This is a genomic window from Streptomyces sp. NPDC050534, from assembly GCF_044457745.1.
Lineage (GTDB): Bacteria > Actinomycetota > Actinomycetes > Streptomycetales > Streptomycetaceae > Streptomyces.
Window position 1 is genome coordinate 1 of sequence record NZ_JBITHF010000005.1, and the last position, 110,104, is coordinate 110,104.

The 110,104-nt window shown below is 71.7% G+C and carries 103 protein-coding genes and 2 pseudogenes (1 of these 105 cut by a window edge); 54 read left to right on the forward strand and 51 right to left on the reverse strand.

The features are described 5' to 3' along the window. The 4 genes and pseudogenes from ACIBN2_RS17235 to ACIBN2_RS17250 form a co-directional block, all read left to right on the forward strand. Positions 1-99 (forward strand): annotated as a pseudogene (locus ACIBN2_RS17235) (glycoside hydrolase family 16 protein); the annotation flags it as partial. 142 nt (positions 100-241) lie between these two features. Continuing rightward, positions 242-1,279 (forward strand): PHP domain-containing protein, encoded by a 1,038-nt coding sequence (locus tag ACIBN2_RS17240; RefSeq protein WP_399135280.1) that lies wholly within the window; start codon positions 242-244, stop codon positions 1,277-1,279. 36 nt (positions 1,280-1,315) lie between these two features. Next, positions 1,316-1,978 (forward strand): HAD family hydrolase, encoded by a 663-nt coding sequence (locus ACIBN2_RS17245; RefSeq protein ID WP_399135281.1) that lies wholly within the window; start codon positions 1,316-1,318, stop codon positions 1,976-1,978. 52 nt (positions 1,979-2,030) lie between these two features. After that, complete coding sequence (locus ACIBN2_RS17250; protein WP_399135283.1) at positions 2,031-2,993, forward strand: SDR family NAD(P)-dependent oxidoreductase; 963 nt, start codon at positions 2,031-2,033, stop codon at positions 2,991-2,993. Here ACIBN2_RS17250 and ACIBN2_RS17255 read toward each other — a convergent pair. After that, on the reverse strand, positions 2,990-3,643 hold the full coding sequence (locus tag ACIBN2_RS17255; protein WP_399135284.1) for a M15 family metallopeptidase: 654 nt from the start codon (positions 3,641-3,643) through the stop codon (positions 2,990-2,992). The two genes, ACIBN2_RS17250 and ACIBN2_RS17255, sit on opposite strands and share 4 nt — an antisense overlap. 125 nt (positions 3,644-3,768) lie before the next feature. Between ACIBN2_RS17255 and ACIBN2_RS17260 the strand changes: the two genes are divergently transcribed. Then, positions 3,769-4,797 carry an SDR family oxidoreductase gene (locus ACIBN2_RS17260; protein WP_399135286.1) on the forward strand — a complete coding sequence of 343 codons (1,029 nt, stop codon included), beginning with the start codon at positions 3,769-3,771 and terminating at the stop codon, positions 4,795-4,797. A 14-nt stretch (positions 4,798-4,811) separates the two neighbouring features. On the opposite strand, the gene ACIBN2_RS17265 is transcribed toward ACIBN2_RS17260, so the two are convergent. The 5 genes from ACIBN2_RS17265 to ACIBN2_RS17285 form a co-directional block, all read right to left on the reverse strand. Continuing rightward, positions 4,812-5,042 (reverse strand): hypothetical protein, encoded by a 231-nt coding sequence (locus ACIBN2_RS17265; RefSeq protein WP_399135287.1) that lies wholly within the window; start codon positions 5,040-5,042, stop codon positions 4,812-4,814. Positions 5,043-5,129: 87 nt separating this feature from the next. Next, positions 5,130-6,422, reverse strand: coding sequence for an ROK family protein (locus ACIBN2_RS17270; RefSeq protein ID WP_399135289.1), 1,293 nt, complete (start codon positions 6,420-6,422; stop codon positions 5,130-5,132). Positions 6,423-6,523: 101 nt separating this feature from the next. Then, positions 6,524-7,513 carry a phosphotransferase family protein gene (locus ACIBN2_RS17275; protein ID WP_399135290.1) on the reverse strand — a complete coding sequence of 330 codons (990 nt, stop codon included), beginning with the start codon at positions 7,511-7,513 and terminating at the stop codon, positions 6,524-6,526. A 24-nt stretch (positions 7,514-7,537) separates the two neighbouring features. Continuing rightward, positions 7,538-10,714, reverse strand: a complete 3,177-nt coding sequence (locus ACIBN2_RS17280; RefSeq protein ID WP_399135291.1) for a cytochrome P450 — start codon at positions 10,712-10,714, stop codon at positions 7,538-7,540. Positions 10,715-10,854: 140 nt separating this feature from the next. Beyond that, entirely contained in the window at positions 10,855-11,907 is a 1,053-nt protein-coding gene (locus tag ACIBN2_RS17285) for a LacI family DNA-binding transcriptional regulator (RefSeq protein WP_399135293.1), read from the reverse strand. Positions 11,908-12,162: 255 nt separating this feature from the next. Between ACIBN2_RS17285 and ACIBN2_RS17290 the strand changes: the two genes are divergently transcribed. The 5 genes from ACIBN2_RS17290 to ACIBN2_RS17310 all read left to right on the forward strand — a co-directional run bounded on the left by ACIBN2_RS17290 (position 12,163) and on the right by ACIBN2_RS17310 (position 17,768). Further along, on the forward strand, positions 12,163-13,476 hold the full coding sequence (locus tag ACIBN2_RS17290; RefSeq protein ID WP_399135294.1) for an ABC transporter substrate-binding protein: 1,314 nt from the start codon (positions 12,163-12,165) through the stop codon (positions 13,474-13,476). 10 nt (positions 13,477-13,486) lie between these two features. Further along, entirely contained in the window at positions 13,487-14,482 is a 996-nt protein-coding gene (locus tag ACIBN2_RS17295; protein ID WP_399135296.1) for a carbohydrate ABC transporter permease, read from the forward strand. Further along, positions 14,479-15,318: a carbohydrate ABC transporter permease gene (locus ACIBN2_RS17300; RefSeq protein ID WP_399135297.1), complete on the forward strand. Its 840-nt coding sequence runs from the start codon at positions 14,479-14,481 to the stop codon at positions 15,316-15,318. The genes ACIBN2_RS17295 and ACIBN2_RS17300 overlap by 4 nt, the downstream gene beginning before the upstream one ends. Before the next feature lie 39 nt (positions 15,319-15,357). Beyond that, on the forward strand, positions 15,358-17,001 hold the full coding sequence (locus ACIBN2_RS17305; RefSeq protein WP_399135298.1) for a glycoside hydrolase family 13 protein: 1,644 nt from the start codon (positions 15,358-15,360) through the stop codon (positions 16,999-17,001). Between the two features lie 143 nt (positions 17,002-17,144). Then, positions 17,145-17,768, forward strand: coding sequence for a PAS domain S-box protein (locus ACIBN2_RS17310; RefSeq protein WP_399135817.1), 624 nt, complete (start codon positions 17,145-17,147; stop codon positions 17,766-17,768). Here ACIBN2_RS17310 and ACIBN2_RS17315 read toward each other — a convergent pair. Next, entirely contained in the window at positions 17,720-18,622 is a 903-nt protein-coding gene (locus ACIBN2_RS17315; RefSeq protein ID WP_399135299.1) for a DUF3626 domain-containing protein, read from the reverse strand. The genes ACIBN2_RS17310 and ACIBN2_RS17315 overlap by 49 nt on opposite strands. 229 nt (positions 18,623-18,851) lie before the next feature. Here ACIBN2_RS17315 and ACIBN2_RS17320 point away from each other — a divergent pair, with 229 nt between their 5' ends. Beyond that, complete coding sequence (locus ACIBN2_RS17320; RefSeq protein WP_399135300.1) at positions 18,852-19,934, forward strand: hypothetical protein; 1,083 nt, start codon at positions 18,852-18,854, stop codon at positions 19,932-19,934. Here the strand turns inward: ACIBN2_RS17320 and ACIBN2_RS17325 are convergent. Next, the gene (locus ACIBN2_RS17325; RefSeq protein ID WP_399135302.1) at positions 19,865-20,467 is read right to left on the reverse strand and encodes a TIGR03086 family metal-binding protein; all 603 of its coding nucleotides are present in this window, start codon (positions 20,465-20,467) and stop codon (positions 19,865-19,867) included. The two genes, ACIBN2_RS17320 and ACIBN2_RS17325, sit on opposite strands and share 70 nt — an antisense overlap. 136 nt (positions 20,468-20,603) lie before the next feature. Between ACIBN2_RS17325 and ACIBN2_RS17330 the strand changes: the two genes are divergently transcribed. Beyond that, a complete protein-coding gene (locus ACIBN2_RS17330) occupies positions 20,604-21,857 on the forward strand; it encodes an aromatic acid exporter family protein (protein WP_399135303.1) in 1,254 nt (417 codons plus the stop codon). Positions 21,858-21,973: 116 nt separating this feature from the next. Further along, positions 21,974-23,200 (forward strand): lactonase family protein, encoded by a 1,227-nt coding sequence (locus ACIBN2_RS17335; RefSeq protein ID WP_399135304.1) that lies wholly within the window; start codon positions 21,974-21,976, stop codon positions 23,198-23,200. On the opposite strand, the gene ACIBN2_RS17340 is transcribed toward ACIBN2_RS17335, so the two are convergent. Together ACIBN2_RS17340 and ACIBN2_RS17345 are read right to left on the reverse strand one after the other, a co-directional pair. Beyond that, the gene (locus ACIBN2_RS17340; RefSeq protein ID WP_399135305.1) at positions 23,168-23,893 is read right to left on the reverse strand and encodes a DUF2470 domain-containing protein; all 726 of its coding nucleotides are present in this window, start codon (positions 23,891-23,893) and stop codon (positions 23,168-23,170) included. The genes ACIBN2_RS17335 and ACIBN2_RS17340 overlap by 33 nt on opposite strands. Before the next feature lie 202 nt (positions 23,894-24,095). Continuing rightward, the gene (locus ACIBN2_RS17345) at positions 24,096-24,704 is read right to left on the reverse strand and encodes a TetR/AcrR family transcriptional regulator (RefSeq protein ID WP_399135306.1); all 609 of its coding nucleotides are present in this window, start codon (positions 24,702-24,704) and stop codon (positions 24,096-24,098) included. A 117-nt stretch (positions 24,705-24,821) separates the two neighbouring features. On the opposite strand from ACIBN2_RS17345, the gene ACIBN2_RS17350 reads away from it, so the two are divergent. Beyond that, entirely contained in the window at positions 24,822-26,366 is a 1,545-nt protein-coding gene (locus tag ACIBN2_RS17350) for a cytochrome P450 (RefSeq protein ID WP_399135307.1), read from the forward strand. A gap of 241 nt (positions 26,367-26,607) precedes the next feature. On the opposite strand, the gene ACIBN2_RS17355 is transcribed toward ACIBN2_RS17350, so the two are convergent. Together ACIBN2_RS17355 and ACIBN2_RS17360 are read right to left on the reverse strand one after the other, a co-directional pair. Beyond that, positions 26,608-27,432 carry a pentapeptide repeat-containing protein gene (locus tag ACIBN2_RS17355; RefSeq protein ID WP_399135308.1) on the reverse strand — a complete coding sequence of 275 codons (825 nt, stop codon included), beginning with the start codon at positions 27,430-27,432 and terminating at the stop codon, positions 26,608-26,610. A gap of 42 nt (positions 27,433-27,474) precedes the next feature. Next, on the reverse strand, positions 27,475-27,960 hold the full coding sequence (locus tag ACIBN2_RS17360) for a GIY-YIG nuclease family protein (RefSeq protein WP_399135309.1): 486 nt from the start codon (positions 27,958-27,960) through the stop codon (positions 27,475-27,477). A gap of 191 nt (positions 27,961-28,151) precedes the next feature. Here ACIBN2_RS17360 and ACIBN2_RS17365 point away from each other — a divergent pair, with 191 nt between their 5' ends. Next, positions 28,152-28,352, forward strand: coding sequence for a DUF5999 family protein (locus ACIBN2_RS17365; RefSeq protein WP_399135310.1), 201 nt, complete (start codon positions 28,152-28,154; stop codon positions 28,350-28,352). Positions 28,353-28,597: 245 nt separating this feature from the next. Here the strand turns inward: ACIBN2_RS17365 and ACIBN2_RS17370 are convergent, their stop codons facing one another. The 9 genes from ACIBN2_RS17370 to ACIBN2_RS17410 all read right to left on the reverse strand — a co-directional run bounded on the left by ACIBN2_RS17370 (position 28,598) and on the right by ACIBN2_RS17410 (position 38,576). Further along, positions 28,598-29,224, reverse strand: a complete 627-nt coding sequence (locus ACIBN2_RS17370) for a hypothetical protein (RefSeq protein WP_399135311.1) — start codon at positions 29,222-29,224, stop codon at positions 28,598-28,600. Positions 29,225-29,651: 427 nt separating this feature from the next. After that, entirely contained in the window at positions 29,652-30,953 is a 1,302-nt protein-coding gene (locus tag ACIBN2_RS17375) for an alpha/beta fold hydrolase (RefSeq protein ID WP_399135312.1), read from the reverse strand. A 101-nt stretch (positions 30,954-31,054) separates the two neighbouring features. After that, positions 31,055-32,080 carry a LacI family DNA-binding transcriptional regulator gene (locus ACIBN2_RS17380; protein ID WP_399135313.1) on the reverse strand — a complete coding sequence of 342 codons (1,026 nt, stop codon included), beginning with the start codon at positions 32,078-32,080 and terminating at the stop codon, positions 31,055-31,057. Positions 32,081-32,159: 79 nt separating this feature from the next. Continuing rightward, positions 32,160-33,521: a BNR repeat-containing protein gene (locus tag ACIBN2_RS17385; RefSeq protein ID WP_399135314.1), complete on the reverse strand. Its 1,362-nt coding sequence runs from the start codon at positions 33,519-33,521 to the stop codon at positions 32,160-32,162. After that, on the reverse strand, positions 33,518-33,838 hold the full coding sequence (locus tag ACIBN2_RS17390; protein ID WP_399135315.1) for an L-rhamnose mutarotase: 321 nt from the start codon (positions 33,836-33,838) through the stop codon (positions 33,518-33,520). Before ACIBN2_RS17390 ends, ACIBN2_RS17385 begins: the two co-directional genes overlap by 4 nt. Positions 33,839-33,878: 40 nt before the next feature. Beyond that, positions 33,879-34,958: a rhamnose ABC transporter substrate-binding protein gene (gene rhaS / locus ACIBN2_RS17395; RefSeq protein ID WP_399135316.1), complete on the reverse strand. Its 1,080-nt coding sequence runs from the start codon at positions 34,956-34,958 to the stop codon at positions 33,879-33,881. 96 nt (positions 34,959-35,054) lie between these two features. After that, entirely contained in the window at positions 35,055-36,029 is a 975-nt protein-coding gene (locus ACIBN2_RS17400) for an ABC transporter permease (RefSeq protein ID WP_399135317.1), read from the reverse strand. Beyond that, positions 36,022-37,062 (reverse strand): ABC transporter permease, encoded by a 1,041-nt coding sequence (locus ACIBN2_RS17405; RefSeq protein WP_393870871.1) that lies wholly within the window; start codon positions 37,060-37,062, stop codon positions 36,022-36,024. Before ACIBN2_RS17405 ends, ACIBN2_RS17400 begins: the two co-directional genes overlap by 8 nt. Continuing rightward, on the reverse strand, positions 37,059-38,576 hold the full coding sequence (locus tag ACIBN2_RS17410) for a sugar ABC transporter ATP-binding protein (RefSeq protein WP_399135318.1): 1,518 nt from the start codon (positions 38,574-38,576) through the stop codon (positions 37,059-37,061). Before ACIBN2_RS17410 ends, ACIBN2_RS17405 begins: the two co-directional genes overlap by 4 nt. 272 nt (positions 38,577-38,848) lie before the next feature. Between ACIBN2_RS17410 and rhaI (ACIBN2_RS17415) the strand changes: the two genes are divergently transcribed. Next, the gene (rhaI, locus tag ACIBN2_RS17415; RefSeq protein WP_399135319.1) at positions 38,849-40,009 is read left to right on the forward strand and encodes an L-rhamnose isomerase; all 1,161 of its coding nucleotides are present in this window, start codon (positions 38,849-38,851) and stop codon (positions 40,007-40,009) included. 225 nt (positions 40,010-40,234) lie between these two features. Here the strand turns inward: rhaI (ACIBN2_RS17415) and ACIBN2_RS17420 are convergent, their stop codons facing one another. Then, the gene (locus ACIBN2_RS17420) at positions 40,235-40,603 is read right to left on the reverse strand and encodes a YciI family protein (RefSeq protein ID WP_399135320.1); all 369 of its coding nucleotides are present in this window, start codon (positions 40,601-40,603) and stop codon (positions 40,235-40,237) included. Next, positions 40,600-41,484 carry a LysR family transcriptional regulator gene (locus ACIBN2_RS17425; protein ID WP_399135321.1) on the reverse strand — a complete coding sequence of 295 codons (885 nt, stop codon included), beginning with the start codon at positions 41,482-41,484 and terminating at the stop codon, positions 40,600-40,602. Before ACIBN2_RS17425 ends, ACIBN2_RS17420 begins: the two co-directional genes overlap by 4 nt. 169 nt (positions 41,485-41,653) lie before the next feature. Here ACIBN2_RS17425 and ACIBN2_RS17430 point away from each other — a divergent pair, with 169 nt between their 5' ends. After that, positions 41,654-42,529 carry an NAD(P)H-binding protein gene (locus ACIBN2_RS17430; RefSeq protein ID WP_399135322.1) on the forward strand — a complete coding sequence of 292 codons (876 nt, stop codon included), beginning with the start codon at positions 41,654-41,656 and terminating at the stop codon, positions 42,527-42,529. Positions 42,530-42,945: 416 nt separating this feature from the next. Here ACIBN2_RS17430 and ACIBN2_RS17435 read toward each other — a convergent pair whose 3' ends face one another. Beyond that, positions 42,946-44,241 carry an MFS transporter gene (locus ACIBN2_RS17435; RefSeq protein WP_399135323.1) on the reverse strand — a complete coding sequence of 432 codons (1,296 nt, stop codon included), beginning with the start codon at positions 44,239-44,241 and terminating at the stop codon, positions 42,946-42,948. Positions 44,242-44,516: 275 nt separating this feature from the next. Between ACIBN2_RS17435 and rhaI (ACIBN2_RS17440) the strand changes: the two genes are divergently transcribed. The 6 genes from rhaI (ACIBN2_RS17440) to ACIBN2_RS17465 all read left to right on the forward strand — a co-directional run bounded on the left by rhaI (ACIBN2_RS17440) (position 44,517) and on the right by ACIBN2_RS17465 (position 52,194). Next, positions 44,517-45,677 (forward strand): L-rhamnose isomerase, encoded by a 1,161-nt coding sequence (gene rhaI / locus ACIBN2_RS17440; RefSeq protein ID WP_399135324.1) that lies wholly within the window; start codon positions 44,517-44,519, stop codon positions 45,675-45,677. A gap of 55 nt (positions 45,678-45,732) precedes the next feature. Next, on the forward strand, positions 45,733-47,772 hold the full coding sequence (locus ACIBN2_RS17445) for a bifunctional aldolase/short-chain dehydrogenase (RefSeq protein ID WP_399135325.1): 2,040 nt from the start codon (positions 45,733-45,735) through the stop codon (positions 47,770-47,772). Then, the gene (locus ACIBN2_RS17450; RefSeq protein WP_399135326.1) at positions 47,769-49,217 is read left to right on the forward strand and encodes a rhamnulokinase family protein; all 1,449 of its coding nucleotides are present in this window, start codon (positions 47,769-47,771) and stop codon (positions 49,215-49,217) included. Before ACIBN2_RS17445 ends, ACIBN2_RS17450 begins: the two co-directional genes overlap by 4 nt. Before the next feature lie 72 nt (positions 49,218-49,289). Next, a complete protein-coding gene (locus ACIBN2_RS17455) occupies positions 49,290-50,045 on the forward strand; it encodes a (Fe-S)-binding protein (RefSeq protein WP_399135327.1) in 756 nt (251 codons plus the stop codon). Next, positions 50,042-51,529, forward strand: coding sequence for a LutB/LldF family L-lactate oxidation iron-sulfur protein (locus tag ACIBN2_RS17460; protein WP_399135328.1), 1,488 nt, complete (start codon positions 50,042-50,044; stop codon positions 51,527-51,529). Before ACIBN2_RS17455 ends, ACIBN2_RS17460 begins: the two co-directional genes overlap by 4 nt. Beyond that, positions 51,526-52,194 (forward strand): lactate utilization protein C, encoded by a 669-nt coding sequence (locus ACIBN2_RS17465; RefSeq protein ID WP_399135329.1) that lies wholly within the window; start codon positions 51,526-51,528, stop codon positions 52,192-52,194. Before ACIBN2_RS17460 ends, ACIBN2_RS17465 begins: the two co-directional genes overlap by 4 nt. Here ACIBN2_RS17465 and ACIBN2_RS17470 read toward each other — a convergent pair. Next, the gene (locus ACIBN2_RS17470; RefSeq protein ID WP_399135330.1) at positions 52,167-55,280 is read right to left on the reverse strand and encodes a family 78 glycoside hydrolase catalytic domain; all 3,114 of its coding nucleotides are present in this window, start codon (positions 55,278-55,280) and stop codon (positions 52,167-52,169) included. The two genes, ACIBN2_RS17465 and ACIBN2_RS17470, sit on opposite strands and share 28 nt — an antisense overlap. A gap of 237 nt (positions 55,281-55,517) precedes the next feature. Between ACIBN2_RS17470 and ACIBN2_RS17475 the strand changes: the two genes are divergently transcribed. Further along, positions 55,518-56,672 carry a betaine/proline/choline family ABC transporter ATP-binding protein gene (locus tag ACIBN2_RS17475; RefSeq protein WP_399135331.1) on the forward strand — a complete coding sequence of 385 codons (1,155 nt, stop codon included), beginning with the start codon at positions 55,518-55,520 and terminating at the stop codon, positions 56,670-56,672. 768 nt (positions 56,673-57,440) lie between these two features. Here the strand turns inward: ACIBN2_RS17475 and ACIBN2_RS17480 are convergent. From ACIBN2_RS17480 to ACIBN2_RS17500, 5 genes are all read right to left on the reverse strand, one after another. Further along, complete coding sequence (locus ACIBN2_RS17480) at positions 57,441-58,349, reverse strand: hypothetical protein (protein ID WP_399135332.1); 909 nt, start codon at positions 58,347-58,349, stop codon at positions 57,441-57,443. A 130-nt stretch (positions 58,350-58,479) separates the two neighbouring features. Next, entirely contained in the window at positions 58,480-59,055 is a 576-nt protein-coding gene (locus ACIBN2_RS17485; protein WP_399135333.1) for a hypothetical protein, read from the reverse strand. A 63-nt stretch (positions 59,056-59,118) separates the two neighbouring features. Next, on the reverse strand, positions 59,119-60,054 hold the full coding sequence (locus ACIBN2_RS17490; protein ID WP_399135334.1) for an ABC transporter substrate-binding protein: 936 nt from the start codon (positions 60,052-60,054) through the stop codon (positions 59,119-59,121). Further along, positions 60,051-60,722: an ABC transporter permease gene (locus ACIBN2_RS17495; RefSeq protein WP_399135335.1), complete on the reverse strand. Its 672-nt coding sequence runs from the start codon at positions 60,720-60,722 to the stop codon at positions 60,051-60,053. The genes ACIBN2_RS17490 and ACIBN2_RS17495 overlap by 4 nt, the downstream gene beginning before the upstream one ends. Then, complete coding sequence (locus ACIBN2_RS17500; RefSeq protein WP_399135336.1) at positions 60,719-61,399, reverse strand: ABC transporter permease; 681 nt, start codon at positions 61,397-61,399, stop codon at positions 60,719-60,721. Before ACIBN2_RS17500 ends, ACIBN2_RS17495 begins: the two co-directional genes overlap by 4 nt. A 179-nt stretch (positions 61,400-61,578) precedes the next feature. On the opposite strand from ACIBN2_RS17500, the gene ACIBN2_RS17505 reads away from it, so the two are divergent. Next, positions 61,579-62,370 carry an ABC transporter ATP-binding protein gene (locus ACIBN2_RS17505; protein WP_399135337.1) on the forward strand — a complete coding sequence of 264 codons (792 nt, stop codon included), beginning with the start codon at positions 61,579-61,581 and terminating at the stop codon, positions 62,368-62,370. Between the two features lie 3 nt (positions 62,371-62,373). Next, positions 62,374-63,684: an FtsX-like permease family protein gene (locus tag ACIBN2_RS17510; protein WP_399135338.1), complete on the forward strand. Its 1,311-nt coding sequence runs from the start codon at positions 62,374-62,376 to the stop codon at positions 63,682-63,684. 43 nt (positions 63,685-63,727) lie between these two features. Here ACIBN2_RS17510 and ACIBN2_RS17515 read toward each other — a convergent pair whose 3' ends face one another. Beyond that, positions 63,728-64,297: a TetR/AcrR family transcriptional regulator gene (locus ACIBN2_RS17515; RefSeq protein WP_399135339.1), complete on the reverse strand. Its 570-nt coding sequence runs from the start codon at positions 64,295-64,297 to the stop codon at positions 63,728-63,730. A gap of 141 nt (positions 64,298-64,438) precedes the next feature. Here ACIBN2_RS17515 and ACIBN2_RS17520 point away from each other — a divergent pair, with 141 nt between their 5' ends. Together ACIBN2_RS17520 and ACIBN2_RS17525 are read left to right on the forward strand one after the other, a co-directional pair. Next, positions 64,439-65,296 (forward strand): AAA family ATPase, encoded by an 858-nt coding sequence (locus tag ACIBN2_RS17520; protein ID WP_399135818.1) that lies wholly within the window; start codon positions 64,439-64,441, stop codon positions 65,294-65,296. Positions 65,297-65,355: 59 nt separating this feature from the next. Next, entirely contained in the window at positions 65,356-66,648 is a 1,293-nt protein-coding gene (locus tag ACIBN2_RS17525; protein ID WP_399135819.1) for a VWA domain-containing protein, read from the forward strand. A 9-nt stretch (positions 66,649-66,657) separates the two neighbouring features. Here ACIBN2_RS17525 and ACIBN2_RS17530 read toward each other — a convergent pair whose 3' ends face one another. Continuing rightward, complete coding sequence (locus tag ACIBN2_RS17530) at positions 66,658-67,017, reverse strand: cupin domain-containing protein (RefSeq protein ID WP_399135340.1); 360 nt, start codon at positions 67,015-67,017, stop codon at positions 66,658-66,660. Between the two features lie 178 nt (positions 67,018-67,195). On the opposite strand from ACIBN2_RS17530, the gene ACIBN2_RS17535 reads away from it, so the two are divergent. Then, positions 67,196-67,591: a nuclear transport factor 2 family protein gene (locus ACIBN2_RS17535; protein ID WP_399135341.1), complete on the forward strand. Its 396-nt coding sequence runs from the start codon at positions 67,196-67,198 to the stop codon at positions 67,589-67,591. On the opposite strand, the gene ACIBN2_RS17540 is transcribed toward ACIBN2_RS17535, so the two are convergent. From ACIBN2_RS17540 to ACIBN2_RS17555, 4 genes are all read right to left on the reverse strand, one after another. Continuing rightward, positions 67,586-68,569, reverse strand: a complete 984-nt coding sequence (locus tag ACIBN2_RS17540; RefSeq protein ID WP_399135342.1) for a pyridoxal-phosphate dependent enzyme — start codon at positions 68,567-68,569, stop codon at positions 67,586-67,588. The two genes, ACIBN2_RS17535 and ACIBN2_RS17540, sit on opposite strands and share 6 nt — an antisense overlap. Further along, a complete protein-coding gene (locus tag ACIBN2_RS17545) occupies positions 68,566-69,255 on the reverse strand; it encodes a transcriptional regulator (RefSeq protein WP_399135343.1) in 690 nt (229 codons plus the stop codon). Before ACIBN2_RS17545 ends, ACIBN2_RS17540 begins: the two co-directional genes overlap by 4 nt. 69 nt (positions 69,256-69,324) lie before the next feature. After that, positions 69,325-70,650 (reverse strand): hypothetical protein, encoded by a 1,326-nt coding sequence (locus tag ACIBN2_RS17550; RefSeq protein ID WP_399135344.1) that lies wholly within the window; start codon positions 70,648-70,650, stop codon positions 69,325-69,327. Between the two features lie 137 nt (positions 70,651-70,787). Then, entirely contained in the window at positions 70,788-71,753 is a 966-nt protein-coding gene (locus tag ACIBN2_RS17555) for a pirin family protein (RefSeq protein WP_399135345.1), read from the reverse strand. 112 nt (positions 71,754-71,865) lie between these two features. Here ACIBN2_RS17555 and ACIBN2_RS17560 point away from each other — a divergent pair, with 112 nt between their 5' ends. The 3 genes from ACIBN2_RS17560 (at position 71,866) to ACIBN2_RS17570 (ending at position 73,239) form a co-directional block, all read left to right on the forward strand. Beyond that, complete coding sequence (locus tag ACIBN2_RS17560) at positions 71,866-72,357, forward strand: MarR family winged helix-turn-helix transcriptional regulator (protein WP_399135346.1); 492 nt, start codon at positions 71,866-71,868, stop codon at positions 72,355-72,357. Next, complete coding sequence (locus tag ACIBN2_RS17565) at positions 72,354-72,821, forward strand: MarR family transcriptional regulator (protein ID WP_399135347.1); 468 nt, start codon at positions 72,354-72,356, stop codon at positions 72,819-72,821. Before ACIBN2_RS17560 ends, ACIBN2_RS17565 begins: the two co-directional genes overlap by 4 nt. A 70-nt stretch (positions 72,822-72,891) precedes the next feature. Continuing rightward, complete coding sequence (locus ACIBN2_RS17570; protein WP_399135348.1) at positions 72,892-73,239, forward strand: tetratricopeptide repeat protein; 348 nt, start codon at positions 72,892-72,894, stop codon at positions 73,237-73,239. Between the two features lie 104 nt (positions 73,240-73,343). Here the strand turns inward: ACIBN2_RS17570 and ACIBN2_RS17575 are convergent, their stop codons facing one another. After that, the gene (locus ACIBN2_RS17575) at positions 73,344-74,738 is read right to left on the reverse strand and encodes a PepSY-associated TM helix domain-containing protein (protein WP_399135349.1); all 1,395 of its coding nucleotides are present in this window, start codon (positions 74,736-74,738) and stop codon (positions 73,344-73,346) included. Positions 74,739-74,878: 140 nt separating this feature from the next. Between ACIBN2_RS17575 and ACIBN2_RS17580 the strand changes: the two genes are divergently transcribed. Then, the gene (locus ACIBN2_RS17580) at positions 74,879-75,523 is read left to right on the forward strand and encodes a peptide deformylase (RefSeq protein WP_399135350.1); all 645 of its coding nucleotides are present in this window, start codon (positions 74,879-74,881) and stop codon (positions 75,521-75,523) included. Between the two features lie 67 nt (positions 75,524-75,590). Here ACIBN2_RS17580 and ACIBN2_RS17585 read toward each other — a convergent pair whose 3' ends face one another. Beyond that, entirely contained in the window at positions 75,591-77,024 is a 1,434-nt protein-coding gene (locus tag ACIBN2_RS17585) for a dihydrolipoyl dehydrogenase family protein (RefSeq protein ID WP_399135351.1), read from the reverse strand. A 121-nt stretch (positions 77,025-77,145) separates the two neighbouring features. Between ACIBN2_RS17585 and trxA the strand changes: the two genes are divergently transcribed. Next, positions 77,146-77,532, forward strand: coding sequence for a thioredoxin (gene trxA / locus ACIBN2_RS17590; RefSeq protein ID WP_399135352.1), 387 nt, complete (start codon positions 77,146-77,148; stop codon positions 77,530-77,532). A 2-nt stretch (positions 77,533-77,534) separates the two neighbouring features. On the opposite strand, the gene ACIBN2_RS17595 is transcribed toward trxA, so the two are convergent. The 3 genes from ACIBN2_RS17595 to ACIBN2_RS17605 are packed head-to-tail and all read right to left on the reverse strand — an operon-like array spanning position 77,535 to position 81,242. Beyond that, positions 77,535-78,971 carry an aldehyde dehydrogenase family protein gene (locus tag ACIBN2_RS17595; protein WP_399135353.1) on the reverse strand — a complete coding sequence of 479 codons (1,437 nt, stop codon included), beginning with the start codon at positions 78,969-78,971 and terminating at the stop codon, positions 77,535-77,537. A 27-nt stretch (positions 78,972-78,998) separates the two neighbouring features. Continuing rightward, complete coding sequence (locus ACIBN2_RS17600; RefSeq protein WP_399135354.1) at positions 78,999-80,177, reverse strand: 4-hydroxybenzoate 3-monooxygenase; 1,179 nt, start codon at positions 80,175-80,177, stop codon at positions 78,999-79,001. A 15-nt stretch (positions 80,178-80,192) separates the two neighbouring features. Then, positions 80,193-81,242, reverse strand: a complete 1,050-nt coding sequence (locus ACIBN2_RS17605) for a LacI family DNA-binding transcriptional regulator (protein WP_399135355.1) — start codon at positions 81,240-81,242, stop codon at positions 80,193-80,195. A 95-nt stretch (positions 81,243-81,337) separates the two neighbouring features. On the opposite strand from ACIBN2_RS17605, the gene ACIBN2_RS17610 reads away from it, so the two are divergent. Beyond that, complete coding sequence (locus tag ACIBN2_RS17610) at positions 81,338-82,012, forward strand: TetR/AcrR family transcriptional regulator (RefSeq protein ID WP_399135356.1); 675 nt, start codon at positions 81,338-81,340, stop codon at positions 82,010-82,012. A 16-nt stretch (positions 82,013-82,028) separates the two neighbouring features. Further along, on the forward strand, positions 82,029-83,162 hold the full coding sequence (locus ACIBN2_RS17615) for an FAD-dependent oxidoreductase (RefSeq protein ID WP_399135357.1): 1,134 nt from the start codon (positions 82,029-82,031) through the stop codon (positions 83,160-83,162). Between the two features lie 82 nt (positions 83,163-83,244). Here ACIBN2_RS17615 and ACIBN2_RS17620 read toward each other — a convergent pair whose 3' ends face one another. Further along, positions 83,245-83,925 (reverse strand): TetR/AcrR family transcriptional regulator, encoded by a 681-nt coding sequence (locus ACIBN2_RS17620; RefSeq protein WP_399135358.1) that lies wholly within the window; start codon positions 83,923-83,925, stop codon positions 83,245-83,247. 103 nt (positions 83,926-84,028) lie between these two features. On the opposite strand from ACIBN2_RS17620, the gene ACIBN2_RS17625 reads away from it, so the two are divergent. Continuing rightward, the gene (locus tag ACIBN2_RS17625; protein WP_399135359.1) at positions 84,029-84,592 is read left to right on the forward strand and encodes an NAD(P)H-dependent oxidoreductase; all 564 of its coding nucleotides are present in this window, start codon (positions 84,029-84,031) and stop codon (positions 84,590-84,592) included. A gap of 80 nt (positions 84,593-84,672) precedes the next feature. On the opposite strand, the gene ACIBN2_RS17630 is transcribed toward ACIBN2_RS17625, so the two are convergent. After that, positions 84,673-85,575, reverse strand: a complete 903-nt coding sequence (locus ACIBN2_RS17630; protein WP_399135360.1) for a LysR family transcriptional regulator — start codon at positions 85,573-85,575, stop codon at positions 84,673-84,675. A gap of 114 nt (positions 85,576-85,689) precedes the next feature. On the opposite strand from ACIBN2_RS17630, the gene ACIBN2_RS17635 reads away from it, so the two are divergent. Beyond that, positions 85,690-85,908, forward strand: coding sequence for a hypothetical protein (locus tag ACIBN2_RS17635; protein WP_399135361.1), 219 nt, complete (start codon positions 85,690-85,692; stop codon positions 85,906-85,908). On the opposite strand, the gene ACIBN2_RS17640 is transcribed toward ACIBN2_RS17635, so the two are convergent. Together ACIBN2_RS17640 and ACIBN2_RS17645 are read right to left on the reverse strand one after the other, a co-directional pair. Continuing rightward, a complete protein-coding gene (locus ACIBN2_RS17640) occupies positions 85,884-86,765 on the reverse strand; it encodes an LLM class F420-dependent oxidoreductase (protein WP_399135362.1) in 882 nt (293 codons plus the stop codon). The two genes, ACIBN2_RS17635 and ACIBN2_RS17640, sit on opposite strands and share 25 nt — an antisense overlap. 122 nt (positions 86,766-86,887) lie before the next feature. After that, on the reverse strand, positions 86,888-87,421 hold the full coding sequence (locus ACIBN2_RS17645; protein ID WP_399135363.1) for a 2'-5' RNA ligase family protein: 534 nt from the start codon (positions 87,419-87,421) through the stop codon (positions 86,888-86,890). Between the two features lie 156 nt (positions 87,422-87,577). On the opposite strand from ACIBN2_RS17645, the gene ACIBN2_RS17650 reads away from it, so the two are divergent. The 5 genes and pseudogenes from ACIBN2_RS17650 (at position 87,578) to ACIBN2_RS17670 (ending at position 91,194) form a co-directional block, all read left to right on the forward strand. Continuing rightward, positions 87,578-88,036 carry a MarR family winged helix-turn-helix transcriptional regulator gene (locus ACIBN2_RS17650; protein ID WP_399135364.1) on the forward strand — a complete coding sequence of 153 codons (459 nt, stop codon included), beginning with the start codon at positions 87,578-87,580 and terminating at the stop codon, positions 88,034-88,036. Positions 88,037-88,236: 200 nt separating this feature from the next. Continuing rightward, entirely contained in the window at positions 88,237-89,463 is a 1,227-nt protein-coding gene (locus ACIBN2_RS17655) for an MFS transporter (protein WP_399135365.1), read from the forward strand. A gap of 13 nt (positions 89,464-89,476) precedes the next feature. Continuing rightward, positions 89,477-90,304: an aldo/keto reductase gene (locus ACIBN2_RS17660; RefSeq protein WP_399135366.1), complete on the forward strand. Its 828-nt coding sequence runs from the start codon at positions 89,477-89,479 to the stop codon at positions 90,302-90,304. A gap of 127 nt (positions 90,305-90,431) precedes the next feature. After that, positions 90,432-90,734 (forward strand): annotated as a pseudogene (locus ACIBN2_RS17665) (MFS transporter); the annotation flags it as partial. A 145-nt stretch (positions 90,735-90,879) separates the two neighbouring features. Further along, positions 90,880-91,194: a hypothetical protein gene (locus ACIBN2_RS17670; protein ID WP_399135367.1), complete on the forward strand. Its 315-nt coding sequence runs from the start codon at positions 90,880-90,882 to the stop codon at positions 91,192-91,194. A 10-nt stretch (positions 91,195-91,204) separates the two neighbouring features. Here ACIBN2_RS17670 and ACIBN2_RS17675 read toward each other — a convergent pair whose 3' ends face one another. Then, entirely contained in the window at positions 91,205-92,116 is a 912-nt protein-coding gene (locus ACIBN2_RS17675; protein WP_399135368.1) for a hypothetical protein, read from the reverse strand. 242 nt (positions 92,117-92,358) lie between these two features. Here ACIBN2_RS17675 and ACIBN2_RS17680 point away from each other — a divergent pair, with 242 nt between their 5' ends. The 5 genes from ACIBN2_RS17680 (at position 92,359) to ACIBN2_RS17700 (ending at position 97,715) form a co-directional block, all read left to right on the forward strand. Beyond that, a complete protein-coding gene (locus ACIBN2_RS17680) occupies positions 92,359-93,564 on the forward strand; it encodes an MmgE/PrpD family protein (protein ID WP_399135369.1) in 1,206 nt (401 codons plus the stop codon). Further along, positions 93,561-94,751, forward strand: a complete 1,191-nt coding sequence (locus ACIBN2_RS17685; RefSeq protein WP_399135370.1) for a CaiB/BaiF CoA transferase family protein — start codon at positions 93,561-93,563, stop codon at positions 94,749-94,751. Before ACIBN2_RS17680 ends, ACIBN2_RS17685 begins: the two co-directional genes overlap by 4 nt. 44 nt (positions 94,752-94,795) lie before the next feature. Then, positions 94,796-95,962, forward strand: coding sequence for an acyl-CoA dehydrogenase family protein (locus tag ACIBN2_RS17690; protein ID WP_399135371.1), 1,167 nt, complete (start codon positions 94,796-94,798; stop codon positions 95,960-95,962). Between the two features lie 36 nt (positions 95,963-95,998). Continuing rightward, on the forward strand, positions 95,999-96,745 hold the full coding sequence (locus ACIBN2_RS17695; RefSeq protein WP_399135372.1) for a GntR family transcriptional regulator: 747 nt from the start codon (positions 95,999-96,001) through the stop codon (positions 96,743-96,745). Between the two features lie 79 nt (positions 96,746-96,824). Beyond that, on the forward strand, positions 96,825-97,715 hold the full coding sequence (locus tag ACIBN2_RS17700) for an aldo/keto reductase (RefSeq protein ID WP_399135373.1): 891 nt from the start codon (positions 96,825-96,827) through the stop codon (positions 97,713-97,715). 32 nt (positions 97,716-97,747) lie between these two features. On the opposite strand, the gene ACIBN2_RS17705 is transcribed toward ACIBN2_RS17700, so the two are convergent. Continuing rightward, a complete protein-coding gene (locus tag ACIBN2_RS17705; protein WP_399135374.1) occupies positions 97,748-98,455 on the reverse strand; it encodes an SDR family NAD(P)-dependent oxidoreductase in 708 nt (235 codons plus the stop codon). A 102-nt stretch (positions 98,456-98,557) separates the two neighbouring features. On the opposite strand from ACIBN2_RS17705, the gene ACIBN2_RS17710 reads away from it, so the two are divergent. Next, a complete protein-coding gene (locus tag ACIBN2_RS17710; RefSeq protein ID WP_399135375.1) occupies positions 98,558-99,403 on the forward strand; it encodes a helix-turn-helix transcriptional regulator in 846 nt (281 codons plus the stop codon). Positions 99,404-99,425: 22 nt separating this feature from the next. Here ACIBN2_RS17710 and ACIBN2_RS17715 read toward each other — a convergent pair whose 3' ends face one another. From ACIBN2_RS17715 to ACIBN2_RS17725, 3 genes are all read right to left on the reverse strand, one after another. Then, positions 99,426-100,364, reverse strand: a complete 939-nt coding sequence (locus ACIBN2_RS17715) for a class I SAM-dependent methyltransferase (RefSeq protein WP_399135376.1) — start codon at positions 100,362-100,364, stop codon at positions 99,426-99,428. A gap of 88 nt (positions 100,365-100,452) precedes the next feature. Further along, complete coding sequence (locus tag ACIBN2_RS17720; protein ID WP_399135820.1) at positions 100,453-101,394, reverse strand: alpha/beta hydrolase; 942 nt, start codon at positions 101,392-101,394, stop codon at positions 100,453-100,455. Positions 101,395-101,564: 170 nt separating this feature from the next. Next, on the reverse strand, positions 101,565-102,587 hold the full coding sequence (locus tag ACIBN2_RS17725) for a LacI family DNA-binding transcriptional regulator (protein WP_399135377.1): 1,023 nt from the start codon (positions 102,585-102,587) through the stop codon (positions 101,565-101,567). 220 nt (positions 102,588-102,807) lie between these two features. On the opposite strand from ACIBN2_RS17725, the gene ACIBN2_RS17730 reads away from it, so the two are divergent. The 5 genes from ACIBN2_RS17730 to ACIBN2_RS17750 all read left to right on the forward strand — a co-directional run bounded on the left by ACIBN2_RS17730 (position 102,808) and on the right by ACIBN2_RS17750 (position 109,700). Next, a complete protein-coding gene (locus tag ACIBN2_RS17730; protein WP_399135378.1) occupies positions 102,808-104,757 on the forward strand; it encodes a glycoside hydrolase family 127 protein in 1,950 nt (649 codons plus the stop codon). Between the two features lie 39 nt (positions 104,758-104,796). Then, complete coding sequence (locus ACIBN2_RS17735) at positions 104,797-106,044, forward strand: extracellular solute-binding protein (RefSeq protein ID WP_399135379.1); 1,248 nt, start codon at positions 104,797-104,799, stop codon at positions 106,042-106,044. 7 nt (positions 106,045-106,051) lie between these two features. Beyond that, a complete protein-coding gene (locus ACIBN2_RS17740) occupies positions 106,052-107,020 on the forward strand; it encodes a carbohydrate ABC transporter permease (RefSeq protein ID WP_399135380.1) in 969 nt (322 codons plus the stop codon). Beyond that, positions 107,017-107,838 (forward strand): carbohydrate ABC transporter permease, encoded by an 822-nt coding sequence (locus tag ACIBN2_RS17745; protein ID WP_399135381.1) that lies wholly within the window; start codon positions 107,017-107,019, stop codon positions 107,836-107,838. The genes ACIBN2_RS17740 and ACIBN2_RS17745 overlap by 4 nt, the downstream gene beginning before the upstream one ends. Before the next feature lie 110 nt (positions 107,839-107,948). Then, the gene (locus ACIBN2_RS17750; RefSeq protein WP_399135382.1) at positions 107,949-109,700 is read left to right on the forward strand and encodes an RICIN domain-containing protein; all 1,752 of its coding nucleotides are present in this window, start codon (positions 107,949-107,951) and stop codon (positions 109,698-109,700) included. A 9-nt stretch (positions 109,701-109,709) separates the two neighbouring features. On the opposite strand, the gene ACIBN2_RS17755 is transcribed toward ACIBN2_RS17750, so the two are convergent. Continuing rightward, a protein-coding gene (locus ACIBN2_RS17755) for a protein kinase family protein (protein WP_399135821.1) crosses the window boundary here: on the reverse strand, positions 109,710-110,104 show its 3' portion. Its footprint extends 670 nt past the window's final position; the window shows 395 of its 1,065 coding nt (coding positions 671-1,065); its start codon lies off the right edge, out of view; it ends in the stop codon at positions 109,710-109,712.

Sequence of the window (110,104 nt, forward strand, 5' to 3'; positions counted from 1 at the left end):
CTCAACCTCGCCGTCGGCGGCTACTGGCCCGGCGACCCCGACACCACCACCACCTTCCCCCAGCAACTCGTCGTCGACTCCGTCTCCGTCACGACGAGCTGACCCGACCCCCGCATGCCGAGCGGCACTCAGCCGGTGCCGCTCGGCTTTCCATGCCGCGTCCGGACCCGCCTCCGCCCGATCGATCCACCACGCGGTGCGGTCCGCCCGCCCCTGGGGAACCCTGGTGGTGGAGGTCAGCATGGATCCCCTCGAGGCACTGGACCGGATCGCCTTCCTGCTGGAGCGGTCCCTGGCGCCGACGTACCGCGTCCGCGCCTTCCGCACGGCGTCCCGCGTGCTGGCGTCGCTGCCCGCGGACGAGGTCCGCAGGCGTGCGGCCGACGGTTCGCTGGAGTCGCTCAAGGGCGTCGGCCCGAAGACGGCACAGGTGGTGCGCGAGGCGCTGGCCGACGAGGTGCCCGGCTATCTGCAGAAGCTGGAGGACGAGGCCGGCGAGCCGCGCACCGGGGCCGGCGCCGAGCTGCGGGCGCTGCTGCGCGGGGACTGCCATCTGCACTCGGACTGGTCGGACGGGGGCAGCCCGATCGAGGAGATGGGCCGGGCCGCGGCGGCGCTCGGGCACGAGTGGGCGGTGCTGACGGACCACTCCCCGCGGCTGACGGTCGCGCGCGGCCTGTCGCCGGAGCGGCTGCGGGAGCAACTGGACGTGGTGGCTGAGCTGAACGCGACGTGGGCACCCTTCCGGCTGCTGACCGGCATCGAGTGCGACATCCTCGACGACGGCTCGCTCGACCAGGAACCGGAGCTGCTGGAGCGTCTCGACGTCGTGGTGGTGTCCGTGCACTCCAAACTGCGCATGGACGCCCGCTCCATGACCCGCCGCATGGTGGCCGCCGTACGCGATCCGCACTCGGACGTCCTCGGTCACTGCACCGGGCGCCTGGTGACCGGTCGGGGGCGGCCCGAGTCGGAGTTCGACGCGGACGAGGTGTTCGCCGCCTGCGCCGAGACCGGCACCGCCCTGGAGATCAACAGCCGCCCCGAGCGGCTCGACCCGCCGCGGCGGCTGCTGCGCCGTGCGGTGGACGCCGGGGTGCTGTTCTCGATCGACACGGACGCGCACGCGCCCGGCCAGCTGGACTGGCAGATCAACGGCTGCGCCCGCGCCGAGGAGTGCGGGGTGCCCGCCGGGCGCGTGGTGAACGCCTGGCCCCTGGACGACCTGCTGGCCTGGACCCGCGAGCGACGCACTCCCAAGGGAGTGGCAGGCCCCTGACGTGGTACTCGTGCAGGACCGAGCAAGGGAGCACGCATGGACCGGGCGGCCGTCTTCGATGTCGACGGGACTCTCGTCGACACCAACCATCTGCACGTGGTGACCTGGTGGGAAGCCTTCCGCCAGGCGGGCCGCACGGTACCGATGCACTCCATCCACCGGGCCATCGGCCTCGGCTCCGAGGACCTCGTCGCCCGGCTGCTCGGCGAGGGGCGCAAGAAGGAGCAGGACGCCGAACTCAGCGCCGCGCACAAGGCGTTGTACGGCCAGTACTTCGACCGGCTGCCCGCGCTGCAGGACGCCGGACGGCTGCTGCGCCGCCTGGACCACGAGGGCTGGAAGGTGGTGCTCGCGACGTCCGCGAGCGGCCCCGAGCTCTCCGCGCTGCGCCGCGCCATCGCCGCCGACGACGCGATCGTCGCCACCGCGAGCGCCGACGACGTCGAGCAGGGCAAGCCGGCACCGGAGCCCGTCGAGCAGGCCCTGGAGCTGGCGGGGGTGCCGGCGGACCGGGCGGTCCTCGTCGGGGACACGGTGTGGGACATGCGGGCGGGCAGCCGGGCCGGGGTGCGCTGCGTGGGCGTGCTGTGCGGCGGGATTCCGCGGGCGGACCTGGAGGAGGCGGGCGCGTCGGCCGTGTACGACGACCCGGCCCACCTCCTCGCCTGCCTCGCGGAGAGCCCCTTCGGGGAGCGGTGACCCGCGGGTTCCACTTGACTTCGAGAGCACTCGAATTCGTAGCGTTCTCGGCATGACCACTGCACAGCACAAGATCGGTTCCGGCTTCGGCGCCACCAGCACCGCCGACGACGTCCTGGCGGGCGTCGACCTGACCGGCAGGCTCGCGATCGTCACCGGGGGCTACTCGGGCATCGGCCTGGAGACCACCCGCGCGCTCACCGAGGCGGGCGCCCACGTCATGGTCCCGGCCCGGCGCCGTTCCACCGCCGAGGAGGCGCTGGCCGGGGTGAGCGACGTCGAGGTGGACGAGCTGGACCTCGGTGACCTGGAGAGCGTGCGGGGCTTCGCCGAGCGGTTCCTCGCCTCCGGGCGGACGGTCGACATCATGATCGACAGTGCCGGGATCATGGCCTGTCCGGAGACGCGGGTGGGGCCCGGCTGGGAGGCGCAGTTCGCCACCAACCACCTCGGCCACTTCGCCCTGGTCAACCGCCTGTGGCCGGCCGTCGCGCCGGGCGGCGCCCGGATCGTCTCCGTCTCGTCCCGCGCCCACCACTTCTCGGGCATGCGCTGGGACGACGTCCAGTGGACGCGGGACTACGACAAATGGCAGGCCTACGGCCAGGCCAAGACCGCGAACGTCCTGTTCGCCGTCCACCTCGACAAGCTCGGCCGCGACGCCGGCGTGCGCGCCTTCTCCCTCCACCCCGGCGGCATCATCACGCCGCTCCAGCGGCACATCCCCAAGGAGGAGATGATCGAGCGCGGCTGGATCGACGAGGCCGGCAACGTGCTCAACCCCCAGGGCTTCAAGACCCCGCAGCAGGGCGCGGCCACCCAGGTCTGGGCGGCCACCTCCCCGCAGCTGGACGGCCTCGGCGGCGTCTACCTGGAGGACTGCGACATCGCCGAGCCGGCAACGGACGACGCCCAGCCCTCGGGCGTCAAGCCATGGGCCGTCGACCCCGAGCAGGCGGCCCGTCTGTGGGACCTGTCGGCGGAGCTCACGGGCGTGAACGCCTTCGCCGGTTAGGAGGTGAGCTCGCTCGGTCCGTACAGGGCGGCCGGTGCGCCTGTCATGAGGGCCCAGTAGCGATCGCCGTACGACCAGTGCCACCACTCCGTCGGGTAGTTGACGAGGCCGGCCGCGCCGAGGGCCCGGCCCAGCAGCTCGCGGTTGGCCCGGGCCTCGGCGGAGATGTTCGCGGCGTCCGTGTAGCAGGCGCCGTCGCTCCGCTCGGGGTCGGCGTTCATCGGCGTGCCCAGGTCTAGCTCGCGGCCGGCGGCATCGGCGAGCGTGAGGTCGACGGCCGCTCCGGCGGTGTGCGGGGCGATCTCGGGTGGGGAGACGTAGCGGGCGGCGGCGGCCCGGATGCGGTCGGCGGGCCACCGGGGATGCTTCGCGCGCAGTTCGGCGGCGTACCTGTCGAAGTACGAACGCTGCAGGGCCGGCGGCCGGTACCCCTCGACGAACAGCAGGCGCAGGCCCCGCGGCAGCCGGGCCTGCGCGGCGACGAGACGGTCCAGGACGCCGCGGCGCAGGTGCACCTCCGCCCCGTGGGAGTCCGCGTGCTTGCGGTCGTCGACCAGCAGTACCTCTCGTACGTCGACCACGGGCTCACCGCTCTCCCGCACGGGTATCGCGGCCACGCGGGTGTCCGACATCAGAATGATCTCGCTCATGGCCTGATGATCTCCCGGCCGCCCGCAGGGCGGTCCGCGTGTCTCCCCGTCCCCCGGGGTACTCGGTCTGCTCGCCTCCGGCGGGGGGCCGGAGGGCGGGATCGGGTGGTCGGAAGGAGTCGAAGGTGAGCAGCGCAACAGGCAGCAGAATCGTGGTCACGGGCGCCACCGGCAATGTGGGCACCAGTGTGGTGCGGCAGCTTTCCGAGGATTCCCAGGTCGGGTCCGTCCTCGGGCTGGCTCGGCGGATTCCCGACTGGTCGCCGGCGCGGACGGAGTGGTCCCCGGTGGACATCTCGTCGGAGCGGTCGGATCTGGCCGGCACCTTCGCGGACGCCGACGCGGTGATCCATCTGGCGTGGGCGTTCCAGCCGACGCACGACCCGGCGGCGACCTGGCGCACGAACGTGCTCGGGAGCATCCGGGTCTTCGAGGCGGTGGCGGCGGCCCGGGTGCCGACGCTGGTGCACGCCTCATCGGTCGGCGCGTACTCGCCCGGCCCGAAGAACCGCACGGTGGACGAGTCGTGGCCCACGCACGGCTGGCCGGACGCCGCGTACTGCCGGGAGAAGGCGTATCTGGAGCGTGCCCTGGACACGTTCGAGCGTGAGCATCCCGAGGTGCGGGTGGTCCGGATGCGGCCCGCGTTCCTGTTCAAGCGGGAGTCGGCGAGCGAGCAGCGCCGGATCTTCGGCGGCCGCTTCCTGCCGGGCCCGCTGGCCCGTCCGGAGCTGCTGCCCTTCCTCCCCGACATCCCCGGCCTCCGGGTCCAGGCCCTGCACACCGACGACGCGGCCAAGGCGTACATCCTCGCACTGAGCTCCGAGGTGCGCGGCGCCTTCAACCTCGCGGCCGATCCTCCGGTCGACGCCGAGCTGCTCGGCGAGATGCTCGGCACGCGCCCGGTACGGCTCCCCCGCGCCGCCGCCCGCTCGGCGATCGCCGCCGCCTGGGGCCTGCACCTGCTGCCCGCCTCACCGCACCTGTTCGACGCGGTGCTCCGCCTGCCCCTGATGGACTGCACCCGCGCACGCGTGGAGCTGGGCTGGCGCCCGGACAACGCGGCGACCGAGGTGCTGGAGGAGTTCCTGCAGGGCCTGCAACGGGGCGAGGGAGCCCGCACCGAGCCGATGAAGGGCCGCAAGGTGGGCTGAACGCGCCGTCCCGGTCAGGCGGTCGACTCGTCCGGGGACGGGTGCTCAGGATGGACGGTCGCCGAACGCGGCCCGTCCTGACGCCCCGTGCCGGCCTCGTCGGTGTCCGGCACCTCCCCGTCCGCCTCCTCCTCACCGGGCGGCAGCGGGATGTCCAGCGGGTCCTCGCCCTCTCGAACCAGCTGATCCGGCAGATCCCGCGGCACGGGCTCGCCGTCCTGACCAGTCTCATGCCTGTCGGCCACGACGTCTCCCTTCACGTAGTAGAGCGCTCCGCGAGTACCTCCAGGTCAGCCACCAAAACCCGCAACTCGGCGCGCAACGCGAGGCCTCTAGTGGGGCGCCCTCTCCTGCAACGCCGTCCGCCAGGCCGGCGCCGGCCCCTCGGGAGCAGGCTCCGGCCGGCGCCCGCCACGAGCGAAGAAGTCGGCCAACGGCAGGATCGCCGCTCCGACGGTCACCGCGTCCGGCCCCAGCCGCCCGAGCTCGACGGTGACCTTCTCCGCCGGATGCCGCAGCGCGTACGACGCCGCATGCCGGCGTACGGCCGGCAGGAACCGCGCACCCAGCTGAAGCCCGGCCCATCCGCCGATGAGAATCCGCTCGGGCTGGAAGAGGTTGATCAGATCGGACAGCCCGGCACCGAGGTACTCGGCGGTCTCCTCCAGCACGGCCAGCGCCACCGGATCCGCCTCCGCCCCGGCCTGGGGATACGCCGCGGCCAGCATCGCCGTCAGGGCCGTCTCCTCGTCGACGCCCTCCGGCGGCTGCCCGCCCTCCTCCCGCCAGCGCTCCAGCAGGGACTCCGCGCCCGCGTACGCCTCCAGGCAGCCGAGGGCACCGCACCGGCACCGGCGCCCCCTGACCCGTACGGTCAGATGCCCCCACTCGACCGCCCGGCCGTGCTCCACCTCCGGGGTGACCAGGCAGGCGCCCACACCGGAGCCGAACAGCACGACGACCGCGTTGCGCGCCCCGCGCCCGCCGCCGAACCACATCTCGGCCTGGCCGAGCGTCTTGGCGCCGTTGTCGATGACGTACGGAACCGCGTCGGGCAGTTGCGAGGTGGAGCGCAGCAGGTGCTCCAGCGGGACGGCGTCCCAGCCGATGGTCTGGCCGTGGACGACGGCGCCGCGATCGGGGGTGCGCTCCACGATGCCCGGGACGCCGATGCCTACGCCGAGCAGCCGCTCGGGGGCGATGCCGGCCTCGGCGAGGACCTCGGCGATGCCGTCGCGGATGTGGCCGACGATGACCTCGACCTCGTAGCGCTGCTGCTCCAGGGGCCGCTCGGCGCGGGCGAGTTCGGTGAGGGTCAGGTCGAACAGCTCGATCCGCACCCGGGTCTCGCCGACGTCGACGCCGATCATGTGGCCGCTGGCGGGTGCCACGCGCAGCAGCGTGCGCGGGCGGCCGCCGTCGGAGTCGACGCTGCCGGCCTCCTCCACCAGGCCGTCGGCGACGAGGTCCGCGACGACGTTGCTGACCGAACCGGAGCTGAGGCCGGTCGCCGGGCCGAGTTCGAAGCGGCTGAGGGGCCCGTCGAAGTAGAGCCGCTGCAGCACGACCGTGCGGTTCGCCCGCCTGAGGTCGCGTACCGTGCGTCCGTTCCGCCCCGCAGCCATGTGGCTCCCTTCGCACCCTGTTCGACCTGCAACATACCTCTGAGTGCGGGCCTGGCGCGACTTTCTCCTACCCTTAGTTCACGCTGTGAGCTAAGACGCGCTCAGGACACACGCCATCCGGACATGGTCGTGTCCTCGATCTCGTCGAGGGCCGCGACGAGTTCGGGAGCGACCACGTCCTGGACCCAGCGGTCGTGCTCCTCGCCGGCCTCGCGCGGGATCGTCTCGGTGAGCATGATCAGGTAGAGGTAGGCGCGGTAGAGCGCGAGGCGCAGCAGCGCCGGGGTGTCGAACTCGGCCCGTCCGCCTGCCTCCCGGTAGCCCGCGAGGAAGGACTCGTCCTTCTTGATGTCCCCCAGCAGCGCCAGCGAGACGAAGTCGGCCAGCGGATCGCCCCAGAACATGCGCTCGCCGTCGATGAGCCCGCCGATCCGGACCTCCCCCGCCGAGCGGTCGACCAGGATGTTGCCCTGCCAGAGGTCGAAGTGGACGAGGCTCGGCGTCGTGACCTCGTCGAGCGCGGGGTACGCGGCCCGGACGGTACGGGCCACCTCGTCGGCGGAGCGGGGCAGCCGGGCCTGGTAGTGGCGGGCGTCGTCGAGGACGGCGTCGATCATCCCGGTGAAGGCGGTCCGCCAGTCGCGGGACAGCAGGCCGAGCGCCCCGGACGGATAGCCGAAGGCCGGTCCGGTCACCCGGTGCAGCCGTGCCACCTGTAGGCCCAACTCCGTGCGCAGGCCGGCCTGCTGGGCATCGGTGAGCCAGGAGCCCCACGCGTCGCCCGGACACGCCGTCATCAGCAGATGGCGTCCGTCGGTGTCGCCACCGAGGGAGACGAGACGCGGCGCGGGTACGTCGGCCTCGACTGCGCAGCGGTAGAACTCGGCCTCGGAGACCAGCAGTTGCTTCTCGTAGCTCAGCCCGGGGGTGTCCGGCGCGAGCTTCAACACGTAGCGGCTGCCGTCGGTGAGCCGGAGTTCCTCGACCATGTTGTACGTGCCGCCGTCCAGGGGGCGCAGGTGGGCGAGGCGGTCGGGAGGGATCTTCGAGCCCTCCAGGATGCGCCGGGCCCGTTCCCAGGAGTCCACCACCGTCCGCCCACCCTTCCCCAGCGCTCAGCCGGCCGCGTACACGTCCTCGACGTAACGCCCGTCCGCGATCAACACGTCCAGCCACTCCCCGGCTGCCGCCGCGTCCGTGCCCGGCATGCGATCCCGGTACAGGGTACGGAAGGTGTCCCGCACTCCGGGCGCCATTCGCGAACCGTCGCCGCAGACGTACACCCGGGCCCCGGCGCCGAGCAGCCCCCACACCTCGTCGGCCTCGGCGGCGAGGCGGTGCTGCACGAACGTGCCCGCGGTGCTGAACGCGGGGCGGAGCGAGACGGCTCCCGCGGCCTCGGCGGCGTACAGCTCCTCGGCGTGCAGGAAGTCCGCGTCGGGTGCGTCGCAGCCGAAGTAGCAGAGCGCCGGCGCGAGTTCGGCGCCGGTGACTAGGGCCGCGGTGCGGTCGGCGACGGCTCCCCGGAAGGGGGCGAGGCCGGTGCCGGCCGCGATCATGATGACGGGGGCCGAGGCGTCGAGCGTGTCGATGCGGAACGCCTCGCGGCACGGCTGGACGCGGGCGTACACCGTGTCACCGGGGGCGAGGCCCGCCAGGTGGCCGGAGCCCGTCCCCCGGTACGTCCCCTTGCCCGAGCGGGCGGGCGCCTCCAGCAGCGACACCATGAGGTCAGCGTGGCCGGGGTCGACGGCGGGTGAGGAGGAGATGGAGTAGTGGCGGGGGCGCAGCGGGGTGAGGATCTCCAGGAGCTGCGGCCAGTCGAGGGCCTCGCGCAGCGCCGGATGGTCCTCGATGACCTCGACGAGGGTGCGCGGGTCGTCGCCGGTGAGGGCCGCCAGGGCCGCACGCTCGGGCGGGCAGGGGTTGGCGGCGGCGAGGGCGGCCAGCTGGGCGGCGGTCGGTCGCTCCTGCAACTCGACCTGGTGGGTCAAGAGTTGACGTACCGTCAAGGGCCGGTCGACCGCGAGGCCGTCGCGGCGCGGGCGGGTGGGCCGGATGTCCAGGACGGTGCCGGGGTCGGCACCGAGGGCGGTGGCGGCGCGGCCGGCCAGTTCCGGGGAGTTGGCGGGCAGCACGGTGAGGTGGTCGGCCGTGCGGTAGTCGGTGCCGTCCGGGAGCGCGACGCGGACGAAGCGCTTGCGGCGCGGGTGGTCCGGCGCGGTGAGGTCGTACGCCTCGGTGACCGTCATGGGGACCAGTCCGTGCCGCTCGGCGAGAGCGTCCACGGGGCCGCCGGTCAGGGTGCGGACCTCGTACGCCGTGCTCGGCTCGTCTGCGGCCCGGGCGGTGGCCTCCGGGTCGCCGTAGCGTTCGAGGAGGGCCGTGCGCAGCCGGGCCGTGAACTCCCTTACCGCGCCGGTCAGATCGCCCGAGGCATCGGCGGCGGCGCGGTCGACGAGACGGGTGGCGCCGAGCGCGGCGAGGCGGTCGTCGATCCGGGTCGGGACCTGCTGGTAGGTGGCGGCCCAGTTGCGGTCGCCGACACCGAGGACGGCGTAACTCACGCCCCTCAGGTCGTGATCGGCCTCCAGCCACGCGGCGAACGCGGCGGAGTCGTCGGTGGGGCGTCCGTTGTAGGAGGCGGCGGTGACGACGACGGGGCGGTCGGCCGGCAGTCCTCCGGCGTAGGCGTCCAGGGGTGCGACCTCGGTCGCGCAGCCGATCGCGGCGGCAGTGTCGGCGAGTCCGGCGGCGAACTCACGGCAGGTGCCGTAGTTGCTGCCGTGCAGCACGAGGACTTCGGTGCCCGGACGGACCCGGGCGGGAAGAGCGTGCGGGTCGCGGTCAGCGGCCGTTTCGGCCGGCCGGCCCCCGGGGAGGGCGACGTGCTCGCGGTCGGCGGCGGTGCGTGGCGTGAGGGTCAGGGTGAAGCCGTCCGGCTTGAGGGTGAGCGTCTCCTTCACGGTGAGCCTGTAGTCGGCGTGGTCGTGCAGCCGGTAGCGGTGAATGAGCATGGCCAGCAGCATGGTTGCCTCGTGGAGCGCGAACTGCCGCCCGATGCAGGCGCGTTCACCGGTCCCGAACGGCTTGAAGGCGTGCACCGGCCGCGCCGCCTCCGCCTCGGCGGTGAACCGGGAGGGGTCGAACAGCTCGGGGTTGTCGCCCCAGACGGGCTGGCGGTGCAGCATCGGGGCGAGCACGGTGACGGCCTGTCCGGCGCGCAGCGGGACGCGTCCGCCGAGCAGCGTGTCCGTGCGGGCGTGACGGCTGAACGCGGCGGCCGTAGGCCACAGCCGCAGCGCCTCGTTGAGCACCTGGCGGGTGTACGTCAGCCTGCCGATGTCGTCGTAGGTGGGTTCGGGATCGCTCCGGTCGCCCCACAGCGCGTCGACCTCGCGCCGCACGAGCTGGAGCGCGGTCGGGTGCTTGGCGAGGAAGTAGAGGGCGAAGGACATCGCGCCGGAGGTCGTCTCGTGACCGGCGATCAGGAAGGTGATGACCTGGTTGCGGATGTTGGCGGCGTCCAGGGTGCTGCCGTCGGCGGGGTGCTCGGCGGTGAGCATCAGCCCCAGCAGGTCCGCGGACCCGGCCTGGTCGGCGCCCGCGCGGGCCGAGATGACGTCGTCGACGACCTGGGCGAGGTAGGCGGCGTCGTCCCGGAAGGCGGCGTCGGCGGCCGAGTGATCCCGGCCCGGGGTGCGGGCGAGGCGGTTCATGCTCCACTCCAGGCAGCGGACCATCGACTCGACGAAGGGATGGGGTTCCGAGCGCTCGAAGGAGCCGAAGTCGTAGCCGAATCCGGCGAGTCCGATCGTGTCGAGAGTCATCCGGGTCATGTCCTCGGGCACGTCGACCGGCTGCCCGGCGTGGGCGGCGCGGTCCCAGGAGTCGATGAGCCGGCGCGCCACCTTCAGCATCAGTGGGTGGTAGGTGCGCATCGAGCCGAGTGCGAAGGCGGGCATCAGGATGTCGTGCGCCCGGGCCCAGTTGGGCTCGTCGTTGTACGCGGTGAACAGGCCGTCGGCGGCGAACTCGCGGACGTTCTCCAGCGCCGGACCGACGTGCTTGGCGAACCGCCGCTCGTCGGCGAGGTCGGCCACCAGGTCGAAGTCGGCGACGAAGAACGCGTCCCGTCCGTACAGCCGCCGTACGAGCACCGGGCCGTGCTCGCGCATCAGCTGCATGACCTGCTGGATGGGGGTGCGGCCGGGTCCGGTGGCGCTGATGTCGACGACGGGGACGCCGGGGAGGGTGTCTGCGGTGTGGGGGTGCAGCACGGTGGGGGGCATGGCGCGACAACTGCCTTTCGCGGTACGGAAGTACTGCGTTCAAGGTTGGTCGAGCGGACCGAGCCGTCCGCGCCGTCGCACTACATGATCGTGTAGTCAAGAACGCCCCCGGGGACTTGCACAAGTCCCCGGTGTACGCCTCACTCCGGATTCGCGCCGTCCGTGAGGGGTCCGGGTGCCGGAGCGGTGGTGGCCCGCGGGATCAGGACGGTCGGCAGCACCACGTGCCGCTTGGGGTCGGCGTCCGGGTCGTTGAGCAGTTCCAGGACCAGTTCGCCGACCACCCGTCCCATCTCGGACGGCGACTGGGCCACGGTGGACAGATCGAACCACTCGGCCACCGGCTGGTCGTCGAAGCCCAGGACGGACATCCGCTCGGGCACCTCGATCCTGGACCGGCGCAGGGCCCGGATGAGCGAGGCGGCGAGCTCGTCCTGTTCGGCGAAGACGGCGGTGGGCGGCTCGCGCAGGCTCAGCAGCGTGCCGATCGCCTCGACGACGGCCCGCTTGTCCTCGGGCGGAGCGGCCACCACGAGGGAGTCGTCCGGGGGTACGTCCGCCTCGGCGAGCGCCTGCTGATAGCCGAGCAGCCGCCCGTGCGAGCTGAAGGAGAAGCCGCTGGCGCCCTGGGCCTGCACGAAGGCGATCCTGCGGTGCCCCAGGTTGAGCAGGTGCCGGGTGCCGTTGCGGGCCCCGGCCACGTCGTCGACGTAGACACTGGGCCGGCCGCTCGCGTGCTGGCTGACGTAGACGACCGGCATGCCCAGGTCGTCGAGCCGGGTGCACTCCTCGTCGGTGAGGTCGAAGCAGAAGACCAGCAGTGCGTCGGCGTTGCGGCGGGCCGGGAGCTGCTCGAAGAACGCGGCGCGCTCGGCCAGGTCGGGTATGACGTAGACGGCGAGCTCCATGTCCGCCGCGCGCAGCAGCGGGCCCAGGCTGGACAGGGCCGAGCCCATGAACCACGAGTTGAGCGTGGGCACGAGCACCGCCACGACGCCGGTCCTGCCGGTCACCAGGCTCGAAGCGTGCCGGGACACCGAGAAGTTCAGCTCCCGCGCGGCCTTCTCCACACGCACGCGGACGTCCGGCGACACGTTCGACAGTCCCCGCAGGGTGCGCGAGACGGTGGATGCGGAGACCCCGGCCCGTTCGGCGACGTCGGCCATCGTGGGGTGCCGTTGGGCTGCTGGCATGGGCGGACGTTAGCACAAGCGTGCACGAATCCACAGGCCTGCATGACAGCGCTGTCAACTGATTACCGGCGCGTAACGCATTGACGTGCGACATCCGGCCCTCCTAGCTTGCAAGCGTTGTCCCACAAGGACCACGGACGAGCACGAGGCTTCTTCCCACAAGCGATTATCCGATGCTCTGAACTGCATAAACGTCATTGCAATCGCCATGACAGCGCAACCACGAACCATGTTTCACCCGACCTGGGAGCGCCATTGAAGATCAGAACGACCAGAGCGTTGCGGCGCTCCGGTGCCTTGTGTGCGGGGCTGGCCGCCCTGGCCGCCTGCGGCTCCGGCGGCGGCTCGGTGTCGAGCGGGCCGGGCGGCCGCACCTCCTTCGAGGGGCGGGGGCCCATCACCTACGTCGCCGGCGCGGACAACACCGGCACGGTGCAGGCGGTGCTCGACCGCTGGAACAGGCTGCACCCCGAGGAGAGGGCCACCTTCGTGCAACTGCCCACCGACCCGGACGCCCAGCGGCAGCAGATGATCCAGAACGCGGCCACGAGGTCGGACGCCTTCACCGTGCTCTCCCTCGACGTCGTGTGGAACTCCGAGTTCGCGGCGCACCGTTGGGTCGACCGGCTGCCTGAGGACCGCTTCCCGCTGGGCCAGATGCTCAAGCCGATCGTGGCGACCGGCAGGTACCGCGGCGGCCTGTACTCCGTCCCCGCCAGCTCGGACGGCGGCATGCTCTACTACCGGACCGACCTGCTGAAGCAGGCGGGTATCGGTCAACCACCCGTCACCTGGGCCGAGTTGAAGGCGGACTGCGCCAAGGTGCGCGAACTGCCGGCGGCAAAGGGCATGTCCTGTTACGCGGGCCAGTTCCAGAAGTACGAGGGTCTGACCGTGAACTTCGCCGAGGCGGTGAACTCCGCGGGCGGCGTGATCACGGACGCGCAGGGTCGCCCGCGCCTCGACTCCCCTGCGGCCAGGAAGGGTTTGGACTTCCTGACCGGCGCCTTCAAGGACGGCACCATCCCGAAGGAGGCCGCCACCTATCAGGAGGAGGACGCGCGCCGCGCCTTCCAGTCCGGCAAGCTGGTGTTCGAGCGGCAGTGGCCGTACATGTATCCGCTGGCGGCCAAGAGGGACGGCTCCAGCAGGGTCGCCGGCCGGTTCGCCGTCGCTCCGCTGCCCGGTCTCGACGGGCCCGGCGCCTCCAGCCTGGGCGGCCACAATCTCGCACTGTCGGCCTCGGCGAAGAACAAGGCCACCGCCCTCGACTTCATCCGGTTCTTCACCAGCCGGGAAACGCAGCGCTTCACGCTCGCCTACGCGCCGGCCGCGCCCACGTACCGGTCGCTGTACCAGGACCCACGGCTGGTCAGGAGGTATCCGTACCTCCCGACCCTCCAGCGGTCCATCCTGCACGCGGTGCCGCGTCCCCGGGTCTTCGGCTACGGCGACGTCACCGCGGCCGTCCAGCGGGAGGCGTTCGCCGCGATCACCGGTGCGGAGAGCAGCGCGAGCGCGTTGCGGAACCTTCAGCGGGACCTGCGGCAGCAGTCGGCGGGGAAGTGAGGAGACGCGCATGGTGACCACACACAACCCGCCCGGGAGCGTCGACCGGCCGACGGTACGGGAGCCCAGGGTGCCCGGCCCGGCCCCGCTGGGCAGACGCCGCACGGCCACCTCCGGCTCGGCCGGACTCGCCGCCCTCCTGGTCTCGCCGACCCTGCTGGTCCTGGCGATCGTCGTGCTCTACCCGACGATCGTGGCGATCAAGGACTCGTTCTACGGCACGCCCGGCCTCGACCCGAGGACCGGATTCGTCCGCGACCACGACCCGTTCGTCGGCGCCGGCAACTACACCGGCATCTTCGGCGCGGCGGGCGAGCGCTTCTGGAACGCCTTCTGGAACACGACGTTCCTGACCGTCACCACGGTCGCCCTGGAGACGGTGCTGGGCATCGCGATGGCGCTGATCATGCATCGCGCGCTGCGCGGCCGCGCCGTCGTCCGCGCCTCGATCCTCGTGCCGTGGGCCATCCCCACCGCCGTCACGGGTCTGCTCTGGCGCTGGATCTTCAACAGCGAAGGCATCGCCAACACGCTGATCGGCCGTCAGATCCTGTGGACCACCGAAGGTTTCCACGCCAAGGCCGCGGTCATCATCGCCGATGTGTGGAAGACGGCACCCTTCATCGGACTGCTCGTGCTCGCCGGTCTCCAGGTGATCTCCAAGGAGGTCTACGAGGCGGCCCGGATGGACGGGGCGGGTGTGCTGCGCCAGTTCTGGAGCATCACACTGCCGCTGGTCAAACCGGCGCTGCTGGTGGCCGTGCTGTTCAGGACCCTCGACGCGCTGCGCATGTTCGACCTGCCGTACATCCTCGTCGGCGCGCAGAAGACCTCCGTGGAGACGCTGTCCATGCTCGCCCAGGACCAGGCCGCGAACGTGCGGTTCGGACCGGCCGCCGCCTATGCGGTGATCCTCTTCGTCTACGTCTTCCTCATCGCGCTGGCGTTCGTCCGGCTGCTCGGTGCCGATCTCGTGCCGCACCGGCGTAAGGGGGCGGCCGCATGACCACCACCCTGCACCCGGCCCTGCGCAGGGCACTGCTCTGGCTCGGGGTCGCCGCGGTCGTCGCCTACTGCCTGGCGCCCTTCTACTGGATGCTGGTCTCCAGTCTGCGACGTACCTCGGACATCTTCGACAACTCCCTTTTCCCCAGCAGGATTTCGCTGGAGAACTACCGGGCGGTCCTGGACCCGTCGGAGGCGTTCACCCGCGCGCTGCTCAACAGCCTTGTCGTGGCCGGTACCACCACCGTCTGCGCACTGCTGCTGGCGACCTTCACGGCGTACGCGATGGCGCGGCTGGAGTTCCGCTTCAAGCGGTTCGTGCTGACGCTGATCATCGCCACGTCGATGTTCCCCGTGGTGTCGATCGTGGTGCCACTGCTGAAGATGTTCGTCGGTTTCGGGTGGATCAACACCTACCAGGCGATGATCGTGCCCAGCATGTCGTTCACCCTGCCGCTTGCGGTGTGGAACCTGACGGCCTTCTTCCGGCAGATGCCCGAGGAGCTGGAGCACGCGGCCATGATCGACGGCTGCACCCGCGGCCAGGCGTTCCGGCGCGTCATCATCCCGCTGGCCGGTCCCGGCATCTTCACCACCGCCATCATCACCTTCATCGCGGCCTGGAACGAGTTCCTGATCGCCCTGTCGATGACGAACAAGCCCGACATCCAGACGGCGCCCGTCGCGATCTCCAAGTTCGCCGGGGCGACCCGGTTCGAGACGCCGTTCGGCAGCCAGATGGCGGCCGGTGTCCTGGTCACCGTGCCGCTCGTCGTCGTGGTGCTGTTGTTCCAGCGCCGGATCGTCGCCGGCCTCACGGCCGGTGCCGCCAAGTAGTCCCGTATGCCCGACGATCTTCGAGGAGTGGACAGCAACATGCCGACCAGCAGCGCACCTTGGTGGCGCGACGCCGTCATCTACCAGGTCTACGTCCGCAGTTTCGCCGACGGCGACGGCGACGGCGTCGGCGACATCGCCGGCATCCGCTCCCGGCTGCCGTATCTCGCCGGCCTCGGCGTCGACGCGATCTGGATCAATCCCTGGTACAGGTCCCCGATGGCCGACCACGGTTACGACGTCGCCGACTTCCGGGAGATCGACCCCCTGTTCGGCACGGTCGCCGAGGCGGAGCAGCTCATCGAGGAGGCGCACCGGCACGGCATCCGCGTCATCCCCGACATCGTGCCCAACCACACCTCCGACCAGCATGCCTGGTTCCGGGCCGCGTTGGCCGCCGGGCCGGGCAGCCCGGAACGGGAGCGCTACGTCTTCCGCGCCGGCCGCGGGCCGGACGGCGCAGAACCGCCCAACGACTGGGTGTCCTGCTTCGGCGGCCCGGCCTGGACCCGGCTGCCCGACGGGGAGTGGTACCTGCACCTGTTCGCCCCCGAGCAGCCCGACCTCGACTGGCAACACCCCGAGGTGCGGGCGGAGTTCGAGTCCATCCTGCGCTTCTGGTTCAGCAGGGGCGTGGACGGCTTCCGCATCGACGTCGCGCACGGCCTGATCAAGCATCCGGAGCTGCCCGACCTGCCGCCCCGCCCGCACGCTCCGGCCGAGGGCCGGCCGCGGCACTTCGACCATCCGCACTGGGACCGGGACGAGGTGCACGACATCTACCGCGCGTGGCGGCGGGTGGCCGACGAGTTCCCGGGCGACCGCTCCTTCGTCGCCGAGGCCTGGGCGGACACACCGGAGCGGCTCGCCGCGTACGTCCGCCGGGAGGGACTGCACACGGCGTTCAACTTCGACTTCCTGATGTCCAGTTGGGACGCGAAGGAGCTGCGGGAAGTCATCGACGACTCGCTCGCGATGCTCGGCGCGGTGGGCGCACCTGCCACCTGGGTGCTCTCCAACCACGACGTCGTGCGCCACCCCAGCCGCTACGGCCGCAAGGTGGTCAAGCGGTGGGTGGCCAACGAGACGTACCGGCCCGAGGGCCCGCTGGACCTGGAGCTGGGCACGCGCCGCGCCCGCGCGGCGGCCCTGCTGATGCTGGCGCTGCCCGGCGGCGCGTACGTCTACCAGGGCGAGGAGCTCGGTCTGCCGGAGGTCGAGGACCTGCCTGAGAGCGTGCTCCAGGACCCGGTCTGGGAGCGGTCCGGGCACACTGACCGGGGGCGTGACGGCTGCCGGGTGCCGATCCCCTGGTCGGGCCGGAGCGCACCCTACGGCTTCAGTCCGGAGGGTGCCTCGGCCGGGCCCTGGCTGCCGCAGCCGGAGCTGTGGGGAGAGCTCAGCGTGGCCGCGCAGACCGGCGCCGAGAACTCGATGCTGGAGCTGTACCGCAGCGCCCTGCGCCTGCGCCGCGAACACCCCGCCCTCGGCGACGGCGGCCTCACCTGGCTGGACGCCCCGGCCGGCGTCCTCGTCTTCGGCCGCGACCCGGGTTTCCGCTGCGTGGTGAACCTCTCGGCCGAGCCGTACCGGCTGCCCGACGGCACCTCTGTCCTGCTGGCGAGCGGGCCGGTGCGGGACGGCATGCTGTCGCCGGACCACTCGGCCTGGCTGTCCGTGTAGGTGTGCGCCACGGGGAGGCCCGTCACCGGGCCTCCCCGTGACCGCCACGGCCGGAACCTCGATCGACCTGCATGATTGTGCAGTGCACGCAGCGCGCGTCCCCTCGCGCCGAGTCGCGGGAGGCCGAGTCGCAGGAGGTACGGGTGGAGGACGGCAGCCGGGAGGCCGTGATCTGGCGCAACCGCGCCCTCACGCTGTTCGACCGGGTCGCCGTGCCCGTCGCCGTGTGCGACGTGTACGGGGACGTCCTGCTGGCCAATCCCGCGATGGCGGCCGAGTGCGGCACGACGCCGGGGCGGCTGCGCGGCCGTGACGTGCTGGAGCTGTTCCGGCCGCAGGAGGCGGAGCAGGTGGAGCGGATCGCCGAGGCGCTGCGGCTGCGGCACCGGTCGCGCTACGAGGTGTCGGTGCGCTGGGAGGCACCCGGCGGGGCCGAGCGGTTCGGGGAGCTGACGGCCGATCCGGTGAGCGACACTGTGGAGGACACGCCCGCCCTGCTGGTGATGCTGCGGGTGCAGGGCGAACGCGAGCCGCACACCGGCGCGCCCGTCCACGCCTCACCGGTGGAGGCCCGCATCCTCGCCCTGCTCGCCCACGGCGCCACCACCGCGAAGGCCGCCAAGGAGACCGGCCTCACCACGGACGGCGTCACCTATCACCTGCGGCGGCTGTCGGCGCGCTGGGGCGCCTCGAACCGCACCGAACTGGTCGCCCGCGCCTATGCGCTCGGCGTGCTGACCTCCGGGGTGTGGCCGCCCCGCGCGTAGGCGGTGCCGGCGCCCTCGGGTGGGCCGAAGCGGGCGAGGGTGTGCCACACCTTCTTCAGGTCCTGCAGCTCGTGGCGGCCGGCGCGGGCGGCGTCGCCGATGATCCGTGGATCGACCATGCCGTCCTGCGCGATGGCGGCGCCCAACTCCACGTACTCACGACCTCGGTAGTCCGCGTGGCGCAGCAGCTCCGGGACGCTCAGCCGGTAGCCGGGATGCCACTCGACGGGGCAGGGCAGCGCGCGGGCCGCGGCCTCGACGGGCGTGCCGCGGTAGCACGCGTCCAGGACGAGGGCCTCCATGTGCGCGGCGAGGAGGACGCCGCCGTGGACCTGGGCCTCGATGTAGTCGTCGAGGGCGTCCTGCTCGTCGGCCTCGGCGAGGGCGATGAGTTCCATGCCCGCGGCGACGCCGAAGTCGGTCGGCTCCGCCGCGCTGTCGGGGTAGCAGAAGGTGGTGCGGGCGAGGGCGTCCGGGCCGAGCCGGAAGTGCGAGGAGCCGAACCGCGGTGCCGCGCCGACGACTTGGTGCCGGAAGTTCAGCGCGCCGTAGACGGGCCGCTCGTGCGGGTCGGCGTCGTCGTAGACACCGCCGAAGATCCTGCTCTCCCAGCGGTGACGGTCGCCGCCGGGGTGTGCGGTGAGTCCGCCGTTGCTGGTTCCTGTGACGAACTGCGAGTGGTAGCCGCCGTCCTGGGCCAGCGCCTGGAGGACGGGCAGCCCGCCGATGAGCCGGTCGGGGTGGAAGTTCAGCGTGATCCGAAGGTCCGGGTCGACCGCCGGGCCGGTGGACCGGGTGGCGACATGCCGCAGCGCCGCCCGCGCCCGCGGTGTTCCGAAGGCACTCAAGTCCACTGCTGCGTACGTCCTTTCCTGGCGACCGGTTCTCGTACGGGCCGTCCCGGTGGTCGGTGCCGATGCTACGGGGCGGCCGTGCCCGCGCCGGCCATGTGCCGAGGCTTGCGTGCCGGGCGGCCGCCGGACCATCCGGTGGTCCTCCGTGGCGGGGTGCGGACAGCCACGGGGCCAGGACGGGGGTTTTCCTCATGGATCACCGGGGTGCCCGGCGGGGACCATGCGGTACATGACGACTCGGCGGCACGGCAGCCCCCTGCGCACGGCGACGGCCGGCACCGACCTGCGGCTGTTCCTGCTCGCGGGCATCGCCACCGTGCTCCTCACGCGCCGGCTGCTGGCGAGCACCGGCTATCCGAAGCTCGGCGGCCACGGCACCGGCCTGCACATCGCGCACATGCTGTGGGGCGGGCTGCTGATGGCGGCCGGGCTGGTGGTGCTGCTGACCTTCCTCTGCCGCCGGGTGCGGCTGTGGGGTGCGGTGACGGGCGGTGTGGGGTTCGGGCTGTTCATCGACGAGATCGGCAAGGTGGTCAGCGACGGCGGCGGCTACTTCTACCGGCCGGCCGCCGGTCTGATCTACCTCGCCTTCGCCGCGCTGGTGGTGCTGAGCCGGTGGCTGGTGCCCCGCGGCGGGCCGCCGGGTGCGCGGGCGCGGACGGCTCGCGCCGCCGACACCGCGCTGACCGGCGTCGTATCAGGACTGACCGGCACTCAACGCCGTTCTGCGCTGCGGGCGTTGGCGGGCTCGACGCGGCCTGTGGACGTGGCGCTGGTGCAGGTGCTGGAGTGCGTGGAGACGGTGCCGGAGCGGCATTACGTGCGGGTGCCGGACGCGGTGCGGGCTGCCTTCGCCCGCGGCCGTGCCGCCGTCTCGGCGCTGGTCGCGCACCGTGCCACGCTCCGGGCGGCACTCGCGTGGACCGTGCTGCAAGGTGCTGCCCTGCTCTTCGGCGTCGGGCGGGATCTGGCGGCCGGGCGGCTGCGGCACGAACCGGAGTGGGGTGCGGTGACGGGACTGGTCGTGTGCTCGGCCGTGATGCTGGTGGCGGCCGTGGCCGGGCTGGTGCGGCTGCGCCGCGACCGGGTGCGGGGCCTCGGCCTGCTCCGCGTCTCGCTGCTGGTGGACCTGCTGGCCGGGCAAATCTTCAACTTCGTCGTCAACCAGTTCTCCGCGGTGACGAACTGGCTGGTCGGACTCTGTCTGCTCACCGTCGTCACGAGCGCGCTGCGCCGCGCGCGTCAGGACGCCGGCGGGGTCCAGTGCGGGTCGCGGCCCAGGAAGGCGAGCAGCGCCTCGGCGCTGTCGTAGCCCTGCTCCGGCTCCCGGGCGGGCGCGAACACCTGGTAGGCGTCGCGGAGCCGGTCGACGAGCCGCCGTGCCACCGGCCAGATTCCCTCGGCCAGTTCGAGGGGCAGGTGACGGTCCTGGTCCGTGGCGACCGCGATGTCCCAGGCGTGCACGCCCGCGTCCATGGCGGCCGCCGCCGCCGCGAGCGGCAGGGGCAGCGGGCCCAGCGGCGTCGGCACCTGCTCGGCGTCCGCGGGCAACCCCGCGTAGGCGTCCGCCACCGCGCGCACCACCTTGCCGAGCTCGGCCGACGGATCTCCGGCCAAGGCGTCGGCCGGGTGGAACGGGTCGGAGTCCGGGCGTCCGCCGGTGATCGCGAGGCCGTACCCCTGCTGATCGATCCGCGCATGATTGAACACCTGCCGGACGGTCCACCCGGTGCACGGGGTCGGCGCCGCCCAGGCCGATTCCGGAACGCCGGCGACCACCTCGACGAGATGGCCGTGCGCAAGCGTGAGAACCTCGAAACCCATGGCGCCTTGGCTTTTCCCCATGATGCGTGCCCCCTTCAGTCACCCTTTGTGCGACATGGACAATCTAGGTTTCCTTGCGGTCAGTTACGGTCCTCAATGACAGCCCCCGCCCCGACGACCTGACCCGACACCCCGATGGAAGGAGTACGGCCCGAGGATGCGACGTGTACGTGCGTGGACCGCGGCCCTCGCTCGCCTGATGAGGCGGTACCGGGACCCCGTGGTCGTACAGGCGCTGCGATCGGCGGCCGCGGCCTCGATCGCGTACGTGGTCGCGCTGCGCCTGAGCCCCGAGGCGGCGCCCCTCACCGCCCCGCTGACCGCGCTGCTGGTCGTCCAGGTGACCCTGTACGCCACGCTCACCAACGGCATCCGCCGGGTGAACGCGGTGGTGGCCGGCGTCCTGGTGGCGATCGCCTTCAGCCAGCTGGTGGGTCTGACCTGGTGGAGTCTCGCGCTGCTGATCGTGGCCTCGCTGGCGGTGGGGCATCTGGTGCGGGTCGACGAGTACGTGCCCGAGGTGGCGATCAGCGCGATGCTGGTGCTCGGCGTCACCACGGTCGGCGACACGGCCTGGGCGCGGGTGGTGGAGACGCTGATCGGCGCGGTCGTCGGGCTCGGCTGCAATCTCCTGCTCCCGCCACCCGTGTGGGTGGACGAAGCGGGCGAGTCGATCGAGGGGCTGGCCCGCCGGCTGCGCCAGTTGATGCTGCGCATCGGTGAGGAGGCCGCGGGCCGTACGCCTGTCGAGCAGGCGACCCAGCGGCTGTACGAGGCGCGCCGGCTCGACCACGACATCGTCGAGGTGGACGCCGCCCTGCGGCAGGCCGAGGACAGCCTGCGGCTCAATCCGCGCGTGCGTGAGGGCCTGCTGCACCGGGTGGTGCTGCGGACGGGGCTGGACACGCTGGAAATCTGCACGGTGGTGCTGCGGGTGCTGGCGCGCACCTTCACCGACCTGACCAAGGCACGCCAGCCCGAGCCGCAGTTCACGCCCGCGACGGGCGCCGCCGTGGAGCAGCTGCTGTCCGAGATCGCCGACGCCGTGGTGAGCTTCGCGGTCCTCGTCACCAGCAGCGTCAGCGCGAGCGCCGAGTCCGCGGAGTCGCGGCTGGCCGCCGAGCTGCGGCAGGCCGCGACCACCCGCGACAAGCTGGCCCAGCTGCTTCTCGAGGAGGTCCAGCGCGACGCCCGCACCTGGCACCTTCAGGGCGCCGTGCTGACCGAGGTGAACCGCATCATCGACGAGATGGACACAGAGCACCGCTCGCGCCGGCTCTTCGAGGAGCTGGACCGCAACGCCCGCGCCCAGCGCGAGCGCATGCCGCGGCTGACCAGACTGCGGGAGAGCGTGAGCGGCTCGAAGCCGCTGGGCAGGATCTCCGGCCGCACGGGCAAGGACCGCGACTGACGGAGCGAGGCCCATTGCACCCTGCGCAACGCTCGTTGCCGGTCTTGCGTGCCCCCCGTGCCCCACGCCATGGTGGCCTGTCACGACCGGGACGAGCGACGACCTGAGGTGCAGACATGGGCGACGGGACAGGAGCGGCGGGCGGCGGCTGGAGCAGGCGCCGCTTCGTCGGCGCGCTCGGGGGCGCGGCCGCGGTGACGGCACTGCCGTCCCCCGCAGCGCCCGGGTCCGGGCCCGACCACACCGCCACGGCCCCCGACCGGGCGGCGCCCTCCCCCGGGCCGTCCGCCCGCCGATCGTCACGGCAGCCCGCGGGGCCCCGCCCGCTCTACGTCGGCACCTACACCTCGGTCGAGGGCGGCGGCACGGGCATCGGTCTCGCGACGTACGACTCGGCGACCGGCGCCGTCACCGGCGCAGGCACCCTGACGGGTGTGGCCAACCCGTCGTACCTGGCGCTCCACCCGGACGGGCACACCCTGTACGCGGTGGACGAGCAGGACGACGGCACCGTGACCGCCGTGCGTCTCGCCGACCGCAAGGTGCTGGGCGCCCGCAGCACCGGCGGGGCGGGCCCCTGCCATCTCTCGGTGCATCCGGGCGGCCGGTGGCTGCTGAGCGCCAACTACACCTCGGGCAGCGTGGCCGTGCATCCGATCGACGACGCGGGCGCCCTGGGCGAGCGCACGGACACGGTGACGCACTCGACGCCGGCGCCCGGACCGGGCCAACAGGGGCCGCACGCGCACCAGTTCATCACCGGCCCGGACGGCGGCCATGTGCTCGCCGTGGACCTGGGCACGGACACCGTCTACACGTACCGCCTGGACGAGCGGCGCGGCACCCTCACCGAGGCCGCCCAGGCGCACACCAGGCCGGGCGCGGGCCCGCGCCACCTGACCTTCCACCCCGGCGGACGGCACGCCTATCTGGCCAACGAGGTCGACGACACGGTCGCGGTCTGCGCCTACGACGCGCCGACCGGACGTCTGACGATCGGCGAGCCGCAGGCCACGGGCTCCGGCTCGGGCACCAACTACCCGGCGCAGATCCTGGTGACCGCGGACGGCTCGTTCGCCTATCTGGCCAACCGCGGCCACAACAGCCTGGCGCGGTACGCGGTCGAGGCCGACGGCGCCCGGCTCCGGCTGCTCGGCACGGTGCCGGTGTCCGGTGACTTCCCGCGCCAGATCGCGTTCTCCCCGGACGGGACGCTGCTGTTCGCGGCGAACCAGAGGTCCGGCACGGTCAGCGTCTTCCACGTGGACGCCAGGACGGGTGAACTGCGCCTCGCCGGCGAGCCGTTCGCCTCACCCGTCGCCGTCTGTGCGCTGCCGCTGTAGGGCGCGCGGGCAGGAGGCCGCGCCCGCCTGCGCGAGCAGGACGTGCATCCGCTCCGTGAGCTGCGCGACGTCGTCGGCCGGAGCGTGGAACGGCAGGCGTACGTCGCCGTGTGCGCGGGTGCGCTCGATGCGCAGCGTCAGCCCGTGCCGGTCGACGGCGAGGGGCTGGACCCGGACCGCGCCGTGCAGGCTGGCGTGGTCGACGAGCCGGGTGAGCCGCTCGACGGCGTCGGCGTGGCAGTCGGCGAGGTGCGTCAGCAGGCGCGCCTCGGCGAGCGCGAGCGGGTCGGGCCCGGCGGCGGCGAACTCGTCGAGGCCGACCACCACCGAGCCGGACGACTGGCGCAGCACGATCCTGGTGGGCCGGAACGCGAGGCGGCCGTCCGCGGGAGAGAAGTACCCCGCGAGCCAGAGCCGGGCCCGGATGCGGTCGCGGACCGGGACGGGCGCGACGTCGGCGAACTCCAGCACGGCGTGCGGCTCTCCGCGGGGCGCGCAGATCGCGGCCGCGAGCAGGGCGCTGTCCTCGGGCACCTCCAGCAGCACCTGACCGTCCTCGTCCATGCGGTGCGCCCCGACGAGCTCCTCACGGCCGCCGTCCGCGGTCACCGCGCAGGACCAGGCGGTGGCGAGCACCGACCGGGCCCGTCGGGCCGCGGAAGGCGCGGCCGTCCAGCTGGGGCTGTCCGACATCCCAAACCTCCTTAGGTAAGCCTTGCCTAACCTATCGAAGATCGAGGCGTACGCCAACCATGGGGTGCCGGGGTGCCGGGGTGCCGGGGTGCCGGGGTGCCGGGGTGCCGGGGTGCCGGGGTGCCGGGGTGCCGGGGTGCCGGGGTGCCGGGGTGCCGGGGTGCCGGAAACGATCGCACCTCAGGGCGCGGCCGGGCAGTGACTAGGAGGAGACGACACCCAGCAGCGCCCGGGCGCACAGGTCCCGCACCTGCTCCCGGGTCAGGTCCGAACGCCGCAGCCACTCCAGGCAGACGGCCGTGGTGAAGGCCAGCCAGCCGCGCACGGCCAGCTTGAGGTCGGGGCGCTGCCGGGCCGCCTCGCCGAGTTCGGGGTCGGCGGCGATCGTCGCCAGTATCTGCCGCTCCTGCGCGGCCAGCGCCCGCTGGTAGATCCTCCGTATGGTCTGGTCCCCCGCCGCGTCCGCGCGATGGAACGCTCGGAAACCGTGCGCGTGGGCGTGGGCGTACTCCAGGAACGTGTCCAGGCCGGCGGCCAGTTGCTCGCGCGCCGGGACCCCGGGCACGGCCGCCGTCATACGCAGCATCCGCTCGCTCTCCCGCTCGACGACCGCCGCGAAGAAGTCCCGTTTGGTCGGGAAGTAGTGGTATAGCAGCCCGCGCGAGACGCCCGCTATCTCGGCGACCTGCTCGATCCACACGTCGTCGTACGGGCTCTCGGAGAACAGCCGCGCTCCCACCGAGAGCAGCTGCTCCCTGCGCTCCTCGGTGCTGAGCCGGCGGCGCGTGCGCTCGCCCTGGTTCGCGGCCATGTCCGCACTTTACTTGACGCCGGTTCAACGAGAGGACCAGACTGAGCCCGCTATTGAACTCACGTACAACAGCTGCACGACAGCTCAACCTGCCGCTGATTCAAGGGAGATCGCGTCATGGCGGAGACGACGACGGGGGCCGGACCGGAGATACGGGCCCCGCTTCCGAAGGGGTTCCGGAGCGCCGAACAGGGCTGGCCCGGCCTCCACCGCATTCCGCATCCCCCGCACCGCGTCCCCCTGCTCGGTGACGTCCTGGGCGCCAACCGGCGCACGCCCGTGCAGGACTCGATGCGCCACGGCCGGCAGCTGGGGCCGATCTTCCGGCGCAAGGCGTTCGGCAACGAGTTCGTGTTCGTGTGGGGGGCCGTCCTGGCGGCGGACATGGCGGACGAGACGCGCTTCGCCAAGCACGTGGGCCTCGGTGTCGCCAATCTGCGGCCGGTCGTCGGGGACGCGCTGTTCACGGCGTACAACCACGAGCCGAACTGGCAGCTGGCGCACGACGTCCTCGCCCCGGGCTTCAGCCGCGAGGCCATGGAGGGCTACCACCCGATGATGCTGGCGGTGGCCGAGCGGCTCACCGACGCCTGGGACCGCGAGCTGGTGGCGGGCCGCGCGGTGGACGTGCCGGGCGACATGACCAAGCTGACGCTGGAGACGATCGCGCGCACCGGCTTCGGGCACGACTTCGGGTCCTTCGAGCGCTCCCGGCCGCATCCCTTCGTGTCCGCGATGATCGGCACCCTGTCCTACGCCCAGCGGCTGAACACCGTGCCGGCGCCGCTGGCCCCGTATCTGCTGCGCAAGGCCTCCCGGCGCAACGAGGCCGACATGACCTACCTCAACCGCACGGTCGACGACCTGGTCCGGGCCCGCCGGGCCGGGGACGGCGGCGGGAGCGGGGACCTGCTGGACCGCATGCTGGAGACGGCCCATCCGCGCACCGGGGAGCGGCTGTCCGCGGAGAACGTCCGCCGCCAGGTCATCACCTTCCTGGTCGCCGGGCACGAGACGACGTCCGGCGCGCTCTCCTTCGCCCTGCACTACCTCTCCCGGCACCCCGAGGCCGCCGCCCGCGCCAGGGCCGAGGTGGACGCCGTGTGGGGTGACGCGGAGGCGCCCGGCTACGACCAGGTGGCCAAGCTGCGGTACGTGCGCCGGGTGCTGGACGAGTCGCTGCGGCTGTGGCCGACCGCGCCGGCCTTCGCGCGCGAGGCCCGCGAGGACACGCTGCTGGCCGGAGAACATCCGATGAAGCGCGGCGCGTGGGCGCTGGTGCTGACCATGATGCTGCACCGCGATCCCGAGGTGTGGGGCGCCGACGCGGAGCGGTTCGACCCGGACCGCTTCGACCCGAAGGCGGCACGGTCGCGGGCCCCGCACACCTTCAAGCCGTTCGGGACGGGAGCACGGGCCTGCATCGGGCGGCAGTTCGCGCTGCACGAGGCCACGCTGGTGCTCGGCCTGCTGCTGCGCCGCTACGACCTGCGGCCCGATCCGGAGTACCGGCTGCGGGTCACCGAGCGGCTGACGCTGATGCCGGAGGGGCTGCGGCTGCACCTGGAGCGGCGCGCGGCGACCGCCGGGACGGCTTCCGCCACGGCCTTCGACGAGGCGCCGTCAGAGCTGCGCTGTCCAGTGCACGGGGCGGGTGACTGAGCCCGGCAGCGGCGTGCCGCGTCGACCTGCGGCCGGGCCTGACGCGGCGCACCGCCCCCGTTACGACGCCTTCCGCCGCGGACCTCGGCGAAGCGCCATCAGACCTACGCCGCCCAGTGCTCCGGGCGGGTGACTGAGTCCGGCAGCCGCGTGCCGCGTCGACCTGCGGCCGGGCCTGACGCGGCGCACCGCCCCCGTTACGACGCCTTCCGCCGCGGACCTCGGCGAAGCGCCATCAGACCTACGCCGCCCAGTGCTCCGGGCGGGTGACTGAGTCCGGCAGCCGCGTGCCCGCGCCGCCGCGGGCCGCATTGACCTGGGGCTGGGTGAGGAAGAAGGCGCCGGTCAGGTCGGCGTCGGTGAGATCGGTGTCGCGCAGGTCGGCGCCGATCATGTCCGCGCCCCGCAGATCGGCCCGGGTCAGGTCCGCGGCGATGAGACAGGCGCCGCGCAGGTTCGCACCGCGCAGATCGGCGCCCTTGAGCCGGGCCCCCATCAGATCGGCCCCGCGACGGTTCTTCTTGCGCCCGCGGGTCCCCGCCCGCACCAGTTCACTGGTCTTCAGCAGCAGCTCGTTGACCTCCTGCCGATGCGTGGCCACGTCCAATTCGGCCAACTGCTCCGGGGTTTGACGGGTGAGCGCCTCCGTCGCCCCGAGCAGGCGCCGCAGATCGTCCCTCAGCGGGCGGGCGGCCGGCAGCCGCAACGCCTCGCTCAGGTACCAGAGCAGCTCGTGCAGCTGCCGCACCACGGGGAACACCTCGAACATGCGGCGTGCCTGCTCGGCCGACCCGGCACGCCAGTCCTGCCCGCCGAAGGTGATCTGCGAGACCTTCTGCCCCGCCCCGAAGCAGTCGTAGACGGTGCAGCCGCTGAACCCCTTGTCCCGCAGCCGCGCGTGGATGCCACAGCGGTGGTCCTGGCGCAGATTCGGGCACGGCTCGCCGGCCTGCTTGTCGATCGCGAAATCGGCGGAGGCGGCGAAGGGCAGGGCGACGCAGCACAGCCCGAAACAGCGCGCGCAGTCGGCACGCAGGTCGGTCCGGTCCGCCGTGTGATCTGGCATGAGGCCAAGGATATCCGGCGGCAGGGAGTTGACCTGCGGCTTCTACAGGCCCCCTGTCTCCAAGCTCCCGATCTCCGCGAGCAGCTTCGCGATCTTCGCCTTCTTCGATCTGATGCCGCGTTCTATGAGCCGCAGGTGGGTCGGTGACTCGGGTACGGCGGAATCGAACTCCTCCAAACGCCGGCGCTCCACGGCGAGTTCGGTTCTCAGGCGTGAGGCAGGGTCCGGGGGCGGGGGCGGGTTGCGGCCGTTGAAGACGACGTTGTGCCGGGGGCGTTCGGTGAAGACGGCTTCCCGTTCGGCGGACTCGGCGTCGGGCGGGTAGTCGATCTGTATGCCGATGACGCTCGGTCCCCAAGGCTGTTCCCGCAGGTGCGTCCGTACGCGGGTGAGCGGGGAGACCGAGATGCCGACGTAGAGGAGACCCTCCAGGCCGTACAGGCGGTACAGAGCCGTCCGCCCGCCGGTGTACAGACTGCCTTCCTCGTCGAACAGGCCGCGCAGGAACTGCGCGTCGACGTCACCCATGCCGCCGCCCCCCTTCGCTCCTCCCTGTTCTCACAGTGGCACGCGGGTCTGACACCGCCCTCGGCGGAACCCGACCTCACCGATGAGTCTCCGGCCGTGTGGGCGTCTCCTCATACAACGGAAAACAAGCTCCGGTACCAAGGACTTGAGCACCACTTCAGGCGGGAGCCCCTCCACACAGGAGAGAGATCATGTGCAGCCACCAGCCTTCGCGCACCATCTCGGACAGCCCGGACCACCACACCCCCGTGATCGTCGCGGCCCACCCCGAACAGGGCTGGAGCCTGCTGTGCGACGGGACGATCGTGTTCGACGACACCGGTGAGCTGCTCCCCGACGGCCAGGTCGTGGACCCGCACCGCATCCTCGGCCCGCTGGCCGTCGCGGCCTGAGCCGGCCCGGCCGCAACTCCCGATTGCGGGGCGCCCGGCGCAAGGCGACGATGAGGACGTCACCCGCTGTTCCTGCTGAACCACTTCATCACCGACATCGGCGGCAGCCGGCTCGACGCCGGCAAGGTCAACTCCCGCCGCTTCGTGCTCGACGCCGTCGACTACGCCACGACCGGCGACGCCCAGGGCGCTACGGACGCGCTCAACACCGAGCGCTGACAGGCCGGTTGAGGGAAGTTCGCGGCTCAGTACCGTTGCGCCTTGACCAGTTTCGGGGTCAGCACCGGCTGGGGCGGCTTGCGGCTGATGGCGATCGGGTTGGCCTTGTCGCCCGGGGCGAGGTTCTCGGCGCCGACGTAGCGGGTCTCCACGGTCTTGCCGGAGGAGTCGAGGAAGTCGACCTGGGCGGCGTAGGACGCCTTCTTGCCGGTCTTGTTGGTGATGGTGACCACGACCGCGAGCAGTCCGCCGGTCTGGGCGCGCGGTTTGCCGGTGAGGGCGACCTCGGACATCGCGTTGCCCGGTGCCTTGACGTTCTTCAGCTCGTTCTGGGCGGCCTGGTTGGCCCGCTCGGTCTCGGCCGACACCGACGCTTCGAAGGAGGACGCGGCGGCGGAGGCGGACGCGGCCGCCGAGGAGGCCCTGGCACGTGCCGACGCCTCCGCCGAGGACATGGCGGAGGGCGCTGTTCCCGAGAAGGATGCGGTGTCCGGTGGAGTGGGCCGTTCGGTGGACGGCGTACTCGAACCCCCGCTGTTGCTGTCCGAGCTGCACGACACCAGCGTCAGCGTGCTCGCGGCGGCCACGGCCAGCGCGACGGCGACCGGCCGGGACCGGCCCGCTCGCGCCCGGTGGGATACGCCTGGCTTCATCGTCGACGTCCTCTCGCGCGATCGCGGAAATACAGCGAGATGAACCCTATGTCGGAATATACCGCGGGGCATGTCGTCGAGAAGGGGCCCGGCCGGTCATCGTGGCGGCGGCCGTGGCCCCGGTTACCGGCCGAACACCTCGAAGGCCACGGATGGCCTGCCACCGAACTGCTCGGCCGTCCGCCCGGCGTCGGCGGTGAGGAATCCCCGGAGGTACGTCTCGGGAATCCTCGTCGGTCAGCCCCTCGATGTACGGGGCCTCACGGCCCTCGTCGGTCCAGGCGGCGACGGCGGCCGCCGGGCACCCGTACTCGAGGTCGTCCGGGTGCGCCACGACCGCGAGGGCGCGCTGCCAGTCGGTGGGCTGGGCTGAAGCTGAGCGGGCTGCGGCCCGGTCAAGGCCGCAGGCCGGCCCGGGCCGGCGCTGTCAGACGTCGTCGCGAGTGAGGGCGAGGAGCCGGTCCAGGACCCTGGGACCGCCGGCCCGCACCCCGTCGTGCTCGAACTCGTCGGTCACCCAGGTGCGCAGGCCGCGGATGCTGCGGGCGGTCTCGAGGGCGTGGGCCGTGTCGACGTACATGTCGTCGTGGTACACGGCGGCCGCGACGGGGACGTCGTTGGCGGCGAGGCGGGCGGGGTCGTAGAGCGGCCGCCAGTCGGTGCGGGCGGCGAGGAGTTCGGCCGTCTCGCGCAGCGGGCGCAGCGCCGGGTCGCAGTCGAACATCCACGGGTGGATCGACTCGCCGGTGAAGAGGAGGGGGCCGTCGCCTGCGAGGGTCTTCGCCGCGTCGAACTGCGGGAACTCGGCGCGGACCCGTTCCGCCGACCAGTCGGTGGGGCGCTCGTCCTGACCGTAGGTCGCCTCGTGGACGAGGGCGTACAGCGGGTGGCCCGCATACGACAGCAGGCCCTGGGCCGCCTCCTGGAAGGCGTCGGACAGTGCCGGACCCTGCGCGGTGCGGACGAAGGCGTCCTCCAGGAGGTGGTGCAGACGGTGGGTGCCCTCGCTGCCGCCGAGCATGATGCCGAGTGACTGGAAGGCCTCGACGGTGAGGCGGTAGCCGTTCGGCAGGGTCACGTCGTGGGTGAGGAGGTGGTCGGCGATGCGGCGGGCGCGCTCGACGTCCTGCGGGTAACGGGCGTAGTGCGCGGCGACCTTGCGCTCGATACGGGGGTAGGCGGCGCGGTAGACGTCGTCGGCGTGCGCGTCGAGGGAGGGCAGGCCGCCGGTGATCACGGCGGCGGCGAGGCCCTCGGGCGCGCTGGAGAGGTAGTTCACCGTGCAGAAGCCGCCGAAGCTCTGGCCGAGGACGGTCCAGCGGGCGCCGCCGGTGACCTGGCCGCGGATCACCTCGCAGTCGCGGACGATGGCGTCGGCCCGGAAGTGGGTGAGGTAGTCGGCCTGTTCTGCGGGGCCGCCGCGCAGCGGGAGGGTCTGGCGGTTGGCGGGTGTGGAGCAGCCGGTGCCGCGCTGGTCGAGCAGCAGGACGCGGTGGTCCTCGAGGGCTCGGTCGAGCCAGGCCTGGCGGCCGATGAAACGGTTCGCCCCGAAGCCGGGGCCGCCCTGCAGGTAGATCAGCCACGGCAGGTCCTGCTGCGCCTCGCCGCTCGCGACGACCTCGCGGGCGTAGAGCTCGATGGTCTCCCCCGCCGGGTCGTCGTGGTCGAGGGGCACGGTGAAGTGGCGGTCGGTGAGGACGACGCCGGGCTGACGGTACGAGGCGGTCAACGGGTCTCCAGGGACGGACGGATTTCGGGCCGCGTCCCACTTCATCACATGTTCGTCCGCCGGCCGACCCCCGGGATCATGAAATCCTACTGAACCCTCGATCAGCGGCCGGAGAGACTGGAACGCCGTACGACCAGCTCCGGCTGGAGCACGACGCGCCGGTGCTCGTGACGCGTGGCCCCGGTCTCGGCCTCCGTCTCCTCCAGCAGGAGCTCGGCGGCGAGGGCGCCCATGGTGACGGCCGGCTGGCGGACGGAGGTGAGCGGGACGGCCGCGGCGGCGGCGAACTCGATGTCGTCGTAGCCGACGATGGCGAGGTCGTCGGGGACGCGGACACCGGCCGCGTACATGGCCTGGAGCACGCCGAGGGCGAGGAGGTCGTTGGCGCAGAAGACGGCGGTGGGGCGGTCGGCGAGGCCGAGGAGACGGGCGCCGGCGTCGCGTCCGGCGGCCACGTCGAGACGTTCGGTGGGCAGTTCGCGCAGGTTCTCGGGACCGAGACCCGCCTCGGCGAGCGCGTTCAGCGCGCCGGTGCGGCGGTCGCGCACCTGGTTGAGGCCGGGCGGGCCGCTGACGTAGGCGATGCTCCGGTGCCCGGCGTCCACGAGGTGCCGCACGGCCAGCGCGCCGCCCGCCACGTCGTCGACCGACACGGAGCACTCGGTGGTGGAGTCCCCGACCCGGTCGACCAGCACGAAGGGGATGTTGTGCCGCCGGAACGTCTCGATGTTGCGGCCCGAGGCGTCGGTGGGGGTGAGCAGTACGCCGCGCACCCGCTGCTCGGCGAAGAGCGAGAGGTAGTCGGCCTCCTCGCCCGCGCTCTGGGCGCTGTTGCAGACCATGACACCCAGCCCGGCGTCGCGGGCGGCGCGTTCGGCGCCGCGGGCGACGTCGACGAAGAAGGGGTTGCCCATGTCGAGGACGAGCAGTCCCATGATCCGGCTGCGGCCGGCGCGCAGTTGGCGCGCGGACTCGCTGCGGACGTAGCCGAGCCGGTCTATGGCGGACTGCACCCGGGCCCGGGTCTCCGTGGCGACCGAGTCCGGACGGTTGATCACGTTCGACACCGTGCCGACCGAGACTCCGGCGGCGCGGGCGACGTCCTTGATACCCACCGACTGGGACATCAGGCAGGGACCTCCTGGGGGACGCGGGACGGCCGGAAGGCCATCACATTACCGTCAACAACCGGCGTATCGTGCCCGGTCACGCGGGCAGTCCGAAGTCGATGACGTGGAGCGCCGAGGGTGTCGTACCGCTCGACCTCTCCTGGTACATGAACGACAGGACGTTGTCCGCCCGCACCCGCGGTTCGTCGACGACGACCTCGCCGAAGGCGTCGAGTCCCCTGCCGTCGTACAGCAGCGTCCAGTCGGTGTACCCGGTGGTTCGGGAGGCGCCGGCGATCCGGCCGTAGGGGAGGATCGCGTAGGCGTTGTCGTACCGGTCCAGGACCAGTCTGGTGCGCTGGCTGGAGTCGAGGGCGAGGGGGATCTCGGTCTTCTCCCAGCTGCCGGAGGGGTCCTTGCGCAGATGGAAGGCGCGGCCGTGAGCGGTGCGGTCGGCGACGTAGTCGGTGGTGCACGGCCCGAACCGGCCCGGGACGTAGCTGATGATCGCGTGCGGGAGGCCGGTGGAATCGGTCCACTGGCTCTCCTGGTTCATCAGGGAGTGGTCCGGGCCGAGGGGGTCGACGACCAGTCCGGCGTCCGTGACGGCCACGGTTTTCGGACCGCCGGTGATCCCTACGACGGCGCCCGCGTCGTTGCGCCAGGTGCGGCCGCGATCGGCCGAGTGGACGTAGCCCGTGTCGTGGTTGGTGAGGCCGCCGCCGTCGCACATCACGGCGGCGTCCCGCTCGCGCCAGGTGAAGAAGGCGTGCAGCCGGCCGCTCGTGTCGTAGTCGATGCCGTGCAGATACATGTTGCGGGCGGTCGAGGAGCCGTGCGGGCTGGTGTACGTGCCCGTCGAGCTGGTCCACTCCCCCAGTGCCGTCCACGCCGAACCGTCGTACTCGGCAAGGGCGTTGCGGCCGTCGCCGGAGACGCCGACGCGGTAGCTGAGCTGGAGCCCGCCCTCGGGGGTGGAGACGAACTGGGGGTAGGTGAACCGGTCGGTGAGCGCCAGGCCGTCGAGCGTGGTCTGCACGGGGCCGAAGACGGACGGAGTCCAGGGCGTGGACGCCGGGTCGTCGAGAAGCCCGGCGACGGACTTCACGTAGAAGAAGCCGTCGCTGTGCGAGTCCAGGTTGAGGTGCAGCCGGCCGTCGGCCGTGGAGACGCCCATGGAGATGACGTTGTGGGAGTCGTCGCTCTTGAGCCGGTGCGGGAGCGTGACGGCCGACCAGCCCGAACGGCCCGGCTCCCGGCGGGCGACGACGGCCTCGCGGGTGGCCGTGTACCAGGCGGCGTACTGGTGGCCGCGGTGGGTGAACAGCCCGTTCTTCTGGAACGAGTTGTTGTTGACCAGGCCGTCGTAGGAGACGAAGTACAGGGCGGTGGCGTCGAGTCGGGTGCGGTCGAGGAGGGTGACTTCGGGGGCGAGCAGCCCGCTTCCGGCGGCAGTCATGACAGGTGGAACACCTCCGTCAGAGGCTTCATGGCCTCGTCGGGGCGGGCGGCGTCCAGCGACTCGAAGAACGGCGCCATCTCCGCCTGCCAGCGGGCGTTGACCCCGGTGGCCTCCATGCCGGCCTGTGCGGCCTCGAAGTCCTCGGTCTCCAGGTAGCCGACCAGCAGGCCGTCGTCGCGCAGGAAGAGCGAGTAGTTGTGCCAGCCGGTGGCCGAGAGAGCCTGAAGCATCTCCGGCCACACGGCGGCATGGCGTTCGCGGTACTCGGCGAGCCGGTCCTCACGGACCTTGAGGAGGAAACAGACACGCTGCATGAAGTACCGCTCCTGGATCAGGGGTTGAGCCGGCCGACGATCAGAAGTTGAACTGGTCGATGTTCTTCGCGTCGAACACGGTCGGCTTGCCGAGGGTGATCACGCCGTCCTTGCCGATGGTGTAGGTGGTGGAGCCGGCCTTGAAGGTCTCGCCCTCCTTGCCGGTGATCTGCCCGGAGGACAGGGCGACGGCGGTGCGGGCGGCCAGGTCGCCGAGCTTGGCCGGGTCCCACAGCTCGAAGCCCTCGACGGTGCCGTTCTTGACGTACTTGCGCATGTCGTTGGGGGTGCCCAGGCCGGTCAGCTTGACCTTGCCCTTGTACTTCGAGCCCGACAGGTACTGCGCGGCCGCCTTGATGCCGACGGTGGTCGGGGAGATGATCCCCTTCAGGTTCGGGTACTGCTGGAGCAGGCCCTGGGTCTGCTGGAACGATGCCTGCGCGTCGTCGTTGCCGTAGGCGATCTTGACCAGCTTGACGTCCTTGTACTTCGGGTCCTTCAGCTCTTCCTTCATGAACCCGATCCAGGTGTTCTGGTTCGTGGCCGTCTGGGCGGCGGACAGGATCGCGATCTGCCCCTTGTAGCCGATCTGCTTGGCCAGCAGCTGCACCTCTGTGCGGCCGAGGTCCTCGGCGGACGCCTGCGAGACGAAGGCGTTGCGGCAGTCGGTCTTGGTGTCGGAGTCGTAGGTGACGACCTTGATGTTGTTCTTCATGGCCTGCTGGAGCGCGGTGCACAGGGCGCCCGGGTCCTGCGCGGACACGGCCATGGCGTTGACCTGCTGCTGGGTGAGGGTGTTGACGTAACTCACCTGGCCCGCGGTGTCGGTGGCGCTGGAGGGGCCGACCTCCTTGTACTTGCTGCCCAGTTCGGACAGCGCCTTCTCGCCACCCTTGTCCGCCGAGGTGAAGTAGGGGTTGTTGACCTGCTTGGGCAGGAACCCGACGGTAAGGCCCTTCTTCAGAGCGGCGTTCGGGTCCGCCTTCGCGGTCGAGGTGGCGGCGGCCGCGTCGTTGCTGGAGTTCTTCTTGGTGGTGCCGCCGCAGGCCGTCACGGCGAGCGCGAGCGAGGTGACGGCGGCGAGGGCCGCGCAGGTACGGCGGACGGATGACTTACGCATGGTATGGGGTCCTTTGATACGAGGGTGAGCGAGACGCCCCAAGGGGCGCGGGGAACTGCGCGACCAGCCACGACGGGCCTGCAGCCGATCAACGGCCTAACCGGCGGAGCGTGCCGCCCTGGCGATGGAGATCTGGCGTGCGACCCTGGGGCCGAGGACGGAGATGACGAGGAGGATGCCGGTGACGACGATCTGCGACTGCGCGGAGACGTTGAGCAGGCTCATCACGTTCTGCAGCGCGCCGAGCAGGAACACGCCGGCGATCGCGCCGCCGAGTGTGCCCTTGCCGCCGTCGAAGTCGATGCCGCCGAGCAACACGGCCGCGACGACGGACAGTTCGAGGCCGGTGGCGTTGTCGTAGCGGGCACTGGCGTAGTGCAGCGCCCAGAAGATGCCGGTCAGCGACGACATCAGCCCGGTCATAGTGAACAGGATCAGCTTGTGGCGCTTGACGCGGATGCCGGCGAAGCGGGCAGCCTCCTCGTTCGCGCCGATCGCGAACAGCGAGCGGCCGAACGGGGTGGCGTGCAGGACCACGACGGCGATCACGAGCAGGATCAGGAAGGGCACGAATGCCTTCGGCAGGAGGGTGTCGCCGAAGCGTCCGGCCGCGAAGTCCAGGTACTGGCTGGGGAAATCGGTCACCGCGTCGGAGCCGAGCACGATCTGCGCGATGCCCCGGTAGGCGGCGAGGGTGCCGATGGTGACGGCGAGGGAGGGCAGTCCGAGACGGGTCACGAGCAGGCCGTTGATCAGCCCGCACACCACCCCGAGCAGCAGGCACAGCGGGATGATCGTCTCGATCGCCATGCCGTCGTTCCACAGCTTGCCCATCACCGCGCCCGACAGGCCGGCCGTCGAGGCGACCGACAGGTCGATCTCGCCGGAGACGACCAGCAGGGTCATCGGCAGCGCGATCAGCGCGATGGGCAGGGTGTTGCCGATCAGGAACGACAGGTTCAGGGCGTTGCCGAAACCGTCCACCGTGGTGAACGACAGCAGCAACAGCAAGACCAGGAGCGCACCGACGACCGTGTCCCAGCGGACGGCGCGCGTCAGGGAGTCAGGCATGGCGGGCGTTCCTCTTCTTCAGGGCGTTGGCCACGCGCAGGGCGACGATCCGGTCGACCGCGATCGCGAGGATGAGCAGGATTCCGTTGATGGCCAGCACCCACACCGAGCTGACGCCGAGGGCGGGCAGCACGCTGTTGATGGACGTCAGGAGCAGGGCGCCGAGTGCGGCGCCGTAGACGCTGCCGGAGCCACCGGTGAAGACGACGCCGCCGACCACCACCGCGCTGACGACGGTGAGTTCGTAGCCGGTGCCGGTGCCGGAGTCGACGTTGCCGAACCGGGCCAGGTACATCGCCCCGGCGAGGCCCGCGAGGCCGCCGCAGAAGGTGTAGGCGGCCAGGATCCGCTTGCGGACCGGGATACCGGCCAGCCGCGCCGCCTCCGGGTTGGAGCCGAGCGCGTACAACTCCCGCCCGCTGCCGAAGTGCTTGAGGTAGTACGCCGTGGCGACGAGCACGGCCAGCGCGATGACGGCCAGCCACGGGATCGCGGAGACGCCGCCGGAGCCGAAGTCCACGAACCCGCTCGGCAGGTCGGCCGCGGTGATCTGCCGGGAGCCGACCCAGATGGAATCGATGCCGCGGATGATGTACAGGGTGCCGAGGGTGACCACCAGCGCGGGCACCTGGCCCAGGCTCACGAGCAGGCCGTTGAGCAGGCCGAAGCCGATGCCCATCAGGACCGCCAGGAGGATGGCCACGACCGAGTTGCCGCCGCCGTGCAGATAGTCGCCGGCGGCGAAGGCGCAGATGCCGAGGGTGGAGCCGACGGACAGGTCGACGTTGCGGGTGATCACCACGAGGGACTGGCCGGTGGCGACCAGGACCAGGATGGTGGCGTTCAGCAGCAGGTCCTTGATGCCCTGCTGGGACAGGAAGTCGCTGTTGCCCGCCTGGGTGATGCCGATCATGACCAGGAAGACGATCAGGATGGCGAGTTCGCGCATCTTGAAGACGCGGTCGACGAGGCGGGTGCCGCTGGACTTGGGCACCTCGGCCACGGGTGTCTCGTTGGGAGTGGTCACCGTCATGCGGCGGCCCTCCCGGTTGCTGCGGCCATCACGGTTTCCTCGGTGGCTTCGGCGCGTGGGATCTCGGCGGTCAGCCGGCCCTCGTGCATCACCAGCACGCGGTCGGCCATGCCGAGGATCTCGGGCAGGTCGGAGGAGATCATCAGGACGGCGACGCCGTCCGCGGCCAACTCGCTGAGCAGCCGGTGCACTTCGGCCTTGGTGCCGACGTCGATGCCGCGCGTGGGCTCGTCGACGATCAGCACCTTGGGGCCGGTGGCCAGCCACTTGGCGAGCACGACCTTCTGCTGGTTGCCGCCGGACAGGGTGGAGACGGCGTCGGCGATCCTGGCGTACTTGACGTGCAGCCTGACCGCCCAGTCGAGGGAGCGGCTGCGTTCCGCGCCGCGGTCCATCAGGCCGGCCTTCACCGTCTTGTGCAGTCCGGTCAGGCCGATGTTGCGCTCGATGGACATGCCCATCACCAGGCCCTGGGCCCGGCGGTCCTCGGGGACCAGCGCGAGTCCGGCGGACATGGCGGTGGACGGGGCGCCGTTGGTGAGCCTGCGGCCCTGGACCTCGACCTCGCCGGCATCCCAGCGGTCGATGCCGAAGACGGCCCGGGCAACCTCGGTACGCCCCGCGCCGACGAGTCCGGCGAGACCGACGATCTCGCCGTGCCGCACCTCGAAGGAGACGTCGGTGAAGACGCCCTCGCGGGTCAACCGCCGCACACTCAGGGCGACTTCACCGGCCTCGACGTCCTGCTTGGGATACAGCTCCTCCAGGTCGCGGCCGACCATGCGGCGGACGAGGTCGTCCTCCGTCATGCCCTTGACCGGCTCACTGGCGATCCAGGCGCCGTCGCGCAGGGTCGTCACCCGCTGGCAGATCTCGAAGATCTCCTCCAGCCGGTGCGAGATGAACAGCACCGCGGCGCCCTGCTCGCGCAGGGTGCGTACGACGCCGAAGAGACGGGCGACCTCGCTGCCGGTGAGAGCGGCGGTCGGCTCGTCCATGATCAGGACGCGGGCCTCGAAGGAGAGCGCCTTGGCGATCTCCACGATCTGCTGGTCGGCGATGGACAGACCGCGGGCCGGGCGGTCGGGATCGAGCTCGACGCCCAGGCGCTGCATCAGGGCCAGGGTCGCGGCGTGGGTGGCCTTGTGGTCGATGCGGCCGAGGGCGCGCCGCGGCTGGCGGCCCATGAAGATGTTCTCGGCGATCGAAAGGTCGGGAAAGAGCGTCGGCTCCTGGTAGATGACGGCGATACCGGCGTCGCGGGCGTCGCCGGGGCCGTGGAAGACGACCGGCGCACCGTCCAGCAGCACCCGGCCGGCGTCCGGCCGGTGCACACCGGCGAGCGTCTTGATCAGGGTGGACTTGCCCGCGCCGTTCTCTCCGGCGATGGCGTGCACTTCGCCGGGGAACAGCTCCAGAGAAACGTCCCGGAGGGCGCGCACCGCGCCGAAGGACTTCGAGATGTCCTCGAGCGCCAGCACCGGGGCCGGACCCGTGTCGGACGGGTGGGTCATGAGGGGCTCCTCGACGACGTCGATTCAGTGGCTCACGATGTCGTGAAAGGTTTCAACTTGGTTGCCGGGACGTTAGGCGCGCAGCCCATGCCCCGTCAATGGGTCCGCGTCGAAAAAGTTTCGAGATCCCTTCGAGAGCCAAAGGTCACGGTCAGGCCACGGGCAACAGGGTGTGCGGAAACGCTTGACACCCATGAGGACACGCCTAAGCTTCGCCTTCTGAATCGATTCACACAGAAGCCGTTCCGGCCCGACGTCACAGGAGCCCTGAAGTGACCGAGCTCGCCGCGGTGAAGACCGCGCTGAAGACCCAGGCAGTCGAGACGCCGTCGTGGGCGTACGGGAACTCGGGGACCCGGTTCAAGGTGTTCGCGCAGCGCGGTGTTCCCCGCACGCCGCAGGAGAAGCTGGCCGACGCCGCCCAGGTACACGCCGTCACAGGTGTGGCCCCGACCGTCGCCCTGCACATCCCGTGGGACAAGGTCGACGACTACGCCGCGCTGGCGAAGTACGCCGACGATCACGGCCTGAAGCTGGGAGCGATCAACTCCAACACCTTCCAGGACGACGACTACAAGCTGGGCAGCATCTGCCACCCGGACGCGGCGGTGCGCCGCAAGGCCGTCGACCATCTGCTGGAGTGCGTCGACATCATGGACGCGACCGGCTCCCGCGATCTCAAACTGTGGTTCGCGGACGGGACGAACTATCCCGGCCAGGACGACATCCGGGAGCGCCAGGACCGGCTCGCGGAAGGACTCGCCGAGGTCTACGCCCGCCTCGGCGAGGACCAGCGCATGCTCCTGGAGTACAAGTTCTTCGAGCCCGCCTTCTACGCCACGGACGTCCCCGACTGGGGCACCGCCTACGCCCACTGCCTCAAGCTCGGCGAGAAGGCGCAGGTCGTGGTCGACACCGGACACCACGCACCGGGTACGAACATCGAGTTCATCGTGGCGACGCTGCTGCGCGAGCGGAAGCTCGGCGGGTTCGACTTCAACTCCCGCTTCTACGCCGACGACGACCTGATGGTGGGAGCTGCCGACCCCTTCCAGCTGTTCCGCATCATGTACGAGGTCATCCGGGGCGGCGGCCTCACCTCCGACGTCGCCTTCATGCTCGACCAGTGCCACAACATCGAGGCCAAGATCCCCGCCATCATCCGGTCCGTGATGAACGTGCAGGAAGCCACCGCGAAGGCGTTGCTCGTGGACCGGGATGCGCTGGCTGTCGCTCAGCGCGACGGCGACGTGCTCGAGGCGAACGCGGTGATCATGGACGCGTACAACACGGATGTACGGCCGCTGCTGGCCGAGGTGCGGGGAGAGCTGGGGCTGGACCCCGACCCGATCGCCGCGTACCGCCGGTCCGGGTGGGCCGAGAGGATCGTGGAGGAGCGGGTCGGGGGGCAGCAGGCCGGGTGGGGGGCGTAGCGGCTGCGCCGCTTCGGCCGGGGTCTGCGTGTTGTCGACTGCGGGATTGAGTGTGGCTGGTCGCGCCGTTCCCCGCGCCCCTGAGAGGGTGCGCCCGTCACGGCGCGACCACCCGAGGCGGCGTGAGGCTGCTGGATCGCGTCTGCCGGGATCTGTGTCTCACCGGCCGCGGCTTGAGTGTGGCCGGTCGCGCAGTTCCCCGCGCCCCTGACGGGGCGCGCCCGTCTACGGAGGTGTGTCCATGCCGAACGTGTCGTGGATGGGGCGGATCTCGATCGCCACCACGTGGAAGTCGAGGACCCGCTCGGCGATCTCCCTCGCCCGCTCAGGGGTTGCGCAGTCGATGACGTAGTACGCGGTGAGCTGGTTCGTGGTGGCCGTGAGCGGGGCTTTCGTCTCGGTCGGGGTGTCCGGGTGCCAGGTGAGGGTCGTCGTGTCGCGCGGGTAGGCGAGGCCGGCGCCGTTGAGCATTTCGCCGGTGCCCTCCAGGTCCTTGTGGAGGGCTTCGTGGCGACGGAAGACGTCGGCGCGCTCGGCCGGTGTCATCGCCTCGGTCGCGGCGGGATCGGCGTACATCAGGACCATGTACTTCATGCCGCGGACTCCTCGGACGCGTCGGATGCATCGGATACGGCGGCCACGGACGCGGCCGCGCGGACCAGCGCGGCCGTGGCCGTGGAGCGGGAGTGCTGGGGCCAGGCGATCGTCAGCGTGGCCGGGGGCGCGTCCGGGAGCTCTCGGTAGGCGATGCCCGGACGGGGGTAGCGGGCGGTGACGGATTCGGGCAGTACGGTCACCAGCTCGCCCAGTTCGACCAGGGTGAGAAGTTGCGCCAGGTCGGAGATGCCGTGCTGCTCGACCATGGCGTCCAGGTACCGGGCCAGGCCGTCCAGGCGACCGGACTCGACTCCCGGGATGGCCAGGTCGGCGAGCGAGAGACGGTCGCGCACGGCCAGGGGGTGGGCGGCGGGGAGCGCGGCGACGCGACGCTCCACGGACACCGTCTCCGAGTCGAGACCCGTCGCCTCGAACGGTTCGTAGATCAGAGCCGCGTCCGCCTCGCCCTGGCGCAGCAGGCGCGCCTGGTCGCCCCACCCGGAGAGCCGGACCGTGACCGGGAGGGCGCCGGGCTCGGCGGCGTAGCGGGTCAGGATGGCATCGAGCCGGCCCCCGTCGCCGTCGGCCTTGATGGCCAGCACCAGCTTCGACTCGGGGCCGGCCGCGCGCTGTGCCCGGCGGCCCGCGGCCTGCAGCGCGTCCAGAGCGATCCGGGCCTCCGCCAGCAGGACCGTCCCGGCGGGGGTCAGCCTGACGCTGTGCGTGGTGCGCTCGAACAGGGTGACTCCCAGATCCGTCTCCAGCTTGCGGACGGCACGGGACAGGGGCGGGGCGGAGATGCCCAGCCGTTCGGCGGCGCGGGCGAAGTTGAGTTCCTCGGCGACGGCGACGAAGTAGCGCAGTGATCGGGACTCCACGTCCGCACACCTCCGTTCGGTATTACCCACAGGGTAACAAGCGTGATCTCTTCGGTCCTTCCGTCTCGTACGGCCGCGCCGCAGGATCGAGGCACACGGTTCCCCGGCCCGTCCGTCGCGGCCCCAGGGGATCAACCGCCTTCCCAGCGAGCCCTCTTGGAGCTTTTCCATGCTTGTCATCACCACCCCCACCGGCCAGATCGGCCGGCAGGTCGTCGACGGCCTCCTCGACCGCGAGGAGCAGGTCCGCGTGATCGCCCGGGAGCCCTCCCGGCTCTCGCCCCGGGTGCGCGAGCGCGCCGGGGTGGTTCAGGGGTCGCACCGTGACCTCGATGTCGTCACGGCGGCGTTCGCGGGCGCGGACGCCGTGTTCTGGGTGGTGCCGCCGGACCCGCGTGCGGACGGCGTCCAGGATTATTACGTCGACTACACGCGGGCCGCGTGCCAGGCGATCGCGGACCAGGGCGTCAAGCGCGTCGTCGGCGTCTCGACCATGGGCCACGGCATCGAGCACAACGCCGGACACCTGTCGGCCTCGCTCGCCAAGGACGCGATGATCGCGGACACCGGCGTGCACTACCGGGCGCTGCGCGCTTCGGCCTTCATGGAGAACCTGCTCTGGCAGATCGGAGCGATGAAGGAGCAGGGCGTCTTCTTCGGCCCTCAGCCCGCGGATCTCGTGGTCGCGAGCATCGCCACCCGCGACATCGCGGCGAAGGCCACGGAACTGCTGCTCGACGACTCCTGGAGCGGGCAGGACGGGGTCCCGCTGGTCAGTGCGGACGCCCTTTCCTTCGACGGCATGGCGCAGGTCGTCACCGAGGTGCTGGAGCGGCCGGTCCGCTACCAGCAGATCAGCGTCGAGGCGTACCGGGCGTCGATGCTGAAGCACGGGGCGAGCGACGCCTGGGCGCGGGGTCTGGCCGACATGGCCCTGGCCCAGAACAACGGCGCCTACGACGAGGAGCACCGCACCGCAGCACCCGCCCCGACGGACTTCCGGCAGTGGTGCGAGGAGGTACTCAGGCCGGCTTTCCTCGCCTGAACACCTCGCCCGGTGTTGCCTGCTCCGGCTCGGAGAGGGGTCCCGGATCGCCGCCGACGGCCAGGCGGGGCGCGGTGTACGGCCCCGACCGGAAGGCGCGGCGACCCAATCCGATCTCGAACGGCAGCCCATCGCCCGGGAGTTGAACCCCGGCGCAGGTGTTCGCCGCGACGACCATCACGAGCCGCCGCCCATCAGGCGAGCGCGGACCACGGCCGCGACCATGAGGCATGACGACCCGAGCCGACCTCGAACCGCTCCTCACTGCCCAAGAGGGCGCGGGCACGGGCAAGGGCGCGAGGCGCAGCCGGTGCCGGCCGGGCTTCCGCAGCTTCGAGGACAGCGTCTGTGCGGTGCAAACCAACGGCGCCGGCGCCCGAGGTCGTAGTGGCCGGAGGACGCTGCGGTGACGCGCATCAGATCGCTTGCTTCGCACGGGCGGCGGACGCGGCGCCTGCCGCGCGCCGCCTCTGCGGGGCGATGCGGCGGACGATCCACACGCCCATCAGACCTGAGAGCGCCACGCACATCGTGGTCATCCACAGCACGGCCGAGCCACTGGCAGCCATCAGGGCGGGGGTGGCGAGACCGGCGACGCCGCACAGGGCGCGGCTGAGGCCGTACGTCAGGCCCTGGGTGGTGGCGCGCAGTTCCTCGGGGAAGGTCTCCTGGGACCAGATCTTGTAGTTCGCCACGCCGGCGAACTGGTTGACGACGTTGTAGAGGAGCAGGAAGAGGACCATCGCCGCGATCACGGCGCCGCCGGTCGCGGCGGCCACGGCGAAGGCGAGCACCTGGAGGGCTGCACAGACGTAGAAGCAGCGGTCTCGCCAGGGGGTGTCCGCGAGCCGGACGAAGGTCAGCGAGCCGAGCAGGCCGATGGGTAGGCCGGCCAGGGAGATGCCGGTGGCGAGGGTCTGGGAGGCGCCGCCGACGGTGGTGAGGAAGTACGTGCCGTACTGGCCGATGGTGTTGGCGGCGAGGTTCCAGGCGAGGTAGAACCCGCCCGTCGCGAGGAGCGGGACGAGGATCGGCTTCGTGCCGAGGCGGCGCAGCGCCCGGGCGTCGATGCCCTCGCCCCGGCCGCCGTGCTCGGCCTCCTCCAGGACGGGCGGGAGGCGCAAGCGGTTGCGCAGCACCCAGCTGACCAGGGCCACGACGGTGAGGTGGGCGAAGAGGAGTTGGGCGGAGAGATACCCGAGTGTCGCGGTGCCGAAGCCGATCACCGTCGCAGCCGTGATGCCGGCGACCCACATGGTCTGGGTCGCGCCGATCAGACGTCCGCGGACCGAGCGCGGCGTGTGCTCGGAGACCATGGCGAGCGAGGTGGGCAGGTCGGCGCCGGCCGCCAGACCGCCGATGATCATGCCGGCGAAGAGGAAGGCGCTGCTCGGCGCGAAGACGAGGAGTGCGGCGCCTACGGTGTAGACGAGGACGTCGATCCCGTAGACGCGCCGACGACCGAAACGGTCGGCCAGACGGCCGCCGACGAGCGAGCCGGCGGCGATGGAGAAGGTCAGGGCGGCGCTCAGCGCGCCGAGGCCCCAGGGCGACAGATGAAAACGGGTCTGCCACAGGCCGAGCGCCAGACCGGACGAGACGATGATGCCGGAGTCCAGGTAGGAGGCCATGCCGGACAGGATGGCGAGGCGCCACTGGGACCGGTTCACGCGGGGCCTGCCGGGCCCGGCGGAGATGGCGTCGTTGCTCATCGGGGCGGCCTTTCGGGAACGTCCGGGGGTGGCCCTGCTGCGCCAGGGGCCGCGGAGACGCACAGGAGGTGGTGACTCCTGGCATCAATCCCTTAACCAGACCGTGAAACGTTTCACGGCATCATGAAGAGCTCATGGCGTTCCGTCAAGGGGTTCCGGGTGGAATCCGGATCCACTCACAAATGGTCCGAGGACAGACGCACTAAGACCTTGACGCCGTCCGGCTGGTGCCGCTACGTTCCCTGAAACGATTCAAAGAGTGTTCAGAGGTGGTCATGCCAGATCTGCCGGCCGTGAAGACAGCGCTCGCGGCACAGAGGATCGAGACCCCGTCGTGGGCCTACGGCAACTCCGGTACGCGTTTCAAGGTGTTCGCCCAGGCGGGAGTCCCTCGCGACCCCTGGGAGAAGCTCCAGGACGCGGGGCGGGTGCACGCGTTCACCGGCGTGGCCCCGACGGTCTCGTTGCACATCCCGTGGGACAAGGTCGACGACTACGCCGCGCTGGCGAAGTACGCCGACGATCACGGCCTGAAGCTGGGAGCGATCAACTCCAACACCTTCCAGGACGACGACTACAAGCTGGGCAGCATCTGCCACCCGGACGCGGCGGTGCGCCGCAAGGCCGTCGACCATCTGCTGGAGTGCGTCGACATCATGGACGCGACCGGCTCCCGCGATCTCAAACTGTGGTTCGCGGACGGGACGAACTATCCCGGCCAGGACGACATCCGGGAGCGCCAGGACCGGCTCGCGGAAGGACTCGCCGAGGTCTACGCCCGCCTCGGCGAGGACCAGCGCATGCTCCTGGAATACAAGTTCTTCGAGCCCGCCTTCTACGCCACGGACGTCCCCGACTGGGGCACGGCGTATGCGCACTGTCTGAAGCTGGGCGAGAAGGCGCAGGTCGTGGTGGACACCGGACACCACGCGCCGGGTACGAACATCGAGTTCATCGTGGCGACGCTGCTGCGCGAGCGGAAGCTCGGCGGGTTCGACTTCAACTCCCGCTTCTACGCCGACGACGACCTGATGGTGGGAGCTGCCGACCCCTTCCAGCTGTTCCGCATCATGTACGAGGTCATCCGGGGCGGCGGCCTCACCTCCGACGTCGCCTTCATGCTCGACCAGTGCCACAACATCGAAGCCAAGATCCCCGCCATCATCCGGTCCGTGATGAACGTGCAGGAAGCCACCGCGAAGGCGTTGCTCGTGGACCGGGATGCGCTGGCTGTCGCTCAGCGCGACGGCGACGTGCTGGAGGCGAACGCGGTGATCATGGACGCGTACAACACGGATGTACGCCCGCTCCTCGCCGAGGTGCGCGAGGAGTCGGGGCTCGCCCCCGACCCGATCGCCGCCTATCGCAGCTCCGGCTGGCAGCAGCACATCACCGCCGAACGTGTCGGCGGCACCCAGGCCGGCTGGGGTGCCTGACCCCCGCCGCCGGCACACCCGCACTGTTCCTACGAAGCAAGGAAGAGATCCGATCATGGCACCCCACCCCGAAGCCGCCGCTCTTCTCGCCCGTTCCCATCGGCTCGGTTCGGACCCCCGGAACACCAACTACGCCGGCGGGAACGCCTCGGCGAAGGGCACCGCCACCGACCCCGTCACCGGCGGCGACGTCGAACTGATGTGGGTCAAGGGCTCCGGCGGTGACCTCGGCACGCTCACCGAGAACGGTCTCGCCGTGCTCCGGCTGGACCGGATGCGGGCGCTGGTCGACGTCTTCCCGGGCGTCGAGCGCGAGGACGAGATGGTCTCCGCCTTCGACTACTGCCTGCACGGCAAGGGCGGCGCGGCGCCGTCCATCGACACCGCCATGCACGGACTGGTGGAGGCCCCGCACGTCGACCACCTGCACCCCGACTCCGGGATCGCGCTGGCCTGCGCCGCCGACGGGGAGAAGCTGACCGCCGAGTGCTTCGGCGACACGGTGGTGTGGGTGCCCTGGCGCCGCCCGGGCTTCCAGCTCGGCCTGGACATCGCGGCCGTCAAGGAGGCCAACCCGCAGGCCATCGGCTGCATCCTCGGCGGGCACGGGATCACCGCATGGGGTGCGACCTCGGAGGAGTGTGAGCGCAACTCGCTGCACATCATCCGCACCGCGGAAGCCTTTCTCGCCGAGCGCGGCAGGCCCGAGCCGTTCGGGCCCGTCCTCGACGGCTACCAGGCCCTCCCGGAGGCCGAGCGCCGCGAGCGGGCCGCGGCCCTCGCCCCGTACGTCCGGGCCGTCGCCTCCCAGGACAGGCCGCAGGTCGGGCACTTCACCGACGCGGACGTGGTGCTGGAGTTCCTGGCCCGCGCCGAGCACCCGCGCCTGGCCGCGCTGGGCACCTCCTGCCCGGACCACTTCCTGCGCACCAAGGTCCGCCCGCTCGTGCTGGACCTGCCGCCTGCCGCCCCGCTGGAGGAGGCGATCGCCCGGCTGACGGAGCTGCACGCCGCCTACCGCGAGGAGTACGCCGCCTACTACCAGCGGCACGCGGCTCCCGACTCCCCCGCGATGCGCGGCGCCGACCCGGCGATCGTGCTCGTCCCGGGCGTCGGCATGTTCTCCTTCGGCAAGGACAAGCAGACCGCGCGGGTGGCGGGCGAGTTCTACGTCAACGCCATCAACGTGATGCACGGCGCCGAGGCCGTCTCGACATACGCGCCCATCGAGGAGTCGGAGAAGTTCCGCATCGAGTACTGGGCGCTGGAGGAGGCCAAGCTCCAGCGCATGCCCAAGCCGAAGCCGCTGGCCACCCGGGTCGCCCTCGTCACCGGCGCGGGCAGCGGGATCGGCAGGGCCATCGCCGAGCGGTTGGTCGGCGAGGGGGCGTGTGTCGTCGTCGCCGATCTGAACGGCGACAACGCGGCGGCTGTCGCCGAGGAGTTGGGCGGCCCCGACAAGGCTGTCGCCGTCACCGTGGACGTCACGTCCGAGGAGCAGATCGCCGCGGCGTTCAAGGCGGCCGTGCTCGCCTTCGGCGGCGTGGACCTGGTCGTGAACAACGCCGGGATCTCCATCTCCAAGCCGCTGCTGGAGACTTCGGCCCGCGACTGGGATCTTCAGCACGACATCATGGCCCGCGGCTCCTTCCTCGTCTCGCGCGAGGCGGCCCGGGTGATGACCGCGCAGGGCCTGGGCGGCGACATCGTCTACATCGCCTCCAAGAACGCCGTCTTCGCCGGACCCAACAACATCGCCTACTCCGCCACCAAGGCCGACCAGGCCCATCAAGTACGGCTGCTCGCGGCCGAGTTGGGCGAGCACGGCATCCGCGTCAACGGCGTCAACCCGGACGGTGTGGTGCGCGGTTCCGGGATCTTCGCCGGTGGCTGGGGTGCCCAGCGGGCCGCCGTGTACGGGGTGCCGGAGGAGAAGCTGGGCGAGTTCTACGCCCAGCGCACCATCCTCAAGCGGGAGGTGCTGCCGGAGCACGTCGCCAACGCCGTCTTCGCGCTGACCGGCGGGGAGTTGACGCACACCACCGGACTGCACGTCCCGGTGGACGCCGGCGTCGCGGCCGCCTTCCTGCGATGAGCGGCGCCGTGAAGTCGTACGCCGCGGTCGACCTGGGCGCGTCCAGTGGGCGTGTCATGGTCGGCCGCGTCGGCCCCGACAGCCTGGAGCTGGCCGAGGCGCACCGGTTCGTGAACCGGCCGGTGCGCCTGCCCGAGGGGCTGCGGTGGGACGTCCTCGGGCTGTACGGCGGTGTCCTGGACGGGCTGCGGGCCGCCGGTCAGGTGGACTCCGTGGGCATCGACAGCTGGGCCGTGGACTACGGGCTGCTGGACCGCGACGGGGCGCTGCTCGGCAACCCGGTGCACTACCGCGACTCCCGCACCGAGGGCGTCGCGGAGAAGGTGTGGGCGACGCTGCCCGCCGAGCAGCTCTACGCGGCGACCGGGTTGCAGTATGCGCCCTTCAACACGCTGTACCAGCTGGTGGCGGCGCGGGAATCGGCTCAACTGGCCGCCGCCGAGCGGCTGTTGCTCGTACCGGATCTGCTGTCCTACTGGCTGACCGGCGAGCAGGGCACCGAGCTGACCAACGCCTCGACGACCCAGTTGATCGATCCCCGGACGCGCAACTGGTCGTACGACGTCGCCTCCCGGCTGGGCGTCGACCTCGGCCTGTTCGCGCCGCTGCGGCAGCCGGGCGATCCGGCGGGTGTGCTGATGCCGGAGGTGCTGGAGGAGACTGGGCTGCGCGGTCCGGTGCCGGTGACGACCGTCGGTTCACACGACACGGCGTCGGCCGTGGCCGCCGTACCGGCCGACGGCGAGCGGTTCGCGTACATCTGCACCGGGACCTGGTCGCTGGCCGGCCTGGAGCTGGGCGCGCCCGTGCTGACCGAGGCGAGCCGGGCCGCGAACTTCACCAATGAGCTGGGGCTGGACGGCACGGTCCGGTATCTCCGCAACATCATGGGGCTCTGGCTGCTTCAGGAGTGCGTACGGGCCTGGGGCGAGCCGGAGTTGGGCGGTCTGCTGCAGGAGGCGGCCCAGGTGCCGGCGCTGCGGTCCGTGGTGGACGCGGGGGACTCGGCGTTCCTGGCGCCGGGCCGGATGCCGGAGCGGATCGCCGAGGCGTGCCGCGCCTCGGGGCAGCCGGTGCCCGCCTCGCCCGCAGAGATCACCCGCTGCATCCTCGACTCGCTCGCCCTCGCGCACCGCAAGGCGATCGAGGACGCCCAGCGGCTGGCGGACCATCCGGTGGACGTGGTGCATGTCGTCGGTGGCGGTACGCGCAACGACCTGTTGTGCCAACTGACCGCCGACGCCTGCGGGTTGCCGGTCGTGGCCGGTCCTGCGGAGGCGGCGGCGCTGGGCAACGTCCTCGTGCAGGGCCGGGCCCACGGGCTCGTCGGCGACCTGGCGGACGGGCGGCGCCTGCTCACCCGCACCCAGCCGCTCACCCGCTACGAGCCGCGCGGCGACACCGCACGCTGGCGTGCGGCTCAGGCCCGGCTCGCCGGTCGGTGAGCGGGGTCTCCCCCGCACCCCCGTGCCCGGACTACCCTGCACTCATCCGATGATCGACAACAAGGAGCCGCGATGCGTGTCGCCCTGTTCCTGACCTGCGTCAACGACACGCTCTATCCGGACACCGGGCGCGCCGTGGTGAAACTGCTGACCAGGCTGGGCGTCGAGGTCGACTTCCCGATGGCGCAGACGTGCTGCGGGCAGGCGCACTACAACACCGGATACCGCCATGAGGCCGAGCCGCTCGCTCGGCATTTCTCCGACGTCTTCGGGGAGTACGAGGCGATCGTCACGCCGTCCGGGTCGTGCGGCGCGATGGTGCGGGAGCTGTATCCGCGGATGGGTGCGCGGGCCCGGGCCGAGGGTCGTGGCGACACGCTCGCGGCGACGCTGGAGCGGGTGGTGCCGAAGACGTACGAGCTCACGGAGTTCCTGGTGGACGTCCTGGGGGTGACCGACGTCGGTGCCTACTACCCGCACCAGGTGACCTACCACCCGACCTGCCACGGACTGCGGAGCCTGGGCCTCGGCGACCGGCCGCGCCGCCTCCTCGAGGCCGTGAAGGGACTGGAACTGGTGGAACTGCCGGGCGCCGAGGAGTGCTGCGGCTTCGGCGGCACCTTCGCCGTGAAGAACGCCGATGTCTCGGCGGCGATGGGCACGGACAAGGTCCGCAACGCCGAGTCGACCGGCGCGGAGGTGCTGTGCGCGGCCGACAACTCCTGTCTGATGCACATCGGCGGCACGATGGCTCGGCGGGACAGCGGCATGCGGCCGGTGCACATCGCGGAGATCCTTGCGAGCACGGAGGAGGAGCCGGCCGTATGAGCGGGACGTTCGTGGGCATGCCGGCCTTTCCCGTGGCCGCGCACGAGGCGGTGCGCAACGAGACGCTGCGGGCCAATCTGCGGCACGCGACGCACACCATCCGCGCCAAGCGGGCCAAGGCCGTGGCGGAGGTGTCCGACTGGGCGGAGCTGCGCGAGGCCGGCAAGCGGATCAAGGACCACACGCTGCGCCATCTCGACCGGTATCTGGAGCAGTTGGAGGAGTCGGTCACCGCGGCCGGCGGCACCGTGCACTGGGCCGTCGATGCCGACGAGGCCAACCGGATCGTCACCGAACTCGTGCGCGCGACCGGCGAGTCGGAGGTCGTCAAGGTCAAGTCGATGGCCACGCAGGAGATCGGCCTCAACGAGGCGCTGGAGGCCGAGGGCATCCGCGCCTACGAGACGGATCTCGCCGAGCTGATCGTGCAGCTGGGCAAGGACCGGCCCTCGCACATCCTGGTCCCCGCCATCCACCGCAACCGCGGCGAGATCCGCGACATCTTCCGCACCGAGATGAGCGAGTGGGGCCGCCCGGCCCCCGAGGGCCTGACCGACACCCCGGCCGAGCTCGCCGAGGCCGCCCGTCTGCACCTGCGCGAGAAGTTCCTGCGCGCCAGGGTCGGCATCTCCGGCGCCAACTTCATGGTCGCCGACACCGGCACCCTGGTGGTCGTCGAGTCCGAGGGCAACGGACGCATGTGCCTGACCCTGCCCGAGACGCTGATCTCGGTCGTCGGCATCGAGAAGATCGTGCCCACCTGGCAGGACCTGGAAGTGTTCCTGCAGACGCTGCCGCGCTCCTCCACCGCCGAGCGGATGAACCCCTACACCTCCACCTGGACCGGCACGACCGACCAGGACGGGCCGCGGAACTTCCACCTGGTGCTGCTGGACAACGGCCGCACCGACACCCTCGCCGACGAGGTCGGCCGCCAGGCGCTGCGCTGCATCCGCTGCTCCGCCTGCCTCAACGTCTGCCCCGTCTACGAACGGGCCGGCGGCCACGCCTACGGCTCGGTCTATCCGGGCCCGATCGGCGCCATCCTCAGCCCCCAACTCCGCGGCACGCAGAGCGAGATCGACGCCTCCCTGCCGTACGCCTCCTCGCTGTGCGGGGCCTGCTACGAGGTCTGCCCGGTCGCCATCGACATCCCCGAAGTCCTCGTCCACCTGCGCGAACGGGTCGTCGAGGGCGGGCAGGTGATCCGCGAGGGCAACAAGGTGACACTGCAACCCGCCAAGGGACACGCCGCCGAACGGGCCGCGATGCGGGCGGCCCGCTGGGCCTTCACCCGCCCCGGCGCCCTGCGCGCCGGCCAGCGCCTCGCCTCCCGCACCCGCCGCCTGCATCCCCGTACCCTGCCCGGCCCGGGCAAAGCGTGGAGCGACAGCCGGGACCTGCCACCGGTCCCCAAGGAACCCTTCCGCGACTGGTGGCAGCGCACGCACGGCGAGACCGGCAGCAAGGGGGGAGCCAAGTGAGCAGCAGGGAACGGATTCTGGGCCGGGTGCGGCGCGCGCTGGCCGACGTACCGAAGGACGACCAGCCGTACGAGCAGGCGGTTCCGCGTGAGTACCTGCGCGAGCACGGCGACCGCGGCACCGCGCAGAATATCGACCTGCTCGCCGAGAACCTGGCCGACTACCGGGCCGTCGTGCACCGTTGCGAAACGGGTGAACTGGCGGCGGTGATCGGCCGGTTGCTGGCGGAGCGCGGTGCGAAGACCGTCGTGGTGCCGCCGGGCCTGGACGAGGAGTGGCTCGGCGCGACCGACGCCGAGCGCATCCCGGACCGGGCCGGGAGCACGCCCTACGAGCTGGACCGCGTCGACAGTGTGGTCACCGGCTGCGCGGTGGCGATCGCGGAGACCGGCACGATCGTCCTGGACGGCGGCCCCGACCAGGGCCGCCGCCGCATCACCCTCGTCCCCGACCACCACATCTGCGTCGTCCGGGTGCCGGAGCAGGTCGTCTCCGCCGTGCCCCAGGCCCTCGAACGCCTCGACCCGGCCCGCCCGTTGACGTGGATCTCCGGTCCGTCGGCGACCAGCGACATCGAGCTGGACCGGGTCGAGGGGGTGCACGGTCCGCGCACCCTTGAGGTGGTGCTGGTGGGCGGTCAGCCGAGCGCCGAGACCACCTCGTAACGGCCGGACGGGAGCCGGTAGGAGGCGGTGCCGTCCGCGAAGCCCAGGTACTCGACGCCCCGCACGCGGGCGAGCGGAGTCCGGCCCTCGCGGACGGTGTTCGGGTCGCCGGTGGGGATGCGCAGGGTGGCCGCGCTGTTGGCGGGCACGGTGGCCCGGTAGGTGAGCCGGCGGTCCGTGCGCTGCCAGGCGCTCACGATCTCGCCGTACGGGGAGAGGTGCGAGCCCGACACCTGCGTGATCTTCCCCGTGGGGTCGACGTGCGGCCGTAGGAAGAAGTGCTTGAAGCCGGGCTGGGCCGGGTCCTTGGCGATGCCGGCCATGCTCTCGTACATCCACTCCATGATCGCGCCGTAGGAGTAGTGGTTGAACGAGTTCATGTCGACCGGGCCGAAGCCGTCCGCCTTGGAGTACGAGTTCCAGCGCTCCCAGACCGTGGTGGCGCCGTTCTTCACCGAGAACAGCCAGGACGGCATGGCGTCCTGGTGGAGCAGCTGGTACGCGAGGTCTGCGTGGCCCTCGTCGGTCAGGACCGGTGCGAGGACGTTCACGCCGAGGAAGCCGACGGAGAGGGTGTTCTCGGCGTACTTCACCCGGGTGCTGTCGGGGTGGGTCGCCTTGTAGGCCGCGTCGTTGCCGATGTTGTCGGCGAGGAGCTCGACGAGCCGGCGGCGCTGGGCCTCGGTGTCGTAGAAGCCGAGTTTGAGGACCCACAGCAGGGCGGTCTGGGTGTTGTCCTCGGTCCTGCCGCCGGTCGGCGGGGCGTCGCCGAGGCTGGAGCGGACGGTGATCTGCCCGGTCGTGGCGTCGGTGGCCAGGTACTTGGTGAGGAACGCCCGTTTGATGTGGGCGACGAGGTCCTCGTAGGCGCGGGTATCGGCGGTGCGGCCGGTGGCGCGGGCCATGTCCGCCATCAGCCGGGCGCTGTGGCCGTAGTAGAGGTCGCTGATGAGCTGGGTGCTGGTGTCCTGGAAGGCGAGCCAGTCGCCGAAGATGGCGCCCTGTCCCGCGTAGGTGTCACCGGTGCGCCGGTGGATCCAGTCCATGTACGTCGTCATCGCCGACCAACTGCGGTCCACGATCGTGATGTCGCCCGACATCTGCCAGACGGTCCACGGCACGACCACTCCGACGTCGGACCAACCGCTCGCCGGGATCGGCGCGTTGTAGCGGTTGCCGGGGGCGACGAAGGTGAACTGGGCACCGTCCAGGCCGTAGGTCTTCTGCGAGTCGATCAGGGTGTCCTCGAAGTGGCTGAGGAAGTTCACGGCGTCGGCGTTGTAGAGGCCGGTGTTGGAGAAGAGCTGGGTGTCGCCCGTCCAGCCGAGGCGTTCGTCGCGCTGGGGGCAGTCGGTGGGCACCCAGAGGTAGTTGCCGCGCTGGCCCCAATGGACGTTGCTGATCAGCTGGTTGACGTCGGCGTCGTCGGTCGTGACGGTGCCGGTCTCGCTGATCGCGGAGGTGGCGACCTTGCCGGTCAGCCGGGCGAGGGTGACGGTGTCGGTCGCGGTGACGGAGGCGTAGCGGAAGCCGTAGAAGGTGAGCGCGTCCTGGTGGGTCTCGCCGGCCGGGTCGCCCTTGAGGATATAGGTGCTGGTGGCCTTCGCGGAGCGGAGGTTGGCGCGGTATACGGAGCCTTCAGGACCGTCGGCGCCGGCGCTCGTGTCGTTGAGCATCTCGCCGAATTTCAGCGTGACTTGGGCCCCGGCGGGGCCGCGGAGGGTGTAGCGGGGCACGCCGACCATGTTCTGCCCGAGGTCGATCACGGCGGTGTCGCCGGGATGCAGGGTGACCTCGGCGGTGGCCGCCTTCGCCGGGTCGGTGACCGTGCGGGCCGGGTCGACGACGACACGGCCCTTGCCGTTGGGGCTGCCCTGCTCGCCGGTGACTCCGGTACAGACGGTGATCGAGTGCGGGCCGCGGTCCCACCGGGACATCAGACGGGCGCTCTCGCCTGGATAGGAGACCAGCCTCGCGTCGGGGAACCTGCTCGCGTAGGGGTGTTCCTCGGTCCCGGACCAGCCGGCGGCGTCGAAGCCGTTCGCCGTCCAGCCCGGGATCTCCTTGCGGGCGTCGTAGGTCTGCCCGTCGTAGATGTCGTCGGCGCGGAACGGTCCGGTGTCCGTCGCCCGCCAGTCCTCGCCGGGGGCGGTGACGACGGTCTGCGTGGAGCCGTCGGCGTAGCGGATCAGCAGCTTGGCCTTGAGGGCGAGGCGATTGCCGTCCTTGGCGTAGTAGGCGCTGTTCTCGGAGATGCGGGCGTTGTACCAGCCGTTGCCGAGGACCGCGGCGAGGGTGACCTGCCGGTCCCCGGCGAGCAGGGCGGTGACGTCGTAGGTCAGGTAGCTGACGGTGGTGTCGTAGTTCGTCCAGCCCGGGGTGAGGAGTTCGGGGGTGGTGCCCCGGTCCTGCGGTGCCTCGACGCGCCGGCCGTTGACGTGGGCGACGTACACGCCGAGGGCGGAGATGTAGAGCCGGGCCTCGCTGACGCGCTGGTTCTTGAGGGCCGCCTGCCGTCGCAGGAGGGGCGAGCCGGAGCTGTTCGGCGCCTTGCCGGCCATGCTGATCCACTTCGCGCCGTCCCAGCCGGTGACGCCGTCGGCGCTGAGCAGGCCGGTCTCGAAGAAGGCCGCCTTGGCCTCAGGAAGGGCGCGGCCGTCCTCGTCCCAGACGCGGACCGTCCAGTGGTAGCGGGTGGCGGGGCGCAGGGCCGCGCCGGTGTAGTGCACCGCCACCGAGTCGGCGGAGGTGACGCGGCCGCTGTCCCACACGTCGGCGTGGCCGCGGGCGAGTTGCCCGGCCGAGGAGGCGACCAGGATCCGGTACGCCGTCTGGCGCCGGCCGCGGGCCGAGGACGCGGTGCGCCAGCCGAAGCGCGGCTTCGCCGCGTCCACGCCGAGCGGGTTCGTACGGTGCTCCACCGTCAGGCCCTCGACGGCGCCCCGCTTACCGGCCGGCGTGGCCGATGCCGCCCCCGCGCCGCCGATCCCGCCCGCCAGGGCCACGGGCACGACGCCGAGCGCGGTGCCGAGCACCGTTCTGCGGCGCACTGTCCTGCCGTTACTGCTGTCGACTCCGTCGGTCATGCCGTGTCCCTTCGGGGGCTCGCGGTTGTAACGTTTCAGAGTGGTCGACGGTGAAGCTAGTGGCTGTTGTGGCGACCGTCTACCGTTCGGGCAGCGGCAATTGTGCACAGGTTCAAACAGAGGGTCGTCGCTGCGGAAAGTGTTGATTGAAACCGTTCAAATACGGAACCAGGCCCTCAGCCGCCGGTGGGACCCTGCTGACGCGCCGAGCGGTGGGCGCGCGGCTAGCGTGAGGGCATGATCCGGTTCGAGCAGGTCACCAAGCGGTACCCGGACGGTACGACGGCGGTGGACGACCTGAGCTTCGAGGTGACCGAGGGCGAGCTCGTCACGCTCGTTGGACCCTCCGGCTGCGGCAAGACGACCACGATGATGATGGTCAACCGGCTCATCGAACCGACCTCCGGGCGGATCTTCGTGGGCGGCGAGGACATCGCAGGCGTCGACCCCGTGCGGCTGCGGCGTCGGATCGGATACGTCATCCAGCAGGTCGGGCTCTTCCCGCACCGCACGGTCCTCGACAACACGGCGACCGTGCCGGCGCTGATCGGCTGGAAGCGGGCGAAGGCCCGGGCGCGCGCCGCCGAGCTGCTCGATCTGGTGGGCCTGGACCCCAAGCGCTACGGGCCGCGCTATCCCGACCAGCTCTCCGGTGGTCAGCGCCAGCGCGTCGGCGTGGCGCGGGCGCTGGCCGCCGATCCGCCGGTGCTGCTGATGGACGAGCCCTTCGGGGCCGTCGACCCCGTCGTACGCGAGCAGTTGCAGGACGAGTTCCTGCGTATGCAGGCAGCGGTGCGCAAGACGGTGCTGCTGGTCACGCACGACATCGAGGAGGCCGTACGGCTCGGCGACCGGATCGCCGTCTACGGGCAGGGGCGCATCGAGCAGTTCGACACGCCCGGGGCGGTGCTCGGCACCCCGGCGACGCCGTACGTCGCCGAGTTCGTGGGCGCCGACCGCGGGCTGAAGCGGCTGTCGGTCACCGAGATCGAGGCCGACGACCTGGAGCAGCCGCCGGTCGCCCGGTACGACGAGCCGGCCGCGGGCGCAGCGGAACGGCTGCGGGCGGAGGGTGCGCGCTGGGCCGTCGTCCTCGACACGCGGGGCGACCTGCACGGCTGGGTCGGCATCGACGACCTCGACGCGTCCGGCGCGGTCGGCGACCGGGCCCACCGGATGAAGGCGTGGGTACCGGTGGGCGCGCCCCTGAAGCAAGCGTTCGGCGTGATGCTCCAGCACGACTCCGGGTGGGTCGCCGTGCTGGACGACTCACGCTTCCTGGGGGTGCTGACCCCGGCGAAGCTGCATGAGGCGCTGCGGCGGTCGGTGGACGCGGATGCGTTGGGGGTGGCGCGGGGGCAGGTGGAGTTCGACTCGGTGGCAGACGCGTGACGGCTGGCGCGTGGCCTCAGCCCACCCGGCGGCTGCCGCCGGCCTCAGCATGCGCTGCACCCGGCCGCCGCCGCTGGCCTCAGCGCGACGGGCACACGGCGCCTGGCGCCCGACCGTTGGCCGCTGGTACCGACGCGTGGCGGCTGGCGCGTGGCGGCAGGCGCCTGACCTCGACCCGCCTTGCCATCCGGCATGCGGCCGCTGCCTTCAGCACGCCCGGCATTCGGCACCCGGCCGCTCGACGCCGGCCGCCGGCCGCCGACCGCTGGCACCGACGCGTAACGGCTGGCCTCGGCCCGCCCGGCACCCGGCCGCCGCCGCTGGCCTCAGCATGCCCGGCGCCTGGCCGTTCACTGCTGACGGCTGGCTTCTGCTACCGACGGATGGTGGCTGACGCCTGACCTCGGGCCGCCCGCGCCCAGCCGCCGTCGCCGGCCTGAGCCCACCCGGCACTCGGCCGCTCGACGCCGGTCGCTGGTACCGATGCGTGGCGGCTGGCGCCTGACCTCGGGCCGCCCGCACCCGGCACCCGGCCGCCGCTGCTGCCCTGCACCCGGCCCCTCGACGCCGGCCGCTGGGCGCTGGCACCGACGCCTGACGGCCGACGCCTGGCCTCGGCCCACCTTGCACCGGGCCACCCGGGACGCTGACCTCTGACCCCCGGCACCCCGGCCCCTGTCCGTGACGGCCGACGCCTGGCCTCGGATCGCCCGCCCCGGCCCCTGCCCCCTCGGCGAGGAACCCCGATCCCCGGAGCATCACACAAGTTCAGGATGAGGTCGGCTCCGTCACCGACCGCTGGCGCCGGCCCGAACCCCCCTTGCCACCCTGGCGGTTGAGCATGCCGAAGGCCCAGCGTTCGTTGAAGCCCGCCAGGAAGCCGACCGCGCACCAGAAGCCCCAGAAGGCGGTGCCCTTCGCGGCCGCGTCCGCGCCGGTCGTGCAGATCTCGCCGGTGGTGGACGGCATGCTGATCGCCGTCACCCAGCCGGTGCTGAGCACGAAGTACACGGCGAGGGCGAGGATCCAGCCGACGAAGACGCGGTAGACGCCCTCGTGCCGCAGGCTGCGGGAGACCTGGGCGGGGGCGATGGCCACCTTGTGCGAGGAGCCCTTGCGGCGCAGCGGCTCCTCGCTGCCGCGCACCCGGAGCAGGACGCTGAGCACCGCGCCGAACGCCCCGACCCCGCCGCACACGAAGGCTCCGAGCAGACTCCAGCGGTCGCTGCAGTTCAGCGTGGCGCCGGTCATGCCGAGCAGCTGCACGCCGGACAGCAGGGGCACGCCGAGCAGCAGCACGCTCAGGAACGCGCCGAGGGTGAGGCCGAAGTTGAGGCCGCGCACCACGGCCACCGCCTCGTCCTGGCACAGCCGCGCCCAGACGCCGTCGGTCTCCTGCGCCAGGTAGTCGGCCAGGTCCGCGTCGCCCGGGTTGTCGTAGAGCCGTGGGTCGCGCAGCACCGTCCGCAGCAGACAGTCCAGCGTGATCTGCAGGGACTCCCTGGTCCTGGCCTCGAAGGCGCGTTGTGCCGCCCCGTAGAGGTACTGCAGTTCCAGCTGCTGCTTCGGGTACACCTTGCGGAACTGCGCCAGGTCCTGGGCGAGTTCAGGGTCCACGCAGTCCGCCAGCGAGCGGGGCCTCCGCTCGGTCGGCGCACCCTCGACCGCTTCGCACACTCTCTCCCACCGTGTCCGGTGTTCTCCCCCGTTGTCCTTCATGAAAGACATGTACCGGTACCGCGCCCGCCCGGGAAGCCGTCCCACCGCACCAGTACGGTCACCGCCGTAACGGTGCCGTGACGTCCTGTCAGCAGTAGGTCATGGGGCACCCGCGGCGCAGCGCGTGCTGGGCGGCGCGCAGGTACAGGGCGACGTAGAACGCGGTGTCCAGGTCCTCGCTCCACGGCCCCGGCCGGGTGGCCGTCAGCTCCTCCGCCTCCCCTTCGAGGAACCAGAAGGTCAGGCCGAGGTTCCCGGGGTCCTCCGGCACCTCCGCGGGCAACTCGACGGCCGCGGCCAGCCGCTGGGCGAGAGCCAGCACCTGCGGCGCACCGGCGATCACCGTCTCGTCCGTGTACGCGGAGCCGATGGGCAGCCGTATCTCCTCGTCGAGCGAGATCGGCACCAGCACCGACCACTCACCCAGCGTCTCCTGCTCCCCCGGCGTCAGATGCGCCCGGCACAGCTTGGCGAACCCGTCCATCGGAGGGCTCAGTTTCTCCTCGAACCAAGTGGCCGGCTCCTCCTTCGCCGAGGACTCGTACGGCGGCAGCCCCCGGCGCCGCAGCTCCGCGTCGAGCCCCGCGGCGATCGCCCCCTTACCGCCCTCCCCCTCGCCGTCGGACCATTCCTGCGCACCCACACTCACCAGATAGACACCCATGCCCCGCAACGTACAAGCCGCCACTGACAATCCACCTCGCCGGGCGCAGGGGACCCCCTGCACTCACTCGAGGAGACCCTTGTCCCGGAGATAGCTGCGCGCCACGTCCTTCGCCAACCGCCTCCAGCTGTCCACCTGTTCGTTCATGGAGGCGAGGTCGGCGGTGGTCAGGACGCCGTTGAGCCTGTCGAGCGCGCCGGTGGCGCCCTGGCCGCCCGCGCGGGAGCGGTTGACGACCGGGACGATGCAGTCGGCGTTCTGGAGGCTCTTGTCGTCGGCGAGGAGGACCAGGCCGAAGCCGGAGAGGGTGGCGTCGGTCGTGGTGGTGAGGACCATCTGGTCCTGGCCGTTCTGCACGGCCCGTTTGGCCTGTGTGGTGCCGACGCCCTTGGGGTCGACGGCGGTGACGTCGATGCCGTAGGTCTTCTGCAATCCCGGTGCGCAGTAAGGTCGTTGGACGCACTCGTCGCCCGCCGCGAGCCGCACCCTCAGGCCCGAGGCGCCGAGGTCGCTGAGGGTCTTCAGACCGTGTCGCCGGGCATAGGACCTGCTGACCGCGAAGGCGTTCTGGTCGACGGCCCTGCCGGCGTCGAGGACGGTGAGGCCGCGTGGCGCCGCCAGCTTGCGCAGGGCCGTCATCGTGGTGTTCAGGTCGGGCGAGCCGACCGGTGCCGCGCCGGCTCCGTTGGTCTTGGCGTTGAGCCAGTCGGAGAAGGTGGCCGCGTACTCGGGGACGACGTCGATCTGGCCCGATTCCAGGGCGGGTTCGTACAGTTCGCGGTTGGCGACGGTGAGCAGGGACGTCTTGTAGCCGGCCCGGTGGAGGAGCAGGGCGTACATCTGGGCGAGCAGGTCGCTCTCGGTGAAGCCGGCGGAGCCGATGGTCAGGTGGTGGCTGTCGCCGGGTGGCGCGGTGACGTCTTTCTGGGTCTCCAGGGACGGGCCGGTGGTGCAGCCCGCGAGCAGCAGCACCGTGGTCAGGGCGAGTTGCCGTCTCATCGCGCGCCTCTGGCCCAGCGGGGTCCCAGCCGTTCCGCCGTCTCGAAGATCCCCTCCACGACCAGCGCGAGGGCGGCGACGAGGATCGCCCCGGCCACCACCTGCGGTGTGCTGGCGAGGTTGAAGCCCGCTGTGATGATCCGGCCGAGCCCTCCCCCGCCCGCCAGCGCGGCGATGGTCGCGGTCGCCACGAGCTGGACGGCGGCGATCCGCACCCCGTTGAGGATCATCGGGAGCGCGAGGGGCAGTTCCACCTGGAACAGCGTCTGCCGGCCCGTCATCCCCATGCCGCGCGCGGCCTGGACGACGCTGCGGTCGACCTCGCGCATGCCGACGTAGGCGTTGGTGAGCAGGGGCGGCACGGCGAACAGGACCAGGGCGACCACGGTGGGGCCCTCACCCCATCTGCCGACGGGGGTCAGCAGGAGCAGGACGAGGACGGCGAAGGTGGGGATCGCGCGGCCGGCGTTGGAGATGTTGACCGCGAGCGCCCCGCCCTTGCCGAGGTGGCCCAGGACGAGCGCGACCGGCAGGGCGATCAGGCAGCTGACGGCCAGGCAGACGACGGTCAGCACGAGGTGCTGCACGAGCCGGTGCCCGATGCCGTCGGCACCCGGCCAGTGGGCGGGGTCGGTCAGCCAGTGCCAGGCGTCGGTCAGGGTCGTCATGAGCGGGTCGCCCTGGTCCACGGGGTGATCAGCCGCTGGATGCCGAGGAGCAGCAGGTCGGCGGCGACGGCGATGACCACGCACAGCACGGACGCGGTCAGCACCTGCGCCTTGAAGTAGGTGTTCATGCCGGAGTAGATGAGGTTGCCCAGCCCGCCGAAGCCGACGATCGCACCGACCGTGACGAGGGAGACCGCGGAGACGGTGGCGACGCGCAGGCCGGCCATCGCGGCGGGCACGGCGAGCGGCAGCTCGACGGTGAGCAGGAGCCGGATCGGGCCGTAGCCCATGCCGCGCGCCGCCTGCCGGGTCTCCTCGGGGACGGCCCGCAGCCCGGCCAGGATGTTCCGCACGAGCAGGGTCAGCGAGTACAGGACGAGCCCCGCGACGACCAGGCTCGCCGAGAGGCCGTAGACGGGCAGGAGCAGCGAGAACATCGCCAGGGACGGGATCGTGTACAGGATCGTCGTGACGGCGAGGACGGGACCCGACGACCAGCGCCAGCGGCGGGCCAGGACGGCCAGCGGGACGGCGAGGACGAGGCCGAGGAGCACCGAGATCCCGGCCAGTTGAAGGTGCTGGAGGACCGCGTCGAGCAGGATCTGGCGGCGGGTGGTCAGGTACTCACCGCAGATCCACTCGTTGCGCGCGAGGCAGTCGTCCGGGGGCCCGGTCACGGCTCCATTGCACCGGTGGGCGGCGGGGTCGGCGCGTTGTGGTGACCCGTACGGGGGTCGTGCCGAGGCGGTGGGTGTCGCTGGGTACACCCCGCGATACGGGTTCTGCGCCCCATGTGGTCCGGCCGGTGTCTCCGTAGCTTCGTGGGCGGGGCACAGGGCGTGCCGGACGGATGGTGATGACGATGTTTCGCGCTCAATCGCGACGCACGCAGGACGCGGGGCCCGCCGCCGAGGCGCTGCGGCTGGTCAAGGTCAGCAAGACGTACGGGTCGGACGGCGGCGCCGTGAAGGCCCTGGACGGGGTCACGCTGGGGCTGGGCCGCGGCACGTTCACGGCGGTGATGGGCCCGTCCGGCTCGGGCAAGTCCACGCTGCTGCAGTGCGCCGCCGGCCTGGACCGGCCGGACAGCGGGATCGTGCGCGTGGACGGCACGGAGCTGACCGGTGGCGGCGAGGCCGAGCTGACCAGGTTCCGGCGCGGGCGGGTCGGGTTCGTGTTCCAGCAGTACAACCTGCTGGAGACGCTGACGGTCGCGCAGAACACGGTGCTGCCGCTCAAGCTCGCCGGGCGGCGCGTGGACCGCGGGCGGGCCCGGGAGATCCTCACCCAGGTCGGGCTCGGCGACCGCCTCGGGCACCGTCCCGATCAGTTGTCCGGCGGGCAGCGGCAGCGCGTGGCGATCGCCCGCGCGCTGGTCACCGAGCCCCGGGTGATCTTCGCGGACGAGCCGACGGGCGCGCTGGACACGCGCAGCGCGCGGGACGTGCTGCGGCTGTTGCAGGAGGCGGTGCGGGTGCACGGCCGGACCGTGGTGATGGTGACGCACGACCCGGTCGCCGCCTCGTACGCCGACGCCGTGCTGTTCCTGGCGGACGGCCGGCTGGTGGGCCGGATGGACGCGCCGGCCGCGGACGCGGTGGCCGAGCGGCTCGCGCACCTGGGCGACGACGTGACGGCGGGGGTGTGAGCGATGCTCGTACTGGCGATGCGATCGGTCCGGCAGCGGCCCGGACGCTTCCTGGCGACGCTGCTGTCCGCGTTCCTGGGCGCGGCGGTCATCATGATGTTCAACTCGTTGCAGGACACGGCCGGTCAGCCCGGCGTCGACGCGGTCAGCCACGACACGCTGAGCACGACCGCGAGCGTGGTCGGTGGTTACGGCACCCTGCTGGTGTTCTTCGCCGTGGCCTCCACGCTCACGGTCAACGTCCGTCAGCGCACTGCCGAGTTGGAGCTGCTGCGCTGCTCGGGGGCGACACCCGCGCAGATCAGGCGGATGGTCGTCGGTGAGGCGGTGGTCGTGGCGCTGGCCGGAGCGGCGCTGGCGATCGGCCCGGCGATGCTCGGCGGACGGGCGCTGCTGAACGGGTTCCAGGACAGCGGGCAGGTCGCGCGGTCGGTGAACTACGGGTTCGGTGTGTTCGCGCTGGGCTCCGGCGCCGGCATCACGCTGCTCGCGGCGGCGGGCGCGGCGTTCCTCGCCGTGCGGCGGGCCACGCGCCGGCGCGAACAGCGCGGCCGGGCACGGACGTTGCTCGCCTGCGCCGCCCTGGGCGTCGGTGGTGTGTCGGTGCTGTCGACGTTCGCGTTCTCGGCGAAGGACGCGGCACTGATGGCGCCGCCTGCGTACGGGGCGATCCTGCTGTCCGTCGGCTTCGCGCTGCTGGCGCCGCGGCTGCTGAAGGGCGTGCTCGACCGGCTGGAGCTCACCGGGGCGAGCGGCTGGCTGGCGGTGCGGAACCTGCGCGAGCGGACCGACCGGTTGGCCGGGATCCTGATGTCGCTGATCCTGTTCACGGCGATGGCCACGGCGACGCTGTACATGCAGGCGGTGGAGAGCGACGCGGTCGACGCCTCGGGCCTGAGGAAGACCGTGGACGCCAAGAACCTCGAGACGCTGAACCTCACGGTCGTCGGCATCATCGTGGTCTTCGTCTGCGTCATGCTGGTCAACTCGCTCTACGCGGCGACCACTTACCGCCGCCGGGAGTTCGGCCAGCAGCGGCTGGCCGGGGCGACGCCCGCGCAGGTGCTGGGCACGGTGGGCACGGAGGGCCTGATCGTGACGGCCGTCGGCGTGTTCTTCGGGACGGTGGCGGCGCTGGCGGGGATCGTCCCGTTCACCGTCGTCCGCAGCGACTCGGTACTGCCGCACCAGGGGTTCGGCATCTACGTCGCCGTCGTCGCGCTCTCCGTGGCGGTGACGCTGGGGACGAGCCTGGTGACGGCGCGGCGGGTGCTGCGCACTCCGGCGGTGGAGGCGGTGGAGCTCGCCGCCTGAGGTGGAGGTGCGGGAGCGGCCGCTTCGGCGGCCGCTCCTTCCGCTATGCCACGCCCGCCGCGTCCAGCAGCGTCGTCACGGTCACCGTCGTCAGCCCGTCCAGCGTCTCGATACGGGCGCCCGCGCGGGCGCTCGCGCCGTCGAAGACGAGCATCAGCTGCCGGGCCAGGAGCTCAGGGTCCCGCGCGCCGCCGAGCTCCGCCTGTGCGCGGAACGCCTCCTGCAACCGCTCCTTGGCCTGGCGGGCCACCAGGCTCGCCGGGTGCTCGGGGTTCTTCAGCTCGACCAGCGCGGCCAGGAAGGGACAGCCCTGGTAGTCGGGCTCGGCCGAGAGCTTCTCCGCCTGCCCGAAGACGTAGAGGATCCGTTCGCGCGGGGTGACGGCGTCCCCCTCGGCGGGCGCGAGCTGCGCCGCGTATCCGGGGGCCCGGCGTTCCAGGCTCGCCGCGAGGACCTCGTCCTTGCTCGCGAAGAGCTGGTACATCGACCGCTTGGAGACACCGGCCGTCCGGCACAGCGCCTCGACGCCGATGGAGACGCCGTCGCGGTAGAAGAGCTCGGCCGCCGCGTCGAGCAGCCGTTCCTTCGTGGACGCCCTGTCTGTCGTGGTCATACGGCGAGGTTACCTCCGCCGCGCACGACATGGAAACCGATCGGTCTACCGCTGGCCCCGAGACGGGATTCGCGTGACAGAGTGGGTGAACAAGCGCTTAGATAGTAGCTCCCGACCCGTGTCGAGCTGGAGGCCCCGTTGCTGTTCACATCCGTCGACGACGTCTCCGCGCGCCTGGCCGCCACCGGATATCTCGCCTCGCCCGCCGTCGCCACGACCGTCTTCCTCGCCGACCGCCTGGGCAAGCCGCTGCTGGTCGAGGGCCCCGCCGGAGTCGGCAAGACGGAGCTCGCCAAGGCGGTGGCCGAGGTCGCGCAGGCGCGCCTGGTCCGGCTGCAGTGCTACGAGGGCGTCGACGAGTCCCGGGCGCTGTACGAGTGGAACCACGCCAAGCAGCTCCTGCGCATCAGCGCGGGCCGCGACGAGACGTGGGACGAGGCCCGCACGGACATCTTCAGCGAGGAGTACCTGCTCACCCGCCCCCTGCTCACCGCGATCCGTGGCGACGACCCCAAGGTGCTGCTGATCGACGAGACCGACAAGGCGGACGTCGAGGTGGAGGGCCTGCTCCTGGAGGTGCTGAGCGACTTCCAGGTCACCGTCCCCGAGCTGGGCACGATCACCGCGACGCGCCGCCCCTTCGTCGTCCTCACCTCGAACGCGAGCCGCGAGCTGTCCGAGGCGCTGCGCCGCCGCTGCCTGTTCCTGCACATCGGCTTCCCGGACGAGGAGCTGGAGCGTCGCATCGTACGGCTGAAGGTGCCCGGCCTGGACGAGGCGCTGGCCTCTTCCGTGGTCCGCGTGGTCGGGGCGCTGCGCGCCATGGACCTGCGCAAGGTGCCCTCGGTCGCCGAGACCATCGACTGGGCGCACACGCTGCTCGCGCTCGGCGCCGCCACCCTGGACGAGACCGTCGTACGCGACAGCCTGGGCGTCCTGCTCAAGCACCAGGAAGACGTGCTGAAGGCGGCGGCCAAGCTCGACCTGGACGCCGTGTGACCGCCCCCGGAGTGGCCGAGCGCCTGACCTCTCTGGTCGGGGCGCTGCGGGCGCACGGCATGCGGATCGGCACCGGCGAGACCGTGGACGCCGCTCAGGCGGTGGCGGCACTGGGCCTGGCCGACCGTGAGGCGCTGCGGGAGGGACTGGCCTCCACACTGCTGCACGGCACGCTTCAGCGGCAGGTGTTCGACCCGGTCTTCGACCTGTACTTCCCGCGCGGCATCGGCGCGCCCGAGAGCGGGCCGGCGGACCGGGACGATCTGCGCGACCGACTGGCGCAGGCGCTGACGGCGGGCGACGAGGCGCTGCTGGCACGGTTGGCGGCCGAGGCGGTGGACGGCTTCGGCGGATACGGCTCCTCCCCCGCCTCGGACGGCTGGTCCTCGCAGCAGACGCTGGACCGGCTGCGCCCGCAGACGCTGTTCGCCCGCGTCCGCGACAACCTCCGCGCGCAGGACGGCACTTCGGGGTTCACCGACCGTCTCCTGGAGGACGAGATCCGGCGGCGGATCGAGACCTTCCGCCGTCAGGTGGCCGTCGAGGCGCGGCGCCGGATCGCCGAGCGGCGCGACCGCGACGAACTCGCCCGGCGGGCGGTGGCCACCACCCCGGACCGGGTCGACTTCCTCTACGCCGGCAAGCTCCAACTGGCCGAGCTGCGCCGGACGGTGCAGCCGCTGGCCCGCAAGCTCGCCACCCGGCTCGCGGCCCGCCGGCGCCGCGCCGCCCGCGGCAGCATCGACCTGCGCCGCACCCTGCGCGGATCACTGTCGACGGGTGGGGTGCCGATGAAGCCGGTGCTGCGCAGGCGCCGTCCGGTGCGGCCCGAACTGGTGCTGCTGTGCGATGTGTCGGGATCGGTGTCCGGGTTCTCCGACTTCACGATGCTGCTGGTGCAGGCGCTGCACGACCAGTTCAGCAAGGTGCGGGTGTTCGCCTTCGTCAACCGGCTCGACGAGGTGACCCCGCTCCTCGAGCACGGCGCGGCCGACCCGCAGGGACTGGGCGCCCGCATCCGGGCGGAGGCGACGCTCACGGGCTGGCACGGCAGCAGCGACTACGGCGTCGCACTGGGCGAGTTCGCCGAGCGTTACGGCGACGCGGCCGGACCGCGCACGACGGTGTTCGTGCTCGGCGACGCCCGGACGAACATGAGCGACCCTAATCTGGCGGCGGTCCGGCAGACCGCCGAACGGGCCCGCCGCGTCTACTGGTTGAACCCCGAGCCGGGCGCCCTGTGGGGCACGGGCGACTCCGCCGCACCCGAGTACGCCGACCTGGTGGAGATGCATGAATGCCGCAACGCCCGCCAGCTCGGCGCACTGATCACCCGCCTGCTTCCCGTGTGACTCCTTGCCTCACGTCGTCTTGGCGTAGTCCGTCGCCATGCCGCCCGCGAAGTCGTACACGACGCACGGTTCGTCTCCGACGATCCAGGCGTCGTGGCCGGGGGTGATCACGAATACGTCGCCCGGTCCGATCTCACGTTCGCCGCCTTCGTCCATGCGGACCTGCATGCGCCCCGAGACGCAGTACCCGTTGTGATGGACCTGGCAGCTCGCTGTCCCGGCGATGGGCCCCACGGACTCCGACCAGCGCCAGCCCGGCTCGAACGTGCCCACCGCGAAGTCGAGTCCGCTCATATGGACGGCTTCGAGATGGCCGCGCGGGAAATCGCGCCGCTCGTCCGGCTTGTCGACAGCCTTGACCTCGATCATGACGGCTCCCTTCCATCTCCATTGCGGCCCCCGCCCACCACACCATCGTCCGCCCGTCCACCCGGCGGCGCCATTCGAGTGAGGGCGGCATCCGGCAAGGAGCGGACAACTCGGGCGTACAGGCGCAGAATGGTGCCTGAGCCGCAGTCGCCAAAGCACCAGAAAGGTGGCGATCATCGTGGCCGAACACCCTCACGCACTACTCATCCGCAAGGGCTACGAAGCTTTCTCGAGCGGTGACATGGACACCTTGCGCTCGATGATGACGAGCGACGCCTCGCACCATGTACCCGGCAGCCATCCACTGTCCGGGGACTTCAAGGGGATCGACACGATCCTCGGTTACTACGGCCGGCTCATGGAGCAGACGGGCGGCACGTTCAAGGTCGAACTGCGCACCGTCCTGGTGGACGGCCGGGGCCACGCCGTCTCCCTGCACCACGCCACCGCACGGCGCGGCGACAGGACCATGGACGAGGACGGAGGGATCGTCTTCCGGATCGTCGGAGACAAGATCACCGATCTCGACGAGTGCGTCGAGAACATCGACGTGAGCAACGAGTTCTGGTCATGACTCCGTCGTCCGGCCGCACAGCCGGGCGAAACGGTCCGCGTCCACATTGCCGCCGGAGACGATGACACCGATCCGCGGCGGCAGACCCTCCACCCGCCCGGCGAGCAGGGCGGCCAGCGGGGTGGCTCCGCTCGGTTCGATGACGATCTTCAGACGCTCGAACGCGAAACGCATGGCGTCGCGGATCTCGTCGTCGGAGACGAGGGCGATCCCGTCGACGAGCCTGCGGTTGACGGAGAAGGTCAGCTCGCCGGGCGTCTCGGCCGCCTGCCCGTCGGCGATGGTGCGCGGCACGGGGATGGTGACGCGCCGCCCCGCCTCCAGGGACCGCTTGGTGTCGTCACCCCCCTCCGGCTCCACGCCGAGCACCCGGATCCCGGGGTGCAGCCCCTTGGCCGCCGTGGCGGAGCCGGCGATCAGGCCCCCGCCGCCGACGGGCGTGATCAGCGCACCCAACTCCCCTGTCTCTTCCAGAAGTTCGAGGGCCGCGGTGCCCTGTCCGGCCAGCACATGGGGGTGCTCGTACGGCGGGATGAGGGCGAGTCCGCGCTCGGCGGCCAGGGCTTCTCCGACCGCGACGCGGTCCTCGCTGTAGCGGTCGTAGGTGACGACCTCGGCGCCATAGCCGAGGGTGGCCTCGCGCTTGGAGCGCGGGGTGTCCTCGGGCATGACGATGACGGCGGTGGTGCCGAGTTCGCGGGCGGCCAGGGCGACGGCCTGGGCGTGGTTGCCGGAGGAGTAGGCGGCGATGCCGCGGGACAGCTGCTCCGGGGTGAGCCGGGAGGCCGCGTTGTAGGCGCCGCGGAACTTGAAGGCGCCCACGCGCTGGAAGTTCTCACACTTGAGGAAGACCTCGGCGCCGACGAGGGCGTCAAGGGTCCGCGAATGCAGCACCGGGGTGCGGTGCGCGATGCCCTTGATCCTTGCGGCGGCGTCACGGACGGAGTCGAGGGTGACCGGTGCGGTGGTGGTCGTCACGCGTGTCCTCCGGTGGTGGTCGGGTCGGTGGTGGCGCGGGCCTGGGAGAGATAGCTGTAGGCGGACGCGCGGGAGATGCCGAGCCGGGCGGCGACCTGCTCGACCGCGCGGCGCACGGCGAACACGCCGTGTTCGTCGAGGCTGCGGAACAGGTCGAGGCGCTCGGCGCGGCCGAGTCCGGCCCAGCTCTGGGTCTGCCCGAGCCGGTGGGCGTCCAGGATGGCGTCCACGACGGAGTCGATGTCGTTGCCGAAGGCGGTGACCGGTGGTTCGGCGGATGCGGGCGAGGGGCCGGCCAGCGCGCCGAGCAGGGTCTGGGCCTCGTGCACCGCGGTGATGTCGATGTTGACGCACAGGGCGCCGAACACCGCTCCCGCGGAGTCGCGCAGCACCATCGTGGACGACTTGAGCAGCTGCCTGGCTCCGGTGCGGGTGACGTAGTTCAGGTCGTCGGCGGCCTCGTCGCCACGGGCGAGGATGCGCATGCCGATCTCGCTCATCGCCCCGCCCACGTCCCGCCCGGTCACCGAACCGGCCACGGCGACGACCGACTTCTCCGGCTGCCGGTAGTCGTGCAGGACGACCTCGCACATCGGCCCGAACGTCGCCACGATCCCGTCGACGACGGGGCGCAGCGCGGCGAGGATCGCATCGCGCTCCATGTCCGGGGAGTGTTCGGCAGCCATGACGACTAGACTACAGGTCCAATCGCTGGACAGAAAGTCCAGACCGGGGGACGTGGACAGCGGCGGTGGTCAGAAGGCGGAGTCGTGCGTTGCCGCGTACGTCAGGGCCTCCCTTGCCGCGTGCCGGTCCTCGACCGTCTCCCACCAGGGGTGGGTGTGCATCTCCTCGGCCAGCCGCCGGCACCGCTCGCGCGCGTCCGCCAGACGCTCCCGCTGATCGCCGGTCAGCTCGGCGCGCCCCGCCGCAATGTCGGCGCCGAGGGGCAGGTGCGCGGCGATGTCCTCGCAGTGCTCCAGCGCCCGGGTGAAGGTCCGCCGCGCCGCCACGAGGTCTCCGGGGATGACGAACTCCCCCACCATGAAGGGCCGGGAGAACGCCGACGGACCCGGCTCGGTGTGCCACAGCGAGGCGTCTATGGGCCGCTCGTCGTCCCGCGCCCGCGTCAGCTCGGGCCGGACGCCCACCCCGGCGCCCTCGGAACCGGGCCCGGGAGCGGTCAGCACGTCCGGACCACCGGGACCAGGCGCCTTCGACCCGCCCGGCTCGGGCTCGGGGCGGCCTTCGAGGAACTCCTCCTTGTCCGTCGGGGTGACCCACATGTGCCAGCCGCGGCGGCCCGCGGGGTGGGGCAGGTAGAGCGAGACGAGTTCGCCGGTGGCCGTGCGGCGGATGACATCGTCGTAATAGAGACCCCGCACCGGCTCCCACAGGGCGTGCCTGCCGCCGCAGCGGCCGGCGCCCTGCTGCGGACACGGCACCGGGTTGCCCCAGTCGCAGCGGGACATGTGCAGGTGCTTGACGCCGCCGCGCACCGGCAGGGCCGCACGGTCGGTGACGTCGCGCCAGCTCTGCACGTTCAGGCGGGCCCAGGGCGCGCGGTCGATGGGGATCGCGTTCTCGTTGTTGACGAGCCACAGCGGCGTGAGCCCGTCACGGCGGGCATTTCTGGTGCGCTCGTCCACGGAGCCGCCGGCTATCGCGGCGAGCTGTATTTCATAAGCGAGCCGCTGCTTTCCGGCGCCCTCCACGGTCACGTCCCTGCGCTGCTTTCCGTGTTCGCCGTCCTCCGCCCGCGTCACACGGAAACCCTCTCCGGAGGCGACCTTGGCGGTGTAATCCCTGAGCGCCTTGTGGAGATCGCTCTCGGCCCTCGTCTCGGGGCGTTCCCCTTTTGCCACGTGCATCGCGTGCGGCCTTCCGCTGACCTTGCGGATGGCCATGAAGCCGGGGCAGACGAACCCTTCGTCCTGATGGGCTTCGAGGCAGTAGAGAAGATCGGGCTGGTAATTGCCGTAGATCTCGTCGAGCAGCCATGGGTATTCGGGGTGCCCGAGATCCGCCTCGGTCAGATCGAGCGTGATGCCGAGGCCCCTGTGCCAGACGCTGTAGGTCATATGGCGAGAGTAGGACGCACCACTGACAATCGGCTGTTTCCTTGATCGTCAGCCGTGCATTCCGCGCGCATTCCCGTGTTCCGGAACGGCCCCTCGCGAACAGTCCGCGGAAAGACCCGCGCCGATCCACGCGGGCGTCAACGCACCCTTCCCCGCGGCTTCAACGGCAGCGGCGGCAGTTCGGGCGCCGGCAGCGGGGCGCCGTCGTAGCCCTTCACCTCGCCGAAGCGCGTGCCGCTCGTCCAGTCCGCGCGGGCCTGCTCGATCTCCTGCTGGGTGCGGCCGATCCAGTTCCAGAACATGATCAGCTCCTCCTCGAACGGCTCGCCGCCGAGGAGCATCAGCCCGGCGTCCGACGCGGCGCGCAGCGGGAGTTCGGTACGGCCACAGCCGAGGTAGAGCATTGAGCCCGGCAGCACCGGCACGCCGTCCACGTGGGCCTCGCCGGACATGGACAGCACGGCGTACTCGAAGTCCGGCTCCAGCGGCAGCCGTACGTCCGCGCCGCTCGCGAGGGCCAGGTCGGCGCCGACGATCGGGGTGTACGTCGTGCCGGGCGAGGTCGCACCGTCCAGGTCGCCGAGGATCAGGGTGCCCTTGAGTCCGGGGGCCGTGACGACCGGCAGTTCGGCGTGGTGCTCGAAGTGCGGGTCGGTGTGCCGGTGGCCGTCCGGGAGGGCGACCCAGAGCTGGGCGCCGTGCAGGAGGCGGGCGTGCGGCCGGGGGCTCTCCTCGGAGTGGCTGATCGCCCGGCCGGAGGTCATCAGGCCCAGTTCGCGCGGGCGGATGGTCTGCAGGCTGCCGGTCGAGTCGCGGTGCAGCACCTCGCCCTCGTGCAGCCAGCTCACCGTCTGCAGGCCCATGTGCGGGTGCGGCGGCACCTGCATGCCGGGCTCGTCGGCGATGTCGTCGGGGCCGTAGTGATCGACGAAGCACCAGGCGCCGACCATGCGGCGGCCCAGGTTGGGCAGCAGCCGGCGGACTTCGGTCGACTCGCCGAGCTTGACGCGGCGAGGGCTGAGGAGTTCACGCACGGGCTCCGCCACCACGAAGCCGCGGCCGCCGCACAGGGCGGGAACCGGCTCGCGATCAAGATTGCTCATGGCGCCAACCTAGTCCTGTCGGCGGCGTCGCGTCAGTCCGTCACCCGGGCGGTACCGTCCGTCGCCGAACAGATAGTAGCCATGGCTATAGTAGCCATGTACGGTATACGCCATGAGCCAAGGTTCCGAGAAGGCGACCCCGGGTTTCCTCGTGTGGCGTCTGTCGATGAAGTGGCGGGTGGCCGTCGACCGGGCGGTGGCACCGCTCGGCCTCACGCACGCGCAGTACTCGCTCGTGGCCTCGCTGTACGGCATGCAGCGCACCGGCGAGCGCCCCAGCCAGCGTCGTCTCGCCGACCACACCGGCCTCGAACCGCTCTATGTGTCCAAACTGGCGCGCGCGTTGGAGACGGCCGGCCTGCTGGAGCGCACCCGCGACCCGCGGGACCCGCGCGCCGTGCAGCTGGCCCTGACCGAACAGGGCCGCGAGGTCACCGGGCGCGCCATCAAGGTCGTACAGGGCCTGCTCCAGCAGCTGCTGGCACCGCTCGGGGGCCTCGACAGCCCGCGCGCACGGGAGTTCACCCACGACCTGGCGACCCTGCTCGACGCACCGCTCGACCATTCAGCCATGGACAGCGAGTCCGACAAGGAGCACTCATGACCACCTCCGCACCCACCTCTGCACCCACGACCGCACCCGCCGCCGACGCCCGCGCGCTCGGCCTGGCCCATTACGCCGCCCGGGCCGTCCTGGAGAGCGTCCTGGCGCGGCACGGCGCCACCTTCGAGCAGCAGATCACCCTCCGGCTCGTCGCCGTCGCCGAGGCGCCGTTCGAGTGCGCGGCGCTCGTCGATCAGGTCGCCGGCTCCCTCAAGGCCGACACGGCCGACGTGCAGGAAGTCGTCGAGCAGCTGCTCTCCAGGGGGCTCCTCGCGGCCGAGACGTCGCAGGTCCGGATCACGGATGCCGGGCGGGAGTTCTACGCCACGGTGAGCGGCGAGAGCGCGGAGATCTCGGCCCGGGTCTGGGGCGGGATCCCGGCCGAGGACCTGGCGGCGACCGGCCGCGTGCTCGCCCTGGTGACCGAGCGGGCCAACGCCGAACTCGCCGCGCTGTCGGCCTGATCCCTCCACCCCACACCTGGTGGAATGTTCAACCATCGGTCGTGGTTGTGTACGCCGAAGGAGGTCACGAGTGGACACGACGTACTACGACCACGGAACACCGGCGGAGCGCTGGGAGCGCGCGCAGATGTTCTTCGACGCCAAGGACTACGCCGCCGCGGCGCGCGTGCTGGGCGGACTGGTCGAGGAGGTGCCGGAGCAGACCGGGCCGCGCCTGCTGCTGGCGCGCTCCTACTACCACTCGGCCCAACTGCGCCGTGCGGAGAGCGAGTTGCGCGTGATCGTCGAGCGTGACCCGGTCGAGCACTACGCCCGGCTGATGCTCGGCCGCACGCTCGAGCGGCAGGGGCGGCATGAGGAGGCCGAGTCGCACCTGCGCATCGCCTCGGCGCTCGCAGGCGACTTCGCGGAAGCCTGAGGGACGTCCGCGGAGGTTTGAGCGACGACCGCTGAGGTCTCAGCAACACCGTACGGCGACACGGCCGGGCCCGGTTCCGACACAGGAACCGGGCCCGGCCGCTGTCATGGCGCCGACGTCCGGGTCCGCCGGTGCGCGATCTCACCGAGGAGCACGTCCACGACGACGAAGGCTGCCAGCGGAATGCCGAGCAGCGGGACGAAGTAGCCGACCGCGGCGATCACGGCGACCGCCGGGACCAGGATCCGCGGAGGCACCTTCTGCCAGGCGCCGCGGGGCACGGGACGGCCGAAGGCGGAGGCGCGGCCGCGCTGCCACCACATGCGGTAGCCCCAGACGATCAGCAGGATCAGGGCGAGCGCGAGCAGCATCAGGGCGATCTGGTTGACCAGGCCGAACAGGATGCCGGTGTGCAGGTCGATGCCCCAGCGGGTCAGCTTGGCGAGCATCGGGTGGTCGGCGAACCGCAGCACGTCGGTGACCTCGCCGGTGGCCGGGTCGACCGCCACCGAGTCCTGCTTCTCGGGCCAGCTGCGCTGCACCTGCCGGACCACGTACGCCGAGTTCGCGTCCGCGGGCGGCACGATCTCCACGGGGTCGCTCAGGCCCTTGGCCCGCGCCGCCGCCAGCACCTTGTCGAGGCCGGCGCCGTGCTCGGCGTCCCCGGTGGCCGCGGAGGCGCCGTGGCCCGCGTGCTCGCCGCCGGCCGCCGCCGAGACCGAGGGGGTGGCCTGGCCGAGCGACGTGCGCAACTCGTCGATGTTGGCCCCGGCGTAGGTGGACCAGGTCAGGCCGGTGGCCGACAGGAAGATGAACCCGGCGGCGGCCCAGACACCGACCGTGCCGTGCAGCCCGAGGGTGCGGCGCCGACCGCCGGTGCCGCGCACCTTGCGCAGGGCCCGGCGGCGGGAGAACCACAACACGAGACCGCCGCCCGCGATCACCCACAGCCAGCTCGCGGCGAGTTCGCTGTAGAGGCGGCCGGTGTCGCCGAGGTGCAGGTCCCGGTGGAACTCGTCGATCCAGGTGCGCAGCGGCAGCGCGCCGGTCGAGCCGTACTGCTCGAGGGCGCCGCGTACTTGGCCGGTGTAGGGGTCGACGAAGACGGCGAGCGCGTGGTCGGGGTCGACGCCCTGGACGCCGGACAGCAGGACCCGGGTGGTGGCGTCGGTCTCCGGGGCGGGCCGTACGGCGGAGACGGCGCCCTCCGGGCGCGCCCTGCGGGCGGCGGCCACCTGTTCGGAGACCGGCAGTTCGGTGCCGCCCGCTCTCGCGACGGTCAACTCGTGGGCGTAGACGAGCTTTTCGGCCTGGAAGGCGCCGGCGTAGAGGAATCCGGTGACCGCGGCGACGAGCAGGAAGGGCGCGACCAGCACGCCGGCGTAGAAGTGCAACCGCAGCACCAGCGGGCGCAGCGGCGCCCATCGGCCGGGGGACGGCGCCGGGGCGGTGGACGGTTGCGGTGCATCGTCGGTGGAGGTCGTGGGAGCGGTGGACATCGGCGGCCTTCTCCGGGGGACGGGGGCATGCTGTGGCGGTCCAGTAGTCGGAGGAAGAAGGCGCCGAGTTCCCGGCGACTCACGTGGCCTGTGTCACACGGTGTGACGCCCGGTACGGGATGCCGTGGCATCCTGGCCCGATGGCAACTCCCCGTGATCGTGCGCCCCTTGCCGAGCAGGTCGAGGCGCTCCTCGCCGTCGGCGGCCCGCTGCCCATCGTCGCCGCGGGCGACCCGGTGCTCAGGCGTGACACCGAGCGCTTCGACGGTCAGCTCGATGCCGCGCTGCTGGCCCGCTTCGTCGAGGCCCTGCGCGTCACCATGCACGCGGCGCCGGGCGTGGGCCTGGCCGCGCCGCAGGTCGGTGTGCCGCTGCGCATCGCGGTGATCGAGGACCCGGCACCGGTGCCGGAGGAGGTACGGCTGGTGCGCGGCCGGGTGCCGCAGCCGTTCCGGGTGCTGGTCAACCCGTCGTACGAGCCCGTCGGTTCGGACCGGGCCGCGTTCTTCGAGGGCTGTCTGAGCGTGCCGGGCTGGCAGGCGGTGGTGGCGCGGCCCGCCGAGGTGCGGCTGACCGGCCAGGACGAGCACGGCCGCGCGCTGGACGAGGTGTTCACCGGCTGGCCCGCGCGGATCGTCCAGCACGAGACGGACCACCTCGACGGCATGCTGTACCTGGACCGCGCGGAACTGCGCTCCCTGTCCTCGAACGAGGCGATGGCGGAGCGGTGGACGCAGCCGACGCCCGAGGAGGCGGCGCGGGCGCTCGGGTTCCCGCTGCCGTAGCCGCCCGCGGCACCCCCGTCACGGTCGACCGGTGACGGGGGCGTGCTGAACTCTCGTATCGGGTACGTCAGTTGTCGCGGTACGACTCCAGCAGCCGCAGCCACACCTCGCTGATCGTCGGGAACGACGGGACCGCGTGCCACAGCCGGCTGATCGGCACCTGGCCCGCGACGGCGATCGTGGCGGAGTGGATGAGCTCGCCGACGCCGGGCCCGACGAAGGTGACGCCGCGCAGGATCTCCTCGTTCAGGTCCACGATCATGCGGGCGCGGCCGCGGTAGCCGTCGGCGTACAGGCCGGCGCCGGCCGCGGAGCTCATGTCGACGTCCACGGCGCGCACCCGGTGGCCGGCCTGTTCCGCCTCCGCCAGGGAGAGGCCGACGGCCGCCGCCTCCGGGTCGGTGAAGACGACCTGGGGGACGGCGTGGTGATCGGCGGTGGCCGCGTGGGCGCCCCAGGGGTCCGACTCCAGGATCGGCACGCCGGAGGCGCGGGCGGCGATGGCGGCACCGGCGATGCGGGCCTGGTACTTGCCCTGGTGGGTGAGGAGCGCGCGGTGGTTGACGTCGCCGCATGCGTACAGCCAGTCCTGGCCGCTCACCCGCAGGCTGTCGTCGACCGGGAGCCAGCTGCCCGGTTCCAGGCCGATGGTGTCCAGGCCGATGTCGCCGGTGCGCGGCTTGCGGCCGGTGGCGAAGAGGATCTCGTCGGCCTCGATGCGGTCGCCCTGGTCGGTGACGACCACGACGGTGCCGTTCTCACGGGTGACGGACCGCACCGACGTGCCGGTGCGGACGTCCGCGCCGGCCTCGGTGAGCGCCTCGGCGACCAGTTCTCCGGCGAAGGGCTCCATGCGGTTGAGCAGGCCCTTGCCGCGGACGAGGAGGGTGACCTGCGAGCCGAGGGCCTGCCAGGCGGTGGCCATCTCGGTGGCGACCACTCCCCCGCCGACGACCACGAGGCGGCCGGGCACCTCCTGCGCGCTGGTGGCGTTGCGGCTGGTCCACGGCTTGACGTCGGCGAGGCCCGGCAGGTCGGGCAGCACCGCGTCGGTGCCGGTGCAGACGGCGACGGCGTGCCGGGCGGTGAGCACCCTGCGGCTGCCGTCCGCGACGGTGACGGTCACGGTGCGCGGGCCGTCCAGGCGGCCGTGGCCTCGGTACAGGTCGGCACCGATGCCGGCCAGCCACCCGGCCGCGCCCTCGTCGTGCCAGTCGGACGTGTAGTAGTTGCGATGGGCGAGGACCGCGGCCGCGTCGAGGGGGCCCTGTACCGACTGGCGCAGCCCGGGCACCTGCCGGGCGTCCGCGCGGGCGATCACCGGGCGCAGCAACGCCTTGCTGGGAATGCAGGCCCAGTACGAGCACTCGCCGCCGACCAGTTCGCTCTCCACGACCGCGGTGGACAGACCGGCCGCGCGGGTGCGGTCGGCCACGTTCTCCCCCACGGGCCCGGCCCCGAGCACCACGACGTCGTAAGCGATGGTTTCCGTTTCCGTCATGGGGTCAGTCTGGTGGGTGGTGTGCGCTCAGGCCACACGGGTAGGGGCGCGGAATACGTGACATGTCGGCCGCGTTGTGCCGACGGCTTCGCCCCCGACAGCAGGAAGAGGGAATTGCGCAATGAGCAGCACCGTGGAGCTCACCAAGGAGAACTTCGACCAGACGGTCACGGACAACGAATTCGTCCTGATCGACTTCTGGGCGTCGTGGTGCGGGCCGTGCCGTCAGTTCGCGCCTGTGTACGAGAAGGCGGCCGAGGAGAACCCCGACCTGGTGTTCGGCAAGATCGACACCGAGGCGCAGCCGGAGCTGGCCGCGGCCTTCGGTATCCAGTCGATTCCGACGCTGATGATCGTGCGTGACCAGGTCGCCGTGTTCGCGCAGCCGGGCGCCCTGCCCGAGGCCGCCCTGACGGACGTCATCGGGCAGGCCCGCAAGCTGGACATGGACGAGGTCCGCAAGGCGGTCGCGGACCAGCAGGCCCAGGCCGAGCCCAACGGCCAGTAACCCTAGAAGGGATACGGCGCCACATCCCCGCGCACCGTCGTCCAGCGCACGTCGGTGAAGGCCTCGAGGTTGGCCTCACCGCCGAAGCGGGCGCCGGTGCCGGACGCGGCGATGCCGCCGAAGGGGGCCACGGCCTCGTCGTTCACCGTCTGGTCGTTGATGTGGACGATGCCGGTCGGAATGCGCTCGGCGAGGTCGAGTCCGCGGGCCGCGTCACGTGTCACGATGCCGAGCGAGAGGCCGTACTCGCCCTGCGCCGCCCAGGCCGCCGCCTCGTCGGCGGTGCTGAAGGAGCGCACGGGCGCGACCGGGCCGAAGACCTCCTCCGCGTAGGCGGGGCTCGCGTCGTCGACGCCCGCGATGACCGTCGGCCGGTAGAAGAGCTTCTCGTGGGTGCCGCCCGCGGCGACCTTGGCGCCGCGGGCGGTGCTCGCCTGCACCAGACCGTGGATCTTGGTGAGCTGGGCGTCGTCGATGATCGGGCCCAGGTGCACCTGTTCGCGGTGCGGGTCGCCGACCGCGAGGGAGTCGGCCTTGGCCGCGAGGCGGTCGACGTACTCCTCATAGATCGACTGGTGGACCAGGTGGCGGCCGGTCGTCATGCAGATCTGGCCCTGGTGGAAGAACGAGCCCCAGGCGGCCGTCGAGATGACCGCGTCGAGGTCGGCGTCCTCCAGGACGACCAGGGCTGAGTTGCCGCCGAGTTCCAGATGGACGCGCTTGAGGTGGCGGCCGCCCGCCTCGCCGACGGCGCGGCCCGCCGCGGTGGAGCCGGTGAAGGAGATGACGGGGACGCGCGGGTCGGCGACCAGCGCCTGGCCGACGTCCGGGCCGCCGGGCAGCACGTGCAGCAGGTTCTCGGGCAGGCCCGCCTCGGCGAAGACCGCGGCGAGGGAGAGTCCGCCGCAGACCGCGGTGCGCGGGTCCGGCTTGAGGACGACCGCGTTGCCGAGGGCCAGGGCCGGGGCGACCGAGCGGATCGAGAGGATCAGCGGGGCGTTGAACGGGGCGATCACGCCCACCACCCCCACCGGGACACGGCGTGTGTACGACAGCCTCGGCGCCTCGGTGGGCAGCACCTGCCCGACCGGGCGGGAGGCGAGGGCGGCGGCCTCGTAGCACTCCTGGGCGGCGACGTGCAGCTCGAAGTCGGCCTTGCCCGGGATGGAGCCCGACTCCCGCACGATCCATTCGCGCAGTTCTTCGGCGTGCGCCGCGAACAGGTCGCCGGCCTTGCGCAGGATGCCCGCGCGGACGAAGTGCGGCACCCGCGCCCACTCCGCCTGGGCGGCCCGGCCGGCCTCGGCGGCGGCAGAGACGTCCTCGGCGGAGGCGAGGTCGACGGTGGCGAGCGTGTCCCCGGTGGCGGGCTCTGTGACGGCGTACTCGGGCCCCGACAGGGCGCGGGGCTGCCAGGTCTTCGGGTCGAGCAGCGGCATGACGGCTCTCCGTTTCGTCACCGGGACTCACATCAGGAGCGGAAGTCCCGTGTAGTTCGCGGCCAGTTCGGCGGCTGCGTGGCGGGATGCTGCGATCCGGCGCAGACGTGAAAGCTGCAGACGGTTCTCGAACGCATCCCCATCTGGTTGAGCATGCAACATCTTAGTCATGTCGTAGGAGAAGCGCGTGGCCTGCCACACGCGTGCCAGGCACATGTCGGAGTAGGCGTCGAGGAGTTGCCCGGACTTCGTGCGGTGCAGTTCGGCGAAGGCGCGGGCGAGGACGCGGACGTCGGAGACGGCGAGGTTGAGGCCCTTGGCGCCGGTCGGCGGCACGATGTGGGCGGCGTCGCCGGCCAGCAGCAGCCGCCCGTGGCGCATCGGTTCGTGGACGAAACTCCGCATCGGCGTCACGGACTTGGCGGTGATCGGGCCGCGGTGCAGGGTCCAGTCCGCGTCGATGGCGAAGCGGGCGGCGAGTTCGTCCCAGATGCGGTCGTCGCTCCATTCGTCGGCGTCGGTGCCGTTGGGTACCTGCAGGTAGAGGCGTGAGACGTGCGGGGAGCGCATGCTGTGCAGGGCGAAACCGCCCTCCCCGCGCGCGTAGATCAGCTCGTCGCAGGAGGGCGCCACGTCGGCGAGGATACCGAGCCAGGAGTAGGGGTAGTCGCGTTCGTACGTACGGCTGAGGGTGTCCGGGAAGGTGTCGCGGGCGATGCCGTGGAAGCCGTCACAGCCCACCACCCAGTCGCATGCGAGGGTCTGTTCGCGGCCCTCGTGGCGGAAGCGGACGACGGGTGAGTCGCTGTCCGGCTTCTCGATCGCGAGGGCCTCGGCCTCGAACAACAGCGGTGGCCCTTCGGCCAGTTGGAGCGCGACGAGGTCCTTCACGATCTCGGTCTGGGCGTAGATGGTGACGGTGCGGCCGCCGGTCAGGGTGGGGAAGTCGATGTGGTGGCGCTCCCGGTCGAAGCGCAGCTCGATGCCCTGGTGGACCATGCCCTCGGCCTTCAGTCTCTCGGCGGCGCCGGCCTCGTGCAGGGCGTCGACCGTGCCCTGTTCGAGCATTCCGGCGCGCTGGCGCTGCTCGACGTACTCGCGGGTCCGGGCCTCCAGAACGACGCAGTCCATGCCGGTGCGGTGCAGCAGCCGGGCGAGGAGCAGCCCGGCGGGGCCGCCGCCGATGATGCCGACCGTCGTGCGCATGCGCGCCTCCTTGGTTCAGCTGGAGTCGCGGTGGATCACCGTGGCTCCCAGCACCTTGTGCGTCTCGGGCGCGGCACCGGGGTTGCGCACCGCGCGGTCGACCAGTTCGGCAAGGTCGCGGCCGGACGGCAGCTCGATGTGGACCGTGCTCAGCCGGGGCCGCAGCAGCCGGCCGAGCATGAGGTCGTCGGCGCCGATGAGGGCCACATCCTCGGGGATGAGCACGCCGACGTCCTGCAGCGCGCGCATCAGCAGCATCGCGTACTCGTCGTTGTACGCGAACACGGCGTCGAGGTCGAGGTCGCGCCAGCGGGCGGCGAGGCGCGTGGCGGACTCCTCCTCGTAGGCCAGGGGCAGTTCGGTGACGGTGGCGTCGGTGCCCTGCAGGGCCCGGCGCACGCCTTCGAGGCGGGGCTGCGCGAAGGACTCCAGGCCGTTCTCCTGGGGGGTGACGACGCCGATGCGGCGGCGGCCGCGGTCGAAGAGATGGCCGGCGGCGCAGTGGCCGACGGTCTCGTGGTCCATGAGCAGGGCGTGGGCGCCGTCGACGGACTCGGGGCCGAGGGTGACGACGGCGCGGGCGCCGGAGCGCTTGAGCACGGTGACGCCCTGCGGGCTGAGGGGTCCCGCGCCGGGCACCAGGACGGCGACGGGGCGCAGTTCGGCCCAGGCGCGGGCGGCCTCGTCACCGTGCACGCCGACCGAGCCGTACTGCACGACGGTGTAGTCGAGGCGGCCGAGCGCCCATTGGAGCTCGCTGATGAACTGGCTGTAGAGGGGACCGACCGGGAAGCTGGGGGCGGGCATCAGGACCACGCGGCTGTGTCCGGCGCGCAGACTGCGGGCGGCGGCGTGCGGCACGTAGCCGAGTTCCTTGGCGGCCTCGTGGACCCGGCGGCGCGTGGGCTCGCTGATCCGTACGGCACTGGTGTTGTTCAGGACGTAGGAGACGGTCGCGCGCGAGACGCCGGCCAGGCGGGCCACGTCGGCGCTCGTGGGCACGGAGCGCGCCGTGGTGGACGAGTGCGCGGGCGTTTTCGGTATCTGCACCATGACGTACGGCATCTTTGCAGAACCTGTGTCCGGGGCCACACCCGGGCAGGGGCGAACATGTTCGTCACGAACTTGTTCGCAACGAACATGTTCGTTATCGTGGAGGCATGACAGACCGATCCGGCTCCCCCCGCAGCCGCCGTGAGCGCCCGGCCAAACCCGCCCTGAGCAGGGAGGGGATCGTCGCCGCGGCGGTCGCGATCCTGCGCGCCGAGGGCCTGCAGAAGGTGACCATGCGGCGCCTCGCGCAGGAGCTCGACACCGGCCCGGCCTCGCTGTACGTCTACGTGCGCAACACCGCGGAGCTGCACGCGGCCGTCCTGGACGAGCTGCTGGGAACCGTGGGGCCGGCCCCGGCCGAGGGCTCGTGGCGGGAGCGGCTCGAGCGGGTGCTCACCGCGTACACCGCGATGCTCTTCGAGCACCCGAGCCTGGCCCGTTCCGCGCTGACGGCCCGGCCGAGCGGGCCGCACTACCTGAACCTGATCGAGTCGCTGCTGGCCCTGCTCGACGAGGGCGGCGTGCCGCCCGCGCAGGCCGCGTGGGGCGTCGACCTGCTGCTCCAGCACGCCACCGCGACCGCCGCCGAGCACGCGGCCGGCGAGGCGTCCGAGGAGGACTGGGACGCCCTGCGCCGCGCGGTGCACGGCGTGTCCGAGCACACCCATCCGCACATCGCCGCACTCGGCGGCCCGCTGCTCGGGGGAGCGCCGCAGGACCGGCTGTCGTGGGGGCTGCGAACGCTGATCACCGGCATCGAGCAGACCCCCGCACCCCACTGACCTCAAGGAGTTCGACATGACCACGCATCACGCCATCACCGTCGTCGGCGCCGGTCTCGGCGGCCTCACCCTCGCCCGTGTGCTGCACGCGCACGGCATCGAGGCCGCCGTCTTCGACCTGGACGCCTCCCCCGCCGCCCGCACCCAGGGCGGCATGCTCGACATCCACGACGACTCCGGCCAAGTGGCCCTGCGCGCCGCGGGGTTGTACGAGCGGTTCCGGACGCTCGTCCATCCCGGCGGCGAGGCCACGCGCGTGCTGGACAAGGACGCCGTGGTCCGCCTGGAGGAGACCGACGGCGACCGGGGCGAGCGACCCGAGATCGACCGCGGCGACCTGCGCGACCTGCTGCTGAACTCACTGCCCGAGGGGACCGTCCGCTGGGGCGCCAAGGTCACCGGCGCGCGTCCGCTGGACGGCGGCCGGCACGAGGTGACCCTCGCAGACGGCACCGTGCTCACCACGGACCTGCTGGTGGGCGCCGACGGCGCGTGGTCGCGGATCCGCCCGCTGGTCTCGGACGCCCAACCCGCCTACACCGGCGTCTCGTTCGTCGAGGCGGACCTCGAGGACGCGGATCTGCGCCACCCGGTGAGTGCCGAAGTGGTCGGCGGCGGCATGCTGTTCGCGCTCGGCGCGGGCCGGGGCTTCCTCGCGCACCGCGAGACCGACGGCAGCCTGCACGTCTACGCCGCCGTCGAGGCGCCCGAGGAGTGGCTGGACGGCATCGACTTCGCCGACACCGAGGCGGCCAAGGGGCGGGTCCTGGAGCACTTCGCCGACTGGGACAAGAGCCTGCGCGCGCTGGTCGCGGACGCCGACGGCGCGCTCGTGCCCCGGCGCATCCACGCCCTGCCGGTGGGCCACCGCTGGGAGCGGGTGCCGGGCGTGACGCTGCTCGGCGACGCCGCGCACCTGATGTCCCCGTTCGCGGGCGAGGGCGCCAACCTGGCCCTGCTCGACGGCGCCGAACTGGGCCTCGCCCTGGCCGCACACCCGGGCGACACGGAGGAAGCGCTCGCCGCATACGAGGAGAAGATGTTCCCCCGCAGCGAGGTCTCCGCGGCCGCGTCGGCACAGAGCGGAGCCGTGCTGTTCCGCGCGGACGCGCCGCAGGGACTGCTGGACATGTTCGCCGGCCACGCCTGAGCCGGGCGGGCCTCTGTCGGCCACACCTGAACCGGCCACGCCTGAGCCGGGCCCGCCCGAGCCGGCCTTCCGGGGCGTCGGTTCAGCGTGGCGGCTCGGTGCCCGTCACCCGCGCGACCAGATCGGTCCAGCCGGCCTCCAGCCGCTCCAAGGGCATGCCGCGCTGCTTGGTCAGGTGGTGGATGACCGCGGGGTCGAGATAGCTCATGAGGGCCTGCGCCAGCAGCTCGCAGTCGGCGTCCGGCACGATCTGCCGCAGCAGCATCGTGACGTGCATGGTGAGGGCCCCGGCCGAGGGGTGGACGTAACGGCGGGCCGGGTCGGGCTGGGCGGCCAGCTGAAGGTCCAGTTGCTCGGCCGACCGGTAGAGCAGGGCCACGCCGAACGCCCGCAGCCGATCCAGGGGCGGCGCCCCGGGGCCCAGCGGCGGCGGCCCGCCGAGGAAGTCGGCCTGCAGCCTGCGCGCCGAGTGGTCCAGCAGTGCCATCAGCAGTCCGGTCCGGTCGCCGAAGCGGCGGAAGACCGTCCCCTTGCCCACGTTGGCCGCGGTGGCCACCGCCTCCATCGTCACCCCGGCCGCACCGTGCTCTGCGATCAGCCGAGTGGCGGCCTCCAGCAGCCGGGCGCGGTTGCGCGCGGCGTCGGCGCGCAGGCACGGCTCGTCGTCGGCGGTGCTCAGCTGCAGCAGTTCGGGCTCGCCGACCGGCTCCTGGGGCCGGGGAAAGGGCGGCAGGGTGGCGGACATGAAGACAGCGTAAAGCATCGGGAACAAAACTGGACCGCGGTCCGGTTAAGGTGCTACACAATAAACGGACCTCGGTCCGGATCGTAACGGCAATGTTTCAGCCCCCCATTTGGAGTCCCCCATGTCTGTCCGCATCCTCGCGCTCGTCGGCAGCCTTCGCGCCGGTTCGCACAACCGTCAGCTCGCCGAGGCGGCCGCCAGGTTCGCGCCCGAGGGCGCGGACGTCGAGATCTTCGAGGGCCTGGCCGAGATCCCGTTCTACAACGAGGACATCGACGTCGAGGGCAGCGTCCCGGCCGCCGCCGCCAAGCTGCGTGAGGCCGCCCAGGCCGCCGACGCGTTCCTGTTCTTCTCCCCCGAGTACAACGGCACCATCCCGGCCGTCCTGAAGAACGCCATCGACTGGCTGTCCCGCCCCTTCGGCGCCGGCGCCTTCGCCGGAAAGCCGGTCGCCGTGGTCGGCACCGCCTACGGCCAGTACGGCGGCGTGTGGGCGCAGGACGAGACCCGCAAGGCCGTGGGCATCGCCGGCGGCAAGGTGCTCGAGGACGTCAAGCTCTCCATCCCCGGCTCCGTGGTCCGCTTCGCCGAGACCCACCCGGCCGACGACGCCGAGGTCGCCGCGCAGCTGACCGAGGTGGTCGCGCGCCTGCACGGCCACGCGGGCGAGGCCGTCGCCGCCTGATCCACGACCGCACAGGCCCGAAAGGGGCCGGGGCCAAGGGCCCTGGCCCCTTTCGCATGCCGCGCCCGCCCCTCCACGGCTCACGCCACCGCCGTCGGCGCCAGCTCGCGCAGTTCCGCCAGCGCGGCGGCGACCGCGGGTCGCTCCCGGCCGCCCCGCCGGGTGCAGGTGAGCAGCTTGCGGTGCGGGTTGCCGGTGCAGCGGACCCGGGCGATCGGCAGGTGCGGGGTCAGCTGGGCCAGCCGTGGGATCAGTGCGACGCCGAGCCGGTTGGCGACCAGATGGGCGGTGACGTTCCAGTCCAGGGCGTGGTGGACGATGCCGGGGCTGAAGCCGGCCTCGCCGCACGCCGACATCACGTGCGGGCGGCACGGGCTGTCCGCGACCGGCGCGATCCAGTCCTCGTGCGCCGCGTCGGAGAGACCGACCCGCTCGCGCCCGGCGAGTGGATGGTCCGCGGGGACGACGAGGTCGAACGGGTCGTCCAGGAGCGGCTGCTGGTCGAAGCGGGCGTCGCTGAGCGGCGGGTTCTGCGGGGTGGCCTCGACGACGGCCAGGTCGGTCTCCCCCTCGAAGAGCAGGTCGAAGCTCTCGTTCACCCCCGCCTCCCGGATGCGGACCGACAGCCGGGGATGCCGCTTCTGAAGCCGTACGGCCATCGGGGCCAGCAGTACGGAGACGGCCACCGGGAACCCGCTCACGCGGAGCGGTCCGGCGGGGGCGTGTTCGGCGCGCAGGTCCAGCTCGGCCTGCTCCCAGCGGGCCTGGATGGCGTCCGCGTGCGCGAGCAGGCTCTCGGCGGCCGGGGTGAGCCGCACCCCGCGCCCCTGCGGTTCGAGCAGGTCGACGCCCAGGTCGCGGGCGAGCTGGCGGATCTGCTGGGAGGCCGCCGACGTGGTGAAGTGCAGCGCGCGGGCGGCCGCGGTGACCGTGCCGTAGTGGGCGACGGCCCGCAGGACGTGCAGTCGGCGCAGGTCAATCATGAAGCCCAGGCTTCAAGGTGGGGTCCACAAAGTCAACCTGGACGTGAATGGACACCGGGCCGCACCCTGGCTGTGTCGCGACGGTCAATCAGTCGAAACGTTCGAGGAGTTGCCATGATCAGCACGGATGGCGGCAGCTGCCCGCACTGCGGCTGGCCCGACGGCGCCGAGCCCTTCCAGGTGGTCTCGGGGCACAGCACCGCCGCGGGCCGCACGGTGTGGACCCGCTGCGGCTGCGGCTCGCTGCAGGTCCGGGTGGAGGACGGCCGCGGGATGCGCGTCGTCTCGCGCAGCCGTCCCCCGGAGCCTCAGTCGAGCTGGGCCAGCCGCTGAACCACCGGCGCCGCGAAGCTCTCGATCCACGCCGCCGGCTCCCCGAGACGCGGCGCCAGGATCACGGTGTCGAGGCCGAGTCCGGCGTAACCGTCGATGTCCCGCAGGAAGGCGTCGAGGTCCGCGTCGGTCACGGACTCGCCCGTGCAGGCGATCGTCTTGCGGATCCGGTCGTAGTCGCGGCCCACGGCGTCGCAGTGCCGGCGCAGCACGTCCAGCTTGTGCTTGGCCTCGTCGGCGGAGGAGGGGATGATGTTGCAGGCGTCCGCGTACTGGGCGACCAGGCGCAGCGTCTTCTTCTCGCCTCCCCCGCCGATCATGATCTCGGGGTGGGGGTCACTGACCGGCGCCGGGACGCACAGGGTCTCGGCCAGCCGGTAGTGCTTGCCTTCGAAGGGGCCGTTCGCCTCCGGGTCCCACATCTGCCGGCAGATCCGCAGGGTCTCCTCCAGCCGCTCGAAGCGCTCCGCGAGCGGCGGGTAGGGCACGCCGAGCCCCTCGTGCTCGCGGTCGTACCAGGCCGCGCCTATGCCGAGGGTGGCCCGGCCGCCGGACAGCACGTCGAGCGAAGTGACGATCTTGGCGAGGAGTCCCGGGTGCCGGTAGGTCACACCGGTGACCAGCGCGCCCAGCCGGACGGTGGAGGTGTGGCCCGCGAGGTAGCCGAGGGTCGTGTAGGCCTCCAGCATCGGCCCCTCGGCGCCGCCGTTGAACTCCATCTGGAAGTAGTGGTCCATGACCGACAGCCAGTTGACCCCCGCCGCCTCGGCCGCCGCCCCCGTGGCGGCGAGTTCGGCGCCGAGCGCGGGCCCTCCTCCGCCGTGGTCGAACCGGTTGATGTGTACGCCCACCCTCATGCCCGTCTCCGTCCACCCGGACCGTCGCCGTCTCCGGCACCGTCCTTGGTGACGCTAGATCTTGGAGCGCTCTCCAAGTCAAGCGCCGACGGCGTCCACCGCGGCGCCTTGGGCGAGATCGGTCACTGCAGCGCGAACGACGCCCGGTGCCGCCATTCCGTACCGCTGTGGACCACGAGGTCGACCGTGGGGACGCGTGCCGTGAAGGGGAGGCACGGGCGGAGGCCGGCCTCGATCTCGTCCAGTACCGCCTCTTCCTGTCCCTGGGCGACGGTCAGATGGGGGTGGGGGTCGTACTTGCCGCCGTACGGCGGGGCCTCCGGCCACCGTTCGACGACCGCCTGGGTGAGCCGACGGAACGGGGCGCCCGGGACGGGCGCGAGGTAGAGCACCCCGGGAAACCGTCCGCACTCCTCGAACCGTACGTCGAAGGACCGGTGACGGGCGAAGATCTCGTCCAGGGCGGCGCAGGTCGAGGCGTCGACGACGGAGGCCGGCAGGAAGGGAAAGAGCACGGTGACATGGGCCGGGACGCCGGCCCGGGCTGCGGGGTCGAAACGCTTGCGCCAGGTCCCGACCGAGGGTTCGGCCTCCGGTACGGGGACCACGAGCGCCGTCTGTCCCGAGGCGAAGCGCCCGGATTCGTCGTCTGCCATGCCTCGGGTCTATCAGCCGGACCCCGCCGCTCGCGACGCAACACAGCCTGCGCACGCGTGATACAGCTTGCGCACGCTTAATACATGCGGTCGCCGACAATTTCGCCGTTGGCCTATCCTGGAAAAGACCCACTTCGGGACGGAGGACTCAGGCCCATGACCGCGACCGACCCGGCACTCACCGCCCTCGCCCAGGGCTGGTGCGCCCTGTCGCTGCTGCACGGCAGGATCGAGGCGCACATCGAGCGCGCCCTCCAGTCCGAGCACGATCTGAGCGTGCGCGAGTACTCACTGCTGGACGTCCTGAGCCGCCAGCACGACGGAGAGGGCGGGCACCTGCAGATGAAGCAGGTCGCCGACGCGGTCGTGCTCAGCCAGAGCGCCACGACGCGCCTGGTCACGCGCCTGGAGGACCGCGGCCTGCTGAGCCGGTACCTGTGCCCCACCGACCGGCGCGGCATCTACACCAACGTCTCCGAGGCCGGCCTGAAGCTGCTGGAGGAGGCCCGCCCGACCAACGAGTCGGCCCTGCGCGAGGCCCTGGACGAGGCCGCGCGGAATCCGGAGCTCGCCCCGCTGGTGAGGGCGGTCGAGACGCTGCGCGTGCCTGCCTGACACCGAGCCGCCGTCCGACACGGACACTCCCGCCCTCCCGGCCCTCGCGAGCACATCGCCGCGGGGGCCTTCCAGCGCCCGAATACTTGCAGACACGTGATACCCGCCTCAGCCATTCACTGCGCTTGCATTTATCCCGCGTCTGCAACTATTGTCGACGCTCGTAAGCGTTACACGCAATCGCTTGGAAGGTACCTCCCATGCCTCTCGCCCTCCTGGCCCTGGCCATAGGGGCCTTCGGGATCGGCACCACGGAATTCGTGATCATGGGCGTGCTGCCCGAGGTCGCGGGCGACTTCGGCGTCTCCATCCCCACCGCCGGCTGGCTCGTCTCCGGCTACGCCCTGGGCGTCGTCCTCGGCGCACCCCTGCTGACGGTCCTGGGCACCAAGGTCTCCCGCAAGAAGATGCTCATGTTCCTCATGGGCCTGTTCGTGGTGGGCAACGCCCTGTCCGCCCTCGCCCCCAGCTTCGGCATCATGCTGATCGGCCGCATCGTCGCCTCCCTCGCGCACGGCGCGTTCTTCGGCATCGGGTCCGTGGTCGCGGCCAATCTGGTCGCGCCCGAGAAGAAGGCGTCCGCCATCTCCCTGATGTTCACGGGCCTGACCGTCGCCAACATCGTGGGCGTCCCGCTGGGCACCTACATCGGCCAGGCCGCCGGCTGGCGGGTCACCTTCGCCGGCGTCGCCTCGCTCGGCATCGTGGGCCTGCTCGGCGTGGCGAAGCTCGTGCCCGAGACGGGCAGGCCCGAATCCGCCGACATCCGCGTCGAGTTCGCCGCCTTCCGCAACGTCCAGGTCTGGCTCGCGATGGCGATGACCGTCCTCGGCTACGGCGGCGTCTTCGCGGCCATCACCTACATCACGCCGATGATGACCGAGGTCGCCGGCTACTCGGCCGGCGCCGTCACCTGGCTGCTGGTGCTGTTCGGGACCGGGATGTTCCTGGGCAACCTGGTCGGCGGCCGGTTCGCCGACCGCGCCCTGATGCCCATGCTGTTCACCACCCTCGGGGCGCTGTCCCTGGCACTGCTGCTGTTCACCGCGACCGCCCACAACAAGGTGCTCGCCGCCGTCACGCTGACGCTGATCGGGGCACTGGGCTTCGCGACGGTCCCCCCGTTGCAGAAGTGGGTGCTCGACCAGGCCGCCGCCGCGCCCACCCTGGCGTCCGCCGCCAACATCGGCGCCTTCAACCTCGGCAACGCACTGGCCGCCTGGCTGGGCGGCGTCGTCATCGCGGCAGGGCTGGGCTACACGTCACCGAACTGGATCGGCGCCCTCCTGTCCGGCACCGCGCTGCTCCTGTCCTTCCTGGCGGCCTCCCTCGACCGCCGCACCCGGACCGGCGGACGGGTCGTGGCCGAGTCCGCCCCGGCCGAGCAGGTCCCGGCCGCCGCACAGCACCGATCCACGACCTCGTAAGGAACCGGCCGTCATGACCCCCACCGTCCCCACCGTCACCCTCAACAACGGCGTCGAGATCCCGCAGATCGGCTTCGGTGTCTTCCAGGTCCCCGACGCCGAGACCACCGCAGCGGTGAGCGCCGCACTGGAGGCCGGCTACCGCAGCATCGACACCGCCGCCGTCTACGGCAACGAGGCCGGCGTCGGCGCCGCCCTCGCCTTCTCCGGTCTCGCCCGCGAGGAGCTGTTCGTCACCACCAAGCTGTGGAACGCCGACCAGGGGTACGACGCCACCCTCCGCGCCTTCGACGCGAGCCTGGCACGGCTGGGCCTGGACCACGTCGACCTGTACCTCGTCCACTGGCCCACCCCGGCCCGCGACCTGTACCGGAAGTCCTGGCGGGCGATCGAGAAGCTGGCGGCCGACGGGCGGATCCGCGCCGCCGGTGTCTCCAACTTCCAGCCCGCCCATCTGCGCCGGCTGCTGGAGGACTCGGCACTGGTGCCGGCCGTCAACCAGATCGAGCTGCACCCCGGCCTCCAGCAGCGTGAACTGCGCTCCCTGCACGCCGAGTCGGGCATCGTCACGGAGGCATGGAGCCCGCTGGCCCAGGGCGCGGTGCTGGGCGAGTCCACGCTGACGGAGATCGCCGAGCGGCACGGCAGGTCGCCCGCGCAGGTGGTGCTGCGCTGGCACCTTCAGCTCGGCAACGTCGTGATCCCGAAGTCCGTCACGCCCGCCCGGATCCGCGAGAACATCGACGTCTTCGACTTCGTCCTCGGCGACGAGGAGATGTCCGCGATCGCCGCTTTGGACCGCGGCCTGCGCACCGGCCCGGACCCCGACACCCTCAACTGACCCCGAACAGCCTCCCGTTCGGGCCTCACTGCGCCCACTTCGGCGTCCACGTGTCCCGGTCCCCGTCCGGGGAGCCGAGGTGGGCGCGCAGTGCGCCCAGGGCCGGGTGCGGATTGTCGCCGCGCCAGTCATGGTCGTGGAGTTCGGCCTGATCACCTGCTGCGGCGTGTTCGGTCCGGTGTACGCGACCTACCGGCTGGAGCACACGAAGGCGGACCGGGTGGCCCGTACGCTCTCGGCGTGGTCGGTCACCAGCAAGTGGACGACCGCGGCCCTGACCGCGGTGTGGGGCGTGTTGGCCGGCCTGGCCGGCGTCCGCACCGCGATCGCACTCGCCGGTCTGCTCATTCTGGCCACCCCGCTGGCCCTCCCCCGCCGCGACCGGGCGCCGCAGGCCGTCCCGGAACCCGCGCCGTCCTCGGCGACGTAGCCCGGCCGTCCGCGGGCGGCCGTCTGTGGCCTTGCGGGGACGAGGAGTTGGCGCCCGGCGGCCTGGGCAAGGTGTGGAAGGACCCACTGCGACGAGGAGGACGGGAGCCGCGATCCGGCTTCCGCCGGCGAAACGGAGATCCTTCGTGACGACGAACCACGCGGACCGACGGACCACACACACGGCGGCCGGACCGGCGGCGGACCTGTCGTCCGACCGGCTCGAGCGCCTCGACGACGAGATCATCGCGCTCCTCGCCCGCCGCCGCGCCATGGCCCTCGAACTCCCCGCCCCGGCCGGCGCCCGTGCCGCCGATCCGGACTTCGCCGAGGCCGTCCGCGGCACGACGGGCCGCTACCGCAGGGAACTCGGCGGTGCGGGCGAACTCGTCGCCCGCGCGGTCATGGTGCTGTGCGACCCCCGCCGGGAACCCTCGGCCGTCCCGGTCCGGGAGTCCTGACCACCGTGCCTCAGGCGAAGCCCACGTCCGCCCCGGCGTGGGCTTCTTCACGGTGGCTCGCGATGCGCAGCCGGGCGGTGCCGCCGGCCTCGGGACCGCCGCAGGCGAGGAGCCGCTCCCCGCAGAAGGCGGGCTTGTTCAGGCGGTAGGACACGCTGCGGACCTGCCGTCCGGGCTGCTGCCGGCGTACCAGCTCCAGCATCGCGAGGACCAGCAGCGGGCCGTGCACGACCAGGCCGGGGTAGCCCTCGACGCCGGTCGTGTACGGGGCGTCGTAGTGAATGCGATGCGCGTTCGCGGTCAGGGCGCTGAAGCGGAACAGCAGGGCCGGGTCCGTGCGCCATTCCCGCTGCCAGGGGGAGGTGTCGTCGCGCGGACGGCTCTCGGTGTCCAGGGCCGGCGCGGCCGGGCCCGGCGCTGGGCCGCCACTGCGGTACACCAGGTCCTGTTCCTCGGTCACGCACAGGCGGCCGCCCTGGCGGAACTCGCTGCGTACGGTGACGAAGAGCAGGTCGCCGCTGCGCCCCCGCTTCGGCGCCACCCGGCTCACCCGGCTGTGCTGCTCCGCCGGCCGTCCTGCGGTGAGGGGCGCGGTCACCTCCAGCCGCCCGCCCGCGAACATCCTGCGCCGCTGCGGCAGCGGCGGCAGGAAGTGGCTGTCCCGGAGGTGCCCGTCGACGCCGAGATCCGAGTGCCGGGGCCAGGACAGGAAGTGCAGCCAGTGCCACAGCGGCGGCAGCGGATCGCCGTCGACCGCGGCGGGGGCGGGCAGATCCAGTACAGCCGAGAGGGCCGCCGTCGGGCCGGGGTCCAGGGCGTCGGCCGCCCGGACGTCGTCGGGGCGCCAGGTACGGGCGGTCGCTTCGAGCGCGGCGAAGTCGGCGGGTGCGGATTCGGCGGGTGCGGATTCGGAACGGGGCAACGGAACTCCCGGGGCGTGCCGGACCAGGGCCACATTGTTGCGTACAAATGGTGCGTACAAATCCCCGGCATTGTGCGGACGTTGGGCGGGATGGTCAAGGCGGGTGCGGCGCGGCCCTGGTGGTCAAGACCCTGGTGGCAGGAATGCGCCGCCATTGACAGGCTCTTCCATTTGGCCGTACAAATCGAGGCACAGGACCTTCCGCCGTACGAACAGCAGGCAACGAACCCCCGGGGGACCCGTTGACAGCCGCCCGTGCCCTCGCCCAGTGGGCCCACGGCCATCGCGCCGCGCCGGACGACCTGGCGCTCGCCGAGCGGGCCCTGGCCGACACCGTCGCCGTCGCGCTGGCGGCCCGCGCGCACCCGCTCCGCTCGATCGCCGCTTCCCTGCCGGACGCGGCCCGGTGGGCGGCCATGGCGCACGTGCTCGACTTCGACGACCTGCACACCGACACCACCACCCACATCTCCGTGGTCACCGTCCCGGCGGTGCTCGCGTCCGGCGGTGACGCTCGCGCGTATCTCGCCGGCGCGGGCGTCATGGCCCGGCTCGGGACGATGCTCGGCTGGAGTCACTACGCGGCGGGCTGGCACGCGACGTGCACCGCGGGCGCCCCGGCCGCCGCCGTCGCGGCCGGGACGGCCCTCGGGCTCGACGTGGACGGCCTCGCCACCGCGATGGCACTCGCCGTCCCGGCCGCCGGTGGCGGGCAGGAGGCGTTCGGGACGCACGGCAAGGCGCTCCAGGTCGGCTTCGCGGCCGAGGCGGGCGTACGGGCCGCCCGGCTGGCGCGGGCGGGCGCCACCGCGGAACCCCGGGTGCTGGACGCCTGGCTGGAGCGGGTCGGCGGCAAGCCCGCGGCGGACTTCCCGGCCGCCCCGGCCGTCCCCGGGGGCCTGGCCGTCAAGCTCTTCCCCTGCTGCTACGCCATGCAGCGGCCGATCGCCGCCCTGCGCGAGGTGCGCGAGCAGGTGCGCGGCGAGGTCACCGCCGTCCACGTGGCCACGCCCGCAGGGACGGTCCATCCGCTGATCCACGACCGGCCGGCGACCGGCCTGGAGGGCAAGTTCTCGCTGCCGTACGCGGTGGCCGCCGCGCTGCTCGACGACTACCCCGGCTTCGGCAGCTTCACGGACGAGGCCGTACGGCGGCCCGAGGCACGGGAGTTGATCGAGCGCGTCCACGTCGAGCGGCTGCCCGGTGAGACGAGCACCCTGCTCGACGGCCACGTGACCCTGCGCGTCGGCCTCGCGGGCGGCGGCGAGGTGCGCACCGAGCTCACCCTGCCGCCCGGCGCCCCTCAACGCCGGCCGTCCGAGGGTGACTTGCGCGCCAAGGCCGTCGCCTGCGGTGCGGACGTACCGGCACTGCTGGACGGGCTGACATGGTCCGGCGCGGCCCAAGTGCTGCGCACCCATTTCCCTTACCAGGGCCAGGAGGCATGACAGTGCACGAACTCCCCCTGTCCGGCATCACGGTGGTCAGCCTGGAACAGGCCGTGGCCGCCCCGTACGCCACGCGCCAGCTCGCCGACCTCGGCGCCCGCGTCATCAAGCTGGAGCGGCCCGGCGAGGGGGACTTCGCGCGCCGCTACGACACGACGGTGCACGGCCACTCCAGCTATTTCGTCTGGCTCAACCGGTCGAAAGAGTCCCTCACCCTGGACGTCAAGGACCCGCGCGGCAAGGAGGTTCTGCACCAACTCCTCGACGGCGCCGACGTGTTCGTGCAGAACCTTGCGCCCGGAGCCGCCGGCCGCCTGGGCCTCGGCGTCGACGCGCTCGCCGAGCGATACCCGCGGCTGATCCCGTGCACGATCTCCGGCTACGGCACGACCGGTCCATGGGCGGACCGCAAGTCCTACGACCTGCTGGTGCAGTGCCAGACCGGCCTGGTCTCCCTGACCGGCACCGCGGAGGAGCCCGCCCGGGTCGGTATCTCGGTGGCGGACATCGCGGCCGGGATGTACGCCTACACGGGCGTCCTGACCGCCCTGTACACGCGGGCCACCACCGGCCGGATCCACCCCGTCGAAGTGTCCCTGTTCGAGGCGCTCGCTGAGTGGATGGGCCAGCCCGCCAACTACACGCGCTACGGCGGCAGTCAGCCCACCCGGATCGGCACCCAGCACCCGACCATCGCGCCGTACGGAGCCTTCACGGCGGCCGACGGCAAGCAGGTGCTGTTCTCCATCCAGAACGAGCGCGAATGGGCCCGTCTGTGCGCGGACTTCCTGCGGCAACCGGCGCTCACGGACGATCCGCGCTTCGCCACGGGCTCCGACCGGGTCGCGCACCGCGACGAGCTCAACGCGATCGTCGCCGAGCGCTTCGCCCGCTCCGACGCCGAGGAGATCCTCAAGGACCTGGAGGAGACCGGGATCGCCTGCGCCGGGGTCAACGACGTCGCCGAGTTCCTGGACCACCCGGTGCTGGCCGCCCGCGAGCGCTGGCAGGATGTCGCCGTGCCCGGCGCGACCGTGCAGGCGCTGCGCCCGCCGGCCGATCTCGCGGGGATGCCCGCGCGTATGGATCCCGTACCGGACGTCGGCGAGCACACGGACGCGATCCTCACCGGCCTCGGCCTGTCCCCCGAAGCGATCGCGTCGCTGCGCGCCGACGCCGTCGTCTGACCCGACGACGGCCATCCGCCCCTGACGATCTGGAGATCCGCCCGATGAGCGTCCTGGACATCCTCTCCGACGACGAACGCCTCGTCGTGCGTACCGTTCGCGAGTTCGTCGACAAGGACGTCAAGCCCGTCGTCCAGGAGCTGGAGCACGCCGACACCTACCCGGAGCACCTCATCGAGCGGATGAAGGAACTCGGCGTCTACGGCCTGGCGATCCCCGAGGAGTACGGCGGCAACCCGGTCTCCACACCCTGCTTCGTCCTGGTCACCGAGGAACTCGCGCGCGGCTGGATGAGCCTCGCGGGTGCGATGGGCGGCCACACCGTCGTGGCCAAACTCCTGCTCCTGTACGGAACGGAGGAGCAGAAGCGGCGCCATCTGCCGAAGCTGGCGACCGGCGAGGTCCGCGCGACGATGGCGCTCACCGAGCCCGGCGGCGGTTCCGACCTCCAGGCGATCACGACCGTCGCGCGCCGCGAGGGCGGAGAGTACGTCGTCAACGGCGCGAAGACCTGGATCACCAACTCCCGCCGCGCGGGCCTGATCGCGCTGCTGTGCAAGACCGACCCGGCCGCCGAGCCGCGCCACCGGGGCATCTCCGTCCTGCTGACGGAGCACGGTCCCGGCCTGGTGGTCTCCCGCGACCTGCCCAAGCTCGGCTACAAGGGCGTCGAGAGCTGCGAGTTGTCCTTCGAGGACCACCGCGTACCGGTCGAGGCGCTGCTGGGCGGCGAGGAGGGGCACGGCTTCGGCCAGATGATGAAGGGGCTGGAGACGGGGCGGCTCCAGGTCGCCGCCCGGGCGCTCGGCGTGGGACGGGCGGCACTGGAGGACTCGCTGCGCTACGCCCAGGAGCGCGAGTCGTTCGGCAAGCCCATCTGGCGCCACCAGTCCGTCGGCAACTACCTGGCCGACATGGCGACCAAGCTCACGGCCGCCCGCCAGCTCACCCTGTACGCGGCGGGTGCGGCCGACGCCGGGCGCCGGGTCGACATGGAGGCGGGCATGGCGAAGCTGTTCGCCTCCGAGACGGCGATGGAGATCGCCCTCAACGCCGTGCGGATCCACGGCGGTTACGGCTACTCGACGGAGTTCGACGTGGAGCGCTACTTCCGCGACGCACCCCTGATGATCGTCGGTGAGGGCACGAACGAGATCCAACGGAACGTGATCGCGGCGCAGTTGGTGGCCAGAGGCGGTCTCGATGGCTGAGCAGGACGGTCGTGGGCACCGGGTGGGATGGTCTTGATGGCTGAGCAGCCGCAGCGGGAGAGCACGTACTTCCGGCTCGCGCGGGAACTGCGGGCGGCGATCCTGCGGCACGACTATCCCGACGGGGTCCGGCTGCCCACCGAGGCGGAGCTGGCCACGACGTACGGGGTGAGCCGGCAGACGGTGCGGCGGGCCTTCCAGGACCTGGTGGCCGAGGGACTGGTGTACCGGGTGCCGGGGCGGGGCACGTTCGCCACGCCCCGGGAGGAGCAGTACCTGCGGCAGTTCGGCTCGGTGGACGACCTGATGGGCCTGTCCATCGACACGCGCATGGACGTCGTGACGCCCCTGCACCGCAGGGTCGACGTCGACGCGGCGGGACGGCTCGGCCTGCACACCGACCGGGTGCACAAACTGGCCTTCCTGCGGCTGCACGACGACGTGGCGTTCTGCCACACGTCGGTGTGGCTGCCGCCCTCCGTCGGTCAACTGCTCGAGTCCGTGGAGGAGTTGACGATGCCGGGCACGCCTCACGACTTCACCGTCATCGGCCTGCTCGACCAGCGGCTGCCCGAGCCGATCGCCGAGGCCGAGCAGAGCATCACCGTGACCGAGGCGACGGCGGACATCGCCCAGCACCTCGGCTGCGAGCCGGGCCGCGCGCTGCTGCGCATCGACCGCGTCTACCAGACGGCCGCCGGTCAGCTCGTCGAGCTGGCCATCAGCCACTTCCTGCCCGAGCACTACTCCTACCGGGTGCGGCTGCGGCGCAGCGGCAGGTGAAGCGATACGGAGGCAATCCTCCGATCGGATGGTAGCCTCCGTATTGACCGATCCCCTCCCCTGACGGGAGCACCCTCCGATGACGGCACCCCAGTCACCCGCAGACCCGACCACCACGCCGCCGGGAGGCACGGCCCGGCTCGCGGGACGCACGGTCGCCCGTATCGGCTTCGGCGTGATGCAGCTGCACTACGCGACGGCCGGACGCGACGCCGCACTCGGCCTGCTGCGCGAGGCGGTGGACCTCGGCGTCAACCACCTGGACACCGCACACTTCTACGGCCCCTGCAACGAGCTCGTGCGCACCGCGCTGGCTCCCTACCCCGACGACCTGGTGCTGGCCGGCAAGGTCGGGGCCGACGACCCCGGCGGCAAGCTGGTCGCCGCCCAGCGCCCCGAACAGCTCCGCGCCCAGGTCGAGGCCAATCTCTCCGTGCTGGGCGTGGAGCGCCTGGACGTGGTGAACCTGCGGCGCGCCGACGCGCCGCCCGGCCTGATCGCCGAGGGGGACCAGAAGGTCGACCTCGACAGCCAGCTCGCCGAACTGTCCGCGCTGCGCGACGCGGGCAAGATCGGCGGCATCGGGCTGAGCAATGTCTCCGCCGACCAGCTCCGGCAGGCCCTGCCGGCCGGCATCGTGTGTGTGCAGAACGACTACAGCGTGCTGGAGCGGGCCACCGAGCCGGTGCTCGCGCTGTGCCGGGAGCACGGCATCGCGTGGGTGCCGTTCTTCCCGCTCGGTTCACGGTTCCCGGGCCGGCCGAAGGTGACCGGGCACCCCGAAGTCGTCGCCGTGGCCGAGGAGTTGAGCTGCACACCGGCTCAGGTCGCGCTCGCCTGGCTGCTGGCGGTCTACGACCGCACCCTGCTGATCGCGGGGACCGCCGACCCGGTCCATCTGCGGGAGAACATCGCGGCGGGAAGCATCCGGCTGTCACCGCAGGCCGTCGCCCGGCTGAACCGGGTCTGAGCACCGGGACGCGCCCGGCCCGGCCCCGCGGTTCACCAGGGCAACGGGCCGTTGACGTCGAAGAAGCCGCCGGTCGGGCCGTCGGCGGCGACCTGCGCCATGCGCACGATGATCTCGGCGCCCTCCTCGACGGTCTGGATGCCCGTGTTGCCGTTCAGGTCCGTCTTGGTGAAGCCGGGCTCTACGGCGTTGATCCGCATCGCCGGGAACGCCTTCGCGTACTGCACGGTAAGCATGTTGACCGCGGTCTTGGACGTCGGGTAGGCGATGCCCGGGTAGAAGTGCGCGGGGTGGTCGGGGTCGGAGAGGTGGGCCAGGGAGGCCAGGCCGCTGCTGACGTTGACCACGACCGGCGCGGCCGAGCGCCGCAGCAGGGGCAGGAAGGCGTGCAGGACGCGGACGACGCCGAAGACGTTCGTCTCGAAGGTGTTGCGCATCTGGTCGGCGGTCACGGTCTCGGCGGTGGGCACGGCGTTGCCCTCGACCCTGGTCTCGATACCGGCGTTGTTGATCAGCACGTCGAGTCCGCCGTCGGCCTCGACGGCCTTGGCCGCCGCGTCGACCGTGGCGTCGTCGGTGACGTCGAGCAGGACGAACCGCGCGCCCAGCCGCTCCGCGGCCCGGCGTCCGCGCTCGGCGTCGCGGGCGCCCACGTAGACGGTGTGGCCTGCGGCGACGAGCCGGCGGGCGGTCTCGTAGCCGATGCCCTTGTTGGCTCCGGTGATCAGTGTTGTCGTCATGCGTCCAGCCTGCTGCGCGGTGGCACGATCAGCCAGGAGACCCTTCTTCCTGGGACTGCGGGTACCAGGCACGGGCCCGGCCCGCGGTGTTCACTGGGGGACATGGCGGCTACGGAACTCGGCAAGGCGCTCCGGCGCTGGCGCGACCGCGTCTCCCCGGAGGCGGCGGGGCTGCCCGTGGGCGGTCACCGGCGCGCGGCCGGGCTGCGGCGCGAGGAGCTGGCCCTGCTGGCCGGGATCTCGGTCGACTACATCACGCGTCTGGAACAGGGCCGGGCGGCCAACCCCTCCGGGCAGATCGTCGAGGCGCTGGCGCGGGCGCTGCGGCTGTCGGGGGACGAGCGGGCGTATCTGTACGGGCTGGCGGAGCTGGTGCCGCCGGGTCCTGAGGTGGTGCCGCAGTACATCACGCCCAGTGTGCAGCGTCTGCTGGACCGGCTGGTGGGCACGCCCGTCGCGGTCTCCGACGCGGCCATGACGCTGCTGCTGGCCAACCCCATGTACGCGGCGCTGATGGGCGACTTCTCCGGCCTGCGCGGCTTCGAGCGCAACGGCGTGTGGCGCAACTTCCTGGACCGGCCGACCCGGGCGCGGCACACCCCGGAGGAACGGCGTGCCTTCCTGTCCGGCATGGTCGCCGAACTGCGGGCGACCGCCGTCCGCTACCCGGCCGACCGGCAACTGCGGCGCATGATCGCGGAGTTGCGGGCGCAGAGCGAGCGGTTCGCGGAGCTGTGGGACGCGGGGGTCGTGGGCCGGCTCGAGGCCTCCCGCAAGACGATCGAGCACCCGCAGGTGGGGCTGGTCACGCTGGACTGCGACCTGCTGCGGGTGGAGGAGAACGACCTGCACATCCTGGTCTACTCGGCCGAGCCGGGCACCGAGGCCGCCGAGAAACTGGAACTGATCTCGGTCCTCGGCACCCAGAGCCTGGTCGACGGGAACTAGCGCGGGATCGGCGAGGCCGCCTTCACGCCCTGCCCTGCGCGCTGCGGGCGAGGGTGCGGCGCAGGGCGCGGGTGACGATCGGCGGCAGAATGTCGGCGCCGATGCGGCGGGCCCGGGAGCGGGGGCGCGGCCGGGGACGGGCCGGTGCGGGAGCGGGCGAGGGTGCGGCCGCCGCGGGCCGCGGCGGCTCGGGCACGGTGTAGTGGCGCGAGCGGGGGAAGGACGGCGGCTGCATCCCCTTCTGCGCGCGGGTGCGGACGAGACGGTGCCCGGCGGCGTCCTGGACGCTCAGACCGCAGTCCGGGCGCTCCCTGAGCATCGCCAGCAGCTCCTCCTGGACGGGCTCCGGGTCGTCCCAGGTGCCGTAGAGCTTCTGGGTGCTCAGGCATATCGGGCGCAGCCCGCGGTTGAGCACGGCCTCCCAGGTGGCGACGGAGACGCCGGGGGTGTGCTCGGAGCGGAAGTCGTCCAGGACGACGATGCCGCCCGGCAGGAGGAGGTCGCGGGCGGCACCGATGTCGTCGCGGACGTGCTCGTACAGATGCGAGGCGTCGATGTGGACGAAGCGGCAGCTGTCCGCCTCGACTTCCTTGGGAATGACGGAGGTTGTGGCTTCTATCACCCTGGGCAGGGCGTCGTGGAAGGCCAGGTAGTTGCGCTCGAAGGTCTGCCGGGTGAGCGAGGAGTACGACTTGGCCGTCTCGGCCGCGTTGGCCCCGTCCGGCGCCTCGCCGCCGAAGAGGTCGCAGACCGTGAACTTCTCGCCGTCCTGCAGGTGATGGCCGAGGAGGATCGCGCTCTTTCCCATGTACGCGCCGAGCTCCACCAGGTCGCCCCCGAAGCCGCGCGCCTCCTGCCGCTCCAGGAACCAGGTGAACAGCAGCTGGTCCAGCGGCGGGAACCAGCCGGGGACGTCTTTGAGCTCGCCGGGAATCTTGTCGGTTGCTTGTGCAGTCGCCATGAAACGAGTGTGCTCACTGGGGGCCGCGGAAACTGTCGCTGAACTGAACGTCCCGTGAACACCTCGGCCCGCCCCGGCCCCCGCACGGTTACACCCGCAGGCCATGCAGCAGATCGGTCACCCGGGCCGGGTCCTCGGGCCCCAGGTGCCCCGCGTCGGGGATGCTGTGGACGGTGAAGCGGTTGTCCGGGGTGAGGGCGTCGGCCTCCGCGATCATGCGGTCCTGGAGTGCGGTGGCCACCGTGCGGTCCTTGCCGAAGCGCAGATAGGTGCGGGGGATGCGGCCCCAGGTGCCGGCGCGTCCGACCGCCCGGCCGTCGTACGCCGTCATCGACTCGTCCGTCTGCATGCCCTCCAGCACCCGCAGGAACCCGACGTCCGAGTGGTCGGCGCAGATCATCTCCTTGAACACGGCTAGGTCCCGCCGGTCGGAGGTACGCCAGTTCAGGCGCAGCACGCCCAACTTCGCCGGATCACCGACGAGTTGGTCCATCGGCGTGATGGCGTGCCGCCCTTCCGGCGAGGCGGCGCAGGCGTTGAGGGAGGGCATGGTGCGGCTCGGGCAGAAGGCGGCCATGCAGCAGATGTGGGCGAGGAGTTCGGGCACGGCGTTGCCGACCCTGCTCACCGAGAGGCCGCCCATGCTGTGCCCGACCAGCACCACGGGTCCGCCGAGCCGTGCGGCGCGGCGCACCGCTTGGGTGACGCGCCGCTCGAAGTCGTCCAGGGTGAGGGCGGCGACGGGCGAGGCCTCCGTGGCCAGCGCGCGCAGGTCCTGCGTCTGGTACGCCCGCGGCACGAACCGCTCGGTGCCGTGCAGCGGCTGGTCGACGGCGACGACGCGGTGACCGCGCAGCGTCAGCTCGCGGCCGATCGCCGTCCAGAACGATCCGGCGCTGTGGGTGCCGTGGACGAGGACGTAGGTGCGGATGCCGTCACGGTGGTGCCCGGTCCTGCCTGCCGCGGCGGCCTCGGGCACCCCGATACCGGCGGCGAGAGCGGCCCCTGAGACCCCGGCCGTCAGCCGCATCGCGTGCCGGCGCGACAGCGTCCCTGAAGTGCCCTTGTTTTCAACGGTGTTCGCGTTGTCGAGATTCTCTTTGTCAGCCATGGCCCCTGACGCTACGAAGGCTGCCGACGCCCGGCCATGGCCCTGTGCACCCGCCCGACGGTGTACCTGTCCCCACCCCCCGCGCCCCGTCAGGTGGACTCGCGGACCACCAGCCTGCACGGCACCGTGTGCACCCCGGGCACCGGCTCGGCGTCGATGGCCTCCAGCAACTTGAGGGCCGCTATGCGGCCGATCTCGGCCAGGTCCATGTCGATCGTGGTGAGCGGCGGGCGGCTGGCCAGCGCCATGGTGTCCCAGTTGTCGTAGCCCACGACGGCGATCTCGCCGGGCACGTCCCGGCCGCGCTCGCGCAGTGCGTCGGCCACGCCACGGGCGATCTGGTCGTTGCCGCAGAAGAAGGCGTCGGTGTCGGGTGCCGTGCGCAGCACCGCGTCGGCGGCGCGGCGGCCCCACGCCTCGCTCCACTCGCCGAAGTGGACGCGTCCGCCTGCCAGTCGGGCCCCGGCCTGGGCCAGCAGGTCGGTGGCGTGGCGGGCCCGGTCGCGGGCGGCCGCGTGGTGTTCAGGTCCGGTGACGTGGGCGATCCGGGTGCGTCCCGTGGCGAGCAGGTGCTCGACGGCGAGGAGCGCGCCGCCCCGGTCGTCGGAGGCCACCGAGGTGTCGGCCGGGTCGGTGGACGGGGACAGGGCGTAGACGATCGGTATGCCCTCGACGCCCTTCAAGGGCGGGCGCGGGTCGGTGCGGCGGCCGGTGACGATGATGCCGTCCACCCTGCGGTCCATGAGGTTGCGCAGGTGGTGCTGTTCGCGGATGGTGTCGCCCCGCGTGTCGCAGAGCAGGACGGAGATCTTGCCGGCGCCGAGTGCGTCCTCGGCGCCCAGCAGCACCGGCGTGCTGAAGCGGCCGATGCCGTCGGTGGTCATCAGGCCGACGGTCCAGCTGCGGCCTGCGTGCAGGCTCTGCGCGTGCTGGTTGGGCCGGAAGCCGAGCGTCTCCACGGCGTCGAGCACCCGCTGCCGGGTCTCCGGCCGCATCCGGCCGCCGCCGCTCAGGGCCTTCGACGCGGTACCGACGCTGACCCCGGCGAGGGCGGCGACGTCGGCGAGCTTGGCCCGGCCGGTGGACGGAGAACGCGGGGCGGCTTCGGTCACGGGCAATCCTTTTCTCGCTGGTCGTGCGTGGCAGGTGCGGCGCGGCCCATGGTGGCAGGCGGCCGAGTGGAGTACCAGTCCTTGAGCAACTTGGGAAACTCGGTCAGAACCCTTGACCGGAAATCCCTGACTCCACTCTACTCTTCGGCGAGGAAAACGGTTGCTCAACCTCTTGCCCAGCCGTGGTCCGCACCTCCCGCCGTCCAGCACCCGGAGAACCATGCCCCGCGCCCGCTCCGCCCAGCCCTCCCCCACGTCCGGCACCGGCCCGATCCGTCTCGGCCCCGGTAGCCGTGCCCCCCTGCGCCCTGCCGCCGCCGAGGTGGAGGACGGTTTCTGGCACACCCGGCGCGAGGTCAACGCGCGCACCTCCATCCCGCAGGGCCCCGGCCTGCTGGAGTCCGCGGGCAACCTGCACAACCTGCGGCTCGCGGCGCCCGCGGAGTCGGATGCGGCGGCCGAGGGCGCGTTCCAGGGCGCCTATCCGTTCATGGACTCGGACGTCTACAAGTGGCTGGAGGCCGCCTCCTGGCAACTCGGCCAGGGCCCCTCCCCGGAACTGGCGGCCGACGTCGAGCGGATCACCCGCCTCATCGCCGCCGCCCAACAGCCGGACGGCTATCTCAACACCTGGTTCCGGCTGGTCAAGGGCGGGGAGCGCTACCAGGACCTGCGCTGGGGCCACGAGCTGTACTGCGCGGGACATCTGATCCAGGCGGCCGTCGCCCACCACCGGGCCACCGGACGCCCCGAACTCCTCGACGTGGCGCGGAAGTTCGCCGACCACATCGACTCCGTCTTCGGGCCGCCCGGCAGCGGCCGGCGGATCGACGGCATCGACGGGCACCCCGAGATCGAGACCGCCCTGGTCGAGCTGTACCGGGAGACGGGTGAGCGCCGCTATCTCGACCTGGCCGGCTACTTCGTCGACCGGCACGGCCACGGCCTGCTCGGCGGCGAGGCCTACTGCCAGGACCGCGTCCCGGTGCGTGAAGCGACGAACGTCGAGGGCCACGCCGTACGGCAGTTGTACCTCCTGGCGGCCGTCGCCGATCTGGCGGCCGAGACCGGGGAGGCCGAACTGAGGGCCGCCGCCGAGCGGTTGTGGCACGCGATGACCGCCACCAAGACCCACCTCACCGGCGGTCTGGGCGCCCACCACGACTGGGAGGACTTCGGCGACCCGTACGAACTCCCCAACGAGCGCGCCTACTGCGAGACCTGCGCCGCCATCGCCTCCGTGCAGTGGAGCTGGCGCATGGCGCTGCTCACCGGCGAGACCCGCTACGCCGACCTGATCGAGCGCACCCTCTTCAACGGCTTCCTGGCCGGTGTCTCCCTCGACGGAGAACGCTGGCTCTACGTCAATCCGCTCCAGGTCCGCGACGGCCACACCGATCACGGCGGCGACCAGTCGGCCCGCCGCACCCGATGGTTCCGCTGCGCCTGCTGCCCGCCCAACGTGATGCGGCTGCTGGCCTCCCTGGAGCACTACCTCGCCACCGGGGACGACGGCGGCCTGCAGATCCACCAGTACGTCAGCGGCCGCTACGCCTCCGGCCCCATCGCGGTGCGCGCCGAGACGGACTACCCCTGGCACGGCACGATCGCCTTCACCGTCGAGGAGACCCCCGCCGAGGGCCCCTGGACGCTCTCCCTGCGCATCCCGCAGTGGTGCCGTGAATTCCGGGTCCGCTGCGCCGAGTTGACGTACGACCAGACCGACGCGCCGGTCGAGGCGGGCTGGCTGCGCCTCGAACGCAGCTGGGCGCCGGGCGACCAGGTCGTGCTGGAGCTCGGACTGGAGCCGCGGCTCACGGCGGCCGACCCGCGCGTGGACGCGGCACGGGGCTGCGTGGCGATCGAGCGCGGGCCGCTCGTGTACTGCCTGGAGCAGGCCGACCACCCCGGCGGCGGACTCGACGACGTCGTCCTGGACACCACCCGCCCGCTCGCCGTCAAGCACCGCCCCGACCTGCTCGGCGGCGTCACGACGGTGGTGGCGGCCGGGCGGCGGCGCGAGAACCCCGAGGCGGGCTGGTGGCCGTACCGGCCGGCCGCCGACGACTGCGCCGCGGCGGGCGAACCGGTCGAGCTCACCGCGATCCCCTACTACGCCTGGGCCAACCGGCAGGACGGCGCCATGCGCGTCTGGCTGCCCACGACCTGACACACCCTCACCTTCGCTCTACGACAACGAGGTCACCCCGTGATATCCACCCGCCGCAGTCTCCTGGCCGCGCTCGCCGCCGTCGGCACGCTCGCCTCCCTCACCGCCTGCGGAGGCGGCTCCGACTCCTCGGGCTCCTCCTCCGGCGCGCCCTCGGGCACGTACACCTTCTGGGACCCCTATCCGCAGCTCGACGCCTCCTCGCCCTGGGGCAAGCTCGTGACGTCCTGCGGCACGAAGGCCGGAGTGAAGCTGAAGCGCACCCCGTTCGACACCACCGATCTGGGCAACAAGGCGCTGCTGGCCGCCCAGCAGGGCAACGCGCCGGATGTGATGCTCGTGGACAACCCGGTGGTCTCCACGCTGGTGGAGGCGGGGATCCTCAACAAGACCGGCGATGTGGGACTGGACACGAAGACCATCCAGAAGAACATCATCGGCGCGGGCACCATCGACGGCGCCTCGTACGGGGTGCCGATCGGCGCCAACACCCTTGCCCTCTACTACAACAAGAAGGTCCTTGCGGCCGCGCACGTCGACCCGGCCTCGGTCAAGGACTGGGCCTCGCTCACGGCGGCCCTGCAGAAGGTCAGGGCGGCGGGCAAGAAGGGCATCACCTTCTCCGCCATCAACACGGAGGAGGGCAGTTTCCAGTTCCTGCCCTGGTTCTGGGGCGCAGGCGGTGATCTGACAAAGCTCGACAGCGCCAAGGGAGTTGCGGCCCTGTCGCTGTGGCAGCAGTGGGTGAAGGACGGCTACGCGCCCAAGGACGTGCTGCAGAACACGCAGACCACCGCCTGGCAGGAGTTCGCGACGGGCGACTACGCCTTCGGCGAGAACGGCACCTGGCAACTGGGCAACGCGGACAAGGCCGGCTTCGACTACGGCATCATCAACATCCCCGGGCAGAGCGGCGGTTCGGCGCCGGTGCCGACGGGCGGCGAGTTCGTGACCGTGCCCGTACAGAAGGACACCGCGCGCTACGACGTCACCAAGAAGATCGTCACGTGTTTGACCAGCGACGCGAACCTGCTGCCCACCGACACGACACTGATGTACGTCGCCCCCACGGCCGCCGTGCAGGCCGAGCAGGTGAAGCAGAACCCGAAGCTGAAGCCCTGGGTGGACGCGGTCGCCTCCGCGCGCGGCCGCACCAGCGGCGGTCTGGGCACCAAGTACCCGACCATCTCGCAGCCGATGTGGACGGCCGTGCAAGCCGCGCTGTCGGGCAGCAAGAGTCCCCAGGACGCTCTGGACACGGCCCAGTCGAGTGCGCAGAAGGGCTAGGACCGGCATGACCATCGCCCGGGTCGACCGTCCGCGGCGAGCACCGGAGGCCGCGCGGACGAACGCCGGCGACGCCCCGGCCCCGCACCGCCGCCACCGGCGCAGGGCCAGGCTGACCGCACTCGCCTTCGTCACCCCTCTGCTGGCCTATCTCGCCGCCTTCTACCTCTATCCGCTCTACCGCAACCTCGATCTGAGCCTGCGCGACTACACCGTCCGGTCGTTCGTGGCCGGGGACGCGCCGTTCACCGGCTGGGCCAACTTCCAGAAGGTGCTGGACGATCCGACGTTCGGCCCGGCGATGCGGCACACGATGGTCTTCACCTTCGTGTCGATCGCCTTCCAGTACGTCATCGGGCTCGCCCTCGCGGTCTTCTTCAACCGGCACTTCAGGCTCTCGACCGTGCTGCGGGCGCTGTTCCTGATCCCGTGGCTGCTGCCGCTGATCGTGTCGGCCTCCACCTGGTCGTGGATGTTCAACAGCGAGTCGGGAGTGGTGAACTACTTCCTGCACTTCCTCGGCGTCGATCCGGTCGGCTGGCTGACCTCGCCGGACTGGGCGCTGACGTCGGTGATCGTCGCCAACATCTGGATCGGCATCCCGTTCAACCTTGTCATCCTCTACAGCGGCCTGCAGAACATCCCGGCCGAGCTGTACGAGGCGGCGGCGCTGGACGGGGCGAACACCTGGCAGCAGTTCCGCCGCATCACCTTCCCGCTGCTGCGCCCGGTCTCGGCGATCACCCTGCTCCTCGGACTCGTCTACACCCTCAAGGTGTTCGACCTGATCTGGATCATGACCAAGGGCGGCCCCGGCGACGCCTCGTCCACCCTGGCGACCTGGTCCTACCAGCTCGGCTTCGGCACGCTCCTGCCCAAGTTCGGCCCCGGGGCCGCGGTCGGCAACGTCCTCATCCTCATCGCGCTCGTCTTCGGGCTGGCGTACATCCGCGTCCAGAGGAGGCAGGAAGCGTGAAGTCCCGTACACACAGGCGCCGTTACACGCTCATCGGGATCGTCCTCACCGCACTGATGCTGTTCCCGGTGTACTGGATGCTCAACGTCTCCCTCACCCCGCAGCAGGACATGCGCAAGGACCCACCGGACCTGCTCCCGCTGCACCCCACCTTCGAGGGCTACCGGGCCGTCCTGGACGATCAGTTGCCCTACCTCGGCACCAGCCTCCTCATCGGCGTGGGCACGGTCGCGCTCACGCTGCTGCTCGCGGCCCCGGCCGGCTACTCGCTGGCGAAGCTGCGCCCGAGGGGCGGCGGCGCGCTCGGCCTGGCGCTGCTGATCGCGCAGATGGTCCCCGGGATCGTCATGGCGATGGGCTTCTACGGCATCTTCCTGGACCTCGGTCTGCTCAACTCCTGGTGGGCCCTGATCATCGCGGACTCCACCATCGCCGTGCCCTTCGGCGTCATGATCTTCACGGCGTTCATGTCGGGCATCCCCGGCGAGCTCGTCGCCGCCTCCCGCATCGACGGCGCGGGCACCTTCCGCACCTTCTGGTCGGTCGTGCTGCCGGTGAGCCGCAACGCCGTGGTCACGGTCTCGCTCTTCAGCTTCCTGTGGGCCTGGTCCGACTTCGTCTTCGCCAACACCCTCGACGGCGGCGGCGATCTGAGGCCGATCACCCTCGGCATCTACAAGTACATCGGCAACAACAACCAGGAGTGGAACGCGATCATGGCCACCGCGGTGGTCGCATCCGTCCCGGCTGCGATCTTGCTGGTGCTTGCGCAGCGGTATGTGGCGGCCGGGGTGACTGCCGGCGCCGTCAAGGACTGAGCGATGTGCCGGCGGTCGTCAGCCGCGTCGTCGTGGCTGGCGTCGCGCAGTTCCCCGCGCCCCTGACGGGGCGCTTCCCCCCAACCAACTCCGTGAGGAGAACCCCTCTCATGAGCCGTCCAAGACCGCCTGTTCCCGCGCGCCTCACCGCCGTCCTCGGCGCTGTCGCCCTCACCGCAACCGCGCTCGCCGTCGCCGCGCCCGCCCACGCGGCCCCCACCGCCGCGACCACCCTGGTGGTCAACGCCGACCAGACCCTGCGGCCCGCGACGCATGTGGCGACCGGCAGCCTCTACGGCCTCGCCGACGCCGGCACCCCGGCCGACAGCCTGGTCGCGCCGCTCAAGCCGAACACCTTCGTGCAGATGGCACCGGGTGGCTCGCAGTTGCCCAACGGTGAGCCGAAGCCGGCCGGGGACGCGCTCGTGGTGGCGCCGAAGGCCGCCCGGGCCGGCGCCAAGGTCGTCGTTCGCATGCCGGACTGGTACCCGAACTTCCCGTACAAGTGGGTGAGTTGGAGCGACTGGCTGTCCGCGGCGGACAAGCAGGTCGCCTCCGTTCAGTCCTCGGGCGCCTCGAACATCGCCGCGTACGAGCTGTGGAACGAGCCCGACTGGACGTGGGACACCGCCGCGGCGGGCGCGTTCGACGCGGGCTGGGCGCGCACGTACAAGGAGGTGCGGGCCAAGGACGCCAAGACCCCGATCCAGGGCCCGAGTCACTCGGCGTGGAACCAGTCCTGGATGAGCACGTTCCTCACCGACGCCAAGGCGAGCGGCACCGTCCCGGACGTCATCGCCTGGCACGAGCTTCAGGGCAGCAAGGACATCGCCGCGCACGTCTCGGCCTACCGCGCACTGGAGAGCAGCCTCGGGATCAGCCCGCGACCGATCGCGATCGAGGAGTACGGCACCCCGAGCGAGGTCGGCGTGCCCGGTCCGCTGGTCGGCTACGTCGCCAAGTTCGAGCGGGCGGGCGTGCACGACGCCGAGCTCGCCTTCTGGAACCACTACGGCACCCTCGGCGACACCCTGACCGACACCGGCGCCCCACCCAACGGCTCGTACTGGCTCTACAAGTGGTACGGCGACATGTCCGGGAACATGCTGGTCACCACTCCCCCGGCGCAGACCGGCATCGACGGTGCGGCCTCGCTGAGCAGTGACGGCAGGCAGATCGGCGTGATCTTCGGGGGCGGTGCCGGGTCAAGTGCCGTGCAGGTCCAGGGACTCGGGTCGCTCCCGGCGTTCGGCTCCACCGTGCACGCGAAGCTGGAGTACACCCCGTCCAAGGGCCGTACGACCGCGGTGACCGGGCCGGCCACCGTCTCGGAGGCCGACTACACCGTCTCCAACGGCTCGATCACCGTGCCCGTGACGACGAACGCCTCCGACGGCTACCACCTGGTGATCACCCCGAGCGGCTCGTCGACCTCGCTGGCGGGGACGTACCAGATCACGAACAGGAACAGCGGGCTCGCGCTCGACACTCAGGGCGCGGGGACGGCACAGGGCGCGGCGGCCGTGCAGGCGACGCCGGGCACGGGCACGAGCCAGTCGTGGACGCTGAGTTCGGGCGGCTCGGGTCTCTACAAGATCACGAACAAGGCGAGCGGGCTGCTGCTCGGCATCGACAGCATGAGCACGGCGGACGGTGGCAAGGCCCTGATCTGGGGCGACAACGGCACCGCCGACCACCTCTGGCAGCTGATCCCGTCCGGCGACGGCTACTACAAGATCGCCAACTACAACAGCGGGCTGCTGCTCGGGGTGGACGGCATGAGCACCTCCACCGGTGCCCAGATCCTGCAGTGGGACGACAACGGCACGGCCGACCATCTGTGGAAGCTGGCGTCCCGGTAGACCGGCCGGTCAACTCCGCACGGCAGAAGTGCCGTTCACTGCCGCGCGGAGGTCCTCGGCCGGGAACGGGGTGCGTTTGCTGCGGGTCAGCAGACGGTGGTGGAAGTCGTCCAGGACGGTCGCGGTACGCGCGTGCCGGTCGAGGAACGCGCCCGTCCTGGGCGGGACCCCGTCGCGCCGGCGACCGGCGCTCCACTCGCGCACGAACGTCTCGCGGGAGACGTCACCGCGTACCCGGTCCAGCAGATGGTGCCGCAGCAGGTGCGTCGGCACGTAAGCGCGGTCGTAGACGAGATGGTCCGACAGGAACTCGGTCTCCTCCGGGGAGAGTTCGAAGCGGGAGCTCAGTGCGAGGCCGAGGTCCGCGAAGTAGACCTGCCTGCCGTCGGTGAGCAGGTTGCGGA

Excerpts from the sequence above, each read along its gene's own strand:
- ACIBN2_RS17240 (WP_399135280.1), top strand. The coding sequence starts at position 242 with ATGGATCCCCTCGAGGCACTGGACCGGATCGCCTTCCTGCTGGAGCGG.
- ACIBN2_RS17245 (WP_399135281.1), top strand. The coding sequence starts at position 1,316 with ATGGACCGGGCGGCCGTCTTCGATGTCGACGGGACTCTCGTCGACACC.
- ACIBN2_RS17250 (WP_399135283.1), top strand. The coding sequence starts at position 2,031 with ATGACCACTGCACAGCACAAGATCGGTTCCGGCTTCGGCGCCACCAGC.
- ACIBN2_RS17255 (WP_399135284.1), bottom strand. The coding sequence starts at position 3,643 with ATGAGCGAGATCATTCTGATGTCGGACACCCGCGTGGCCGCGATACCC.
- ACIBN2_RS17270 (WP_399135289.1), bottom strand. The coding sequence starts at position 6,422 with ATGGCTGCGGGGCGGAACGGACGCACGGTACGCGACCTCAGGCGGGCG.
- ACIBN2_RS17280 (WP_399135291.1), bottom strand. The coding sequence starts at position 10,714 with ATGCCCCCCACCGTGCTGCACCCCCACACCGCAGACACCCTCCCCGGC.
- ACIBN2_RS17285 (WP_399135293.1), bottom strand. The coding sequence starts at position 11,907 with ATGCCAGCAGCCCAACGGCACCCCACGATGGCCGACGTCGCCGAACGG.
- ACIBN2_RS17295 (WP_399135296.1), top strand. The coding sequence starts at position 13,487 with ATGGTGACCACACACAACCCGCCCGGGAGCGTCGACCGGCCGACGGTA.
- ACIBN2_RS17300 (WP_399135297.1), top strand. The coding sequence starts at position 14,479 with ATGACCACCACCCTGCACCCGGCCCTGCGCAGGGCACTGCTCTGGCTC.
- ACIBN2_RS17305 (WP_399135298.1), top strand. The coding sequence starts at position 15,358 with ATGCCGACCAGCAGCGCACCTTGGTGGCGCGACGCCGTCATCTACCAG.
- ACIBN2_RS17320 (WP_399135300.1), top strand. The coding sequence starts at position 18,852 with ATGACGACTCGGCGGCACGGCAGCCCCCTGCGCACGGCGACGGCCGGC.
- ACIBN2_RS17325 (WP_399135302.1), bottom strand. The coding sequence starts at position 20,467 with ATGGGGAAAAGCCAAGGCGCCATGGGTTTCGAGGTTCTCACGCTTGCG.
- ACIBN2_RS17330 (WP_399135303.1), top strand. The coding sequence starts at position 20,604 with ATGCGACGTGTACGTGCGTGGACCGCGGCCCTCGCTCGCCTGATGAGG.
- ACIBN2_RS17335 (WP_399135304.1), top strand. The coding sequence starts at position 21,974 with ATGGGCGACGGGACAGGAGCGGCGGGCGGCGGCTGGAGCAGGCGCCGC.
- ACIBN2_RS17340 (WP_399135305.1), bottom strand. The coding sequence starts at position 23,893 with ATGTCGGACAGCCCCAGCTGGACGGCCGCGCCTTCCGCGGCCCGACGG.
- ACIBN2_RS17345 (WP_399135306.1), bottom strand. The coding sequence starts at position 24,704 with ATGGCCGCGAACCAGGGCGAGCGCACGCGCCGCCGGCTCAGCACCGAG.
- ACIBN2_RS17350 (WP_399135307.1), top strand. The coding sequence starts at position 24,822 with ATGGCGGAGACGACGACGGGGGCCGGACCGGAGATACGGGCCCCGCTT.
- ACIBN2_RS17355 (WP_399135308.1), bottom strand. The coding sequence starts at position 27,432 with ATGCCAGATCACACGGCGGACCGGACCGACCTGCGTGCCGACTGCGCG.
- ACIBN2_RS17360 (WP_399135309.1), bottom strand. The coding sequence starts at position 27,960 with ATGGGTGACGTCGACGCGCAGTTCCTGCGCGGCCTGTTCGACGAGGAA.
- ACIBN2_RS17365 (WP_399135310.1), top strand. The coding sequence starts at position 28,152 with ATGTGCAGCCACCAGCCTTCGCGCACCATCTCGGACAGCCCGGACCAC.
- ACIBN2_RS17370 (WP_399135311.1), bottom strand. The coding sequence starts at position 29,224 with ATGAAGCCAGGCGTATCCCACCGGGCGCGAGCGGGCCGGTCCCGGCCG.
- ACIBN2_RS17380 (WP_399135313.1), bottom strand. The coding sequence starts at position 32,080 with ATGTCCCAGTCGGTGGGTATCAAGGACGTCGCCCGCGCCGCCGGAGTC.
- ACIBN2_RS17385 (WP_399135314.1), bottom strand. The coding sequence starts at position 33,521 with ATGACTGCCGCCGGAAGCGGGCTGCTCGCCCCCGAAGTCACCCTCCTC.
- ACIBN2_RS17390 (WP_399135315.1), bottom strand. The coding sequence starts at position 33,838 with ATGCAGCGTGTCTGTTTCCTCCTCAAGGTCCGTGAGGACCGGCTCGCC.
- rhaS (WP_399135316.1), bottom strand. The coding sequence starts at position 34,958 with ATGCGTAAGTCATCCGTCCGCCGTACCTGCGCGGCCCTCGCCGCCGTC.
- ACIBN2_RS17400 (WP_399135317.1), bottom strand. The coding sequence starts at position 36,029 with ATGCCTGACTCCCTGACGCGCGCCGTCCGCTGGGACACGGTCGTCGGT.
- ACIBN2_RS17405 (WP_393870871.1), bottom strand. The coding sequence starts at position 37,062 with ATGACGGTGACCACTCCCAACGAGACACCCGTGGCCGAGGTGCCCAAG.
- ACIBN2_RS17410 (WP_399135318.1), bottom strand. The coding sequence starts at position 38,576 with ATGACCCACCCGTCCGACACGGGTCCGGCCCCGGTGCTGGCGCTCGAG.
- ACIBN2_RS17420 (WP_399135320.1), bottom strand. The coding sequence starts at position 40,603 with ATGAAGTACATGGTCCTGATGTACGCCGATCCCGCCGCGACCGAGGCG.
- ACIBN2_RS17430 (WP_399135322.1), top strand. The coding sequence starts at position 41,654 with ATGCTTGTCATCACCACCCCCACCGGCCAGATCGGCCGGCAGGTCGTC.
- ACIBN2_RS17435 (WP_399135323.1), bottom strand. The coding sequence starts at position 44,241 with ATGAGCAACGACGCCATCTCCGCCGGGCCCGGCAGGCCCCGCGTGAAC.
- rhaI (WP_399135324.1), top strand. The coding sequence starts at position 44,517 with ATGCCAGATCTGCCGGCCGTGAAGACAGCGCTCGCGGCACAGAGGATC.
- ACIBN2_RS17445 (WP_399135325.1), top strand. The coding sequence starts at position 45,733 with ATGGCACCCCACCCCGAAGCCGCCGCTCTTCTCGCCCGTTCCCATCGG.
- ACIBN2_RS17450 (WP_399135326.1), top strand. The coding sequence starts at position 47,769 with ATGAGCGGCGCCGTGAAGTCGTACGCCGCGGTCGACCTGGGCGCGTCC.
- ACIBN2_RS17455 (WP_399135327.1), top strand. The coding sequence starts at position 49,290 with ATGCGTGTCGCCCTGTTCCTGACCTGCGTCAACGACACGCTCTATCCG.
- ACIBN2_RS17460 (WP_399135328.1), top strand. The coding sequence starts at position 50,042 with ATGAGCGGGACGTTCGTGGGCATGCCGGCCTTTCCCGTGGCCGCGCAC.
- ACIBN2_RS17470 (WP_399135330.1), bottom strand. The coding sequence starts at position 55,280 with ATGACCGACGGAGTCGACAGCAGTAACGGCAGGACAGTGCGCCGCAGA.
- ACIBN2_RS17475 (WP_399135331.1), top strand. The coding sequence starts at position 55,518 with ATGATCCGGTTCGAGCAGGTCACCAAGCGGTACCCGGACGGTACGACG.
- ACIBN2_RS17485 (WP_399135333.1), bottom strand. The coding sequence starts at position 59,055 with ATGGGTGTCTATCTGGTGAGTGTGGGTGCGCAGGAATGGTCCGACGGC.
- ACIBN2_RS17490 (WP_399135334.1), bottom strand. The coding sequence starts at position 60,054 with ATGAGACGGCAACTCGCCCTGACCACGGTGCTGCTGCTCGCGGGCTGC.
- ACIBN2_RS17495 (WP_399135335.1), bottom strand. The coding sequence starts at position 60,722 with ATGACGACCCTGACCGACGCCTGGCACTGGCTGACCGACCCCGCCCAC.
- ACIBN2_RS17505 (WP_399135337.1), top strand. The coding sequence starts at position 61,579 with ATGACGATGTTTCGCGCTCAATCGCGACGCACGCAGGACGCGGGGCCC.
- ACIBN2_RS17510 (WP_399135338.1), top strand. The coding sequence starts at position 62,374 with ATGCTCGTACTGGCGATGCGATCGGTCCGGCAGCGGCCCGGACGCTTC.
- ACIBN2_RS17515 (WP_399135339.1), bottom strand. The coding sequence starts at position 64,297 with ATGACCACGACAGACAGGGCGTCCACGAAGGAACGGCTGCTCGACGCG.
- ACIBN2_RS17525 (WP_399135819.1), top strand. The coding sequence starts at position 65,356 with ATGCGGATCGGCACCGGCGAGACCGTGGACGCCGCTCAGGCGGTGGCG.
- ACIBN2_RS17530 (WP_399135340.1), bottom strand. The coding sequence starts at position 67,017 with ATGATCGAGGTCAAGGCTGTCGACAAGCCGGACGAGCGGCGCGATTTC.
- ACIBN2_RS17545 (WP_399135343.1), bottom strand. The coding sequence starts at position 69,255 with ATGGCTGCCGAACACTCCCCGGACATGGAGCGCGATGCGATCCTCGCC.
- ACIBN2_RS17550 (WP_399135344.1), bottom strand. The coding sequence starts at position 70,650 with ATGACCTACAGCGTCTGGCACAGGGGCCTCGGCATCACGCTCGATCTG.
- ACIBN2_RS17555 (WP_399135345.1), bottom strand. The coding sequence starts at position 71,753 with ATGAGCAATCTTGATCGCGAGCCGGTTCCCGCCCTGTGCGGCGGCCGC.
- ACIBN2_RS17560 (WP_399135346.1), top strand. The coding sequence starts at position 71,866 with ATGAGCCAAGGTTCCGAGAAGGCGACCCCGGGTTTCCTCGTGTGGCGT.
- ACIBN2_RS17565 (WP_399135347.1), top strand. The coding sequence starts at position 72,354 with ATGACCACCTCCGCACCCACCTCTGCACCCACGACCGCACCCGCCGCC.
- ACIBN2_RS17575 (WP_399135349.1), bottom strand. The coding sequence starts at position 74,738 with ATGTCCACCGCTCCCACGACCTCCACCGACGATGCACCGCAACCGTCC.
- ACIBN2_RS17580 (WP_399135350.1), top strand. The coding sequence starts at position 74,879 with ATGGCAACTCCCCGTGATCGTGCGCCCCTTGCCGAGCAGGTCGAGGCG.
- ACIBN2_RS17585 (WP_399135351.1), bottom strand. The coding sequence starts at position 77,024 with ATGACGGAAACGGAAACCATCGCTTACGACGTCGTGGTGCTCGGGGCC.
- trxA (WP_399135352.1), top strand. The coding sequence starts at position 77,146 with ATGAGCAGCACCGTGGAGCTCACCAAGGAGAACTTCGACCAGACGGTC.
- ACIBN2_RS17595 (WP_399135353.1), bottom strand. The coding sequence starts at position 78,971 with ATGCCGCTGCTCGACCCGAAGACCTGGCAGCCCCGCGCCCTGTCGGGG.
- ACIBN2_RS17600 (WP_399135354.1), bottom strand. The coding sequence starts at position 80,177 with ATGCGCACGACGGTCGGCATCATCGGCGGCGGCCCCGCCGGGCTGCTC.
- ACIBN2_RS17605 (WP_399135355.1), bottom strand. The coding sequence starts at position 81,242 with ATGCCGTACGTCATGGTGCAGATACCGAAAACGCCCGCGCACTCGTCC.
- ACIBN2_RS17610 (WP_399135356.1), top strand. The coding sequence starts at position 81,338 with ATGACAGACCGATCCGGCTCCCCCCGCAGCCGCCGTGAGCGCCCGGCC.
- ACIBN2_RS17615 (WP_399135357.1), top strand. The coding sequence starts at position 82,029 with ATGACCACGCATCACGCCATCACCGTCGTCGGCGCCGGTCTCGGCGGC.
- ACIBN2_RS17620 (WP_399135358.1), bottom strand. The coding sequence starts at position 83,925 with ATGCTTTACGCTGTCTTCATGTCCGCCACCCTGCCGCCCTTTCCCCGG.
- ACIBN2_RS17625 (WP_399135359.1), top strand. The coding sequence starts at position 84,029 with ATGTCTGTCCGCATCCTCGCGCTCGTCGGCAGCCTTCGCGCCGGTTCG.
- ACIBN2_RS17630 (WP_399135360.1), bottom strand. The coding sequence starts at position 85,575 with ATGATTGACCTGCGCCGACTGCACGTCCTGCGGGCCGTCGCCCACTAC.
- ACIBN2_RS17635 (WP_399135361.1), top strand. The coding sequence starts at position 85,690 with ATGATCAGCACGGATGGCGGCAGCTGCCCGCACTGCGGCTGGCCCGAC.
- ACIBN2_RS17640 (WP_399135362.1), bottom strand. The coding sequence starts at position 86,765 with ATGAGGGTGGGCGTACACATCAACCGGTTCGACCACGGCGGAGGAGGG.
- ACIBN2_RS17645 (WP_399135363.1), bottom strand. The coding sequence starts at position 87,421 with ATGGCAGACGACGAATCCGGGCGCTTCGCCTCGGGACAGACGGCGCTC.
- ACIBN2_RS17650 (WP_399135364.1), top strand. The coding sequence starts at position 87,578 with ATGACCGCGACCGACCCGGCACTCACCGCCCTCGCCCAGGGCTGGTGC.
- ACIBN2_RS17655 (WP_399135365.1), top strand. The coding sequence starts at position 88,237 with ATGCCTCTCGCCCTCCTGGCCCTGGCCATAGGGGCCTTCGGGATCGGC.
- ACIBN2_RS17660 (WP_399135366.1), top strand. The coding sequence starts at position 89,477 with ATGACCCCCACCGTCCCCACCGTCACCCTCAACAACGGCGTCGAGATC.
- ACIBN2_RS17685 (WP_399135370.1), top strand. The coding sequence starts at position 93,561 with ATGACAGTGCACGAACTCCCCCTGTCCGGCATCACGGTGGTCAGCCTG.
- ACIBN2_RS17690 (WP_399135371.1), top strand. The coding sequence starts at position 94,796 with ATGAGCGTCCTGGACATCCTCTCCGACGACGAACGCCTCGTCGTGCGT.
- ACIBN2_RS17695 (WP_399135372.1), top strand. The coding sequence starts at position 95,999 with ATGGCTGAGCAGCCGCAGCGGGAGAGCACGTACTTCCGGCTCGCGCGG.
- ACIBN2_RS17700 (WP_399135373.1), top strand. The coding sequence starts at position 96,825 with ATGACGGCACCCCAGTCACCCGCAGACCCGACCACCACGCCGCCGGGA.
- ACIBN2_RS17705 (WP_399135374.1), bottom strand. The coding sequence starts at position 98,455 with ATGACGACAACACTGATCACCGGAGCCAACAAGGGCATCGGCTACGAG.
- ACIBN2_RS17710 (WP_399135375.1), top strand. The coding sequence starts at position 98,558 with ATGGCGGCTACGGAACTCGGCAAGGCGCTCCGGCGCTGGCGCGACCGC.
- ACIBN2_RS17715 (WP_399135376.1), bottom strand. The coding sequence starts at position 100,364 with ATGGCGACTGCACAAGCAACCGACAAGATTCCCGGCGAGCTCAAAGAC.
- ACIBN2_RS17720 (WP_399135820.1), bottom strand. The coding sequence starts at position 101,394 with ATGCGGCTGACGGCCGGGGTCTCAGGGGCCGCTCTCGCCGCCGGTATC.
- ACIBN2_RS17730 (WP_399135378.1), top strand. The coding sequence starts at position 102,808 with ATGCCCCGCGCCCGCTCCGCCCAGCCCTCCCCCACGTCCGGCACCGGC.
- ACIBN2_RS17740 (WP_399135380.1), top strand. The coding sequence starts at position 106,052 with ATGACCATCGCCCGGGTCGACCGTCCGCGGCGAGCACCGGAGGCCGCG.
- ACIBN2_RS17750 (WP_399135382.1), top strand. The coding sequence starts at position 107,949 with ATGAGCCGTCCAAGACCGCCTGTTCCCGCGCGCCTCACCGCCGTCCTC.